This window comes from Bradyrhizobium sp. Ses1 (assembly GCF_059512365.1).
Genome location: NZ_JCAMOQ010000001.1, coordinates 508,118 through 618,765, shown reverse-complemented (window position 1 = coordinate 618,765; position 110,648 = coordinate 508,118). Strand labels below are relative to the sequence as shown.

Genomic DNA, 110,648 nt, shown 5'->3' with positions numbered 1-110,648 from the left:
TTCTTGCGTCCGTTCGCGCCAGGATCAGGAATTCCTTCGACGAACGCGCATCGCAAGCCACCTTGATCTTGCTCACCATCTCTTGGGTCGAGATGATGTGACGATTGGGCGTGTGCCCGCACTTCTTTGGAATCTGCTGATCCTCGATCTGGATCATCGCCACGCCGGCTTTCTCGTAACCGCGCACGGTATGATGCACGTTCAGCAGACCACCATAGCCGGTATCGCCATCTGCAATGACTGGCTTATCCACGGCTTGCGCGATTGCGCTCGCCCGGTCGAGCATGTCAGTATAGGTCGCAAGGCCGGCGTCCGGATATCCCAGATAGGATGCGACGGTGCCGAACCCCGTCATGTACAGCGCCTTCGCATTGGTCTGGGCCGCGATTTTTGCCGATACCAGATCGAAAACGCCGGGTGCGGCAATGAACTCTCGCGCCTCCAGCATTTCCCTGATTGTTTTCTTGGCCATGTTGATCTCCCATGCGGGCCGCTCGCGCTGACGCTTAGGGCGGGCTGGGGCTGGCAGCTCGAGCGCGAGGCGCGCCATTTATCTCCGATAATATCTATGCAGTAATAGCTATATGAAAGTCGCTATCGCAGCCTTGTGATGCCAAATATAGCTATCTAGTATAGCTATATGAACAGCCGAACTCCTCGCCACGAAGTCACGACGTTTCGCAACCAGTTCATGAATCTCTCGCGCCGACTGCGCCGCGAAGCCCACGCTGACGATCGCTCCTGGGTGCGATTGCAGTTGCTTGGAGCCATTGAGCGGGCCGGGGACGCTGCCACGCCAACCATGCTTGGCGAATCCGAGAATATGCGATCCTCGAACCTGGCAGCCGCGCTTCGCGAGCTCAAGGCGGACGGACTGATCATCCGGATGCCCGACGCCAAGGACCGTCGTAAGGTCAGAGTCCGCCTAAGCCGAGCCGGCCGGGAAGTGCTTCACAGGAACATCACCCGTCGCGAGCAATGGCTCGCGGACGCGATCGAGCGATGCCTGACGAGGGAAGAACGGGCCTTGCTGTTCAAGGCAGGAGAACTCCTGAACCGCCTCGCCTCAGTCGGCGGGACCGCTTCGGGAAAGTGAGGACGGATCGCCCTCTTCCACCGATCGTATCCAGATTTTGTGCCCGGCCGCGAGCGGCGTCTTCCTTGACAAACCCGTGCAGAACATCACAGCCAAAGCGCGGCGGCAGGAGGAACCTAGAGGCTCCGGAAAAGTTGGCGGAGCGGGCAGGATCCTGGAAGAGGACGCGATGATCCGCCCAATATGCACCGCCTTGGCGGTCACGTGTTTATCTGCCTCAGCATTTGCCGAAACTTGTGTTGCCTCTCGTTATGGCTACATCGGCAGCCGAACCGCATCGGGCGAGCGGATGGATCCAAACGCGATGACTGCAGCGCATCGTACCAAGCCCTTCGGCTCTCACGTCACAGTTACCTCACACTCAACCGGTCGAAGCGTCACCGTTCGGATCAACGACCGTGGTCCCTTCATAAAGCGACGCTGCATAGACTTATCCACCGGAGCCGCGCGTGCACTTGGGATGGCCGGGACCGCGTTGGTCTCACTCGAATAAGACGCGCGAAAGTTGAGTATCGTTTCGAGATCAGCGCGCGCCTGAACACGCATTGGCAGTCGTGCTCATTCCTAATTCGGGTCGCTACCCAAATTGGAAGCGAACAAAGCGCAAATTGTTTGATTTGGTTGGTACAGTTGGGTGGGCTCGAACCACCGACCTCCTGTTCCACAGACAGGCGCTCTAACCAACTGAGCTACAACTGCATCCTCGGACGAGGCCGCGCAAAGGGGCCTCGCGAATGGGCCGGAAACTAGGTGCAACGCCCCGCTTTGGCAAGGCCGAACGCGGGACTTTCCCGCGTCCAAAGAGCTCCAAAGCTCTCTCAAAACAAAAGGCCCGGGCTCAGTTGCCCGGGCCTTTCTGCGGTTTTGCCTCGATCAGGCGGCCGGCTTGTAATATTTCGAGGCGCTGGCCTTGATCGGCTCGGCGGTCTGGTTGGCGACCTTCTGGCCGAGTTCGGTCAGTTCCTTGGCCTGGGCGCTGAAGGCCTCGAGGCTCTTGCGGGTCTGAGTGGTCCACAGTTCCAGAGCCTCGGAGGGCGTCTTGGCGCCGAGCAGTTCCTGGGCGAAATCGAGCGCCGAGGTGGTGTTGGCCTTCACGAACTCCATCACCTTGGCGGTATATTCGCTCGCGCCCTTGCTGGCGCTGGTGAACACCGCCTCAATGGTGCCGTTATGGGCCTCGGCGGCGTCCTTGAACTTGGCGTAGTTGTCGCGCGCCTGCGAAACGCCCTTTTCGGCGAACGCGCGCATCTGCTCGGGAACTTCGAACGGAATGATAGAAGCGGAAAACGGATCAGTCGAACTGGTCATCGCATGCATCCTTCACAACGGGGTAAAGTCCGGTGACCCCATTGCGAACGCCGCAGCCCGCAAGGACCGAGAACGGTCGAATTGGATCACGCTGCCTAGTTCCTATTCCACGGAATGCCCTGTCCCTGGGCAGGACAAGTAAAGCTCTTTATCATGTCAATTTTGTGCAACGCAACGTTAAATCGATGCGATGCCGAATTTGTCGGCCCACGGTCCCGAGGGTTTCCGACCTGCGGCTAATGCCGCGCCAAACCTCACGATTTCGGCTTGATCGCGTCCATCGCGGCGCGGCTGACGATCTGGCCCATTTCGCTCGCCTGCTGCGCCAGCGCGCGCATCTGGGCCTGCACATATTCGCCGTGCAGCCGCATCACTTCGCTGACGTCCTTGGCCTTCACGAGGGATTCCGCATAGTCCAGCGACGCCTTGACGTTGTTTTCGGCGTAAGTGAGCGCCTTGCTCGAAATGTCCTTGGCGCCGGCGCGAACCGTGGCGCTGCGCTCCTCCAGCGAGCCTGCGGTCTCCTGTGCGTCGGCCAGAAACTTCTCGAAGGTCTTGCGGGCCTGCTCGAAGCTCGCCTCGGCCATCGATCGCACGTCCTTCGGAATCTCGAAACGGTCCGGCGCATCGTTGCTCATGGTCCACTCCTTGTTCTCTGCCAGGCCTTTTTGGCCCTTTCCTCCCCGCTCGGGTCGCACCAGCCTACCGTCAAAAGACCTCGCCCGAATGACGAAGCTTTTTTGCGGTCGTGAACTTTTGACGCAGGTTTACAAGGTACAACGCCAAAGCAGGCTTGATCGTTCGGGCGAGTTAACGTTATCGCGGCTAGGATCGTCGGTCGTTTGGCGAGGCCGTGGACCTGCCGCGTCGCACTTGCGATACTAACGGTCTGTTAAGGCTGTCGTCGTTTGGCCGCCGATTTCTTTCAGCGATCGGCGAGCGAGAAGCGAAACCGTGCGGTCAAGTTGTCGCGATGAATAGTGCGGAATTCCAGTTGCAGGGCCTCGGCGATCCCAGGCTGGCCGTGCATGCAACGAGCCCCCTGCCCACCTGGCTGTGGTCAATCGACGGCAAGCGGGTGTTGTGGGCCAATCCGGTCGGCGCGCAATCGTTCGGCGCCGGGAACGGCACGGCACTTGTGGGAAAGGTGTTCGGGCCGGCCGACCAGCATCGGCGGCAGGTCGCGCAGCTCGCCGGCCGCCTGCCGCAAAATGGCGCGGTGCGGCTGGAGCGGCTGCGCGGCTTCGGCGCACCGCTTGGCATGCTCGCGACCTGCGCCTGCTCGCGGCTCGAATTCGCCGATGGCCGGCATGCCGTCCTGATCGCCGCCGCGAGCGGCGCGACCGATCGCACGATGCCCCTCCTCGAGCGGCTCTCCCGCCTGGTCCGGGACGTCAAGATACCGATCGCCGCGTTCACGCGCGACGGCATGTTCGTCGGCGCCAGCGACGCCGCCCGGGCGCTGCTCGGCTTCCGAAATCTCACCGAGGCCGGCCTTGATGCCGCGCGCGAAGACGCGCTCCGGCAGGGCCGGGTCGAAACCTCCTTCCGCATCGGCCACATGGTGCTGCAGCGCGTCGGCAGCGGCGCGGATGTCGGCCTCATCGCGCTGCTGATGCCCGCGGTCACAGAGACCGAGGTCGCGCCTTCTCCGCCGGAAACCACGGCCGGCCCTGCGGCCAGGCAGCCATTCTACGAGCAGCCCGCTTTGTCAGGGGAAGCGCCCGCCGAATTCGCGCTGTTCGACGCGCTGGATACGGACCCCGAGGAAGCCGAGCCCTCGCCCTTCATCGCGCCGGTCGCCGACGAGCCGTCGGCGCCGGTCGCAACGCCCTTGTCCTACACGACGCCGGATGGACGCACGCCGGCCGGCGCGTCCGAAAAGACGCCGTCATGGCATGACGAGCCGCTGCCGAATACGCGCCGCACCCCGCTGCGCTTCATGTGGCAGATGGACCGCGAAGGCCGCTTCTCGCTCGGCTCGGACGAGTTCACCCGGCTGATCGGCGTGCAGGCCGCGGCCGGCTTCGGCCGGCTGTGGAGCGACATCGCCGACAGGTTCGGCCTCGATCCCGAAGGACTGATAATGAAGGCCTTTGCCACCCAGGACACCTGGAGCGGCATCACGCTGAACTGGCCGGTCGATGGCGGCGGCCGGCTCAGGATCGAATTGTCGGGCCTGCCGATTTTCGACCGCGCGCGCAATTTCGCCGGCTATCGCGGCTTTGGCGTCTGCCGCGATTTCGACGGTCTGGCGCGGCTGGAGGCGCTGCGCCGCTACGAATTTTTCAGTGGACCGCCGGCCCAGCCACTGTCCGCCGACACAATTCCGGCCGAGCCTGAACGATCCGAGGTGCGAGAGGCGCCGCGCCCCGAGGTCTCATCCGGCGCGGCGCCGCCGACAGAGCCCGCTGCGGCAACTGCAACCAGTGCCGAACTGCCCGAGCCGAACGCGTCCGAGATTTCACAACAGAGCGATTTGGAAACGATTTTGGATACGCCCAAGGACATCTCAACGGAAACGCCGGTGGAGGCGCCCGGCAACGTGCTGCCATTCCGTCCGCCCGGCGAACCGAAGCCGCCGTCGCTGACGCCGGTCGAGAACAACGCCTTCAACGAACTGGCGCGGCAATTATCGGCACGGCTCGAAAGCCAGCTCGCGGCAGCGCCGACGCCATCGGCCACCGAAGAGCCGATCGCCGAAGCGCCGCCCCCGCCTGCGGAAGCGCACGAACCCGCTTTCGAGCCACCGAGCGCGGAACAGCCGGCGACTGTCGCGCCGGCGACTGTCGCGCCGGAATGGCTGAGCGAGCCCGAGCCGGCACCGCGCGGCGAAGCCAGGCGCGACCGCGCGCTGCTCGACCTCATGCCGACCGGTGTCCTGATCTACCGGCTCGACCGCCTGCTCTATGCCAACCCCGCTTTCCTTGAGCGGATGGGATATGAGAGCGTGCGCGCGCTTGAGGATGCCGGCGGACTGGATGCGCTCTATGTCGAGCCCGGCGTCTCGGCCACCAGCAGCACCTCCGACTCTGGCACGCCGGTGCGGATCGCAGCAGCCCCGCCGCATGGCGATGCCGGCCATCCGAGCGCCGAGGCGCACCTTCACACGATCTCCTGGGACGGCGATTCCGCGCTCGCCTTGATCTTCGCCGAGCGGCGCGATGAGGGCGCGGCCATTGCGGCGGCGATGGCGGCGGAGCCGCTTCCGCCTGACGTACCGCCGGGGACAGGACTGGCCGATGCCGAGGAGCTCGGCGCCATCCTCGACACCGCGGCCGAGGGTGTCGTGATGTTCGATGCCGAGGGCAACATCAATTCCTGCAACCGCAGCGCCGAGGCGCTGTTCGGCTATGACGGCGACGAGCTCGTGCAGCGCAACCTCGCCGATCTCTTTGCGCCCGAAAGCCAGCGCGTCATGCTCGACTATCTTGAGAGCATCAAGGGCGAAGGTGTCGCGAGCCTGCTCGACCACGGCCGCGAGGGGCTCGGGCGCGTGCGTCAGGGCGGCCTCGTGCCGCTGTCGATCACCATGGGCCGCACCCGCGCCGACGGGCCAAACTTCTTTGCAGTGTTCCGCGATCTGTCGCAGGCCAAGAGGAGCGAGAGCGAGCTGCGCGAGGCCAAGCGCCTCGCCGAGCGCGCGGCGATCGCGAAGGCCGACATGCTGGCGCGGATCAGCCACGAAGTGCGCACGCCGCTGAATGCCATCATCGGCTTTGCCGAAGTGATGATCGGCGAGCGTTTCGGCACGCTCGGCAATGAGCGCTATCTCGAATACATGAAGGACATCCGCGCTTCCGGCGAGCACGTGCTGGCGATCATCAACGATCTGCTCGACCTTTCGCGAATCGAGACCGGCAAGCTCGACCTCGCCCTCACCGACCAGAACCTCAATGAAATGGTCGAAAGCTGCGTCGCGGTGATGCAGCCGCAGGCCAACCGCGAGCGCATCATCATCCGCACCTCGCTTGCGCATATGCTGCCGCCGGTGCTGGCGGATGCGCGCGCGCTGCGCCAGATCACGCTCAATCTGATCGGCAACTCGATCCATCTCGCCAATGCGGGCGGCCAGGTCATCGTCTCGACCGCATTGTCCGATTTCGGCGAGGTGATGCTGCGCGTCCGCGACACCGGACAGAGCCTCAACGACAACGAGGTCGCCGCAGCCCTCGAACCGTTCCGCACGCCGGCGCCGTCGGACCAGACCACCGAGGGCTCCGCCGTCAGCCTGTCGCTGACGAAGGCCTTGGTCGAGGCAAACCGCGCCAGATTCCACATCAAGACCGGGGGCCGCTCCGGCACCCTGATCGAAGTGGCGTTCCCCCACGCCACCGCGCGGGCGTGAGCACGATCCCGTAGCCCGGGTGAAGCCCAGCGCAACCCGGGACAGGCGCATCCGCGTTCGCGAGCGGCCCTGGTTACGTTGCGCTGCACCCGGCCCACGGCGCTGCGGGGATGTGTCGCGTTCGCGGGATGCGACACGGCACAATTATTGCTCGATTTTCCCGACGTGAATGCAATCGGCGCCTGACGCGCCCAATTCCTGAGCAATTTGATTTCACCCCATCGGATCCTGATCGAGGTCCCATGCGCTGCCTGGTCGTTGCCGATCTGCATTATTCATTGCCGCAGTTCGACTGGCTGCTCGCGGCGGCGCCGCAATTCGACCTGGTGATCTTTGCCGGCGATGCGCTCGACATCTCATCGATCGTCGATTTCCGCGCCCAGATCGTCGTGGTGAAGAAATATCTTTCGCTGCTCGCAGCCCGCACCCGCGTCATCCTCTGCTCCGGCAATCACGATCTCGACGAACGCAATCCCGACGGCGAGAAGATCGCGCGCTGGGTCTCTGACGTCAGGGAGCTCGGGATCGCCGGCGACGGCGACAATCTGACGATCGGCGATACGCTGTTCACGGTGTGCCCGTGGTGGGACGGCCCAAAGGTGAAGGAGCGGCTCGACGCGCAGCTTCGTAACGCCGCCGTCAATCGGCCCGCGAATTGGATCTGGGTGCATCACGCGCCGCCCGCAAACTCGCCGACGAGCTGGGGCGGCAAGCGCTTCTTCGGCGATGTCGAGCTGGTGCAATGGATCCAGCGCCATCAGCCGTCCATGGTGATATCAGGCCATGTGCACCAGTCGCCGTTCATTCCTGATGGCTCGTGGTTCGATCGGTTAGGCGCGACCTGGGTGTTCAACACCGGCCGCATGCCCGGCCGTCCGCCGACTTGTATCGTACTTGATATCGACCAAGGCAGCGCGTTCTGGCTGGCACCGGGCGAGGAGCAGACCATCGATCTCAACGCATCGCTGCAGCCGGCCGCCCGGATCGAGAACCCGCCGCCCTGGCTCACATCCTTGGGTCTGATTGCCGATCCGATCCTGGCGCGACCTGCATCGGCGGCAGGTTGATCATGCTCTGCAGGATCTCGCCGACCATCGCCAGATGCGTGCCATGGTCGGCATATTGGTGCATGAGATCGGCGAGATAGGTGGTGGCGACGTTGAGCCGTTGTGCGAGCAGCCGGGCCAGCAGCAGCGCCACTTCCGGCTGCTCGCGCAGGAAGGCCGCCGCATCATCGAATTCATAGACCAGCGAGTCGGATGCGGCGCGCACCGTTGCGGTGTGCGGCTGATCGAGCAGCACACTCATCTCACCGAGCACGGCGCCGGGCTCAGCGAGCACCGCGACCACGGCATCGCCCTTGATCACCTCCAGCCGCCCTTCGATCAGCACGAACAGATGCCCGGTCTTGCCGCCCTCATGGATGATGAGCGCGCCGGACGGCACCTGCCGCCGAACTGCCCCGCCGCAATGATCCAGGATCGCCCGCATCCGAACTCCACCTCCCCGCAAGGAAGACTAGGCGCAGACTTCCCCGAGGGGAAACGCATTAGCTGGGCGCGCTGCCCAAATTGTCGGCACTTCGGGGGACGCCGCAGGACGACACATCAATCGATCCCCTTGCGCGCGGCATCGACCGCGCCGGCCAAGAGTTCGAGCGCCTTCACGCGGCGCCGCCGTGCCAATCGCTCCTCACCGACCTTCCGCTCGTGCTTGCCGGCGATGAAGGCCTGGATGTCCGGCAACGTGCGTATCGCGCCGCGGCTGCCCCATTGGCCGTCTGGCACCTCGGTGGGAAATACCCAGACGCGCTGCGCGACGTCCTCGAACGTGCCGCCGTCGGCGCGCACCACGGCGTCGGTGACGTCCTTCACCAAGGCCCTGCGCGAAGCTTCCGTGTACTGCCCTTCGGGCACCGTCGGGACGATACGGTATCGCGGCGAGGCCGAGTGTTGGCCCGCGACATAGACGGCGGCCGGCCGATGCAGGTACACGACCGTCACGCTTTGGGCGACCTCATTGGTGGGGTCGAATCCCTCGTGCCCGATCAGGAGATCGCCGAGTTCCTTGATCAGCCGCGCTTCGGCTTCCGGTTTCAGCGCGCCCTCCGGAATGGTGACATCGATCATCGGCATAAAGACCTCCTGAGCTCGTTCGCAAGCCGAGGTCTAGATGCTGAGCGGTTCTGCCGAGAGTGGCAGTATCGCCATGTTTCGAGGAAATTCGGACAGGCGCGGCTACGCAGCCGGCGCCGCGCTGGCGTTACGGCGCGCGAAACGGCATTGATATTCGCGAGGCGAAAGCCCGGTTTCGCGCTTGAACAGGCGACGGAAGGTGGAGAGATCGTTGTAGCCGACACGGGCGCTGACCGCATCGACGCTCAAGCCTTTGGTTTCGAGCAGCCGCTTTGCCACGTCGACGCGCAGCGCTTGCAGGTAATGGAGCGGCGCCTCGCCGGTCGCGAGCTTGAAGCGGCGATTGAGCGTGCGCTCGCTGACCGCAAGATGCTGCGCGAGTTCGGCGAGGCTGAACCCATGTTGTAGTGACTTTTCCATCCAGCGCTGCGCCCGTGCCACCAGCGCGTCCGAATGCTGCGGCGCGCTCGGCATGCTGGCGTAGGAGGTCTGCGAGACGCGGTTTGAGTCGATCAGCATCAACTTGCCGGTTTCGGCCGCCACTTCGAGGCCAGCAAATTTCTCAACCAGGCGAAGCGCCAGATTGAGCGACGTCGTCACCGCGGCGGAGCAGACGATGCGGTTCTGCTCGGTCAGGATTTCCGAGACCCGGAGGTCCACTTCGGGGTAACGTTGGGCGAATGCTTTCGCCTTCGCCCAATGCGTCGTGGCAACGCCACCGTCGAGCAGGCCGGCCTCGGCGAGAATGAAACTGCCGGTACAGTAGGAGGCGAGCAGCGCGCCGCGCGCGTGCTGGCGGCGCAGCGCAGCAAGCAGCGGTTCGACAATGTCGATTCTTTCGAAGAAGCGCTCGATGTTGACAACGAAGGGTCCCGGCACGACCACCGCATCCACGGCGGCACGTGCGCTGATCGGCCCGTCGACCTCGATGACCTGGCCCGAAGCGGTCTCGACCGGCTTGCCGTCCAGCGACTCGACCCGCCATTGCAGCAGCGGCGCTCTTGCCCCGCGATGGTGAGGCCGTTCTGCCCATACCGCATTGGCCGCTGTGAAGACGTCGATCGCTCCCGCCACGCCGGAGGCGAGGATGCCGTCATAGACCCAGATCCGGACGAGCGGCATGGTCCTGTCCGATTTTGCTCATGAGGGGGCGATACTGCCATCCCGCGTTCTGACGAACAAGGTGAACAACAAGGCCTGGAGGAAAATGCCCGGCCCCGACGACACTCCGCCGAGTCGTGGAATCCAAATTTGGAATCGCTCTAAGTCGTTACGCTGGAATCACTCTAAATCAGGCCGTTCGCGACATCGGGTCGCGGACATCTTGGCGTCGGCTGCGCTAGGCACTCCGGTACCGCGTGACATCCTGCCGGAGCAGCCTCATGATCAACTTTCGCGTCCTCGCCGCGTCAGCGGCGGCGCTGTGCCTGACCTTGCCCGTCGTCTCGACCGCATCAGCCGACAATGGCGAAGTCAACGTTTACACCTATCGCGAGACCAAGCTGATCCAGCCGCTGTTCGATGCCTTCACCAAGGACACCGGCATCAAGGTCAATGTCGTCTCGGCGAGTTCAGGGCTGGAGCAGCGCATCAAGGCGGAGGGCGCCAACAGCCCGGCCGATGTGCTCTTGACGGTTGATATCGGCCGCATCGACGAAGCGGTACAGGCCGGCGTGACCCAGCCGATCAAGTCGGAGGTGGTTGAGAAGATCGTCCCGGCGCAATATCGCGATCCGGACGGGCATTGGGCCGGCATCTCCATGCGCGCTCGCGTGATCTATGCCTCCAGGGACCGCGTCAAGCAGGACAAGATCACCTATGAGGAGCTCGCCGACCCCAAGTGGAAAGGCAAGATCTGCATCCGCTCCGGCCAGCACATCTACAACAATGCGCTGTTCGCGGCCTACGTGGCCAAGCACGGCGAGGCCAAGGCCGAGGAATGGCTGCGTGGCGTCAAGGCCAATCTGGCGCAAAAGCCGTCGGGCGGCGATCGCGAAGCCGCGCGCGACGTCGCCGCGGGCAAATGCGACATCGGCATCGGCAACACCTATTACTGGGCGCTGATGATGAACAACGATCCCGACAAGAAGCCGTGGGCGGAGGCGACCCGCGTCGTCCTGCCGACCTTCGAGGGCGGCGGCACCCATGTCAATCTGTCCGGCGTGCTGCTCGCCAAGCATGCGCCCAACAAGGCCAACGCCGTGAAGCTGATCGAATGGCTCGCCGGCGAGCAGGCACAGCAGTTGTATGCCGACCAGAACTACGAATATCCGGTTCGTGCCAACGTTGCGGTCAATCCCACCATCGCGGGCTACGGCACGCTGAATGCCGACAGCCTGCCGATCTCGAAGATCGCCGCGAGCCGCAAGGCGGCGGCAACGCTGGTGGACAAGGTCGGCTTTGACAACTGACCTCTGGCGGCCCTCTTCTTCGCTACCACCCCCGCCTGCGGGGGAAGGCCAGGGTGGGGGCACTGCCAAGATTGTTACTGCTCGCGTGGAGAAAGCCCGCACCCGCGTGACGCGACGCGTCTACGCCGGGCGAATCGCCGCGGCGATCGCGGTGGCGACTGCGGCGCTTGTCGCCGCGCCCGTCATCTCGATCGTTTCGCTTTCCATGCAGCCGGCGCCGGAAGTGTGGCACGACCTGATCAACTACGTGCTGCCCGTGGCGATGATCGACACCGCGCTTCTGCTCGCCGGTGTCGGTGCGCTGACGCTTCTGCTCGGTGCCGGCACGGCGTGGCTGATCTCGCGCTATGATTTCCGCGGCCGCCGCACGCTGCTGTGGCTGATGCCGCTGCCGCTGGCGGTCCCGACCTATCTCGCGGCCTATGTCTACGCCGATTTGTTCGAGCCGCTCGGCCTTGTCCATCGCACGCTCGGGATCTGGCTGCCGCTCCGTGACGCCGTGGGCTGGCTGCCCAATCTGCGATCCCTGCCCGGCGCGATTGTCGTGATCGGACTGGTGCTCTACCCCTACGTCTATCTGTCGGCGCGGGCGATGTTCCAGTTTCAGACGGCAGAATTCGCGGAGGTCGCGAAGACGCTCGGCGCCGGCAAATGGACCGTGTTCTGGCGCGTCTCGCTGCCGATGGCGCGGCCGGCGCTTGCGGTCGGCGTGGCGCTTGTGTCGCTGGAGACGTTGAACGATATCGGCGCCAGCGAATATCTCGGCATCCGCACGCTGACGGTTTCGATCTTCACCACCTGGCTCAACCGCGGCAGCCTCGCCGGTGCTTCGCAGCTCGCCTGCCTGATGCTCGCCATCGTCGCCGGGCTCGTCCTCATGGAGCGCTACGGCCGCCGCAATACCAATGCCGAACTCGCCGCCGAAAGCCCGCGGCTCACGCCGCGAACACCGCTGGTCGGCGCTCGCGCGTGGTCGGTATTCGCAACATGCCTGCTGCCGGTGCTGATCGGCTTCGTCGTGCCGCTGCTCTATCTCGTGCATCAAAGCGTCAGGCGCGGGCTGCTCGCCAATTTCGATGCGTCGCTGTGGCGCCACGCGTTCCACTCGGTCGCGTTTGCAACCCTGGCCACGCTGCTGGCGCTGCTGCTCGGGTTCTCCACCATCATCGCTCATCGCTGGCGGCCAAGTCCGTTGCAGCATATCGCGATGAACATCTCGCAGGCCGGCTACGCGTTGCCCGGCCTCGTGATCGCGCTTGGCCTGCTCGCGCCGGTGCTGGCCGTCGACAACGCCCTGAACGCGCTCGCCGGGTGGACCGGAGGATCGCTGCCGGGATTGATCCTGATGGGCTCGGGCTCAGCCGTGGTGATGGCCTACGCGATCCGCTTCCTGGCGGTGCCGACCGGCCTGATCAAAGCCGGCTTCGAACAGATCCCACGCGATTATGACGAGAGCGCCCGCGCCGTCGGCGCCGGTCAGGCCACGATTCTGCACCGGATCCACCTGCCGCTGTTGAAGCCCGCCCTGTTCGGCGCCGCGATCATCGTGTTCGTCGATTGCCTGAAGGAGTTGCCAGCAACGCTTCTGCTGCGCCCGCTGAATGTCGAGACGCTGTCGACCTCGATCTACCAATTCGCCAGCCGCGGCAGCTTCGAGGAAGGCGCACTCGCCGCGCTCCTGATCATCGCCGCCAGCATCGGGCCGGTGGCGTGGCTGACACGCTTCTCCGACGTGCCCAACGGCCCGGCGTAGTCGCGCGGCGCACTCCGCTCTCGCCGTCATTCCGGGGCGCGCGTAGCGCGAGCTACGATGTGCAATTGCACATCAGAGAATCCATCGGGCCGCATGCGCAGGCGGAGAAATGGATTCCGGGCTCGTCCTTCGGAAGCCCCGGAATGACGGCGGAGAAAAATTCGCGAGCAATTTCAAACTGATTTGCCCCGTCCACCCCTCACGCAAAAAACATTCCGCTTCCGTCGTCGGGCAAATCAGTGATTTAACTCCGCGCGTCTCACCCAGATGAGGGGCGGCTCGCGATCGTCACGAACGTTGCGGTGAGATGCGGTGGACGTGATGCGTGTGACTGACGAGCACACACATCACGGACGGCGAAGTCGTGTGGTCCTGGCGCCCCGACGCTGGCGCTAAGCTTCTTACGAAGTGACGGTGGCAAGAAAGCCCGGTCACCGGGGAGAGCGCGAAGGAAACCGTAACACCATCGCGCAGGGAAAGCCGGAATGCTTCGGTTGAACCTGTGGTCCTACCCCCGTGCTTTTTGTTGCACGGGACCCACGGGTGCAACCGGCACCCGGCTTTCCCTGCGCCCTCTGTTTTCGAGGAGGGTGAAACGAGAGCAAAGCTCGGGCGTGACACGCCGCGAGAATGCGAACTCACATCCCCACTGCTGTTTGAAAATTGAATCGGAATGCCAGCCCCGTCATTGCGAGCGCAGCGAAGCAATCCATCGCGCCACTTGCGGAGGCATGGATTGCTTCGCTGCGCTCGCAATGACGACAATAGTGGAGAGAGCGTGCGATACGACGCTTTCTCCGTGCCCGTTGATGCGCCCTCTCCCCTTGTGGGAGAGGGCTACTCCGGCGTCGGCAATGAAACTCATTTGGGTGAGGGGTCTCTCTCCACGAGCACCGTCGCCCGCGGGGACAACCCCTCATCCGTCGCACATTTCATGCGCGCCACCTTCTCCCACAAGGGGAGAAGGGAAGAACCATCATCACGTGTTCTTCAGCGCCACCCGAAACTCGGCTTCGGTCTTGGCCTTCACCTCATCCAGCGTGACGCCGTCGGCGAGTTCGACCAGCGCCATGCCGTCCTTGCCATGCTTGTCGATGGTGAAGACGGCCAGATCAGTGACGACCATGTCGACCACGCGTTCGCCGGTCAGCGGCAGCGAGCATTGCTTGAGCAGCTTCGGGCCGTCCTTGGCGGAATGCTCCATCACCACCACGACGCGCTTGACGCCGGCGACGAGGTCCATGGCGCCGCCCATGCCCTTCACCATCTTGCCGGGGATCATCCAGTTGGCGAGATCGCCGTTCTGGGCCACCTGCATCGCGCCGAGGATCGAAAGGTCGATATGACCGCCGCGCACCATGCCGAAGGAATCGGCGCTGGAGAAATAGCTGGTCGACGGCAATTCGCTCACCGTCTGCTTGCCGGCGTTGATGAGGTCGGCATCTTCCTCGCCCTCGTAGGGGAACGGGCCCATGCCGAGCATGCCGTTCTCGCTCTGCAGGCTGACGTCGATGCCTTCGGGGATGTAGTTCGAAACCAGCGTCGGGATACCGATACCGAGGTTGACGTAATAGCCGTCGCGCAGCTCTTTCGCGGCGCGCGCCGCCATCTGTTCACGGGTCCAGGCCATGGGACTCTCCTGCTAAATTTAGGCTGCGGGGCGCGGGCGGGTATTGCGGAACTCGATCCGCTTCTTACCGGTGCCGACCTCGACGATGCGCTTCACGAAAATGCCTGGGGTGTGGATGTGATCGGGATCGATCTCGCCGGCCGGAACCAGATGCTCGACCTCGGCCACGGTGATCTTCGCGGCCGTCGCCATCATCGGGTTAAAGTTGCGCGCGGTCTTGCGATAGACCAGGTTCCCGGCGGTGTCGCCCTTCCAGGCGTGGATGATGGCGAGGTCGGCGAACAGGCCACGCTCCATGATGTACTTCTCGCCGTCGAATTCCTTCACTTCCTTGCCTTCGGCAATCAGCGTGCCGACACCGGTCTTGGTGTAAAAGGCCGGGATTCCGGCGCCGCCGGCGCGGATGCGCTCGGCCAGCGTGCCCTGCGGATTGAATTCGAGCTCGAGCTCGCCGGCGAGATATTGCTGCGCGAACAGCTTGTTCTCGCCGACATAGGAGGAAATCATCTTCTTGATCTGGCGTGTCTCCAGCAGCCGGCTCAGCCCGATACCGTCGACGCCGGCATTGTTGGAGACCACTGTCAGGTTCTTGACCCCGGAGTCCCTGATGGCATCGGAGAGGGTTTCGGCGATGCCGCAGAGGCCGAAGCCGCCCGACATGATCATCATGCCGTCCTTAAGGATGCCGTCGAGTGCCGATTTGGCGTCGGGATAGACCTTGTTCATGAAAGAGGACCTGATCGAGAAAAGGCGCGGCGGCCGGAATTGGTTGGGATTATTAGGCGAAATCTTCGCAATGCGTCAATGACGCCCCGTTTCGCCATCTCACCTGCCTACAACCTCGACGACGGCCTTGAAAGCGTCAAGAAAACCCTTCAAGTTGCGTGGCTTGGCAGGGGCGCCAGGTGCGCTGCCCGGTTTTATTCGAAGATCCAATCACCTCAACCCGACCTGGATATGTCACTGACGATGGCCCAAGGAATGAAGCGCCTGGGGATGCCGATTGCGGCGTTTTTCGGCCTCGCGCTGCTTGGCCTGATCGGGACATCCTGGTTTCTGAACCGGGACGCCCTGCAGCAGGCGGTGGAGGCGCAAATCCGCGCCGTCACCGGGCTCGACCTCGTCGTCAACGGCCATATCGATGTCTCGGTGTTCCCCGGCAGCTATGTCTCGTTCCATGACGTCGGGCTGAGGGGCGGCGGGACCATCGACCCTGCGCTGCGGGTCGACGTGCTCACCGCCAATCTGCGCCTGCTGCCGCTATTGCTGCGGCGGTTCGAGATCGCCGACGTCATGATGCTGCGACCGCATATCCACGTCATCAGGGACGGCAAGGGCGACAGCAACTGGACGCCGTTCATCGACACCATCGCGCGCGCGATGAAACCCGGCGCCGAGAACCAGATGTCGTTCTCAGAGATCCGCATCCAGGACGGCATCCTCAATTATGAGGATGAGAGCAACCATGTCAGGGAGCAACTCGGCGACATCGACCTGTCGCTGGCCTGGCCGTCGATCTCGCGTTCTTTTGCCGCAACCGGACAGTTCGACTGGCGCGGCGAGCGCGTCGACGGCTCGATCAGCGCCAGCGACTTCATCGCGCTGTTGTCAGGCGAGCGCTCGGGGCTGAAGGCGCGCCTTGCCAGCGCGCCGCTCAAGCTCGCCTTCGACGGCACGGTCGCCAACCGGACCAGCCTGATGATGGAGGGCACCGCGACCATCGACAGCGTGTCCTTGCGCAACGCGCTGCGCTGGATGGGACAGGCCCCGCCTGGCAGCGGCGGGTTCGGCCGCTTCACGCTAAAGGCGCGCGCCAATCTCGTCGGCGGCTCGGTGGCGCTCACCAATGTCAATGTCGAGCTCGACGGCAACGTCGCCGAGGGCGTGATGACCTTCGCCAACAATGGCCGACAGACGCTGCAGGCGACACTCGCCGCCGGCAACCTCGATTTCACGCCCTATATCTCGACCTTCCGCCTTTTGGCGAGCGGCCAGCGTGACTGGAACCGGCAATTGTTCGATCTGAACGCGCTCACCGCGACCGACCTCGACATGCGGCTGTCGGCGGCGCGGGTGACGGTCGGCTCGACCAGGCTCGGGCGCACGGCGCTCGGCGCCAATTTGCGCGGCGGCACGCTCGCGCTCTCGGTTGCAGAAGCGCAGATGTATGGCGGCATCGCCAAGGGCTCGCTCGGGATCGCGCGCTCGGATGCCATCGCCGATGTAAAGGCGCAGCTCGAGTTCATCGATGTCGACCTGCAGGCCTGCGCCAGCGAATTGTTCGGCGTCAGCAAGCTCACCGGCCGCGGCAACCTCAACGTCGCGTTGACGGCGTCCGGCTCCAGTCCGTTCGGGCTCGCGCAATCGCTCGATGGTACCGCGACGCTGAGCGGGCATGATGGCGCGATCGCGGGCTTCAATGTCGAACAGCTTCTGAAGCGGCTGGAGCGGCGACCGCTGTCCGGCGGCGGCAATTTCCGCTCGGGCTCGACGCCTTACGACAATCTGACGATCGGCGTGCGATTCAATGATGGCGTCGCCACCGCCGAAGACATCCGCCTCGAAGGACCTGCGGCCAAGATCACGCTGACCGGCACCGCCTCGGTGCCGTCGCGGGAATATGATCTGAAGGGCGTCGCCAGCCTGAATTCGGCGCCGAGCGGCAGCAACGGTTTTGACCTGCCGTTCGTGGTGCAGGGTCCGTGGGACGATCCTTTGGTCTTCCCGGATCCGGAAAGCCTGATCCGCCGCTCGCCGGCGTCGTCGCAGTTGCTCGATGCGGTGAAGGACCGCAAGACCCGCGACACCGTGCGCTCGGTAATCGAGCGCTTCACCGGCGGCCCGCGGCAGCAGCCCTCTGATGCCGCAGCATCCCCGACGCGAGCGCCGACGGCGGCCGAGAACGCCAAGCCGAATTGAACCTTTCGACTTTCGTCGCGGTTCAAAGGCGAACCGCGCGCGCCATCTGGATCAGGCCGCGGCCATGCGCTAGTCTTTTATCCAACCGGTTAAAAAAACCGGCATCAAGACAGGGAGAACAACGTGAAATCCAAGTTGGGTATTGCTGTGCTTTCTTTCGCGGTCGCCGCCATCGGGCTGATCCACGCGACCGCGCCGGCACTGGCGCAGGAGAAGAAGATCACGGTCTGGTGGGGCAAGGGCTTCTACAAATCCGAGGATGACGCGCTCCTCGAGGCGATCAAGAAGTTCGAAGCCAAGACCGGCATCAAGGTCGAGCTGTCGCAATACGCGATCCAGGACATGATCCCGAAGACGGTGGCCGCGCTCGATTCCGGCACAGTGCCCGACGTCGCCTATTCCGATACGTATGACGTGCAGGCCGGCGGTAAATGGGCGTTCGAAGGCAAGATCGAGGACCTCTCCGACATCCTGCTGCCGATGAAATCGGCCTTCGCCCCGAACACGCTAGAGACTGCCTATCTCTACAACGACCAGACCAAGAAGAAGGGCTATTACGGCTTCCCGCTGAAACAGCAGAGCATGCATGTGCAGATCTGGGGCGACATGCTGCAGCAGGCCGGCTTCAAGCCGAGCGATATTCCGACCAAGTGGGCGGATTACTGGTCGTTCTGGTGCGACAAGGTGCAGCCGGCGATCCGTAAGGCGACCGGCAACCGCATCTACGGCGTCGGCCAGCCGATGGGTGTGGAATCGACCGACTCGTTCCAGTCGTTCTACACCTTCATGGACGCCTACGACGTCAAGCTGGTCGATGACGACGGCAAACTCCTGGTCGACGATCCCAAGGTGCGCGACGGGCTGATCCACGCGCTGAAGGATTACACCGACACCTACATCAAGGGCTGCACGCCGCCCTCCTCCACGACCTGGAAGGACCCGGACAACAACGTCGCCTTCCACAACAAGACCATCGTGATGACCCACAACTTCACGATCTCGATCGCGGCGAAATGGTTCGAGGATTCCAACAACCAGGCCCTGACGCCGGAGCAGCGCGCCGCCGGCAAGAAGGCCTATGAGGAAACCATCATCACGGCGTCCTTTCCCAACAAGCCGGACGGCACCCCGATCAAGTACCGCTCCGACGTCAAGACCGGCGTGATCTTCACCGCGGCCAAGAACAAGGCGGAGGGCAAGGAGTTCGTCAAATTCCTGCTGCAGGAGGAGAACCTCGGGCCTTATGTCGAGGGTGCGCTCGGCCGCTGGTTCCCGGTCACGGTCGCCGGCCAGAAGAGCCCGTTCTGGCAGGCCGACCGGCATCGCAAGGCGGTCTACACCCAGTTCACCGGCGGCACCACGCCGTTCGACTTCACCAAGAACTACAAGTTCACGATCCTGAACAACGAGAACGTCTGGGCCAAGGCCATGAACCGCGTCGTCAGCGAGAAGGTGCCGGTGGACAAGGCCGTCGACGAACTGATCGCCCGCATCAAGCAGGTCGCGGGCTGACGTCAACAAGGCCGGCCGCGGTCGACGCGGCCGGCCTCCCTGTCACGGCGATGTAGGACGTGATGTAACACATGGCGATCACGCTTTCCGATCATGCGATCCCGAGCCCGCCGCTGTCGGCGCGGCTGTCGACGCCGCAAGTCTGGGGCATCGTGCTGCTGGCGCCCTATCTGCTCGTGTTCCTGGCCTTCGTGCTCTATCCCGTCGGTTACGGGCTATGGCTCGCGCGCCATCCGCAAAGCTATGTCGAGCTCTATCACGACCCGATCTTCGCGCGCGCCGCCGTCAACACGCTGATCTTCCTCGTCATCGGCATCAACGTCAAAATGCTGATCGCGCTGTTCCTGTCGGGCTTCTTCGTCCAGCAGCGCCACTGGATCAGGTGGCTGTCGGTGCTGTTCATCCTGCCCTGGGCGGTGCCGTCGATCCCGACCATCCTGTCGGTGCGCTTCATGCTCAATCCGGAATGGGGCGTGGTCAATCACATCATCTTCAGCCTGACCGGCGATGACGGCCCGAACTGGCTCAACGATCCGGCGGTGGCGCTGACCATGGCGATCGGCGTCCACATCTGGAAGTCGCTGCCGTTCTGGACGCTGATCCTGATGACCGGGCGGCTCGCCATCTCCAACGACCTGTTCGAGGCCGCTGCCGTCGACGGCGCGAGCTTCTGGCAGAAATTCCGCTACATCACCTGGCCGTCGATGCGGACGCTCTACGTCACCTGCACGCTGCTCTCGATGATCTGGACGCTCGGCGACTTCAACAGCGTCTACCTCCTGACCGGCGGCGGGCCGGCCGACCTCACCCATGTGCTGTCGACGCTCGGCATCCGCTATCTCCGGCTCGACCAGCTCAATCTGGCGATGGCCTCGATCGTCTGCGCGCTGCCGCTGGTGCTGCCGCTTGTCTATTTCATGATGAAACGGTTGTCGCGATGAAGCTGCCCACCCTGCGCGAGATCGGCACCGAGGCTAAGCTGCTCCTGATCGGCATCCCCGTCCTGATCTGGACGCTGGTGCCGATCTATCACATGTTCCTGTTTGCGATCTCGCCAAAGGAGGATGCGTTCTCCGGCAAGCTCTGGCCCGATCATCCGACGCTGCACAATTTCGAGATCGTGTTCCGTCAGCAGCACTACTTCCTGCGGGACTTCTGGATGCAGTTCGGGAACTCGACCGTGATCGCGCTGGCGACCGGCGCGCTGACGCTGTTCATCGCAACATCAGCGGCGTTCTCGATCTCGCGATTGCGTACGCCCGGCGGCCGCGCGGTGATGAACCTGGCGCTGTTCACCTATTTCATCCCGGCCGCATTCCTGGCCGTGCCGATGTACCGCACCATGGGCAATTACGGATTGCTCAACACTCACTGGTCGCTGATCCTGGCGATGGTGACCATCGCCTCGCCCTACGCGATCTGGGTGTTGAAGCAAGCATCCGACAAACTGCCGGTCGAGCTCGACGAAGCCGCGACCATGGACGGCGCGACCACGCTGCAATTGTTCCGCCTGGTCTACGTGCCGCTGATGATGCCCTCACTGGTCGCGGTCGGCACGTACGCCATCCTGCTGGCCTGGAACGAATATCTCTATGCGTTCCTGCTGCTATCGAAGGACACCGACATCACGCTCCCCGTTGCGCTCGGCAATTTCCTCGCCGCCGACGATTCGCCGTGGGAGCTGTTGATGACGACCGGCTTCATCTACGCGCTGCCACCGGCGGCGATCTACTATGCCTTCAAGCGCTACATGGTCGGCGGCCTCACCGCGGGCGCGGTGAAGTCGTGACCGCTCACAGCGGCGCGGCGCTCTCGCCCTGGGAGCTCGACAATTTCGAAGCGAACGAGGCGATCACGATCAGGACGGCGATCAATGCGATCACCAGCGTGCAGATCGCGTTGATCTCCGGCTTCACCCCGAGCCGCACCTCCGAATAAATCCGGATCGGCAGCGTCGCCGAGCCGGGACCGGTGGTGAAGCTTGCGATCACGACGTCGTCGAGCGATAGCGTGAAGGCGAGCATCCAACCCGCGACGATGGCGGGAACGATCAGCGGCAGCGTCACCATCAGGAACGCCTTCACCGGATTGCAGCCGAGGTCCATCGCGGCCTCCTCCAGGCTGCGGTCGAGCGAAGCAAGGCGCGACTGCACCACCACGGTGACGAAGCACATGGTGAGCGTGGTGTGGGCGATAGTCACCGTCCAGAAGCCGCGCTCGGCGTTCAGCGCCACAAACAGGAGTAGCAGTGACAGTCCCGAGATCACCTCCGGCATCACCAGCGGCGAATAGAGCATGCCGGAGAACAGCGCGCGGCCGGCAAAGCGCTCGCCGCGCGCCAGGCCTATGGCCGCGAGGGTGCCGAGCAGCGTCGCCAATGTGGCGGACACGGCGGCCACGCGCAGGCTCATCCAGGCGGCTTCCAGCATGGCGCGGTCATTGAAGAACTCGATGTACCAGCGCAGCGACCAGCCGCCCCACACATTCACCAGCCGCGACGCATTGAACGAAAAGATCACGAGGATCACGATCGGCAAATAAAGGAACGCAAGCCCGAGCGCGAGCGCGGTCATGTTGAAGCGCGAAAGCCGGTTCACGGTACGTGCCATCAGCGTCGGCCCTCGACCTGCCGACGCTGCAGCCGGTCATAGAGCACGAGCGGCGGCACCAAGAGAAGCAACAGCGCGATCGCGACGGCCGAGGCCACCGGCCAGTCCTTATTGGTGAAGAATTCGAGCCAGAGCGTCTGGCCGATCATCAGCGAATTGGAGCCGGCCAGAAGATCGGGGATCACGAACTCGCCGACAATCGGTATGAAGCAGAGCAATACCCCTGCCCCGACGCCCGGCAATGACAGCGGAAACGTCACAAGCCAGAAGGCCTTCCGCGGCGAGGCGCCCAGATCTTCGGCGGCTTCCAGCAGCGTGCGGTCCATCTTCGCGAGCGTGGCGTAGAGCGGCAGGATCATGAACGGCAGATAGGAATAGACGATGCCGATATACATCGCGGTGTCGGTCGACAGCCAGACAACAGGCCCGGGCACCAGATGCAATGCGAGCAAGATCCGGTTGAGCAAGCCGTCATGCTGCAGGATGTTGATCCAGGCATAGATGCGGATCAGGAACGAGGTCCAGAACGGCACGATGACCAGGGTCATCGCGATGCCCTGCCAGCGCTGCGGCAGCCGCGCCATGCCGTAGGCGATGGGATAACCGATCACGAGCAGGATCAGCGTCGAGGTCATGGCGACGACCAGGCTGCGCAGATAGGACAGGATGTAGAGATTGTCCGAGAGCAGCAGCCGGAAATTTTCCAGCGACAACTGCTCGAACGCGGCCTTGAACGCCACCCATCCCTCGCCGAGGTCGAACACCGGCGTATAAGGCGGCTGCGCGATCGCGGTCTGCGACAGGCTGATCTTCAGCACAAAGCCGAACGGCACCAGGAAAAACAGCGCCATCCAGAGATAGGGCGCGATGGCGGCATAGCGCGCCGGACGGGCAAAGATACGGCGCGTGCTCATTGCTCGAGCACCACCCCATCGTCGGGCGTGAACCAGACAGCCACGCGCTCGCTCGAACCATAGCCATCCGCGTCAAGCCGCGCGGTATTGGCCATCACCGAGCGTACCACCGCACCATTGTCGAGCCTGATCCTGTAAGCGGTGAGGCCGCCGAGGTAATTGATCTCCGCGACCTCGCCCTCGAAGCGATTGATTGCTTGCAACGCGTCGGCACCCGACGCCAGTCCACGCCGCGATAATTTGATCTTCTCGGGCCGGATCGCGACGGTCACGATCTCTTTCATCACCGATTGGCGCGGCTCGGCCACCGTGATGATCCCTGCTTCACGCGTCGTGACCTTCAGCCTGCCCTGCTCGCGCGAGATGACCTGCCCCTCGAACAGATTGACGTCGCCGACGAACTCGGCGACCCAGCGCGAGGCCGGCGCCTCATAGAGGTCGCGCGGGGTTGCGACCTGCGCCAGGCGGCCGGCGTCCATCACACCGATCCGGCTCGCCATCGTCATCGCCTCTTCCTGGTCGTGGGTGACGATGATGAAGGTCATGCCAAGGCGGCGCTGCAATTCCATCAATTCTGCCTGCGTGCTCTCGCGCAGTTTTTTGTCGAGCGCGGCCAAGGGCTCATCGAGCAGCAGCATCTGCGGCCGGCGTGCCAGCGAGCGCGCCAAGGCGACACGCTGCCGCTGGCCGCCGGAAAGCTGGTCGGGCTTGCGTTTCTCCATCCCCTCGAGCTTGACGAGCGCCACCATCTCGGCGACGCGGGCGGCGATCTCGCCGCGCGCCATGCCGGCGCGCCGCAGGCCGAATGCGATGTTGTCACGCACCGAGAGATGCGGAAACAGCGCATAGTTCTGGAACATCATATTGACGGGCCGCTCATGCGGCATCACCTGCGCGATGTCGCGACCAGCAAGCAGGATGCGTCCCTCGTCCGGTGTCTCGAATCCCGCCAGCATGCGCAACAGCGTGGTTTTGCCGCACCCGCTCGGGCCAAGCAGGGCGAAGAATTCACCGGCGCGGATATCGAGTGAGAGCTCGTTGACCGCGGTGAAGTTGCCGAACCTTTTCGTCACGCCCTCGATGCGCAGCAGCGGCATGTCGGTCACCCTCCGCGGCGCAGTTTTTTCCGTGGTCGAATTATTTGCGGTCTTCGCCAGTTCCTCAGCCATGATTCCCTTTAGCCCGAACGTGACCGCAAGCTAGCGGCGGATCGCCACTGGCTCAACCGCCTCACGCGGCGTCTTCCGCAATATTGTTGTCACGGGCGCCTCTGCTAGATTTCGCCTGCACGTCAGGAGGACGAATGATGAACCGGGACCGCTACGACCTGCCGCTGACGACCGCTTCCGATCGCGCCGCGGCGCTCTATCGCGATGGCGTCGACTGTATCCTTGCCGCCTGGCATGGAGCGGATGTGGCCTTTGAGGCGGCCATCGCCGAGGACCCCGATTTCGCGCTGGCGCATGTGGCGCGTGCCCGCGTCCATCAGATCAACATGGAAGGCGCGGCCGCCCACGCCAAGACGGCAAAAGCCCGGCAATTGGCCGCGACCGCGAGCCGGCGCGAACAGCAGCATATCGAGATCCTGGCCTCGGTCGTCGAAAGCCAGACCAGGCAGGCATTGCAGGCTGCAGAACAGCACCTTGCGGAATTTCCGCGCGACGCGCTGATCCTGTCGCTGCTGCTCGGCGCCTTCGGCCTCTACGCTTTCTCAGGACGCCCCGATCACGACGCGGCACGGCTTTCGATCTGCGAGCGCTATGCTGCCGACTATGGCGAAGACTGGTGGTTCCTCACCTATCTCGGCTGGTCGCGAACCGAGGCGGGCGACGTCATCACCGGCCGCGATACCACCGAGCGCGCCTATTGGATGAAGCCGGCAAATGCCAGCGCGGCCCACGCTCTGTCGCATGCCCTGTTCGAGCAGGGTGATCCCAAGGAAGGCCGCACCTTCCTGTCCGGCTGGTTGCCGGCACACGACCGTGTGAGCTTCTTGCAGGGACATCTTGCCTGGCACCTGGCACTGATCGCGCTCGAGGACGGTGACACTGACGGCGCGCTCGACATCTACGAGCGGCATATCAGACCGCAGGGGCGGCCCTATCCGCCGCTGAACATTCTGACCGATACCACCTCATTGCTGTGGCGGGTCTCGCTGGCGGGAAGGACCGGGCTTGACTCGCATTGGCAGGAAGTCGCCGCCTACGGCGAGAAATTCTTCCCGAAAGCCGGGGCGCATTTTGCCGATGTCCATCACGCATTGGCTGCCGCGGCGAGCAACGGCGGCGCTCTGGAGCCGCGGCTTGCCGAAATGGAGGCGCGGCACGCCGAGGGCGAGCTGGCGCCCGGCGCTTCCGCGATCGGTCTTTGCCGCGGTATCCAGGCATTTGCCTCGGGCGACAACGAGGGCGCCGTGCGCTTCTTCGAGCCGTTGATGCCGGAACTGGTGCGGATCGGCGGCAGTCACGCCCAGCGCGAGCTTTGGGAGGACACATTCATCGTCGCCTGTCTTCGCGCGGGGCGCGGCGAGAAAGCGACAAAGCTGATCGCCGACCGCCTGCACCGGCGGCCATCCCGCCGCGACGAAGCTTGGTCGCAGCAGGCAGGTCGAAGCAGGGCGCTCAGCTAGTATCTCCAGATTGTCTAGGATGGTTCCAAGCCGAGCGCTTGCGCGCTCTCCATCCAGACCGGCAATTCCCTCTGATACAAAGCGTTGCTTTCCGTAAAGCCGAGCGCCGGTTCGAGCACGAAGGTGCTGAGAACTTCCTTCACTTTCGCATCGCTATTGGCTGCCACGCAGAGTTCCGCCAACCGATCGACGATCGGCTGCGGCGTCGCCTTCGGCAACGCCCAGCCCGTGAAGCCGCTCACGGTGAAGAATTTCGCTGTCGCGCCCTGTTGAGGCAGAGTCCTGACGTTGGGGATCGCGTCGACCTTCTTCGAATGCACCGCGAACACAACGCCGCGATTGCTCTGCAGGACGGTTTGCGCAGCCGTGTAGCTGCCCATCGCGACATCGAGCGTACCTTCCGCCAGCCCCGTCCACATTGGCGCTTCGCCACGGTAATGGATCGGTTCGATGTTGAGACCATACTGTTTGTTGAGCTCATTGATCGTCATGTGCGGGGCCGAGCCCGCACTATAGGTGCCGAAGTTCACCTTGCCGCTCTTGCGCGCGAAAGCGACGAATTCGTCCAATGTCTTGACGCCGGCCTTCGGGCTCGCGACCAGCAGCAGCCCTGCCCCGGGGATGATGCTGACGAGCGTCAGGTCCTTGTCCATGTCGTAGCCGGGGTTCTTCATCATGGCTCTGTTCATCACATAGGTGGTTGAGATGGAGCACAGGATCGTATGGCCATCTGGCTCGGCGCGCGCGACTTCCGCGGCGCCTATCGAGCCCGAGGCCCCCGCTCTGTTCTCTATGACGACAGTCTTTCCCACCTGCCTGGAGATGAATTCGCCGAAGGCGCGCGCGAGCAGGTCGGTCTGGCCGCCGGCCGGATAGCTGCAGATCATACGGATTTGCCGCGACGGCCACGCTTCCTGCGCCGCGGCCCTGCCCAAGAGGAACGGCATCGCTGCCGCTGTGGTGCCGGCCGCAATGAATTGACGGCGATCAAGCTTCGCTGACATGGCTTCCTCTCCCTGAATTTTTCTTCAGGGTATCGCATCGCCCGGCCTCAGCCACGGGCGAAAGACGGGACAGATTGGCGCAGAGGCCCGTCGGGAGCGAGCGTTTACGAAGGTCCGTTTTGGTCTTTTTTGAAAGTCAGCGTCGGCTTGCAGGCGTCGCTTCATTCGGCGGCGTGGCGCTGCTTGAGCTTGAACTTCGCCAAGGCGCGTTGGGCTGTCCGGTCGCTCGCACACGCCGGATGGGATCGGAAGTCGATGCTCAGGGGCTTTTCCTGCAGACGATTCCGTCGGCTTCGAGGGCCTGAGCGATCTGCTCGAGGATTGCCTCCGTCGAGTCCGATGCCGGAGTCTTGTTTGCCAAACTGGGCTGCACCGGAGCGGGGTGCCGGTCATCCTGGGACGTCTTCACCTTTGGCACCAGCTCGCCTAGTTCCTGCTCGACACGGCTCCAATCCCGCTGATCCACGGCATCCTCCGCAGTGATCTATTGTAAGACTACAGCGGGAGGTCCTCGGCGAAAAAGTAAAAGACGCGCGATGGTTAAGACCGGCCTAAGGGCCGCGATGACAGACGCCCATGCCGAAAAGTCACAGCGTGCTCACGTGAAGGAGATGCAGGCTCGGCTAAAGAAAGCGCGTCTAACCAAGACTACCAGTCTTGCGGACAAGCTCCACGACATTACCGCCGTTGCCCACCAGCGCCGCATACTGGCCGACCGGCGCCGGCTTGCCGATCAGATAACCCTGCACCGCGTCGCATCCCTCCTTTGCCAGGAAGCCGAGCTGCTCCTCGCTTTCCACGCCCTCAGCGACGATCGACATCTGCAAGCCGTGACCGAGATCGATGACAGCGCGGACGATCGCCGCCGATTGGGGGTTGCGGCCGAGATTGATGACGAAGGCGCGGTCTATCTTGATCTTGTCGAAGGGAAACGCCTGCAGGTAGCTCAGCGAGGAATAGCCGCTGCCGAAATCGTCCATCGAGATGCGCACGCCGAGCGCCTTCAGCCGCCTGAGCAGCGCCAGGCCGCGATCGAAATCCTCGATCAGCACGCCCTCGGTGATTTCGAGCTCGAGCCTGTCGGGCCGCAAGCCCGTTTCGAGCAGGATCGAATGCACGAGGCTGACAAGGTCGCCGTGCATGAACTGCGCCGGAGAAAGATTGACCGCGATCTGCAGCGGCTGCTTCCAGGAGGCCGCCTCGCGGCAGGCCTCGCGCAGGATCCACTCGCCCATCTCGACGATCAGGCCGCCTTCTTCCGCAAGCGGAATGAAATCCGCGGGCGAGACGAAGCCGCGCACCGGATGCTGCCAACGCGCCAGGGCCTCGAAACCGATCACCCTGCTCTCGTCCACCGTTGCGCCGGCCGCGGCCAGCGGCTGGTAGTAGAGCGATAATTCGCCGTTCCGGATCGCGGCGGAGAGATCCTGATGCAGAACGCGCCGGTCGCGGATCTGCTGGTCCATTTCCGGCTCGTAGATCGAGATCGTGCCCCGCGACTTCGCCTTCGCGCGGAACAGCGCCGCGCCGGCATTGGCGAGCAGCGAGGCGGCATCCGAGCCATTGTGCGGAAATACCGAAATGCCCGCAGTGACGCCGGTGCGGACCGATTTGCCATCGATCAAGAATTCCTGGGCGAGCGCCTCCGCCACCTGTTCGGCAAGAACGATGCCGGCGGCCGGCTGCTTGCCGTCGATGATCAGGCCGAACTCATCGCCCGAGAGGCGCGCCACCACGCCGCCGCGCGCCGAGGTCTGCAGGCGCCGGGCCACCTCGATCAGCAATTTGTCGCCGATCGCATGGCCAAACACGTCGTTGATCTCTTTCAGGCCGTCGAGGTCGACGCAAAGCACGGCGAATTCCTCGTCGGTGCCGCCACAGGCCTCGATCATCTGCGCCAGCGCCTGCAGGAAAGCGGCGCGGTTCGGCAAATCGGTCAAACCGTCGTGATAGGCCATATGGGCCATGCGGGATTCGGTCTGGCGTCGATCCGTGACGTCCTCATGCGTCTTGATTAGGTATTGCGGCTCGCCATGCTCGTCGAGCACGGTCATGCGGCGGGTCAGGAATAGCCGCAAGCCGTCCTTGGTCGAGATCGGATGCTCCTCGGTGAGCAGGCCGCGTTTCTTGATCGCAGCCTCGTCGCGCGCGATGATCAGCTTGGCCTCGCGCGGATTGAAGATGTCCGTCGCCGTCAGGCCGGTGGCATCCTCGCGCCGGCGGTTCAGGATCGTCTCAGCCGAGCGGTTGGCGAGCAAATATCGGCCGTCGCTGACGCGCTCGACGATCAGCGAGACCGGAATGTTGTCGACCACGAGTTCGAGGAACTTCTTGGCGTTCTCCAATTCCCGCGACAGCGAACGGCGGTCGGTGACATCATCGAACAGCGCGATCAGGAATTCCGGCTCGCCCTTCTCGTTGCGCGCGATCACGCGGTTGGAAGCGAGGATGCGCCGCTCCGGGCCACGTTCGACCCAGAACTCGTTGCGGAAGGAGCCTTCTGGAGCTTGAAGCGCCGCCTTGTCGGCGGCCGCGATGCTCGCGGCGCTCTCGGGACTAAAGATCTCGTCGGCGCGCTTGCCGACGATGCGATCGCGCGAGAAGCGCGAGAACCGCTCGAAGGCACGGTTGGCGAAGATGTAGCGGCCGTCCTCGATGTTCTTCGCGGCCACGCAGACCGGCACGTTGTCGAGCACCGATTCCAGGAACTGGGTGGTGGATGCGAGCTTGCGCGACAGTTGCCGCTGGTCGGTGCAGTCCTCATGCGTCGCGATCGATCCGCCATTGGGCAGCCCGAAATGTCGGACCACGACCGATTTGCCGTTGGGCAATTCCGTCACCATCCCCTCGGGGTTGGCGGCCCGGATATAGAACTCCGCAGGCGTGACATCCATCAAGCCGCGCCGGTGGCGCATTGCCAACAATTCGGGCCCGGTCATGTTGCGCGGTATGTCGGAGCGCGACAGGCCATAGATCTCGAGATAGCGGTCGTTGCAGAACACGATCCGCTTTTGCGCATCGGTCATCACCACGCCCTGGTTCAGATGGTTGAGGGCGGAGCTGACGAAGGCATTGCGCCGGAGTTGTATGCGCTGCACCCTTCGCAGCGCCGAAAGCACCGAGAGCGTGATCGCGCCCACGAAGGAGGCGACGACGATGCCGCCGATCAAAAGCTCCCAGACCAGGTTCGGCCCGAGCGAACCGATATCGCTCGATGGGACCAGACCGGCTGACGCTGCGAGAGCCAATGCAGCCGACGCAATGGCCACGACAAGGCAGACGACGGCCGGCGCCGGAATCAGATTCCTCCCGCTTCCCTGCGCTTTCTTGCCAGCCATTCCGTCACCTTGCGGATTTCCGCATTACAGTCTCTGGCCTTGGCAGTTTGGATCGGGTAAACGCCGCGCGATGCAACCGGAAAATGTGACTTAATTTAGGGCAATTGCCCTGACATGATTAATGCCGCACTAATGCCGGTGCGCCACGAAGCCTATTTCGAGGCAATCCGGGGCGTTGCTACCAAGGCGCGGATGGACAACAACAAGCAGAACCCTATTCGCGCCGATTTCCGGGCTTGAAGGATCCATGGACAGAGTTGATTGCGTCGTCATCGGAGCGGGTGTGATCGGGCTCGCCGTCGCACGCCGCCTCGCACAAGCAGGGCGCGAAGTGATCGTGCTGGAAGCCGCCGAGGGGATCGGCACCGTGACCTCCTCGCGTAACAGCGAGGTGATCCATGCCGGCATCTACTACCGTGCCGGCAGCCTGATGGCGCGGATGTGCATCAGCGGCAAGCATGCGCTTTACCGTTATTGCAAGGAGCACGGCGTCCCCTATCGCAATTGCGGCAAGCTGATCGTCGCGACCACGCCGAAAGAGACCGAAAAGCTGCAATCGATCCGCGCCCATGCCGAGGCCAATGGCGTGCGCGACATGGAGCTGCTTTCGGGCGAATCCGCCCGCGCGATGGAGCCAGCGTTGAACTGCGACGCCGCACTGCTGTCGCCGTCCACCGGGATCATCGACAGCCACGCCTATATGCTGGCGCTCAGGGGCGATGCGGAGGCCGCCGGCGCCGCATTCGCCTTCCATACCCCGCTGCTCCGCGCCAAGGCGGCGGCCGGCCGGATCGAGATCGAGGCCGGTGGCGAAGCGCCGATGACGCTGGAATGCGACCTGCTCGTCAATGCCGCAGGCCTCGGGGCGCCGGCGGTCGCGCGCGGCATCGAGGGTATGCCGCTCGAATTGATCCCATGCGCCTATCTCGCCAAGGGAAACTATTTCAGTTGCAGCGCGCGGGCGCCGTTCTCGCGGCTGATCTACCCGGTGCCCGAGCCCGGCGGGCTCGGCGTGCACCTCACCCTGGACATGGCAGGGCAGGCCCGCTTCGGCCCGGATGTGGAATGGGTGGAGAGCATCGATTACGCCGTCGATCCGGCGCGCGCGGACCGCTTCTATCCGGCAATCCGCAAATATTGGCCCGGGCTGCCGGACGGGGCACTGATGCCAAGCTATTCCGGGATCCGACCGAAGATCGTTCCGCCGGCCGTGGCGACGCAGGATTTCCTGATCCAGGGGCCGCGCGATCACGGCGTCACTGGATTGATCAATCTGTTTGGTATCGAATCGCCCGGGTTGACGTCGTCGCTCGCGATCGCCGATTACGTCGGTGAGTTCGTGTGAGCAGTCGCAACATCGACCACGGATGAGCGCTTCGGCGCCCATCCGGCCTGAAGTGGTGTACGTTGCGATATGTTACCGGGGGACTGGCTAGTGGAATGTCTCGTCGACGGATTGTTTCAACCGTTCGATCTCGTCCTTGACCATCAACTTGCGGCGCTTGAGTTCGGTGATTTGCAGGTCGTCTGTAGAGAGGTGCAGGAGCGCTTCGTGTAGTTCGCTTTCGAGAATTTTGTGCTTGCGTTCCAGTTCAACCAGATGCGCCTGTATCGCCATTACGAAACCTCCTCGGCAGGTTAACCTCAATTTCGATCAGGACACCAAAGTGTACACCAGCCAGATTATCTGTCGACGGAGATTGCGAATCAGCGCTGCGACATTTTCGAATTTATCTGTAACAGAACGTGCGTATGGAACCGTCTTAACTTGCGCGGCGAGCGTGGAGGGAGGATATTTCGGCACGCAGATACCGAGCGATCCGGCCACAACTTCACCGTGCCTATTTTTTAGTACACAGCCATGACCGACGAAGATGAGCGCGAACTCCACGCAGAGCTTGCACGGCTGCAGCAGGAGCACCGCGATCTCGATGCAGCGATCGACGCGCTGCATCAGTCGCCGGCGCCGGATCTGCTGATGGTGCAGCGACTCAAGAAGCGCAAGCTGCACTTGCGCGATCGCATCGCCTTCATCGAGGATCAGATCACGCCCGACATCATCGCGTGACGCGCGCCGTCATTCCGGGGCAATACCAATGGGTCCGCGCGAAGCGCGGCCCGATGATAGGCTCCGCATCGAACCCGGAATCCATCGGGCCGCGCGTGCAAGTGGTAAAACGGATTCCGGGCTCGCGCTTTGCGTGCCTCGGAATGACGAGACGAGAGAATTTGCGCCTGGCTTTGCTGTCAGCGCATGTTGGCTAGCTGTCCCCGACATCCACAGGCAGACATCCACAGGCGCTTGGCGCGATCGGTCACAAGCCGCCGGCAAGGCGCTTCCGCCCTCTTGACTCCTCTAGAACAAAATAAGAACATTACCGCTGCCGCCAGCCAAAACCGGAAGGATCATCGCCATGCCCATGCCGTCAGTGTTCTCCGACAACAACCGCTACGAAGTGGCTTGCGACCAGGCGATCGCGATGTGCGACGGCAATCTGCGCAGCACCATCAAGGCGCTGATCATGGCCAACGAATTCCTCGAGACTGAGGTCGCGGAATTACAGGACGCGCTCGCGACCTGTTTCGCGCAGGCAAAGAACGACGCCGCGTAGGTAAAAGGAGCACGCCGATGGCCGATATCACCTATTACGTTGCGCTGCCTTTCGTGCGGGACGACAGCGGTGAATTGGTCGCAGGCAATGCCGAGGAGTGTCAGAGCGCCGCGACCGCGTTGCGGCGCGCCGAGATGATGTCGCGGATGCCGGGCAGCATCGGCGCGGTCGCCTTCAGCCGCACCGGCGATCCCATGATCGGCGAATTCGGCGATGCGCACCTGCTGCGGAAATTCGGCAACCTGCCGGACGATCTCGGCCTGTGAAGCCGCTTGCCATCAACCCACCACTTCATGCCGCCGCTGCGCCTTGCGCACATACATCGCGCTATCAGCCTCTTCCAGCGCGCGGCTCGCCACGGAGTGCGGACCGAGGATCGCAACGCCGGCGGAGGCGCCCGCGCTGACGCTGCGGCCACCGAAATCGAAGGTAAGGCGATCGATCGATTGCTCCAGCGCCGCAGCCTTGGCCTTGGCGTCGGTCTCGGTCAGGTTCCACAGCAGCACCGCGAACTCGTCGCCGCCGAGCCGTCCGACCACGTCCGATGCACGCACCTGCTTCGTTACCGTTTTTACGATCGCCTTCAGCACCGCATCGCCGGCGGCATGGCCATAGGTGTCATTGATCGGCTTCAGGCGATCGACGTCGAGCATGACCAGCGCGCCGCTGGCGTGATAGCGCTTGATATAGGCGATCGAGCGGTTCAGCTCGCGCTCGAAGCCGCGCCGATTGAGGATGTCCAGCAGGAAGTCGGTCTCCGCGGATGCCTGCAGTTCCGCGATCTGCGCTTCCGCCGCGGCCAGTTCCGCCTTGAGGCGGCGAATTGTCGCCTTGGCCTCGGTCAATGCAGCCGATGGCACCTGGACAGGGGGGACTTTGGTGGGGGCGGCTTGGGCAGGCGCGGCTTGGGTGGTGGCGGCTTGGGCGCGGCGCGGCGCAACCTTGCGCGCAGCCGCGCTTTGTCTTTTCGCGGCCCCGGATGCGGCCGCCCTCTTCTTCTTTTTCATAAGCATCCTTGTTGAGGCCCGCTGATGAGGCTTGCCCGCATTCACCAAGACAGGATAGTCCATTCCGGATTCCTTGCCACGCCTTGGATCAGTGACGGGCCGCTCCTATAATCCGGCCCATGCTTCTGGATTCCTGATCAGAATTGACGATATGCCCGCCGCAATAGCCATTATCATGGGAAGCCAGTCGGACTGGGAGACCATGGGCCACGCCGCCGAAACGCTCACTGCCCTCGGGCTCGCGTTTGAGGCGCGGATCATTTCCGCCCACCGTACCCCGGACCGGCTGTACGCGTTCGCCAAGGGGGCAAAAGCGGCCGGTTTCAAGGTCATTATTGCCGGCGCCGGCGGTGCCGCGCATCTGCCCGGCATGACGGCTGCCCTGACGGAACTTCCAGTGTTCGGGGTTCCCGTCGAATCGAAGGCGCTGTCGGGCGTCGATTCGCTGTATTCGATCGTGCAGATGCCGGCCGGTATCCCGGTCGGCACGCTGGCGATCGGAAAATCGGGTGCCATCAACGCGGCGCTGCTCGCAGCGAGCGTGCTGGCGCTGAACGATCCGGCGCTGGCGACGCGCCTGGCCACCTGGCGCAAGCAACAGACCGATGCGGTCAAGGAGCATCCGGAGGTATCGGCGTGACGGCTTCGACAACAGTGAAGCTGAAGCCGGGTGATACCATCGGAATTCTCGGCGGCGGGCAATTGGGCCGGATGCTGGCGATGGCCGCGGCGCGGCTCGGCCTCAAATGCCAGGTGTTCTCGCCGGATCCGGATTCGCCCGCCTTCGACGTGGTGCAGCACGCGACCTGCGCGGAATTTGCCGATGTCGAGGCGCTCGAACTGTTCGCCAATGACGTCGACGTCATCACCTATGAATTCGAGAACGTGCCGTCCGCGACCGCCTTGGTGCTGGCGGCGCGCCGCCCGGTGCTGCCGTCGCAGAAGATCCTCGAGACCACGCAGGACCGGCTGATCGAAAAGGATTTCATCACCAGGCTCGGCATCGGCACCGCCGACTATGCCGATGTGTCCTCGGTCGAAACGCTGCGCGCCGGCATCGCGCGCATCGGCCTTCCCGCCGTCATCAAGACGCGCCGCTTCGGCTATGACGGCAAGGGCCAGGCGATGATCCGCGAGGGCGACGACATCGACCAGCTCTGGGAAGACCTCGGCACCAAATCCGCCATTCTCGAAGCCTTCGTGCCATTCGAGCGCGAAATCTCCGTGATCGCCGCGCGCTCCGCGGACGGCCACGTCGAATGTTTCGACGTCACCGAGAACGAGCACCGCGATCACATCCTGAAGATCTCGCGCGCGCCGGCGGCGATCCCGGCCGAGCTCGCCGTGCAGGCGCGATCGGTTGCGGAAAGAATCGCGCATGCGCTGAACTATGTCGGCGTACTCGGGGTCGAAATGTTCGTGGTCGCGGGCAACGACGGGCCGACCGTGCTGGTCAACGAGATCGCGCCGCGGGTTCACAATTCCGGACACTGGACGCTCGACGGCGCCTCGATCTCGCAATTCGAGCAGCACATCCGCGCCATCGCCGGCTGGCCGCTCGGCAAACCGATCCGCCATGGCGCGGTGACCATGACCAACCTGATCGGCGACGACATCCTGAGCTATGAGGAATGGCTGACAGTGCCCGGCGCAACCGTGCATCTCTACGGCAAGGGCCCGCCGCGGCCCGGCCGCAAGATGGGCCATGTCACTGAAGTGGCACCACCGAAGTAGCGCCGGCAGGCCACAAACAGTAGCCCGCCGGCAAAGTCTTAAATTAGAAACTGATCAAGCCTGTCGTACGCCTTCGACGACGCCGGTCGGCTCCTCGCTGAGCCAGCGATAGAGCACCCCGCCGAGCGCGCCGCCGATCAACGGCGCCACCCAGAACAGCCAGAGCTGCGCCAGCGCCCATCCACCAACGAACAATGCCGGCCCGGTGCTGCGCGCCGGATTCACCGAGGTGTTGGTGACGGGAATGCTGACCAGATGGATCAGCGTCAACGCGAGCCCGATCGCGAGCGGCGCAAAGCCCGCGGGCGCCCTGCCATGGGTCGCGCCCATGATGATGAACAGGAACATCATCGTCATCACCACCTCGGTGATGAAGCCGGACAACAGGCTGTACTGCCCGGGCGAATGCGCGTCATAGCCGTTGGAGGCAAAACCCTTGGCGAGGTCGAAGCCGGGCGCGCCGCTCGCGATCAGATAGAGCACTCCCGCAGCAACGACCGCACCGATCACCTGAGCGATCACATAGGGCAGGATCTGGCCAACGGGGAAACGTCCGCCGGCAGCGAGACCGACGGTGACGGCCGGATTGAGATGGCAGCCGGACACGTGGCCGATCGCATAGGCCATGGTGACGACGCTCAATCCGAACGCCAGCGACACGCCGACCAGGCCGATTCCGACTTGCGGAAAGCCAGCGGCGATCACGGCGCTGCCGCATCCCGTAAATGTGAGCCAGAACGTGCCGATCGCCTCGGCGGCGTATTTTTGTGTCTCCATAGCAATTCTCCTATTATTTTGTTTCCCGGAGCCAGCAAAAGCTGCGGGAGCGGCCAAGCATTTGGCGCCGAATCACCCCAATCAAGGCCGCTAGGTGGCAATTTCGCCCTATTTCGTGGCTTTACTTGGCCCTTGCTCCCGCTTCACCGGTGGACATTTGCGATTTTGTCTGCTACATGCGCGCCCCTAGGGCTGAAGGTCTGGCCTTTTTGCCGACCTTGGCTTTTCCAGATTTCCGAACCGATCAATCGAAAAGAGGATGCCGCGTGCAGGTTCTCGTCCGCGATAACAATGTCGATCAAGCCCTGAAGGCGCTCAAAAAGAAGATGCAGCGCGAGGGCATTTTCCGCGAGATGAAGCTCCGCGGCCACTATGAGAAGCCTTCCGAGAAGAAGGCCCGCGAGAAGGCCGAAGCCGTGCGCCGCGCCCGCAAGTTGGCGCGCAAGAAGCTGCAGCGCGAAGGCCTGTTGCCGATGAAGCCGAAGCCGGTGTTCGGCGCCGGCGCGGGTGGTGACCGTGGCGCCGGTGGACGTGGCGGCCCGGGCGCTGGCCGCGGTCCGCGCTGATCGCACCTTTTTATAAAGGTCAGAAATGACAACGCGGGCCTGAGGGTCCGCGTTTTGCTTTTTGGTCGGTGCATTTTGCACCGCGGCCGGCTACCAATACGGAATTGCAGACGCGAGCATTTCCATTACGCGAGCAGTTCCGTTGATGGTGTTTCCGGCATCCCGCACCCGTTCTGGAATTTTGCCTCTACCGCGCCTGATGGCACGGCCTGCCATTCTGCTGGCCGTTACACTTGGCATTCCCCTTGGTCTCCCCTTGGGCGGCTGTTCGTTCGATCTGGGATCATTGGGGCCCGGCAACGACAAACCCAAGCAGGCCGCCACCGACAAGCCAACCGGCAGCGTCAGTGCGCAGAACGTCAGCGACGCCAAGGAGCACGCGGCGCGTGGCCAGGAGTTCGCGCGGTCCTTCAAGACCGAACAGGCACTCGCCGAATTCGAACAGGCGCTCGCGGTCGATCCCTACAACACACAGGCGCTCTATGGCCGCGGCCTGATCTATCAGGGCCAGAACCAGCACCAGCAGGCGATCGAGGATTTCACCGCGGCCAGCGGCCTGGCGCCACAGAGCGTCGACCCGTTGCTGGCGCGCGCGAGCAGCTATCTCGCTCTCAACAAGGCCAAGGAAGCGGCCGCCGATCTTGACGAAGCGGTGCAGGCCGATCCGAACAGCGCCCAGGCTTGGACGGTGCGCGGCGAGGCCTATGAGAGGCTCGGCGACAAAGGCAAGGCAGCGATTTCGTACGGCCGAGCGATAGCATTGCGGCCTCGAGACGAGACCGCGCGCAGCGGCCTCGCGCGCACCGGCGGTTAAGATAGACGCACTCTCCTCGCCGTCGTCCCGGGCAAGCCAACGGGTCGCGCGAACGCGCGCCCGATGACAGGCTCCGCGCGACCCGGGACCCATAGCCACAGGGTTTAGTGATGTGTGAAGCTTCAACCACTCGCTCGCGCCACAACGACTCCCTGTGGTTATCGGTCCCCGCTTTCGCGAGGACGACAGCGTGTTTGTGGAGACAGCGAGATGACGCCGGCTATATCCAGCCTGCGCGATCGTACTCAGCTATTTCGGCAAGACGGCGTGGAATACCGATTTCATCGATGACAGCATGTCGTCGCCGATCGTCGGGCGCTCCTTGGCCGGCTCCGCCGCCGCGGCATCGGCCCGCAGATCCAGCGGCGGACGCGGAATGTCGGCCGGCGGCGTCGGACGGTTCGGATCGTCAGCTGCGCTTGCGGCATAAGGCGGACGTGGCTGGGAGGTCTGGCCGAAGGTCTCGCTCGGCGGCGTCGAGACCATGATCGGCGGCGGCAACGGCCGCACCACTGATGGCGCGGTCGCGACGCGAGGCGCTTCCGGTGCACGTGCCGCCTCCGGCGAACGAGAGCCGCCCTCGGCGGTGCCGCGCAACCGCTCGATCGCGGCGCGCGCAAGGTCGTTGGCGTCACGATGCTCGTCCGGTACAGCCGCAGCTTCGGCTGGCGGCGAGGCGGGTGCAGCGGCGGGCACGGTAGCAGGCTGCTGCACCGGTGCCGGCGTCACCTTGGCGACGGCCTTTTCACGGGATGCGGGCTGATGGCGACGGGTCTCGGCGGGCGGAATGCTTGCGGTCTCGGCGGGCGCTTCGGCGGCGGGTTTGTTCTCGGTCGCCTTCTCAGTCACCGTGGCCTTCTCGGACGCCGTGCGCTCCATCAATGTGCGCTCGGACATGCCCTTGGCCTTCACGCCAGCTTCGGGGAGATTGGAGACCTCGGCAGGCTTTTCGACGGGTTTGCTCGCGACCGCCGCCTTCGGCTGGGCGGTCGAAACAGCGGCGGCGGCCGGTGCCTCCGGCTTGGCTACGATGTAGTGGTTAACGATGTAGGCCCCGATGACCGTCGCAGCCACCGAGGGAAAGATATCGACGACAAATTTCGTCAGGTATTTCAGCATTGCCAACCACTCCCCGCCGCGGCGTTAGATGCGGGAACTTTGAGGCACATTGAGGGATCAACTGCGTCGGATCAATGGCAACCGGCCGGTTCCGGCGATCACGGATGCTTACGGCTTGAGTTCAATCTCGAGGAAGACGATCTCCGTAGAGGTTTCATTAAGTACATCGTGCTCCACCCCTGCCTTCCGGAAATACGACTTGCCTACGCGGAGCTCGGCCTTCGACCGCTCGCCACTGGGCGCCACGATGGTCATCTCGCCGGCGGTCACGGGCACGATCACATAGTCCATCTCATGGACGTGAGGCCCGGTCGCACTGCGCGGCGCGAGCCGCCACTCGGTGACGCGGACTTCGGGGGTGTCGACTTGGACATCGGATTTCGCGGCAAGCATCGTCGTTGTCTCCCTATGGCAGGAATGCCAGGAACAAGAACACGGCAAATACCACCAGATGCACCACGCCGAACAGGATATTGGTGCGGCCTGTGCCGAAGGTCAGCATGCTCAAGAGGAAGGTCAAGAACAACAGCACCGTGCTCTGGGCGTTGAGCCCGAGGACAAGCTCCTTGCCCAGCAGGTAGGTGGCGACGCCGACCGCGGGGATCGTCAACCCGATCGTGGCAAGCGATGACCCGAGCGCAAGATTGATGCTCTTCTGCAAATCATTGTTGCGGGCGGCCGAAGCCGCGGCAACGCCTTCCGGCATGAGGATGAGAAGCGCGACCACGAGACCCGCGAAGGCGGGCGGCGCACCGATCATCGCTGCGGTGGCATCGATGACGAGCGAGAACTTCTTTGACAGCAGCACGACGGCGAGAAGCGAGACCAGCAGCAACGGAATGCTGAGCGCCAGCACGGCGCCCGATGACATCTTCGGCGCCTCAGCATCATTTGCGGACTCGGCCACGAAGTAATCGCGGTGCCGCATGGTCTGGATGTAGAGAAAGACACCGTAGAGGGCGAGCGTGACAATGTCGACAAATCCGAGTTGCATCGCCGAATAGACCGGCCCGGGCGTCGCCAATGTATAGTTTGGCATGATCAGCGTTATCGTCGCCAATACGAACAACACGCTGAGATAAACGTTGGCGCCGGTAACCTGGAAATCCTGCTCGCGGTAGTGCAACCCGCCGATGAAGATGCACAGCCCAACGAGACCGTTACAAACGATCATCACAACCGCAAACACAGTGTCACGGGCCAGCGCCGGCTGCGGCTTGTCACCCAGCATGATCGTCGTGATCAGCGCCACTTCAATGATCGTCACCGCGAGCGTCAGCACCAATGTGCCGAAAGGCTCTCCGACCTCTTCGGCGATCACCTCCGCGTGATGAACCGCAGCGAACACCGTGCCGAACAGGATGGCCAGCAGGATCGCGGCCAGCAGCCATCCGCCGAGAGATGGGCTAAACACCCATCCGACGGCTGTCGCCGCAGCGAACAATCCCATCGCCAGCGCGGGGAAAATCCATGCCGTATGGGGCATCGGACCATGTGCGCTCATGAACTCCCCTTCCGCCGCTCAAAGGAGTTCCAGCATATGGCACTCAGTGAACGCTGAGAACAGGGGCGATCGGCAGAAATGTGAGAAGCAGGAACAGTGGTATCAACACGCAACCCGCAAAGAAGAGATAGCCGAAGAAGCTCGGCATCTTGATGCCACGCTCGTTCGCGATCGCCGCCACCATGAAGTTCGGTGCGTTTCCGATGTAGGTGAGCGCCCCCATGTAGACCGCACCCATGGAAATCGCCGCCAGCGTCCCCGACAATTCCCCCATCAACCGCTGCGGGTCGCCGCCGGCGACCTCGAAGAACAGCAGATAGGTCGGAGCATTGTCGAGAAACGCCGACATCAATCCGGTGAACCAGAAATAGGGAACCTCCCGTGGAGCGCCGTTCGGTTCGGTGACCGCGGACAACAGCCAGGCGAACGAGCCGTCACGCCCGGCATGGAGCATCGCCAGCACCGGGATGATCGCGGTGAAGATGGCGGCAAACAATTTCGCGACCTCCCGGATCGGCTCCCAGTTGAAGCCGTTGGCCTCGCGGTGTTCGTCCGGCGTGAGCCATAGCGAAAGCAGCGCGATTGCGATCAGAAGGCCGTCTCGCACCAGATTCTGCAGCTCCAGCCTGGTGCCGAGAACGTCGAAGGCAATTCCTGGCCGCCAGGTCGCCGACATCAGGATGCTGGCAATGATTGCGGCGATCAGCACCAGATTGATCAGGCCGCGAAGGCGGATCGGCGACGCTCCGCCGGGTGGAGCTGATGGCTCTTTGCGGAAGAGCCAGAGATCGAGCACGACAAAGACGAGCAGGAGGATGCCGGCCACGATCGCGGTCTGCAACCAGATGTTCCTCGTGGTCCAGAAGAACTCGACGCCGTGCAGGAAACCGACGAACAGTGGCGGATCGCCGAGCGGGCTGAGCGCGCCGCCGACATTGGCAACGAGAATGATGAAGAACACGATGACGTGCGCGTTATGGGGCCGCAACAGGTTGGCGCGGATCAACGGGCGGATCAGGATCATGGCGGCACCGGTGGTGCCGACGACGCTGGCCATCATCGTACCCACTGCAAGAACGGACGTATTGGTCCACGGCGTGCCCCTCAGGTCGCCGGTCACCAAGATCCCGCCGGCAACCGTATAGAGCGCGAACAGCAGCACGATGAAGCTCAGATACTCCCCGAGCATCGCATGCACGAAGCTCTCCAGCATGGCTGCACCTCCGGCGAACCAGACGAGCGAGGCGAGCGTCAGAAACGACCAGCCAGCGGCGATCTTGCCGTAATGGTGATGCCAGAATTTCGGAAACAGCAGCGGCCCGAGCGCGATCGACAGCAGCAGACCAGCGAAGGGAAGCGCAAATGGCCAGGTCATCGCCGCGCCGTCGAGCGCTGCCGCTGCGCGCGCCTGTTCCGGCAGCAGCACCAACGTCGACAGGAGGAGCACACCACGCCATTTCTTCATTCCACACCTACGAACCGCCAATGAACTGCCGCACCGTTTCGATCGCGCCATAATAATCGAGATTGTCGTGGCCGCCGCCAGCAAAGCGAACGAGCCGCTTCGGCTCATGCGCGATTGTGAACAGACGCTCTCCGAAGACGATCGGAATCACGGGATCGTCGGTGCCGTGCATGACGAGCAGCGGCGCTGTGACGCGCGCAATGCGTTCGTCGGAACGGAACTGATCCCGCATCAGCCAGCGCACCGGCACGAGCGGGAATGCCGCACCAGCAATGTCGACCGTCGAGGTATAGGGCGCCTCCAGGATCAACTTGCCGATCGGCTGGTCAGAAGCCAGCGCGACCGCAACGCCGGTGCCGAGTGAAAATCCCCAGACGACAATTCGTTCCGCGGCATAGCGCGCCGCCGTGAAGGCGTAAGCTGCAGCGGCGTCCTGCAGAATGCCGCGCTCGCTCGGATACCCGCTCGAGCCGGCATAGCCGCGGTAGGAGAGCGCGACCAGGCCGGTACCGTCAGACGTCATCGCGCGGAAACGGCTGACTCGTCCCGCGAGAAAATCGCCATTGCCGGGAAAGTACAGGATCACGGGACGGCTGGGCTTTGCCGGCACGTGCCAGACGATGACCCTTTCGCCATCGCCTGCGGTGAGGACATGTTCCTCGGCTTCAGGAAAGCCGGCGGCTTCCGGTGAGGTTCGCTCCCGCGTCGGAATCGGAAACAGCATCTCGCGCTGCTTGACGAACAGCAGCGCGAGCGCTCCGAGATAACCGACTGCAGCCAGGATCAGGAGCCATTTCAGGACGAGCATCGCTGCCCGCAAACGGCCTCACATCGCCTTGACGATGCTCTCGGTCACCTTCTTGGCATCGCCGAGCAGCATCATGGTGTTGTCACGATAGAACAGCGGATTGTCGATGCCGGCATAGCCTGAGGCCAGCGAGCGCTTGATGAACATCACCGTGCCGGCCTTCCACACCTGCAGCACCGGCATGCCGTAGATCGGCGAGGTCTTGTCCTCTTCCGCAGCCGGGTTGGTGACGTCATTGGCGCCGATCACGAAAGCGACGTCGGCTTGGGCGAATTCGGAGTTGATGTCCTCCAGTTCGAACACCTCGTCATAGGGCACGTTGGCTTCGGCCAGCAGCACGTTCATGTGGCCGGGCATGCGGCCCGCGACCGGGTGAATCGCATACTTCACCTCGACGCCTTCCTTCTTCAGGATGTCGGCCATTTCGCGCAGCGCGTGCTGGGCCTGCGCCACCGCCATGCCGTAGCCGGGCACGATGATGACCTTCGAGGCGTTCTTCATGATGAAGGCAGCATCATCCGCCGAGCCGAGCTTGGCCGGCTTCTGCTCGCCGGTCCCGCCGCTCGCCGCCGCGGTCTCGCCGCCGAAGCCGCCCAGGATGACCGAGATGAAGGACCGGTTCATCGCGTGGCACATGATGTAGGACAGGATCGCGCCGGAGGAGCCGACCAGCGCGCCGGTGATGATCAGCGCCGAATTGCCGAGCGTGAAACCGATGCCGGCCGCGGCCCAGCCGGAGTAGGAGTTCAGCATCGAGATCACGACCGGCATGTCGGCGCCACCGATCGGGATGATCATCAGCACGCCGAGCACCAGCGCGATGATGGTGATCAGCCAGAAGTCGACCGCACTGCCCGACAGCACGAGGCCAACGATGAAGAACACCAGCGCCAAAGCGAGCGCGATGTTGATGAGGTGACGGAACGGCAGGAGGATCGGTGCGCCGCTCATCCGCGCCGACAGTTTCAGGAACGCGATCACCGAGCCGGTGAAGGTCAGCGCGCCGATCGCGACGCCGAGCGACATCTCGATCAGGCTCTGGGTGTGGATGTTGCCGGGCGTGCCGATGTCGAAGGCCTCGGGCGCATAGAACGCGCCGGCGGCGACCAGCACCGCGGCCATGCCGACCAGCGAGTGGAAGGCGGCGACCAGTTCGGGCATCGAGGTCATCGGCACCCGCCGCGCGATCACGGCGCCGATCGCACCGCCAATGGCGACACCAAGTACGACGAGCAGCCAGGCGACGCCGTCCGCCGGCGGATGGCTCGCGAGCGTGGTGCCGATCGCGATCGCCATGCCGATCATGCCGAACAGGTTGCCCTGCCGCGAGGTGGCGGGGCTCGACAGCCCCCTCAGCGACAGGATGAACAGCACACCCGCCACGAGATACAACAATGCAGAGAGATTGGCGTTCATCTCAGGTCCCCGTTTGCCTCTTCCCCGAGGTGGCCGCTTACTTGGACTTCTTCTTGTACATCGCCAGCATGCGCTGGGTGACAAGGAAGCCGCCGAAGATGTTCACGCAGGCGAAGATCAGCGCCACGAAGCCGAAGCCACGCGCCCAACCCGAGCCGCTCGAGATCATGCCGACGCCGACCGCGAGCAGCGCGCCGACCACGATCACCGAGGAGATCGCGTTGGTGACGCTCATCAGCGGCGTATGCAGCGCGGGGGTCACCGACCACACCACGAAATAGCCGACGAACACGGCAAGCACGAAAATGGAAAGCCGGAATACGAAGGGATCGACGGCCTGCGCGATATGCTCCATGGCTTCTCTCCTTAGGCTTTCGGCTGGAAGTTCGGGTGGATGACGGCGCCGTCCTTGGTCAGCGCGGTGGCTTTCACCAGTTCGTCGTCCCAATTGACGGCAAGCGCCTTGTTCGCCTTGTCGACCAGCGTCTCGATGAAGGCGAGCAGGTTGCGGGCATAGAGACCCGAGGCGGAGGCGGCGACGCGGCCGGCAACATTGGTGTAGCCGACGATCTTGATGCCATCGACGTCGACGATCTCACCCGCCTTCGCGCCCTCGACATTGCCGCCACGTTCGACGGCGAGATCGACCAGCACCGAACCGGGCCGCATCGATTTGACCATGTCCGCGGAGACGAGCTTGGGGGCCGGGCGGCCTGGGATCAGCGCCGTCGTGATCACGACATCCTGCTTCTTGATGTGCTCGGCGGTGAGCGCGGCCTGCTTGGCCTGGTACTCCTTGGACATTTCCTTGGCGTAGCCGCCCGCGGTCTGCGCGTTCTTGAACTCCTCGTCCTCGACCGCGAGGAATTTGGCGCCAAGGCTCTCCACCTGCTCCTTCGTCGCCGGACGCACGTCGGTCGCGGTGACGATGGCCCCCAGCCGGCGCGCGGTCGCGATCGCCTGCAGCCCCGCGACGCCGACGCCCATGATGAACACTTTTGCGGCGGGTACGGTGCCAGCCGCGGTCATCATCATCGGAAAGGCGCGGCCGAAGGCTTCGGCGCCCTCGATCACCGCGCGGTAACCGGCAAGGTTCGCCTGCGACGACAAAACGTCCATGACCTGCGCACGGGTGATGCGCGGCATCAACTCCATCGCAAAGGCCGAAATACCGGCATCCGCCATCGCCTTCAGCGCAGCGTCATTGCCGTAGGCGTCCATGATCGCGATGACGAGCGCGCCGCGCTTGTATTTCGAGAGTTCGGACGCCTCCGGCCGCTTCACCTTGATGACGATATCGGCATCTTTCACCGCATCGGCGCTCACGGTGGCGCCGACGGCAGTGAATTCCGAATCCGGCAAGCCCGACTTGATGCCCGCGCCCGGCTCGACCGCGACCTCCGCACCGAGCGCCTTGAGTTTCTTGATAGTGTCAGGGGATGCGGCGACCCGCGGCTCGGACGGGTCGATTTCCTTGGCAACGGCAATCTTCATAAGGCCTCCGGCGGCGCGGGACAGCGCACGCAAGCAAACTTAGCGTTACTCCCGCAACGTTGGATACCGGTTTTGGGACCGGTTTGAATGCAATTTTTGAGCACCGCCGGCATTGGCGGCGCAGCCGGCGAGAGGTCAGAGCAGGAAGAAGGCCATCAGGATGAGAATGAGGGCGACCGTCGCGGTGCCGTATTTGACCAGCGCGATGAAGCCTTCGTAGGTCCGCTCATGCTCGATGTAGTCGTTGCCGTCGGCAGTGGTGTAAGCCACTTCGCTATGGTTCGCCATCCTTGTCCCCAGTCATCAAACGTCTGATTTTCAAGCGTGCCATAGCGCAAAGCCGCGGACAGGGCAACGCCGCCTCGCCTATCGCCTCATTCGGAACGCCAATTATCCCGGATCCAGCGGGTGAGGCTTTCCTCGCTGACCTCGCCGGCCGCGAGTGAGAGGATGATCGATGTTGCGTGCGCCGGATCAGGACTGAAGTTGACGCCATTCTTGATCAGAAACGTCATCATCGCCATGAAGGCGATCCGCTTGTTCCCATCGACAAAGGCGTGGTTCTTGGCGAGGCCAAACGCATAGGCCGCCGCGAGCTCGGTCAGCGAGGCCTGTTCGTAGCGCCATTTGTTAACCGGCCGCTCCAGCGCCGATCGCAGCATGCCCTCATCGCGCAAGCCGGGAGCTCCGCCGAAGCGGCGGAGCTGGCGGGCATGGATGGCGATGGCCTGCTCATAGGTGATCCAAAGCGGCTCTTTCGGCTCGCTCATTCGGAATTTCCACTACTTTGCAAGCGCCGCCAGCGTATCGCGATATTTGTCCATGATCTCGTCTGCAACTTCCATCGTCCGTTCAAAATCCGGATCGTAGGGAAGCGCCTGAAAACCGCCTCCCGGAAGTTCGGTGACATGCAGTTGCTGACCGCGCTTGAGGTCGAGCCGCTGCATCAGCTCGCGGGGGAGCAGCAGGCCATCGGAATTCCCGATCTTTTTGATCTCGATTTTCATCAGGATTTTGCCTTTTAAGTTGCGCACAATCGCCCAGTTGCCCTGTAAGAGCTTCAAAAAGCATCACAATTCGCACATCTCAGCGCACGTTATACATCAGTATAACGCGCCCTCAGGGCGTCGTTCAACAAGTGTTTTACAGTCTACCTTCCCTCAGCCCATCGCCTCAAGCTCGTCGATCATGCCTGAAATCACCGACAGCCCGCCGTCCCAGAATTTCGGGTCCTTGGCATCCAGGCCGAACGGCTTGAGCAGTTCCGAATAGTGCTTGGTTCCGCCGGCTGCGAGCATGTCGAGATAGCGTTCCGCAAAGCCCTCGGAGGCGTGCTCGTAGACCGCGTAGAGCGAGTTCACCAGGCAATCGCCGAACGCATAGGCGTAAACGTAGAAGGGCGAATGGATGAAATGCGGAATGTACATCCAGAAATTCTCGTAGCCCGGCTTGATCTCGATCGCCGGCCCTAAGCTCTCGGTCTGCACGGAAAGCCAGATCTGGCCGATCCGCTCGGCGGTCAATTCGCCGTTCTTGCGCTCGGTGTGCACCGCGCGCTCGAACGAATAGAAGGCGATCTGCCGCACCACGGTGTTGATCATGTCCTCGACCTTGCCGGCGAGCAGCGCCTGGCGCTGCTTGGCGCTCTTGGTCTCGGACAACAGGCGCTTGAAGGTCAGCATCTCCCCGAACACGCTTGCGGTCTCCGCAAGCGTCAGCGGTGTCGGCGCCATCAGGGGGCCGTTCTTTGCCGCCAGCACCTGGTGCACGCCATGGCCGAGCTCATGCGCCAGCGTCATGACATCGCGCGGCTTGCCCTGGTAGTTCATCAGCACGTAAGGGTGCGCCGACGGCGTGGTCGGATGCGAGAAGGCGCCTGGGGCCTTGCCCGGCCTGACCGGCGCATCGATCCAGCGGTCGGTGAAGAAGCGCTCGGCGATCGCGGCCATATCGGTGGAAAAGCCGCGATAGGCGGTCAGCACCATGCTCCGCGCCTCGGGCCAGGCAATCGTGCCGGTCGCGGCAAAGGGCAATGGCGCGTTGCGGTCCCAATGCGGCAGCTTCTTCTTTTTGAACCAGCCCGCCTTCAGCCGGTAGTAGCGGTGCGACAGCTTCGGATAGGCAGCGCGCACGGACGCGACCAACGCGTCCACCACCTCGCGCTCGACGCGGTTGTTGAGATGGCGGGAATCCGCGACATCCTGGAAGCCGCGCCAGCGGTCGGAAATCTCCTTGTCCTTGGCGAGCGTGTTGGTGACCAGCGCGAACGTGCGCTCATTGGCCTTGAAGGTTTTCGCCAGCGCTTCCGCCGCCGCCTTGCGCTTTGCGCCATCGCGGTCCTGCAGGAAGTTGAGCGTCGGCTCGATCGCGAGCTCCTTGGCGCCGACCTTGAAACGCAGGCCGGCGATGGTCTGGTCGAACAGCCGGTTCCAGGCGGAATAGCCGCTCTGCGACTTCTCGTGGAAAAGCTGCTCGATGCGATCCTCGAGTTGATACGGCTTCTCCTTGCGCAGATCTTCGATCCAGGGCCGGTAATGCGCGAGCTCTTCGGCCTGCATCGCGCGCTCGATCACATCATCGTCAATGCGGTTGAGCTCAAGCGCGAAGAACAGGAGGTGCGTCGAGGCCGCCGTCAGGCGCTCTGAAACATCGCCGTAAAATTTCGTGATCGCGGGATCGACGCTGTCGCCGGCATGCACGAGGCCGGCAAAGGAGCCGAGCCGGCCGGCGAGGTCGTCGATCGCTTCATAGCGTCGCACGGCCTCGGCGAGCCACTTTCCGCCATCTTCCCGGGCCGTATGTTCCGCAAGCTTGCCCTTGTAGTCGGTCTCAAACGCGACGCAATCTGCATCCATCTTCGCCAGGTCGCGCGCGACTTCCGGCGCGTCGATCCCGGAATAGAGGTCGGCGAGATTCCATTCCGGCAATTTGCCGGTTTTGCCCACGACCTTCTTCGCGGCGGACTTGTTGGCAGCGGATTTGGCCTTGGCCGGCTTGCGTTGGGTGGGTTTGCGGAGAGCGGAGGAGCGCGAGGTCATCTTGGCGGTAACCTGTGTTCAATCGGAGATGCGGCGGCGAAATGTGCGGGGGTGGGCAACGTTTAAGAGGGCGTTAATCGGCTTCGGCGAGAGTGCCCCGATTCGAGACAGATAAGCGTAACGTGCGGGGAAAACCATGGCTGCCACCATTTTGATTGCCGATGATGACGCAGTACAGCGCCGTCTGGTTGAAAACATGGTGCAAAAATGCGGCTACCAGCCCCTCGTAGTCGATAGCGGCGATGATGCCATCGCCGCGCTCACCGCCCAGGAAAGCCAGACCATCGATGCGGTCGTGCTCGATCTCGTGATGCCCGGCCTCGACGGCTTGGGCGTGCTCGCAAAGATTCGTGAAGCTGGTTTGAACGTCCCCGTCATCGTGCAGACGGCGCATGGCGGCATCGACAATGTGGTCTCGGCGATGCGCGCGGGCGCCCAGGATTTCGTCGTCAAGCCGGTCGGCTTCGAGCGGCTGCAGGTATCCTTGCGCAATGCGCTGAACACTTCTGCACTCAAGGGTGAATTGCAGCGCATCCGCCACAGCCGCGAGGGGCGGCTCACCTTCACCGACGTCATCACCCGCAGCGAAGCCATGGCAAGCGTGCTGCGCACCGCGCAGAAGGCCGCTTCATCAGCCATTCCGGTGTTGATCGAAGGCGAATCCGGTGTCGGCAAGGAATTGTTCGCCCGCGCCATCCACGGCAGCAGCGAGCGCAAATCGAAGCCTTTCGTTGCGGTGAACTGCGGTGCGATCCCCGACAATCTCGTGGAGTCGATCCTGTTCGGCCACGAGAAGGGCGCCTTCACCGGCGCCACCGAACGCCATATGGGCAAGTTCGTCGAAGCCCATGGCGGCACGCTCTTCCTCGACGAAGTCGGCGAACTGCCGCTGACCGCACAGGTGAAGCTGTTGCGCGCGCTGCAGGAGGGCACGGTGGAAGCCGTCGGCGGCCGCAAGCCCGTGAAGGTCGACGTCCGCATCATTTCCGCCACCAACCGCAAACTGCTCGAGCTGGTGAAGGCCGGCCAATTCCGCGAGGACCTGTTCTATCGCCTGCACGTCCTGCCGCTGACGATTCCGCCGCTGCGGCAACGGCGCGAGGACATCCCGCATCTGCTGCGGCATTTCCTCGCGCGCTTCAACGCCGAGGAAAACCGCAACATCACCGGCATCAGCGGCGAGGCGATGGCGCATCTTTCGCAGCTCGATTGGCCCGGCAACATCCGCCAGCTCGAAAACACGGTGTATCGCGCCGTGGTCATGAGCGATGGCGACCAGCTTGACCTCGCCGACTTCCCGCAAGTCGCCGCGCATCCACTTGCTGACCCAGCCCCGACGCATGGCGAGCCGCTGATCGTCGCCCCGTCCACGGCGCCCGCGATGGTATCGGGTAGCGAAATACCCATTGCGCCGCTGCCTGCCACCGGCAATCTCTCGATGCTGACCAGCAGCGGCGATGTGCGGCCACTGGAAGAGATGGAGAACGAGATCATCCGCTTCGCGATCTCGCATTATCGCGGGCAGATGTCGGAGGTTGCGCGGCGCCTGAAGATCGGCCGCTCGACGCTCTATCGCAAGATCGACGAGGCCGCGGCAAATGACTCCGCCGACGGCACCGGCGGCACCAATTGAGCCGATCGGCATTTATGCCCCAGAGCGGGCATTGGGCCGAGGCTTCGCATGCTCAGTCCGGAACCTATTGAACCGTGGCTTGGGGGTGACAGACAAACGGGGTGCAGCGTGGCAAAAATCGCGCAAGATCGAGTGCAAGTGGTTGATCAAGGTCAGTTTGTCGTGAGTTGCCCCGCATGGCGCTGGCTGCATGAAAGGGGCGTCTATATCGTCTGCGTTGATTTGTTGCGTGCAGGCGTGAATGAGTTTTGATCGAGTGAGGCCGGCGCTTCCGCGCAATCTCAGAGCATGATCCGGGAAGATTATGCTCGAACGAATCGAGCGTGATGACGGCTCTAACGAAGCGTCATCAGGCTCCAGGACCATGATTTGAGAACTGTTCCAATGCCGGGCAGTTCGCCCCAGGGGGAGTGACGATGCGAGACTGTTCGAAAGGCCGAACCGGATTCGACCGCGTGCTGATGGCCGTCGCCGCGACGTTCCTGACGGTCGCCGCGACCTCGGCGCTGGCCCAATCGGACACGCCACGCGCGAGTGCCGCAGAACTCGCGATCGACGCCGCAATCCCGCGTCCCGAGCCTGCCAACGTTCCGCCGCCGACCGCAGCCGATATCAAGCTGGACACCACCGCTTCGGTGCCGGATGCGACCAAGGACGCCATCACGTCGAGCGAACCCGACGCCGCCACCAAGACCGCAGAGCCCAAGCTGGAATCCAAGCCGGCCGATGTCGTCACCGCGCCCGCCGCCGAGCCGAAGCCGAGCGATGTGGCAAAGGACGCGCCCAAGGACACACCGAAGGAGCCGGTCAAGAACGACACCGCCACGGTGACCCCTTCAGCCGCGCCCGCCGCTGCGACCGCCGCTCCTGCAACCGTCACTGCGCCTGCCCCGGCGACCGCCAACGCGCCTGCTGCCGAGCCCGCCAAGGAGCCGGTCCAGGCTGCGAGCAACGTGCCGGCGGAAGATCAGCCGGTTGCCGACAAGCTGCGCGAGACGCTGGCCAGCAAGACGCTGCGCACCTTCGACCGCAAGAACGAGCGCGCCGCGGTCGAGAAGTTCTACTCGGCGCGCGACTATGCGCCGGTATTCACGCAAGGCGGCAAGCTGACCGCAACCGGCAAGGGCGTGATCGCGCGGCTCAAGGACGCCGCCTCCGATGGCCTCAACCCGGAAGACTATCCGGTGCCGGAGTTTGCCTTGGCCTTGTCCTCGCCCGACGCGCTGGCGGATGCCGAGCTGAAGCTCGTCGCCAGCATGCTCGACTACGCGCGCCAGGCCCAGAGCGGCCGGATGCATTGGTCGCAGGTCTCGGCCGACATCCTCTATCCCGAGCACCCGATCGATCCGTCGGAAGTCCTCGCCAACGTGACCGGCGCCAAGGACGCCTCCGCCGCGCTCGACAGCTACAACCCGCCGCACAAGCTCTACCGTGAGCTCAAGGCCAAGCTCGCCGAGCTGCGCGGCCAGGGCGAGGGCCCGGTGATCGAGATCGCGGAAGGGCCCACGCTGGCCTACAAGGCCGCGACCAAGAAGCAGCCGGGCGAGGCGCCGGAAGATCCGCGCGTGCCGCAGCTCCGCGCCAAGCTCGGCGTTGCCGAGAATCCGGACGATACGCGTTACGATGCCAAGGTCGCCGAAGCCGTGCGCAAATTCCAACGGAGCGTCGAGCTGAAGCCCACCGGCGTGCTCGACGATCGTACCGTGAAGGCGATCAACAGCCCGAAGCGCGACCGACAGATCGACACCGTCATCGTCAACATGGAGCGCTGGCGCTGGCTGCCGCGCCAGCTTGGCGCGGCGTCCCTCGGCAACGCCTATGTCATCCTCAACATCCCCGACTACACGCTGCGGGTGATGCAGAACGGTGCACCGGTCTGGACCACGCGCGTCGTAACCGGCAAGCCGGGGCAGCACGCCACCCCGCTTCTGACCGAGACGATGAAGTACATCACGGTGAACCCGACCTGGAACGTGCCGCCGTCGATCATCTACAATGAATATCTGCCGGCCCTGCAGCAGGATCCGACCGTGCTGCAGCGGATGGGCCTGCGGCTCGAATACGGCCGCGACGGCTCGATTCACATCTCGCAGCCGCCGGGTGAAGCGAATGCGCTCGGACGCATCCGCTTCAACTTCCCGAACAAGTTCCTGGTCTATCAGCACGACACGCCGGACAAGAACCTGTTCGGCAGGGAAGAGCGCGCCTTCAGCCATGGCTGCATGCGCGTGCAGAACCCGGACCAGTACGCTTCCGTGCTGCTCAACATCACCATGACGGACGAGCGTTGGACGCCCGAGCGGATCCGCAGCATGTATGGCTCGAGCGAGATCGACCTGAAATTCCCGACCCCGATCCCGGTCAACATCACCTATCAGACCGCGTTCGTGGACGACGCGGGCAAGCTGCAATTCCGCAAAGACGTCTATGGCCGCGACGGCGCCATGCTGACGCTGCTCAAGAACAACCGCGGCAAGGACCTCGAATCAGTGGTGGCGCATGCGCAGCCGAACTATTCGCGCCCGAGCCGCAACAGCCTGCCGCCCGGCGTCAGCATCGCCAGCGAGAACACCAATTCCGGCCTGAACTTCTTTGAACGGCTGTTCGGCGGCGGCCAGCCGGTGCCGCCCGCTCCGATTGGACGCGGACAACCGCGCGGGGTGTTCACCCGTTAATTTACCGCTCCCCGAGCGCGCCAGATTCCTGAGCAAAATCAACGATCCCGCCCATACGGCGGGATCGTTTACATTAACCATTATTCATCTGGTACGGCTGGCGGCTCTTTTTCGCCACAGTCAACAGTTTAGGTTGAGTTCAACTTGGGAAACGGGATGGTAAATCTCGGTTAACCGTCCCGCTTTAAGAATGCGTTCACCGCCTTTCGCCGGGGTCTGCGAAAGATAAGGTCGAACGCTCGACGATTGGGTGGGCTCATCGGTGCTGGCTGTCCGCACACGCCACTATAAACTGCTGTCTTTCCCGAAAGCCGGATGTCAGGTCGGGCTGACGTCGCTATTGCTGCTCGCAGGCGCCGGATCGGTTCACGACGCCGCCGCCCTGAACGAGACTCGCACCCTCTCCTTCCACCACACCCATTCGAACGAAGACCTCACCATCACCTTCAAGCGCGACGGCCGCTACGACGAAGACGCGTTGAAGAAGCTCAATCATTACCTGCGCGACTGGCGCACCCAGGATGAGACCACGATGGATCGTCGGCTCTTCGACATCCTCTGGGAAGTCTATCGCGATGTCGACGGCAAGCAGCCGATCAACATCATCTCCTCCTACCGCTCTCCCGCTACTAACGCCATGCTCCGCCGCCGCTCCTCCGGGGTGGCGCGCTTCAGCCAGCACATGCTGGGGCATGCGATGGATTTCTACATTCCCGGCGTGCCGCTCGAGCAGATCCGCTATGCCGGCCTGCGCCTACAGCGTGGCGGTGTCGGTTTCTATCCGACCTCCGGCTCGCCTTTTGTTCACCTCGACACCGGGTCGATTCGCCACTGGCCGCGCATGACGCACGACCAATTGGCAAGGGTGTTCCCGGACGGCCGCACCGTCCACGTCCCATCCGACGGCACCCCGTTGAAGGGGTATGAGCTTGCCCGCGCCGACATCGAGCGGCGCGGCAACGGCGATGGCTCCTCGTCCGGCGGCAACAAGATCGGCGGCTTCCTGACCGCGCTCTTCACGGGCAAATCGGCTGCCGGCAGCGACGAGGACGACGAGGGCGCGGCGCCGGCTGCCGCCGAGAAGCCCGCGCCCGTCCTGGCTTCCGCCAAATCTGCCGATTCGAAGCCGGCCGACCCCGTACCGATGCCGCGCGCAAAACCGCAATTCGCCTCGACCATCCAGCTCGCCGCGGCCGACGCCCAGATCGTCCCGGCGGCAAAGGCGAAGCCGGCAGCGCCGGCGCCAGCCGAGAAGTCCGAGCCGAAACCCGAGACGCCTGCTGACATCATCAATGCCCGCGGCTTCTGGGGCGACGATCTACCGGCAGCGAAACAGGCGACAGCCGCGCAGATCGCAGCGCTCAAGGCGCGCGAGGCGGTCGGCGCCGCCGATCCGCAGGCCACTGCCAGCGTGTCGGAGAATTTCAACAAGGCGCTCGCCTATGCCCCGGCCAACGCGCCTGTTGACCGCAACAATATCGTCGCCGCCTCTGCGCCAGTCCCGCGCAGCGCCCGACCGACCCGCAATGCCGGCGCCGTCGCGAGCGAGATCAACACCGTGGTCGCCAAGGGCACGCAGGGTCAGGGCAGCGCGATCTCGACCTCGACACGCATCTCCGCCGCCAAGGGCAACGATCTCTGGATGCGCGTGGTCATGCTGGCGCCGAGCGCCAGCAACGCTATGCAGACCACCGTGCTCGGCGATACCGACATGACCTTGATGCGCGCCCATTTCGTCAAGCCGCAGGCCGCGGTCAACATGACCTTCTCGAACGATCCGATGCTGGGCATGAGCTGCGACAGCTTCACCGGCTCGGCCACCGCAACGCTACCGACGACCTCCTTCGTCGTCCGCACCGCCGCGCTGCGCTGAGCTTTCCGTAGCCTTTCACGATTCCGATGTCGTCTCCGCGCGGGCGAAGCCCGCCGCAGTGCAGCCCCAGATCGCTGTTCGACAATTGAATCAGAAGCCTCCCCGTCATTGCGAGCGAAGCGAAGCAATCCAGGCCACCACTTGAAGACATGGATTGCTTCGTCGCTTTGCTCCTCGCAATGACGGTGTCGTCCTGGGTCGCGCTTGCCCGGGACGACGAGAGTTGTGCGGCCGGACCAGCGCCTCAGATCATCCCCAGCGCCTGCATGTAGGTCTCGATGATCGTCTCCTGCTCCTGGCGCTCGTTCGGGTCCTGCTTGCGCAGGCGCACGATGGTGCGCAGGGCTTTGACGTCATATCCGTTGCCCTTGCTCTCGGCATAGACGTCGCGGATGTCGTCCGAGATCGCCTTCTTTTCTTCTTCCAGCCGTTCGATGCGTTCGATGATGGCCTTGAGCTGGTCCTTTGCGAATCGGGTCGCGGGTTCTTCTTTGACGGCTGCGGAGGTGGCCATCGGGTACTCCTGAAATGGAACTGGTGTTGAGGCGTCCTGTTGAGGCGTCTTGGCGGTATGCGCTCCTCACGGATCGCGTGTCGGAAATGACCCTCAAGTTTGGGACGGCTCCCGTCAAGGAAACGTCGCGCTCATCCACAGCGCGCCCACAGGAGATGCTGGCGTTACCCGCAACCACCGTCATTCCGGGGCAATGCGCAGCATTGAACGACGATGCGCAATTGCGCATCGGAGAATCTCGAGATTCCGGGTTCGTCCTTCGGACGCCCCGGAATGGCGGAATGCGTATGCCTCAATGCCCGGGGTGGGCCTTCTTCATCGCGGCCAGTTGCTCTGGCGTCGCCGTGCCCTGGTATTTTGCCTTCCACTCCTCATAGGGCATGCCGTAGACGGCCTCGCGGCTCTCGTCCTTGCTAACAGCCACACCCTTGGCATCGGCCTCTTCCTTCATCCAGTTGGAGAGGCAATTCCGGCAGAATCCGGCGAGGTTCATCAGGTCGATGTTCTGGACGTCGGTACGGCTCTGCAAATGCTGCACCAGGCGCCGGAAAACGGCGGCTTCCAGCTCGGTCTTGGTCTTGTCGTCAATGGTCATGGGCCGTCATCCCGGTTTGTGATTCCCACCATATTGATATCAGGTGGGATTCGTCACAGATTTTGCCACATCGCTGCGCAAAACAGCATGAAATCGGGTGGGACCGGCGGTTTTCGATGGCAGAAGTCCGCCTGCCTTCCGTTGACAGGCGCCGCCGAGCCACGCGAAATCGTCAATGATTCGGTGTAGCTTCGCCTCATGATCGTACTGGATTCCCTGCCCATCCCCCCTCGTCTGCTTGCCGGTCTTCTGCCCGTGCTCGCGCTTGCGGCGGCGTGCCTGTGGACCAGCCCGGCTGCGGCCGATTTCCGGCTCTGCAACAATACCGCCAGCCGGGTCGGCATCGCGCTCGGCTACAAGGACGCCGAGGGCTGGACCACCGAGGGCTGGTGGAACATCTCTTCGCGCTCCTGCGAGACCCTGCTGCGGGGCAATCTGGTCGCGCGCTATTATTACATCTACGCGCTGGACTATGACCGCGGCGGCGAATGGTCTGGCCAGGCCTTCATGTGCTCGCGCGACAAGGAATTCACCATTCGTGGCACCGAGAATTGCCTGGCGCGCGGCTATGACCGCACCGGCTTCTTCGAGGTCGACACCGGGGAGCAACGGGCGTGGACCGTACAACTGACGGAAGCCAACGAGCAGCCGGCGCAGAAGGTGCCGGGAATGCCGGGCGGGGTCGCACCGGGGACTCCCGCAGTGCCGGGCCTGCCCAATCCACCGGGCGGAACGCCTCCAGGCGCGTCTGGTCTACCTCCAGCCGCACCTCCCGGAAGCAAGCAATGAGAAGACTGCGTCGGATCAAGATCCTCGCGACCTTGGGTCCCGCCTCCTCCGACAGCGCAATGATTCGCAAGCTGTTCGAGGCCGGCGCCGACCTCTTTCGCATCAACATGAGCCACACCCCGCATGACAAGATGCGGGACCTCGTCAAGACCATCCGCAATGTCGAGTCCAGCTACGGCCGGCCGATCGGAATCCTGGTCGACCTGCAGGGACCCAAGCTCCGGCTCGGCGCCTTTGCCGAAGGCTCGGTGCAGCTCAACAACGGCCAGAGCTTCGTGCTCGATTCCGACAAGACGCCGGGCGACAATACCCGCGTCAACCTCCCGCATCCGGAGATCCTGGCGGCGCTGCGGCCCGGCCACGCGCTATTGCTCGATGACGGCAAGGTGCGGCTGATTGCGGAAGAGACCTCGCCCGACCGCGCGGTGACGCGCGTGGTGATCGGCGGCAAGATGTCGGACCGCAAGGGCGTCAGCCTGCCCGACACCGACCTGCCAGTGTCGGCGATGACGCCGAAGGACCGCGCCGATCTCGAGGCTGCGCTGACCACCGGCATCGACTGGATCGCGCTGTCCTTTGTGCAGCGCGCCGAGGACGTCCACGAGGCCAAGAAGATGATCCGCGGCCGCGCCGCCGTGATGGCGAAGATCGAGAAGCCGCAGGCGATCGACCGGCTGGCCGACATCATCGATGCCTCCGATGCGCTGATGGTCGCGCGCGGCGATCTCGGCGTCGAGCTGCCGCTAGAGCGCGTGCCGAGCCTGCAGAAGCAGATGACGCGAATGGCGCGGCGCGCCGGCAAGCCGGTGGTGGTCGCAACCCAGATGCTGGAATCGATGATCCAGGCGCCGGTACCGACCCGCGCCGAGGTCTCCGACGTCGCCACCGCCGTCTATGAGGGCGCGGATGCGATCATGCTCTCGGCGGAATCGGCTGCCGGCAAATATCCGGTGGAAGCGGTCACCACCATGAACCGCATCGGCGAGGAGGTGGAGCGCGACCCGACCTATCGCGGCGTGCTCAATGCGCAGCGCGCCGAGCCGGAGCCGACGGTCGGCGATGCGATCGCGGATGCCGCGCGCCAGATCGCCGAGACGCTCGACCTCTCGGCGATCATCTGCTGGACCTCATCGGGCTCGACCGCGATCCGCGTCGCGCGCGAACGGCCCAAGGTGCCGGTCGTTGCGATCACGCCGAACCTGGCGACGGGCCGCAAGCTCTCGGTGGTGTGGGGCGTGCACTGCGTCGTCGCCGAGGACGCGCGCGATCAGGACGACATGGTCGACCGCGCCAACTCCATCGCATTCAGGGATGGCTTTGCCCGCGCCGGCCAGCGCGTGATCATCGTCGCCGGCGTCCCGCTCGGCATCCCCGGCACCACCAACATGGTCCGCATCGCCTCCGTCGCGCCGCAAGGGGAAGCGGAGAAGTAGGTTTCCCCGTCATTCCGGGGCGCGCGAAGCGCGAGCTATGATGTGCAATTTGCACATCAGAGAATCCATCGAGCCGCCGGCGTAGGCGGAGAAATGGATTCCGGGCTCGTCCTTCGGACGCCGGAATGACGGTAGAGAGATGGCAAACGCCCTTAGGCCCCCACCAGCGCCTTCGCGGGCGTGGTGGCCTGCACCACGAGGCCGCGGGCGCGGGCGTCCATGACGCCGACGGCGCGCAGTGCGAGCAGCGTCACGGTCTGCACGGCGTCGCGCAGCTTGACGGGATCATCGAGATTGTCGGGCGCGAGCGGTCCGACCAGCGACTCATGCAGCGCGCCGAGCAGCGCGGTGGCGGCAAGCGCGGTATCCTGCGCCGGCAGATGGCCGGCGCGCACCGCGGCATCGATTCGGATGGCGATCTCACCGGCGATCTCGCGCCGGCTGGCCAGCCGCGAGGCGGTGACATCGACATCGACAGGCTCGGCCAGGATGCCCCAGGCGAGCTTGCGCTGCGACAGCACATGGACGGCAACCGTGGTGACCGCGGCGGCCAGCGCCGAGGACGGCCCGGGCGCGGCATCCGCGGCCCGGCGAATCGCGGCGAGCTCGTCGCGCGAGACCTCGGCGATCAATTCGGAGATCAGGTCGGCCTTGGACGGGAAATAGCGGTAGACGGTTCCCGCCGCGACATGGGCGCGGACCGCCACCGGCGCGATCTGCACCGCAGCCATGCCGCCGTCCGCCGCCGCCTCGCGTGCCGCCGCCAGAATGGCGCTGCGCCGGGCGGCCAGCCGCTTTACCACCTGATGGGTTCGCCGATAGACCATGGCGCAGTTCCCGTCCCCAAACTCCCGCCGGCTCGGGATCGGCCGAACGAGACTTCACTATTTTAGGCGATCGAGCGCAGATCGCTGCAAAAGCTGAACACCTATTCATGGCGTCTGGCAAGACGGATTTGTGCCTTCTGGAATGCACAAAAAGGAGGGGTCCCGGCTCAGCGACCTTGGTTACTCCCAGCTTAAGACGCCCCCGTTCTGGTACTCGATCACGCGGGTCTCGAAGAAATTCTTCTCCTTCTTCAGGTCCATCGCCTCCGACATCCAGGGGAAGGGGTTGTCGGCTTCATCGAATACCGGCGCGAACCCAAGCTGGGCGCAACGGCGATTGGCGATGAAGTGCATGTAGGTTTCACAAAGTGCCGCGTTCAGTCCGAGAAAACCGCGCGGCATGGTGTCCCGTCCATAGGCCGCTTCGAGCTCGGCCGCCGTCCGCACCATGTCGCGAATCTCCTCCTGGAAGGGCTTCGTCCAAAGATGCGGATTCTCGATTCGGATCTGGTTGATGACGTCGATGCCGAAGTTCAGGTGGATGGATTCATCGCGCAGGATGTACTGATATTGCTCGGCGATCCCGATCATCTTGTTGCGCCGGCCAAGCGAGAGGATCTGTGCGAAGCCGGTGTAGAACCACATGCCTTCGAAGATGACGTAGAAAGCGACGAGGTCGCGCAGGAACGCCTGGTCTGCTTCCGGCGTCCCGGTCCTGAAGTCGGGATCGTCGAGATGCTGCGTATGTTTCAGCGCCCACGCCGCCTTATCAGTGATCGAGGGCACCTCCCGGTACATGTTGAACAGCTCGCCCTCATCGAGCCCCAAGCTCTCGACGATGTACTGGAAGGTGTGGGTGTGCACGGCCTCCTCGAACGCCTGCCGCAACAGATACTGCCGGCACTCCGGATTGGTCAGATGGCGATAGATCGCGAGCACGATGTTGTTGGCGACGAGGCTTTCGGAGGCCGCGAAGAAGCCGAGATTGCGCTTGATCGCGCGCCGCTCATCTTCGGTCAGGCCGTCGCGCGACTTCCACAGCGCGATGTCGGCCTGCATCGAGACCTCCGTCGGCATCCAGTGATTGTTGCAGGCGGCGAGATATTTCTCCCACGCCCATTTGTACTTCAGCGGCAGCAATTGATTGACGTCGGCGCGGCAGTTGATCATGCGCTTGTCGTCGACCGAGACACGGCTGCCATGGCGATCGATCGCACCTAAGCCGGTCTGGTTGCCGGCTGCGGCGACGTTCATGAGGGGGACCGCGTGGCGCGCGGTCGTAGCGGGCTCTGACCAGTCGAACATGGCGTTATTCCTTATTCCGCTGCTCACTGGCAGGCTTCACATTCGGGATTGTCGATCGAGCACGCGATGGCGCCGGACAAGTCCGGTGCGCTGGACATCGCGGGAGCTACGCTGACGGCGTTGAGCTTGCCGTCGGTGCCCTTCAGCGTCGACTTCTCGACATGGGTGGCGCTGCGCGAGCGCAGGTAATAGGTCGTCTTGAGGCCGCGCTGCCAGGCCAGGCGATACAGCGCATCGAGTTTCTTGCCGGAGGGGTTGGCGATATAGAGGTTGAGCGACTGCGACTGGTCGATCCATTTCTGCCGCCGCGCCGCCGCCTCGATCAGCCAAGCGCTGTCGATCTCGAACGCGGTCGCATAGAGCGCCTTGAGATCATCAGGGATACGGTCGATCGCACCTAAGCTGCCATCGAAATATTTGAGATCACTGACCATCACCTCGTCCCACAAGCCGCGCGCCTTGAGGTCGCGGACCAGGAAGGCGTTCACGACGGTGAAATCGCCGGACATGTTGGATTTGACATAGAGGTTCTGGTAGGCGGGCTCGATCGACTGCGCCACGCCGCAGATGTTGGAGATGGTCGCCGTCGGCGCGATCGCCATCACATTGGAATTGCGCATGCCGACCGTCTTGACGCGCTCGCGCAGGCCGTCCCAGTCCAATGTGCGCGAGCGGTCCATCGCGACGTCACCGCGCGCTTCCGCCAGCAGCTCGATCGAATCGATCGGCAGGATGCCCCGGCTCCACAGCGATCCCTCGAACGATGGGTAACGACCGCGCTCGGCGGCGAGATCGACGGAAGCCGAGATCGCGTGATAAGCGATCGCCTCCATGCTGGTATCGGCGAAGGCGACAGCCGCGTCGGACGCAAGCGGGATCCGCAGCACGTGCAGCGCATCCTGGAATCCCATCAACCCGAGGCCGACCGGCCGATGCCGCAGGTTGGAGCGCCGCGCCTCGGGAATGGTGTAGAAATTGATGTCGATGACATTGTCGAGCATCCGCATCGCGGTCGCGACCGTCCGCTTCAGCCTGGCCGTATCGAGCCCGCGCTCGCCGACGTGATTGAGCAGGTTGATCGAGCCGAGATTGCAGACCGCAGTCTCCTCATCCGAAGTGTTGAGCGTGATCTCGGTGCAGAGATTGGAGGAATGGATCACGCCGGCGTGGCGCTGCGGCGAGCGCAAATTGCAGGGGTCCTTGAAGGTGATCCAGGGATGTCCGGTCTCGAACAGCATGGTCAGCATCTTGCGCCAGAGATCAACGGCACGGACATTCTTGGATACCCGCATCTCGCCGCGCGCGGCCTTGTCTTCATAGGACGCGTAGCGCTCGGCAAAGGCCTTGCCGTAGAGATCGTGCAGATCGGGCGTCTCGTCCGGCGAGAACAGCGTCCATTCGCCGTCGGCCTCGACGCGCTGCATGAAGAGATCAGGCACCCAGTTGGCGGTATTCATGTCGTGGGTGCGGCGGCGGTCGTCGCCGGTGTTCTTGCGCAGGTCGAGGAATTCTTCGACGTCGATATGCCAGGTCTCGATATAGGCACAGACCGCGCCCTTGCGTTTTCCGCCCTGGTTGACGGCAATCGCGGTGTCGTTGGCGACTTTAAGGAACGGCACGACGCCCTGGCTCTCGCCATTGGTGCCCTTGATATGGGCGCCCAGCCCGCGCACCCGCGTCCAGTCATTGCCGAGGCCGCCGGAATATTTGGCGAGCAGCGCATTGTCCTTGATCGACTTGAAGATGCCGTCGAGATCGTCGGGAACGGTGGTGAGGAAGCAGGACGACAATTGCGGCCGCAGCGTGCCGGAATTGAAGAGCGTCGGCGTCGACGCCATGAAGTCGAAGGAGGACAGGAGATTGTAGAACTCGATCGCGCGCGCCTCCCGATCGATCTCGCGCAGTGCAAGCCCCATGGCGACGCGCATGAAGAACGCTTGCGGCAATTCAATCCGGTGGCCGCGGACATGCAGGAAATAGCGATCATAAAGCGTCTGCAGCCCTAAGAACTGGAACGCAAGATCGCGCTCCGGCTTCAGTGCCGCGGCCAGCTTGTTCAGGTCGAAGCGGCCGAGTTCGGGATCGAGCAATTCGGCCCTGATGCCGGTCTTGATATAGGCCGGAAAATATTCGCCATAGCGCACCGCCATGTCCGCCTGCGACGCTTTCGTTGGCGCGCCCTGCACGAAGGACAGCACTTCAGTGCGGAGCTTGTCGAGCAAGAGGCGCGCGCTGACATAGGCGTAGTTCGGCTCCTGCTCGACCAGCGTACGCGCCGCCATCACGCTGGCGAGCGCGAGTTCCTCCTGGCTGATGCCGTCATAGAGATTGCGCTGGATTTCCCCGACGACAGGCGCAGCGTCGACACCGTCGAGCCCCGCGCAGGCCTCGCCGACGATCATCGCCAGCCGCGCATGGTCGAGCGGCACCTTGCTGCCGTCCGCGAGCGTGACGTGGACGATTGGCCCGCTCGATGCCGTTGCGGATTTAGTTGCCTGCTGTTCGGCGCGCTGCCGCGCCCGCTCCTCGCGATAGAGCACATAGGCGCGCGCCACCTTGTGATGGCCGCTGCGCATCAATGCCAGTTCAACCTGGTCCTGGATGTCCTCGATATGAAAGGTGCGGCCTTCGCTCATCCGGCGCGACAGCGCGCCGACGACTTCGGCGGTCAATTCCTCGACCGCTTCGTGCACGCGGCGCGACGCAGCCGCCGTATTCCCCTCGACCGCAAGGAAGGCCTTGGTCATCGCCACCGAGATCTTGCCGGCATCGAATTGCGACACCGCGCCATTGCGGCGAATCACCTGCATCGGCAGCCGTGCTTCCGGCGCCGCGATTGATTCGGGGCGCAGGTGGATGAGAGGTGACGCGGTGGTTTCGCGATCGAGAGAGAGTGACATCTTGCAGACCCCGTGATGTTGCTGGGGCCGGATGCCGGAGGCGACGCTGCGTGATGATGCCGGCGGCGTACCGGCATGAGCCTGCAAGCGGCCGCCGGGACACCCCGCCCGTGGACGTTATTTGCTGTCACGGCAGGTCTCCTGGCTCGCAGGTCGGCGTCACTCCCCGTCTTCCCAATGCGATGCCGCATCAGTGACGTCTAAAATCGGGAGCAACTCACTGCTTACAGTTGCGGGGGCAGCGCTGGATTCTCGCGAGCAACGCGCGATCACCAGCTTCCCTCTTGGCCACCATTCCTTGCGTCATGATGGACCGTGACAGCTACATCTGGTGCGATTTGGGGAATGGTGTCAATGGGACGTATGGGCGAAGCGCAAAAATTCCGGTCCACGCCGTTGACGCTGTGAACAACCGGCTCCACGCGCACGTGATGTCAGCCGAGTTGACGTTCGCGCGATCTTGCCGGTAAGTGAACGCGTCGTGGTTCTTCGGAGAGATCTTTTCCGGAGCTAAGAGGGAAGCCGGTGTAAAGCCGGAGCTGCCCCCGCAACTGTAAGCGGCGAGCCGCGGTCCACAATTGCCACTGAAGCCTGCAAAGCTTCGGGAAGGCCGGACCGCAGCAACGACCCGCGAGCCAGGAGACCTGCCTCGACAACATACACGTCCTCGGGCGGGGTGTCCCGGTGGTGCGGTTGCGATTCCGTGCGCACCTCGCGCAGGGAATCCAGACGTGTCACTACGGCCTTTGCCCCCAACTCATGGGGTTAAGCCAATGTCTTCCACTTCACTTGTTGTTGCGTCCCTCGGCACGCCGCGGATCGGTCCGCGCCGTGAACTGAAATTTGCGCTGGAACGCTTCTGGTCCGGCACATCAGACGAAAAGACGCTGATCGAAACCGGCGTCGGGCTGCGCGCGGCCAATTGGGCGCGGCAAAAGAAACTCGGTATCACCGTGATCCCGTCGAACGATTTCTCGTTCTACGATCAGGTGCTCGACACCTGCGCAATGGTCGGCGCTATCCCGGAAAGCTATGGCTGGACCGGCGGCGCGGTGCCGCTTGCGACCTATTTCGCGATGGCGCGTGGCACCACGGCCGACGCGCATGACGAGGCCTGCGGACATGCCCATCACGCACATGGCGTGGCGGCGCTCGAAATGACGAAATGGTTCGACACCAACTATCACTACATGGTGCCGGAGCTTCGCAAGAACCAGTATTTTGCACTCTCATCGCGCAAGCCGATCGAAGAGTATGAGGAGGCGAAGGCGCTGGGTTATCAGACCCGCCCCGTGCTGGTCGGCCCGGTCACGTTCCTGAAACTGGCCAAGTCCAAGGAACCGCATTTCGACACGCTGTCGCTGCTCGACAGGCTCCTGCCGGTCTATATCGAACTATTGCGCGAACTCGCTGCCCGCGGTGCGGAATGGGTGCAGATCGACGAGCCCTCTCTCGTGCTTGATCTGGACGCCGCCGCTCAGCAAGCCCTACGGCGCGCCTATTCCGAAATCGCCAAAGCGGTGCCGGACATCAGGATCATGCTGGCGACCTATTTCGGCGGGCTCGGCGGCAATCGTGCGGTCGCGTTTGATCTTCCGGTCGCCGGCCTCCATCTCGATCTCGTGCGCGCGCCCCAGCAGCTCGGCGATCTCATCGACGTTCCGAAAGAACGGGTGCTGTCGCTCGGCGTGATCGACGGCCGTAACGTCTGGCGCGCGGATCTGAGCCGGATCCTCGATCAGCTTGGGCCCGTCGTCGCAAAGCTCGGCAAGGAGCGCATTCAGATCGCGCCATCCTGCTCGCTGCTTCATGTACCCATCGATCTCGCCCTGGAAACCAAGCTCGATCCCGAGGTGAAGACCTGGCTTTCATTCTCGGTGCAGAAGCTCGAAGAGCTTGCCGCACTGGGCGCGGCGCTTGGAAGTGGCCGGGCCCCTGCGTCCGAAGCGATCCGAGCGTCCGATGCCGCCGCGGCCGCGCGCAAGACCTCACCGCGGATTCACGATGCCAAGGTTGCCCAGCGTCTCGCCGCCATCGATGGCGGCATGCGCCATCGTGCCAGCCGGTTCGCCGAGCGTGCCGAGGTGCAGCGCGAGCGGTTCAATCTGCCACGCTTCCCGACCACGACCATCGGCTCCTTCCCGCAGACAACCGATGTCAGAAACGCACGCGCCGCACATGCCAATGGTGCACTCAGCGATACCGCATACAAGACCTATCTGCAGCATCAGACCGCGCGCGCCATCCGTTGGCAGGAGAATATCGGGCTCGACGTCCTGGTCCATGGCGAGTTCGAGCGCAACGACATGGTGCAGTATTTTGGCGAGCAGCTTTCCGGCTTCGCCTTCACCGAGCTCGGCTGGGTGCAGTCCTATGGCTCGCGCTGCGTCCGGCCGCCGATCCTCTATGGCGACGTCTCACGACCGCAGCCGATGACGGTCGAATGGTGGCAATTCGCGCAGTCACTGACGGCAAAGCCGGTGAAGGCGATGTTGACCGGCCCCGTGACCATCCTGAACTGGTCCTTCGTCCGCGACGACCTGCCGCGCAGCGACGTGTGCCGACAGATCGCGCTCGCGATCCGCGATGAGGTGCTCGATCTCGAGATGGCCGGCGCCGGCATGATCCAGATCGACGAAGCAGCACTGCGGGAAGGCCTGCCGCTGCGCAGGTCGGAATGGAAGACCTATCTCGATTGGGCGGTCGATAGTTTCCGCATCTGTTCCTCCGGCGTGCAGGACGAGACCCAGATCCACACCCATATGTGCTACTCCGAGTTCAACGACATCATCGACGCCATCGCGGCGATGGACGCCGATGTCATTTCGATCGAGACCTCGCGCTCGAAAATGGAATTGCTCGACGCCTTCCGGAACTACCGCTACCCGAACGAAATCGGTCCCGGCGTCTACGATATCCATTCACCGCGCGTGCCTGACATTGGCGAGATCACCGACCTCCTCAAGCTCGCAAGAGAGCGGCTCTCCGACGCGCAGATCTGGATCAACCCCGACTGCGGCTTGAAGACCCGCAAGTGGGAAGAGGTGCGCCCGGCGCTCGCCAACATGGTCGCCGCCGCCCGCGAATTGCGGTCGCTTGGCTAGACAGCGCCGCCCCGTCTCTTATCCTGCGGCGGCTCGAAGAGGAGAACGCCATGCGCTTCTGGATTCAATGCACAAGGTTCGAGACGGAGCAGCCCATTCACATCAATATCGCGCTCGTCGGCAGCATGTGGCGCGACGGCGAGCGCACCGTACTCGCCTTCGTCGGTGGCGATGGCGAGAGGATTGAGGTCGTCGAGACACCGGAGCAGATGTTGGACCGGCATCTCGGCACGCCCGGGACCGCATGACGATATGCAGGCGGTTGCAACATCATTGCGAAGAAGGACCCATAACCACAGGCGTTTACAGTGTGCTCCGCTACAACGGCTTGCTCGCGCCACGACAGCCGCCTGTGGAATGAGTCCCGGGCCCCGGCTACGCCCAAGGGGCTTCGCAGCGGCACGCAAGCCCGGGACGACGATGGAATGTGGAGCAATCGCCAAAGCAAAAGCCCGGCACTAGGCCGGGCTTCTGTACGTCTTGCTCTCTGATCGCGCTTACGCCTGCGGCTGCGGCTCCAGGCCGGGGTCCGGATCCGGGCGCGGACGCGACTTGCCGGCAGGCGGCACGGCGGAGGCACGTGGCGTGGTCGGCTCGAGCACGGACTCGCGGTTCGGCTTCTTACCCTTCAAGAGATCAACGATCTCGTCGCCGGTCAGCGTCTCGAACTCGAGCAGGCCTTTCGCCAGTGCTTCGAGATCGGCGCGCTTCTCGGTGAGGATTCGCGTCGCCTCGTTGTAGCCTTCCTCGACCAGGCGCTTGATCTCGGAGTCGATCTTCTGGACTGTCGCCTCCGAGGCGTTCTGGGTGCGCGACACCGACATGCCCAGGAACACTTCATCCTGGTTCTCGCCATAGGAGACGGTGCCGAGCTGTTCCGACAGGCCCCAGCGGGTCACCATCATGCGCGCCAGACGTGTCGCCTGCTCGATGTCGGAGGCCGCGCCCGAGGTGACCTTCTCGCGGCCGAACACCAGTTCTTCCGCGACGCGTCCGCCCATCATGATCGCGAGACGCGAGGTCATCTGCTCCAGCGACATCGACAGTTTGTCGCGCTCCGGCAATTGCATGACCATGCCGAGTGCACGGCCGCGCGGAATGATGGTCGCCTTGTGGATCGGGTCGGTGGCGACGACGTTGAGGCCGACGATCGCGTGGCCGCCTTCGTGATAGGCGGTCAGAAGCTTCTCTTCCTCGGTCATAACGAGCGACTTGCGCTCGGCGCCCATCATCACCTTGTCCTTGGCCTCTTCGAACTCGGCCTGCGTCACCATCCGCTTGTTACGGCGGGCGGCGGTCAGCGCGGCCTCGTTGACGAGGTTCATCAAGTCGGCACCCGAAAAGCCCGGGGTGCCGCGCGCGATGGTCTTCAGGTTGATATCGGGCGCCAGCGGCACCTTGCGGACGTGAACCTTCAGGATCTGCTCGCGGCCGACGACGTCAGGGTTCGGCACCACGACCTGACGGTCGAAGCGGCCGGGCCGCAGCAGCGCCGGATCGAGCACGTCGGGCCGGTTGGTGGCGGCGATCAGGATCACGCCCTCATTGGCCTCGAAGCCGTCCATCTCGACCAGCAACTGGTTCAGCGTCTGCTCGCGCTCGTCATTGCCGCCGCCGAGGCCGGCGCCACGATGGCGGCCGACCGCATCGATTTCGTCGATGAAGATAATGCAAGGCGCGTTCTTCTTCGCCTGCTCGAACATGTCACGCACGCGCGATGCACCGACGCCGACGAACATCTCGACGAAGTCGGAGCCGGAAATGGTGAAGAACGGCACGTTGGCTTCGCCCGCCACCGCGCGCGCGATCAGCGTCTTACCGGTGCCGGGAGGGCCGACCAGCAACACGCCGCGCGGAATGCGTCCGCCCAAACGCTGGAATTTGCCGGGGTCGCGCAGGAATTCGACGATCTCCTGCAGGTCCTGCTTGGCCTCGTCGACGCCGGCGACGTCCTCGAACGTCACCCGGCCATGCGCCTCTGTCAGCATCTTGGCGCGCGACTTGCCGAAGCCCATCGCCTTGCCGGCGCCGCCCTGCATCTGGCGCGACAGGAAAATCCACACGCCGATCAGCGCGATGAAGGGCAGCCAGGAGACCAGCAGCGAAACGAACCACGGCACGTTGTCGCCCGGCGGCTTCGCAGTGATCTGCACCTTGCCGTCATAGAGGCGCTTCACCAGCGTCGGGTCGTTCGGCGCGTAGGTCTGGAAGCTCGAGCCGTTGGTGAAGGTGCCATGGATTTCCGGCCCCTGGATCACGACGTCGCGGACATGGCCCTGGTCGACTTCGCTGAGGAGCTGCGAGAACGAGATGTCCTGCGAGGACGCGCGCTGACCCGGATTCTGGAAGAGCGTAAACAACGCCAACAGCAGCAAGACGATAATGACCCAGAGGGCGAAATTCCGCAGATTGGCGTTCATTGATCTTCCTTCGTGGTCGCGCGGATCGCGGCCTCAAAACTATCCTCGGGCGGCCTCAGGCAGGGCACTTCAGGAAATCCCTGGGAATCCCCCCTTAGCGACTGCATACAATTTAGGTGCCACGGGAGTATATGCCAAGGGAACTGCACAGGACTATTTAGCGCATCCTAGCCCGATTCCCGGTCAAATAATGGCGCAAAGATCCGGGTTTTTCGGGGGTAGTTAAGCGGATATGTCGGGAATTTTCCTATTCGGCTGAATATCAGCGGGCCCGGCTCCTGCGCGGCGGTGCCGGCTCGACCCGGATCCGCCCATTGGCGAGCCCAATGACCGCGCCGGCGAGCGTCTGCTTCAGCTTGCCCGCCCTCTGCGTAACCGCCTGATCGAGTGCGGCCAGCAGGGCCTCGATCTTGCCCAGTTCGGCCGGCCCCTCATGGCCCACGCGGTCGATCGCGCGCTTGAGCAGGCGCAGCCGGACCTCCTCGGGAAGGGCCACAAAGGCCCCGGCATCGAATCCGGGGCGCGCCGCATTGCCATCGCGCAGCGCAAGGTAGCGCTCGGCACCATCAGCCAGCACTTCCACCGCGGCATTGGCCCGAGCGAGCCGCGCTGCCAGCCGCGCCAGGTTCCGGGCATCGCCGCCCTCTGCAGCCAGTGCCGGCATCAGCGCACGCAGCCGCGGACGCGTGAACGCAGTGTCACGATTGGTCGGATCGACCGCATAACCGATCCTGGCTTTCTCCAGGGTAGCGATCAGCCGCGCCTTTGGAACAGCGAGCAGCGGCCGCGCCAATCTCACCCCTTCGCGCTCGGTCTCGCGCGCCATCGCGGCGAGGCCGGCGATGCCGCTGCCGCGCAGCAGCCGCATCAGAAGCGTTTCGGCCTGGTCGTCGCGGGTGTGGGCCGTGAGGATATGCGTCGCCCCGCTCGCGCGGGCCGCTTCGGCCAGCAGGCGATAGCGCGCCTCGCGTGCCGCCTCCGGCAGGCCGCTGTTCGGCTTGGTCCCGGTCCAGCGCAACGTCCGATGGGGCAGATCGAGGGTGCCCGCAAGGCGCTTGACCTCACGCGCTTCGCGCGCGGCCTCCGGGCGCAGGCCGTGGTCGACAGTGACTGCAATCAGCCGCGGCCCCTGCTTCAGTGTCCGGCGCCAGCGCACCGCGAGCCACATCAACGCCACCGAGTCCGGACCGCCGGACACGGCCAGAACGATCGCTGGCGCGCGCTTCCAGTCGTCTAACAGACGTTTGGCTTCTGTCGCGGAGATCGCGCTGCTGTCATCGGACATGGCGGTGCCACTGGTCGCGGAGCCGAAAGGCCCCAGCGGCACCGGTTTAGCACTTGATCCGCTTCTGCTCACGATCGACGGCAGCTTTGACGCCCGTGGAAGCCCGCGGATATTTCCGCGTCACTTCGCCGAGCGCGGCGCAGGCAGCTTCCTTCTCCTTCAGCGCCGCCAGTGACTGGCCAAGCCGCAGCAGCGCGTCCGGCGCCTTGGCCGACTTGTCGAATTTCGTGGTCACACCGAGGAAGGACTCGGCGGCGTCACGATACTGCTGACGCTGAAAGTAGCTCTCGCCGAGCCAATATTGCGCATCCGGGATCAAGGGGTCGCTCGGATATTTCTGCGAGAAATTCCGCATGGTTTCCTCGGCGAGCGCATAGTCCCTGCGCTGCATATAGCCGATGCCAAGATCGAACTCGTCCTTCGATGTCGCCGATGGCGGCAAGGTGGTCAGTGCGGCGATGGCGCCACCCCCCGCCGGTGCGCCGGCATTGCGTGGGCTGGTGTTGCCGAGGTCGAGCGGTTCGCCGGCGCCACGTCCGCCGGGCGCGCCGACCGCAGCATCCGGTGACATCGGCATCTGGCCGCCACCGAGTGCGCGCGGCGCCCCCGGGGCGTTCGGGTTCTGGTTGGGATCGAAGGCATCGCCACGGCCGCGGCGCCCTCCCGCCGCTGGCGCTGCCGGCTCCTGAACGATTGGAGCGGGAGCTGCGATCTGGGTCTGGTCGTAGCCGCCCTGCGATTGCCTGTAACCCGGCTGCGGTTGCCCATAGCCCTGTTGCGGCTGTCCATAGGACGGCTGGCCGCCTTGCGGCGGGTAGGACTGTGCAGGCTGTGCGGTCGGCGGCATGGCGGCAACGCCGGGCTGGGCGGCCTGGGGCTGGCCGCCGGGGCCGGACGGCGCAGCGCCGAGCTGACGCAGGCGCTCCTCCAACTGGCGGTTACGATACTGCAGTTCCTCGTTCTGGCCGGTCAGCTGCCGAAGCTGGTTCTCCAGGTGCTGGACCCGCATTTCGAGGTCGGCATCGTCGGATTGTGCGAAGGCCGGTGCGGAAATGGCCAGTCCCGCGGCAACCGCCGCGGCGCGTGCAACTCTAAGAAATCTGGATGACATCTTGCCCTGACGACGAAAATCGACGCGGAATCACACTGAGGCAGGGAGTACGCCGGAATTGTGACTGAAGCAAATCAACGTTTAAACAAAACCGGCGCCTCTCGGCGCCGGCGGCAAATCGCAGAGTTTTCGAAAGCTCACGAACTCGCGTTCAGCACCGTCACGGCGCGGCGGTTCTGCGACCAGCAGGAGATGTCGTTGCAGACCGCCACCGGACGTTCCTTGCCGTAGGAGATGGTGCGCATCCGGCTCGGATCGATGCCGCGCGAGGCGAGATAGGAGCGAACCGCCTGGGCGCGACGCGCACCGAGCGCGATATTGTATTCACGTGTGCCGCGCTCGTCGGCATGGCCTTCGATGGTAAAGCTGTAACGGTTGTAGCTCTGCAGCCACTGCGCCTGCTTGTCCAGGGTCGCGATCGCCTGCGGGGTCAGGTCGGTCTGGTCGCTCTCGAAGAAAACACGGTCGCCGACGTTCACGACGAAATCCTGCTGGCTGCCCGGGGTCGCCGCGTTCGCCATCGCGCCATCGGCGCCGAGATTATTCTTGGCGCATGCACCCATCGATAGCGCGACCGCCACCACCGCGGCGAGCTTCAATCCCTGGAGGATTCGCATCTGATATTTCATTCCCGGAGCCTCCACGCTCACGTTCTCGAACTCTCATCCGATCTACAGGGCGATGGTTAAGCGAACGTTCCGTCAACCTTGATGGGACCTTGCCAGACCCGATCAAATGCGGACGAACGGCGAAAAGCGCCCCCGATGGTTAATGGGTTGTAAATGTGGCGCGAGGGTGAAGACAAGCGCGGAGGCCGCCGGAATCGCCGATTTCCCGGCTTTACCGGGAAGAATCGGCGCAGAGTGCGGGACTTCAGCGACAGTTCGGGCGAAGCCGGACTATTCAGGAACTTGGAACGATCGACGCTTGCGCGAAGGAGGGCCGGACATCAGTGGTACCAGATTGACCCCGCCCCCGCTCGAACAGCATCCTTCGTTCGAACGCGCTCGAGCGCAGGAACGGATAGCGGGCGAGCACCCGCTCAGACACGTTCGGCAGGTGTGCGGCCATCAATCCGACCGGCTTGACCAGGCCCGGATAGAGGCGAGGCTGGGACCAGACCTCGTGCAGGAATACCCGACGGTAGAACGCCATGTGCTCGGCACGAACGATGGCCAACCCGTAGTCCGCATTGAAGTGAACGCCGGCAGTCGAGCCGAGCCGCACCGTGACATAAGGCAGTTCCGGAAAATTCCGCGCCTTTTCAGGGTCGGCGACAAAGCGCGTTGAATCGATGAAGACGAGGCCCTGATCGAGCTTGGGATGAAGCACGTCGCCGAACAGCTCAACTGAGGGCGACATCCGCCACTCGGACGTCAGCACGCTGATCCGGATAGAGCTGTAGAGTTCGCCGTGAACGTACACGCCAAACGTCCAGGCGTTCGGAGCGTCCTCATATTGATCGACGACGCGCTCGTCGGCCGAAGGCTGGATTGCGCCTTCACGGAGATAGGCGCGATAGCGGAGTCGGTAGATCTCGTCCTTTTCCTCAGGGGTCTCGGCGAGACGGTAATCGACTCGATCCAGCGGGTCCGCAAGCCGTCCTGTAGCCGGCTTGATGGCTTCGGCTGCGGACCTCATGGGCTACTCCAAAAAACTATCACCAGCACACACAACTTTTGCGCGCGGTAAACCTTTACGCGCATTTGAATAAATTAACAGCTTCTTAACTGGTGTGCAAAGCGATCGCGGCATTACGGTTAACCGCTACGCGCACGGCTTGTACGCCGACCATGCGTCGGTACGCCGGTAAGACTACGGTATCGGGTGATCTCAGGCGATCGAACGCGAGGCAACCACGAACGGCTGATCGTCGGTATGGCGGCTGTGGGAAGCCTTCAACAACTGGCGGATGCGCACCGCAGGAACGGGGCGGCTGAATAGATAGCCCTGCGCCTCGGTGACCGCACCATCGGCGCCGACCAGCTCGAGCTGCTCGTTGGTCTCGATGCCCTCGACCACGACCAACATGCCGAGATCGGCCGACAGCCGCGCCACGCCGCGCAGCAGCGTCAGCGGGCGGTCGGTATCGATACCTTCGAGGAACGAGCGGTCGATCTTGACCTTCTGCAAGGGGAAGTTGTGCAGATAGCTCAGACTCGAATAGCCGGTGCCGAAATCGTCGAGCGAGATCCGTACACCCAGCGCATGCAGCTGCGACAGCACGTCGTGCGTCACTTGCGTATTGCGCAACAGTGAGGACTCGGTGATCTCGATCTCAAGACGTCGCGCTGGCAGGCCCGAAACCTCCAGCGCATAGCGGACCTCGCTCAGCACGTCGCGCTGATGGAACTGCTGCGGCGACAAATTGACCGCGACGCTGACGGATTCGGGCCAGGCCATGCATTCCATACAGGCCTTGCGTAGAATCCAGCGGCCGAGATCGACGATCAACCCCATGTCCTCCGCTACCGGAATGATCTCGATCGGAGAGACCGTGCCGCGCACCGGATGATTCCAGCGCAATAGCGCCTCGCAGGTCGTGATCCTGCCGGTCTTGAGATTGACCAGCGGCTGGTAATAGAGCTCGAACTCCTCGTTCGCCAGCGCCTTGCGCAGGTCGAGCTCGAGGATGCGGCGCGCTTCGACGATCTGGGCCATCTCGTCGCGGAAAAAGCAGAACGTGCCGCGCCCGTCAGCCTTGGCGCGATAGAGTGCCATATCGGCGTTCTTCAAAAGCGTGTCGGCGCTGACGCCCGGCGACGTCATGGCGATGCCGACGCTGGCCCCGATCTCGACCAGGTGATTGTGAATCTTGTAGCGCTCGCTGAGGCGATCGACGATGCGACGTGCAAGGCTGGCCGCGTCCTCATGCGATTTGATGTCCTGCTGGAACACCACGAACTCGTCGCCGCCGAAGCGCGCCACGAAATCTTCCGGCCGCAGCATTTCGCGGAGCCGGCCGGCTACCGCACAGAGGAGCTGGTCGCCGCAGGGATGGCCGAGCGTGTCGTTGACCTGCTTGAATTGGTCGAGGTCGATGAACAGCAGGGCCGACAGTTGCGCGGCGCCCTGCTGGCCGGCTAGGAGGCGACCGATCTCGTCCCGGAAATGGACACGGTTGGGCAACGCCGTGAGTTCGTCGTAGCGCGCCAGATGGTTGATCCTGGCCTCGGCATTGCACCGCTCAGTGATGTCCTGCAGCAGCGCGACGGCGCCACCGCCGGTCATCGGCTGGAACGTCCAGGACAGCGCGCGGCCGCGCGTGGCGTCCGGATCGTTAGTAACCATGTCCCGCGTCTCGGTGTGTTCGATCTCGGCGAGAATCTTCCTGCCACTTGCATCGGAGATCGAACCGGAGCTGACGCAGGCTGCGATGATGTCGGCCGCGCTGGCGCCGCGCTGCACCAGATCTTCCGACAACTGCATCATCTCGCTAAAGCGATGATTCATGACGGCCAGCCGGCCATCGGCGCGGAACATGCACAGGCCGTGCGGCATGTTGTTCAGCGCGGTGTCAAACTGGCTAGCCAGCGCGGCCTCGCGCTCGCCCGCCACCAACGCCTGCACGAAGATCCGCTGCAAGTTGGTCGATATCTGTTTCAGGGCGAGGAAGAACACCGCGGCCACGATCGCCATCCCGATATAGTAAGGCGTTCCCTTCATCGCGAGCGCGATCGAGGTCGGACCACAGGCGAGCGCGATCTGGACATGGAATATCCACGGCCGGCCGTAGGTGCGGCCCGCGCCGGCCGCCACATAGCCTGTTGTGACGGACAGGCAGATCATGTGCGCGACCGCATCGTCGCTGCCGAGCAGCGTGACCGTACACCAGACGCCGAGCGCGATCGCATAGGCCATCGCGCCGATCTGATAGCGGACATCCCAGCGCGCCACCTCCTCGGTGGTCAGGACCGACCTGCGCGACATGTACCAGTGCATGTCGACCGCGCGGGCGGCGCCGGTGATCACCAGCAGTGCGACACAGGGCCAGAGCCAGAGCAGCTGCGTCTTCATGGCGGTCAGCACTGCCGCCATTGCCACCAGCGCAGCACCGGCGAACAGGGGCGCCGGATTCTGGAACAGCGAATCGATCAGTGCCGCGTAGATCGACGGCGACACCTTCTGGTCGGAATCCGCGCTCTGGTTGGCGAGCTGCATGCTGCTCATACACGTCCTGTTGTAACGTGCAGTTCTACCCGGCGCTGATGAAGTCTTTCTGAGGGAATATCGTTACCAAGACCTTGTTTCGAGTTTTATTCAGAAGAAATCCTCTTTTAGTTTCAATGGACTGGGAAAAATTTTCCGGTTAACGGGAATGGTTACCCGCTTAAGCCCCCCGGCAATTTACGACAATAGCGGCGACCACGCCGGATCTGACGCGAAGCCCGGCGTCGGCACACGCAGTTCGTTGCGGCCGGAAACGTCGACGGTGAAGAGCGACGGTCCCTGGCCGGGATCGCGGAAGAACATCACGACGCGCCCGTTCGGCGCGAAGGTCGGCCCCTCATTGTGATAGCCCGAGGTCAGGATCCGCTCGCCCGAGCCATCGGGCTTCATGATGCCGATCGCAAACTGGCCGCCGCCCTGCTTGGTGAACGCGATGTAGTCGCCGCGCGGCGACCACACCGGCGTCGAGTAGCTGCCGTCGCCAAAGGAGATGCGTTGCGCCTGCCCGCCATTTGCCGCCATCACATAGATCTGCGGCTTGCCGCCACGATCGGACTCGAAGCAGATACGCGTTCCGTCGGGTGCAAAAGATGGCGAGGTGTCGATCGCCGGCGTGTCGGTCAGCCGCGTCATCGATTTCGAACGCAGATCCATCACGAACAGGTTCGAGTTGCCGCCCTGCTGCAGGCTCATGATGATGCGCTGGCCGTCCGGCGAGAACCGCGGCGAGAACGACATGCCCGGGAAATTGCCGACGATCTCGCGCTGGCCGGTCTCGATGTTGAGCAGATAGACGCGCGGGTCGCCCTGCCCGAACTCCATATAGGTGATTTCCTGGGTCGACGGCGAAAAGCGCGGCGTGAGCACGAGGTCCGAGCCGCGGGTCAGATAGCGCACATTGGCGCCGTCCTGGTCCATCAGCGCGAGCCGCTTGACGCGGCGCTCCTTCGATCCGGTCTCGTCGACGAAGACGATACGGGTATCGAAATAGCCCTTCTCGCCGGTCAGCCGTTCATAGATCTGGTCGGAGATGATGTGCGCGATGCGCCGCCAATATTCGGCCGAGGTGTCGTATTGCTGGCCGGCGAGCTGCTGGCCGGTATTGACGTCCCAGAGGCGGAATTCCGCCTTCACGCGCCCGTTGTTCTGCCGGGTCATGCGTCCGGTGACCAGCGCCTGCGCGTTGACCGACTTCCAGTTCTGGAAGTTCGGCGCGGCGTCGATATTGATGTTCTTCTCCAGATAGGCGGCCTGGTCGATCGGCGCGAACAGACCGCTTCGCTTGAGATTGTTGGTGATGACCTGGGTGACGCCGGCACCGACCTCGGTATCGCCGGGGGTACCGGCCGTGAAATTCGGGATCGCGATCGGCAGCGGCGCGAACTCGCCGTCGGGAATCTGCACGCGCTTCGGCCCTTGCGCGAATGCGCCACGCGGTGCGGCGGCAATGGTGCCGAGCGCGGCCATGCTGGAAATGATCTGGCGGCGGGTCGGGCGGAAAAACGTCTCAAACGATTTGTTCTGATTGGTCATCGTTGGCGAACTTTGCTTTATGGGACCTCAAGCGCACATCGCGCTCAGGTCTTTCGTTCGGTGAACACGGGCGAAAAATATTTCCATTCGTCGAAGAAGGCCGCCGGCAGATTGTACGGCTGGCATTCGATGATCGCGCGCAACGCGCTCTCCTGATAGACGCGCAAATAAGGCGTCGCTGCCGTGCCTTCCGGCACGGGCATGCCCTCGAGCGTGCCGTCGCGCTTCAGGCGGATCACGAAGGCGGCTTCCGTCTGCATCGCCTCGATGCCGCCATAGGGCTTCTTCCAGCACCGCTCCACCTGGCTCTTGAACATCGCGCCCCAGGTCGCCGAATTGTCGGCGGCCTTGCCATGGGCAAGGCCGAGCGCTGCGTTGGAATTGAGCGTATCGCCGGCTGCCGCCTGGCGCGTCGGATCGCGCTTGTCGAGGAGCGCTGCGATCTTCGACTGGTCGAACACGCGCTCCTTCAGCTTCTGCTCCGGCGGCGGCTTGGCAGCCTGCTGTTGCGGCTTCGGCGGCGGCTTCTTCTCTTCCTTCTTGATCGCCTCGGCAATCGGATCGGGCTTCACGGGGTCCGGCTTCTTCTCGGCCTGCTTCGGCTCCGGCTTTGGCTCTTCCTTTTTCGGCTCTTCCTTGGGCTTGGTCTCTGCAACCGGCTTCGGCGGGTCGGGCTTCTTTTCGACCGGCTTCTCTTCCACCTTCGGGGTCGGCGGCGGGGCAGTGTCGGTGACGATGGGCGGCTTCTTGTCCTCGATCTTGCCGACGGTGTCGTCGACCGGCTTGGCCTCGGCGACCTTCTCGACGAGCGGCTTCGGATTTTCCTTCTTGCCGGTCCTCTGGCCGGCCATCACATGGGCAAGCTGGTCGGACGAGATGACGTCGACAGCGACGGTCTCCTCGTCCGGCAGGACATAGGCCTTGGACGAAAACGATACGAGGCCCCATCCCAGCACGAGCACGTGCAGGGCGATCGATGCCACCAGTGTCTTGTCGACCTTGACCTTCAATTTTCCCTGCAACTTACCCTGCTCTGCCACAGCTTAAGATCTCAAGATCCCCCCTCCGGGATGATGACGATGTTGGCCTTGAAGCCGGCGGTGCGAATCTGGCCCAAGAGCTTCATCATATCCGTGTAACAGACGTCCTTGTCCCCGCGCAGATATACCACGGCATCGTTATCCGACCGGGTCTCCCGGATAGCCTTGATTTTGGGCAAGAGGTCGGCAGCCGAGATCGGGGCGTCCCCGAGATAGAGTTCCACGTTCGAATTGCAACTCCCGCCGGTGCGCTTGACCGACAGCGTCAAGGGCGGGGTGTTCTGGGCAATCGACTTGCCGCCGCTCGCGATCGGCAGGTCGATGTCGATATTCGACGTCATCAAGGGCGCTGCGACCATGAAGATGATGAGCAGCACCAGCATCACGTCGACCATCGGCGTGACGTTGATTTCCGCCATCACGGCGGCGCGGCGCCGGCCACGGCGGCCACCGCCGCCCGACGAACCCGCCATGCTCATCGCCATGGCCTAAAACCCACCGCTTGCGTTCATCACTTGCTGCCTCATCAGGCCCGTTCGTCGATCTGGCGCGACAGAATCGCGGAGAACTCGTCGGCAAAGCCTTCCAGGCGCTGGGCCTGTCGGTTCACCTCGGAAATGAACTTATTGTAGAAAATAGTCGCCGGAATTGCGGCGATCAGGCCGATTGCGGTCGCAAACAGCGCCTCCGCGATTCCCGGCGCCACCACCGCCAGTGAGGTATTCTTTGATGCCGCAATCGACTGGAAGCTCGACATGATGCCCCAGACGGTGCCGAACAGGCCGACGAAGGGGCCGGCCGAGCCGACGGTCGCGAGCACCAGCAGCCGCCGTTCCAGCCGCTCGACCTCGCGCGCGATCGACACATTCATGACCTTCTCGATCCGCATCTGAAGGCCGCCAAAGGAGCGCGAATGGCTCTCGAAGGAGCGCTTCCATTCGCGCATCGCCGCCACGAAACAGGCCGCCATCGACTGGGTCGGCTTGGCCGACAGCGTGCGATAGAGTTCCTCGATCGACTGCCCTGACCAGAACGCCTGCTCGAACCGGTCCATCGCGCGGCGGGTGCGCGAATACAGGAAGATCTTGTCGATCGCGATCGCCCAGACCCAGACCGAGCAGGCGAGCAACCCGAGCATGACCGCCTTCACGACCCAGTGGGCCTGCAGGAACAGCGCGATCAGCGACACGTCGCTCGAGGCCATGGGCAGCGCTGCCTGCGCCACGTCGGCGGGATTCATCGGCAATATCCTTTCAACGCAAAGATCCTGTGTCCTTCCCGGAGCAAATGGCTGCCGGTCCCGGATTTTCGTTTCGACGCGTTTTCCTCACGCGAACCGGTCTCCACCTCGCTTGAGCCGCCCCTCGCAGCCGCGCGCCCAGCGCGGCGGTAAGCGCCAGCCGCGAAAAGCTTTCATCTGTCGCATGGGAGGGCCGTCCAAGGCCGGGCCCTGCTTCCTCCGCCAACATGTCAAAACAAGGGCTGTTCGCGCGTCATTTCCGTCCCTCACCTGACTCTAACCGTGGTTAAGGCGAGGTTACCAAAGCCCGGTTTGGCGGCTGGAAATGCAGGAAATCCGGCCGGTTACGGGAATGGGCGGGTTCCCTGCTGCTTGTTCCCCATCCTAAGGAGATAGGCTGGCTTCAATTGTCAAACAGCGAAGGGGATATGACTCCGCATTCTCGCGGCATGACCTGCCCGAGCTTTGCGTTCGTTTCGCCCTCTCATTGAACAGAGGGCGCAGGGAAAGCCGGGTGCCGGTTGCACCCATGGGTCCCGTGCAGCAAAAAGCACGGGGGTAGGACCACAGGTTCAACCGAAAACACTCCGGCTTTCCCTGCGCAGTGGTTTACGGCTTACTTCGTGCTCTTCCCGGTGACCGGGCTTTCTTGCCACCGTCACCCGCGGCAGCTCTTGCTGCTCGCGAGCTTAGCGCCAGCGTCGGGGCGCCAGAACCACACGACTTCGCCGTCCGTGATGCGTGCGCTCGTCAGTCGCACGCATCGCGTCCACCGCATCTCACCGCAACGTTCGTGACGATCGCGACCCGCCCCTCATTCGCGTGAGACGCGCGGAGTTAAATCACTGATTTGCCCGACGGCGAAAGCGGAATGTTTTTGCCGCGAGGGCTGGACGGGGCAAATCACGTTGATTGGCCTAAGGAAAATCGCGCGAATGATACGATGCCGTCATGCCCGGGCAAAAGCGCGAAGCGCGTCTTGGCGCAGATGACCCGGGCATCCACGTCCTTTGCCGCCGCGGACGGGAGAACGTGGATGGCCGGGTCAAGCCGGGCCATGACGGAGGAGAGGATTGCGCAATGCGTCCCTCCGTCATTCCGGGGCGATGCGGAGCATCGAGCCCGGAATCCATTTCGCCTCTCGCGCTGTGGCCCGATGGATTCCGGGCTCGCGCTGCGCGCGCCCCGGAATGACGGACAAAACTTGGCGTGGGCGAAATGGTGGGTTACGCATCGGCCAAAGCTCGTCGAAGCCACAATCGCGCCCCGGGAGAAACTCATGCGCACCCATTCCATCGCCGCCATTCCTGCCGACGGTATCGGCCCCGAGGTGATCTTGTCGGGCATTCGTGTGCTGGAAGCGCTGGCGAAACGCTCCGGCGACGTCGCGTTCCAGTTCAAGACGTTCGACTGGGGCTCGGATTACTACAAGAAGCACGGCGTCATGATGCCGGCCGATGGGCTCTCCGAACTGAAGAAGTTCGATGCGATCTATTTCGGCGCGGTCGGGGCGCCCGATGTGCCCGACCACATCACGCTGTGGGGGCTGCGGCTGCCGATCTGCCAGGGTTTTGACCAATACGCCAATGTGCGGCCGACCAAGATCCTGCCCGGCGTCGCCTCGCCCTTGCGCAATGTCGGCGTCGGCGATCTTGACTGGGTGATCGTGCGCGAGAATTCGGAAGGCGAATATGCCGGCGCCGGCGGACGCGCGCATAAGGGCCTGCCCGAAGAGGTCGGCACCGAAGTTGCGATCTTCACCCGCGTCGGCGTCACGCGCATCATGCGCTATGCTTTCCGGCTCGCGCAGTCGCGCCCGCGCAAATTGCTCACCGTGGTGACGAAGTCGAACGCGCAGCGCCACGGCATGGTGATGTGGGACGAGATCGCCGCCGAAGTGGCAGAGCAATTCCCTGATGTCACCTGGGACAAGATGCTGGTCGACGCCATGACGGTGCGCATGACGCTGAACCCGAAAAGCCTCGACACCATCGTCGCGACCAACCTGCACGCCGACATCCTGTCCGATCTCGCCGGCGCGCTCGCCGGCAGCCTCGGCGTCGCGCCAACAGGCAATATCGATCCCGAGCGCCGCTTCCCCTCGATGTTCGAGCCGATCCACGGCTCGGCCTTCGACATCACCGGCAAGGGCATCGCCAACCCGGTCGCGACCTTCTGGACCGGCGCGCAGATGCTGGAGCATCTCGGCGAGAAGGACGCGGCCATGCGTCTGATGGCGGCGGTGGAACGCGTCTGCGCCGCCGGTGTGCTGACGCCCGACGTCGGTGGCAACGCGACGACGAAAGAGGTGACGGATGCCGTGATCGACGCGATTCAGGGATCGAATGTATGAGGCGCCTTCACCTCTCCCGAAGGGAGAGGTCGGATTTCGCGCGCCAGCGGGAAATCCGGGTGAGGGGTTGAGGTCTATCGAGAGAGCGTAACCCCTCACCCGGCGCTGCGCGCCGACCTCTCCCTATGGGAGAGGTGAAGTGCGGCCCGCCTGCGAAAGCAGATGGCACCTCTACCGCCACTTCGTCAGCCTGCCCATGATCGGCTTGAGCAGTTGCGGCGCAAGATAGATCGGGAATTGCGATAGCGCGAAGTAGAGCCAGGTCAGGCCCGGCAGCACGCCGTCGGTGGCGGCGACCATCAGGCCCATGTTCCGCTGCGACACCATCACGGCCAAGGAAAGCGCGCGCTCCATGCCGAAGCGGCGAAACACCAGCATGGTGCCGGCGAGCAGCGCAAAGAACACCGCAAAGGCGAGCAGCGTCAGCCCCAGCGCCTGCAGCGGTTCACGCCAAAAACTCGGCGCGACCGGACCCATGACTGCGCAAACGAACACCAGGAGGATCAGGATGTTCAGGCCGTCGATCGGCGCCTTGTGGCGCTCGATGGCGGCAAGCCCGAACAACAAACGGATGATCGCGGCGGCCGCGAGCGCGCCGGCCAGGATCAGGAACAGTTTTGCGCCGAGGGCGACCGGCGACAATGTCAAGGCAGAGCCGAAGAAGAGATAGGCGAACAGCGGCGCGGTGAGCGGCACCAGCGCGGTGCCGGTCACCAGCGTGATCAGCACCAGCGTGGCGTCCAGCCCCATCAGCGCCGCGAGCGAGGGCGAAGCCATCATCGGCGAAGCCACCGCCTGCAGCATCAGGCCCAGGAACAGGTCCGGCGAGGCTGTGCCGAGGCCGGCCGCGCGCCAGAACACGCCGGTCATGGCCGGGACCGCCAGCAGCGTCCATGCCGTCGCAGCGAGCACAATCGCAGGCCGGCGCAGATAGAGCCGCAGCGCGGAGATATCCACGCGCATGAACGAGATGCAGAGCAGGAGAAAGACGGCCTCCGTAACGAAGGGCCGCAACGCTTCGCCGAGCGGCGGGATCGCGATGCCGATGAACACTAACGCGGCGACGGCGCGCGTGCCCTGGCGGCCGAGCCACGCGAGCGGCCCGACGATGGCAGCAATGGTAGCAGTCAAGGCAACAGGCATTGGCGTTCTCCTGATGGAGCCGCAGCACGGAGAGACCTGTTGAGATAAGAACATGCGCCCGCCGGACCGCGGCGGCACTCGTTCATGTTTTGCAGATGAGACAAGACGACGTGCCGCTCCTTAAAAGGAGCGCCACCAGCGCGACGCAGTGAAGGTCAGGCAATCGTCCATGGGACTTGATTGGCATCGTGCGACGCCATTGGCAAGAGGCACAGTGTCGTCCTGGCGAAAGCCAGGACCCATAACCACAAGCGGTTGTTGTGGCGCGTGCAAGTGGTTGCAGCGGAGCACACTCCAAACACTTGTGGTTATGGGTCCCGGCTCAAGGCCGGGACGACAGCATCATTGCGGCAACGGAAGTGTTCAACACGGCCGCTTCAAAAACCAAACCGCCCGTCTGCTTTCGCAAACGGGCGGCTCAGGGCCATCAGGTTTTATGGGGGCACATCGCCTGAAGGCTAGCTCTCGATCTTATTCTTGACGCGTTTTCTTCACGCGAACCGGTGCCCACTTCGCTTGAAAACGCTATGGCTTTAGCCCTGCTGCGGCGGGGGCTGGTCGTTCGGCGGAGTCGGACGCTGGCGATGCTGGTTCATGAAGGCGTCGAACTCTTCCTTGTCCTTGGCGTGGCGCAGGCGGCTCAGGAATTCCTTGAACTCCTTCTGCTCCTCTTCGAGACGCTGCAGCGTCTCGGCGCGGTATTCGTCGAAGGCGCGGTTGCCGCTCGAGGGCGGACCAAAGCCCCAGCCGAAGCCGCGGCGCTCCATGCGGTCGCGCATGCGATCCATCTTGTACTGCATCCGCTCCATCTTGTTCTGCCAGCGATCCTGATCGTGGTGACTCCAGCAACCCATTCTTCTGCTCCCGAGTGTGAAAAAGAGGAGGGCGAGCCCGATCGGCCACCAAATGATGAAGCCGAGAATGGTCACGGCAATCCAGCCGGGGTGCCACGGGCTTTCGAACATGCGTGGGCGGTAGGGTTCTTCCACAGGGCCGCGCCATCGATTGACATCTGCGGTGTAGGCCATTTCCCTTCTCCATCACGGCATCACGCCGTTGTGAATGTAAATAACATTTACATACTTGGCCGATCCATTCCGAAAGTCAAGGCGACCCCACGGGGGTGCGACAAAATTATTTCGGCAATTTTATTTCGGTTTGCCCCAAGGACCGGCAGGCTTTTCGTCCAGCGGCTCGGGCGTGCGCTCGGTGGGGAAGCCGAGACCGCGCAGATAGATCAGGACTTCGGCCTCCAGCAGTTCTTCCGGCGTCATCGGCAGTTTGCGACGCGCTGCATCGCCACGGCCAAATAACGAAGCGACACCGTGCGACATCGCCCAGATGTGCAGCGCCATCATCATCGCCGGCGGACGCGGCACGCCGGGCGGCGCCAAAGCCGCAAGCCGCTCCGCGGCGGCACGAATGACGGCAAAGGCGCGTTCGCTTGCCGCCATCAGTGCAGGAGTTGTCTCGACCGGAACGCCGGATTCGAACATCGCCGAATAGAACGCCGGCTCCTCGCGGGCGAAGGCTAGATAGGCCTTGCCGACGCGCTCAAACGCGGTGATCGTGTCCGGACGGCCGTCGTCCCACGCCTGCGTCAGGAGTTGTTCGAACTGCTCGAAGCCGCGCTGGGCGATGCTCGACAATAGCTCGTCGCGGTCGCGGAAATGCCGATAGGGCGCGGCGGGGCTGACGCCGGCCATGCGGGCGGCATCGGCGAAGGTGAAGCCGGCCGGCCCCTTCTGCGAAATCAAGTCGAGCGCCGCCTGCAGCAACGCCTCTTTGAGATTGCCGTGATGATAGCCGCGCTCGCCGCGGCGCTGATCCTTGCGCCAGCTCATGTGAAAAGCTCTTACATGAGCAGGATGCAAAGGTCACTAGCGCCGAGGGCGCAACTTCGCGTCATTCCGGGGCGGCTCGCAGAGCCGAACCCGGAATCTCGAGATTCCGGGTTCGATGCTATCGCATCGCCCCGGAATGACGGCGGTTCGTAGCCCGGGCGGAGCCAACGGGTCGCGCGAACGCGCGCCCGATGACAGGCTCCGCGCAACCCGGGACGGCTGTGTCCGCATTTCCGGGCCCCGGGTGACGCTGGCGCTTCACCCGGGCTGCAGGGCTGGCGGCGAAATTAACGGCCCGGAATCGGAAGGACCGGCATGATCTCCACGGAGTCGCCCGGGAAGATCGCGAAATGCGGGTGGTTCTCGAACATTTTGGCGGCGGCCTCCTGCGAGGCGGCACGCACCACGGTGAACCCGGTCAACAGGTTGGTGATGTCACCGATGCCGTTCGCGTCGACCTTCTTGGTCTTGCCGAGCGGGCCGCCCATCTCGACGATCACCCCCTGATGCTTTTCGACCCAGGCGCCCCACGCCGCCATCCCCTGCTGCTCCTTGGCGCGCCGCTCGGCCTCCGGCAGCGCGCGCCAGGCCGTCATTCGCGCACCGTTCATGCTGCCGAGATAGACGGCGAGGAACGTATCGTTGCTGCTCATGTGCTTCTCCCTTGGCGTTGAATTTGTGATCGGTGCGCGACTTAACGGTGTGCCGAGTCCCGCTGCAGTTCTTCGAAGCCGGCGGCTGCCTTCTGCACCTCCTCCGAGAAATCGCTCATTTCCTGCACCTGGCGGATCTCGATGATCTCGTTCTCGCTGGCCGGGCATCGCTTGGCCCATTCGATCGCCTCCGCACGCGAGGCCACGTTGATCATCCAATAGCCGCCGAGCACTTCCTTCGATTCGGTGAACGGACCGTCGGTGACCACAGGCTTGCCGGTCGCGAAAGAGACGCGGGCGCCCGCCGACGGCGGATGCAGGCCGTCCAGCGCGATCAGGACGCCGGCGTCCTTCAGCGCCTGGTTGTATTGCATCATCGCTTTGACGCGTTCGGGATCGAGGTCGATCTTCGGCGGCGCGGTCTCGAAGCCGAGCGGGATCATCAGCATCATGAATCGCATGGGTGGTTCCTTGTGGTTTGGGGGATGTCATTCCGGGGCATCGCAACGCGATGAGCCCGGAATCCATTTCTCAGCTTGCGCACGCGGTCCGATGGATTCCGGGCTCGTCCTTCGGACGCCCCGGAATGACGGCGAGGGCTACCTTGTGGCGACCTGGGCGCGCAGGCGCTCTTCCTGCTCGCGCAGTTCGGGGGTCAATGCCTCGCCGAAATCCTCGGTCGAGAACACCTGCCGGATCTCGATCTCGCCGTCCTCGAACGGGGCACGCTTCATCCAGTCGATCGCTTCATCGAGCGATTTGGTCTCGATCAGCCAGAAGCCGGCGACGAGATCGTTGCTCAAGCTGAACGGCCCGCGGGTGACGCGGGGCTGCCCGCCGCCATAGCCGACCCGCGCGCCCTTCGCACTCGGATGCAGGCCCTCGCCGGCTTGCAGGACGCCGGCCTTGACCATCTCCTCGTTGAAGGCGCCCATCGCGGCCAAAAGTTCCGTCGAGGGCATCACGCCGGCTTCGGTGTCCCGGCTGGCCTTCACTATCACCATGAATCGCATCGTCTCGCGCTCCGTTAGGGGGTCACTTATTGGTTTGGTCACTTGTCTTCAGGCACTCGCAGATAAGACGAACCGGGTTTTGCCGCACCGACAGGTCCCTGCAAAATTATTCTGGAGGTAATTGCGGCAATTGGGCGCGGGCGGCGTGCCCACCCTACGCGCCCTGCTTGACGAATTTGCCATCCTGATAGGTGGCGCCGAAATAGACGTCGATGCGCTTCACCTTGTCGCCGTCGAAGGCAAAGAACTCGGTATTGCGGAAGCTATTTCCGTCCTTCGCCACGCAGCGATAGGTCACGAAGGCCTCGTCGCCTTTGACGAAGATCCGTTCCAGCTCATGGCTCGCGATCCAATCGCTATCCCGCCAGCAGCAGGCGAAATAGGTCAGCTTGTCCAGATTGTCGTCATAGGGGCTGGTGAAACGGAAGTCGTCGGTGAAGGCCGCCTCGACGCGCTGGCGGTCGTTCGCCAGATAGGCGGCGAAGATCGCGCGGATGATCCCGGCTTTGTCGGTGGATGGCATTCAGCTCTCCTTCGGCACCAGCTTGAAATAGGGCTCGGCCTCCTTCATGACCCGCGCGAAGGACGGACGCGCTTTCAGGCGCTCGAAATAAGCGCGCAGATTCTCGTGCTCGTCGCCCAACGGCACCATCATGTTGCCGTAGAACAAGGACGGCGCGGCGGCGCAATCGGCAAGCGTGAACGCCTCGCCCGCCGCCCAGCCGCCGGGCGCCAACTGCTCGTCGATGATGCGGTAGGAGGCGAGCAGCTGCGCCCTCGCCTCCTCGACGCCAAACGGATCCTTGCTGTCGGCCGGCCGCAGCCGGTCGCCGACGATCTTCTGCATCGGCAGGTGCAGATAGAGATCATAGAAGCGTTCACGCAGCCTGGTCTGCCAGGCGAGATCGGCCTCAGCCGGAATGAACTTGGTGCGGCCGGGATAATGGCGGTCGAGATAGTCGATGATGATGCTGGATTCCGGCACGACCTGGTTCCGCGCATGGTCCTGCAGCACCGGGAAGCGCCCGATCGGCGACAGTTTCAACAGCGCCGCGCGCTCGGCAGGATTGGAAAGGTCGACGGGATGGGGCGCGAACGGGACGTCGTTCTCATAGAGGGCGATGAGCACCTTCCAGCAGAACGACGACAGCGGGTGATAGTGCAGCGTCAGCGACATGGAAACTCCTGTTGCCGGCGGCCGGATGTGCCGCCACAGGGAAGACGAAGCAGGGCTCAGGGCGCCCGACATCGCCGGCGGATTTATTTCGCGGCCGCAGACCTTGCTTTCGCCAGGTAGACGGCGCAACAGGAACCGATATCGGAAAACGTTGGAACATCCATGACTTCATCTTCGCAGAAGGTCGCGCTCGTCACCGGAGCGGCGCGCGGCATCGGGCTTGCCACCGCCAGGCGATTCCTTGCCGAGGGCTGGCGCGTGGCGCTATTGGATATCGAGCGCGAATTGCTGAACGAGGCGGTCGCGAGCCTCAAACAGGCCGAGAACACGCTGGCGCTGCCTTGCGACGTCTCCGACGCCGCTGCTGTCGCGGCAGCAGTCGCCGCGGTGGAAAAACGCTTCGGCCGGCTCGATGCGCTCGTCAACAATGCCGGGGTTGCGGTGTTCGCGCCGCTGCTCGAGACCTCGGACGCCGATTGGAGCCGGATCCTGGCGGTGAACCTCACCGGACCGTTCCTTTGCGCCAAGGCAGCCGCGCCGCTGATGCGCGAGCATGGCGGCGGCGCCATCGTCAATATCACCTCGATCTCGGCGGTGCGCGCTTCGACGCTGCGCTCGGCCTACGGCACCAGCAAAGCAGGGCTAGCGCATCTGACCAAGCAGCTCGCGGTCGAGCTCGCCTCGCTCGGCATCCGTGTCAATGCGGTGGCGCCTGGCCCGGTCGACACCGCGATGGCGAAAGCGGTGCATACGGCCGCCATCCGCGCCGATTATCACGACGCGATCCCGCTCAACCGCTACGGCCTCGAGGAGGAACTGGCGGAAGCGATCTTCTTCCTCAGCTCCGACCGCGCAAGCTACATCACCGGGCAGATCCTCGCCGTCGATGGCGGCTTCGATGCCGCCGGCATCGGATTGCCGACGCTGCGCGGACAAGGGCAGAACGGCTAGGGCCGCTGGTTGACCGCGATGACGCGCCAGCCATTGGCCAGGCGATCGATCCGGGTCAGCGACAGCGGATCGATCACGAACCGCAAGGCGTTCTCAGCCTGAAGGGCGAGCGCAAGCGCGAGCACGGCGCGGATCGTGCCGGAATGCACGACCAGCACGGCATCGCCCGCCGGCAGCGCCGCCAGCCCCTGCCTCGCGCGCGCGATCTGATCGACAAAGCTTTCGCCGCCGGGCGGCCGGTTGCTCGCCGGCGATCGCCAGAACGCGTGATAGGCATCGCCGAGCTCAGTCACGAGATCGTTGTGACGCCGCCCGGTCCAGGCGCCGAAATCCTGTTCACGAAAGGCGGCGTTCTCGGCCGCTGCGAGCCCGAGCGCGGCCGCGGTCTCCCGCGTGCGACGCGCCGGGCTGCAGGCCGCGAACGCGCCTTGCGGCAGCCTTGCCTTCAGCGCGGCAAGCGCCGCTTCGTCACCGAGGTCGGCCGGCGCGTCCGGGCCATGGATGACCCCTTTCGGCCCATCGACGGGCGCGTGCCGGATCAGCCACAGGTTGGTTTCGATGTTCATCTTGAAGCCTGGGCCAGCCTTGCGGCGAGCAGCATCATGCGAAGGAATCGCATGTAGTTCGATAGTCTAGACGAAGCTGCATGACAAAATCTTGCCGCATGCGACGCCGCTAAATATGCGAGGAGAACGAGGAGATCGGGGAGCCAGCGGATGTCAAGGGCGGTGATCAAGGCGGCTTTGATCGCAGCGGCGCTGCTCGGAGCAAGTTCGTTCGCGCGCGCCGAGGTCCGCATCCTGGCAAGCCCGGGCGGACAAGTCGAGCCGTTCATCGAATTGTTCGCGCGCGTGCGCGCCTCCGGCGAGCGCGTGGTGATCGACGGGCCCTGCCTGTCGGCCTGCACACTGGTGCTCTCGATGGTTCCGAACAACCGCATCTGTGTGACGCGGCGCGCCGTGCTCGGCTTCCATGCCGCGCGTTCGGTCGACAGGAGCGGACGTTTCTATGCCGAGCCGGAGGCCTCCGAGGCGGTGCTCGAGGCCTATCCGGCACCGGTGCGCGGCTGGATCGTAAGCCACGGCGGATTGACGTCGCGGCTTTTGCTGTTGCGCGGACGCGACCTCTCGGCGATCTATCCGCGGTGCCGATAGCTCACATTCCTTCGGCGGGGCAGTTCACCATCCAGGGGATGCCGAACTGATCGACGCACATGCCAAAACCCTTGGCCCAGAAGGTCGGCGTGAAGGCCATGGTCACGGTGCCGCCTTCCGCGAGCGCCTTGAACTTGCGTTCGCCGTCGGCCGGGTCTTCCACGGTGAGAGAGACCGCAAAGCCCTGCGGCTTGTTGAAATATTCCGGCGGCGAATCGGAGGCCATGATGATCTCGCCGTCGATCGTGATCTTGGCGTGCATGATCTTCTTCTTCCAGTCCGGCGCGACGGGCATCGACTCCGGCGCCTGCTCGTGGGTGAGCATCGCCTCGATCTTCGCGCCGAGCACCTTCTCATAGTATTTCAGCGCCGCTTCGCAATTGCCGCTGTAGAACAGATAGGGATTGACCTGCATGGCTTGCTCCTTGGGTTTGAGGGCAGTAGCGGAAAACTATTTCTTTGAAGATTTGGCGCCGCGCGGTTGGCTGTCGCGGATCAGGCGGTCGAGATGCATGCGGATGTGAGCGGCCTCCGCGGTCGTGTTGGCAAGCGCGATGGCGCGGTCGAAGGCGACGCGGGCCTCGTCATTGCGGCCGAGCTGCATCAGGAAGGCGCCGCGGACGCCGTAGAAGTGGAAATAGTTCTGCAGCCGCTGGGCAAGCGGATCGATCATCTCGAGCGCCGCTTCCGGCCCGCGAACTTTGGAGACCGCAACCGCGCGGTTCAGCGTCACCACCGGCGAAGGCTGCATAACCTCGAGCGCGCCGTAGAGCAGGTCGATCTGTATCCAGTCAGTGTCTTCGGGCTTTTCGGCGCGGGCATGCAATGCGGAGATCGCGGCCTGCACCTGATAGGGACCGCTGCGGCGATGGCGCATCGCCTTGTCGATCAGCGCCAGCCCCTCGGCGATTAAGGTCTGGTTCCACAGGCGGCGGTCCTGGTCCTCGAGCAGGATCACGGCGCCGTCGGCATCGAACCGCGCCGCAGCGCGGGCGTGCTGCAACAACAACAGCGCGGTGAGCCCCATGATCTCCGGCTCGCTCTGGAACAGGCGCAGCAGCAGCCGCGCCAGCCGGATTGCTTCTTCGCAGAGGGGGCTGCGGATCTCGGCGGTGTCCCCGCTCGCCGAATAGCCCTCGTTGAAGATCAGGTAGATCATCGCCGCGACGGAAGCGAGGCGCTCGCTGCGTTCGGCCGCACCCGGCGCCTCGAACGGCACTTTCGCCTCCGCCACGCGCGCCTTCGCACGGGTGATGCGCTGCTCCATCGCGGCCTCGCTGACCAGGAAGGCGCGCGCGATCTGTTTCACAGAAAGGCCGGAGACGATGCGCAGCGCCAGCGCGATCTGCTGGGTCGGCGGCAAATCGGGATGGCAGCAGATGAACAGCAGCCGCAGGATGTCGTCGCGATAATGCGAGCCGTCGAGCCGTTCGGCTAGTGCGTCTTCGGCGTCGTCGAGATCGGAGATCGCCTGGTCGTCGTCCGGCAGCGCCTCCTGCTTGCGGCTGCGCCTGATATCGTCGATCCCGACATTGCGGCCGACCATGATCAGCCACGCCGCTGGATCGCGCGGCGGACCGTTCTGCGGCCAGCTCTTCAGCGCGCGCAGGCAGGCGTTCTGGTACGCCTCCTCCGCCCGGTCGAGATCGCGGAAATAGCGGAGCAGCGCGCCGACCGCCTGGGGTCGCGCCGAAGTCAGCGCGGCGTCGATCCAGGCGGTATCGGTCACGGCTGAACACTCCCCGGGTTGAAAACCCCGACGGGCCTGATCTCATAGGCGCCGCCCGGATTGGCCGCGCCGAGGTCGCGCGCGACCTCGAGCGCCTCGTCGAGATTCTTGCAGTCGACGACATAGAAGCCGAGCAGTTGCTCCTTGGTCTCGGCAAAAGGACCGTCCAGCACCAGCGGCGGATCGTCCTTGCGCAGCGTGGTCGCCGCCGTGGTCGGCAACAGCCGCGCCACCGGCCCAAGCCGGCCCTGCTGGGCGAGCTTTTCCTGCACGACGGATAGTTTCTTCATGACGGCCGCGTCCTGTTCCTTGGTCCAGGAACCGACCATGTCCTCGTCGTGATAGCAAAGGATGGCATACAGCATGCGTCAGGCATCTCCGTTGTGTTGAAGACGAACGATTATGCCCGCAGCCGACAACACTTAGAAGAAATTTTGAGAAGGGGTGAGTTCCAGCCGCACCGCGCCCGCCGTCATTGCGAGCGGAGCGAAGCAATCCATGCCTCCACGAGTGGCGAGATGGATTGGATTGCTTCGCTCCGCTCGCAATGACGCGGGGCGGCAGCTTCCGCATCACCAGTAGATTCCGTACTTCGCCGCAATACGACGCGCTTTGGCTTCGTCGTCGCGCCAGCTATGGGCGTGGGCTTTCTCAAAGTCTCCCCTTGATTGATGGCAGGAGACTATGCGACCGATTTGATCGTTATGTGACTCAGATCACGTTGACGAGCGAGGGCTGCAGGAATGACGAAAGGCGCGTTGGCGTTGCTGGTGCATGGCGGCACCGAAAACTGGTCGCCGGTGCGATGGAAAGCCCGGTTCGACGAAGTCTGCCGGGACAGGCACGTGCTGCTGTTACCCGATGCGGGCGGCGATCCCGCTGATGTGCACTACGCCGCGGTCTGGAAGCCGCGCCCGGGCGAACTTGCGGCGTTTCCGAATTTGCGCGTGATCTTCAATCTCGGCGCCGGCGTCGACGCGCTGATGGCGGATGCCTCGTTGCCCAACGTGCCGCTGGTCCGCGTCGCGGTGTCCGATCTCACCGGCCGGATGACGGAATATGTGACGCTGCACGTGCTGATGCATCACCGCCAGGAACTGTACTTGCGCCAGTCGCAGCGCGAGAAACGCTGGGCGCCTCGGCATCAATGGGCAGCGGGCGCGATCACGATCGGCATCATGGGAATGGGCACGCTGGGGGCCGACGCGGCGCAGGTGCTGCGGACGATCGGCTTCCGCGTGGTTGGCTGGAGCCGCAGCGCGAAGCAGATCGACGGCATCGAATGCTTTGCCGGGACAGAACAGCTCGGCGCCTTCCTGCAGCAGACCAACATCCTGATCTGCCTGCTGCCGCTGACGCCGGACACGCGGCACGTGCTCAACCGCGAGGTCTTTGCCCAGTTGAATCGCAACAGCCCTATGGGCGCGCCGGTCCTGATCAATGCCGGCCGCGGCGGATTGCAGGATGAGGTCGACATTTTGCGCGCGCTCGACGACGGCACACTCGGCGCCGCCTCGCTCGACGTCTTCGAGACCGAACCGCTGCCTCCGGACAGCCCGTTCTGGAGCCATCCGAAGGTGGTGCTGACGCCGCACAATGCGGCCGACACCGATCCGGACGAGATCTCGAAATATGTCGCGCGGCAGATCGAGCGCTATGAGGCCGGCGACGCGCTGGAGCACGTGGTCGACCGCAGGCGGGGGTATTAGCGCAACTGTCGCGCCGGGCTTCAGTTATTCAAGAACGTAGGTGTCGCAAGAAGCGTCGCTTTCGGAGGGAAAGCTGACGTGCTGCGAACCTGACAACATCGATGCCTTTGACGCCTTCCGGACATTTGAGGGCTGGCAATCGTGGCTCGAGGAGCGCATAAAACCTCAATGACTGGGACTCGTCATCGAGGGTGCAGGTGCGGCGCTGTTTATAATCGCTCCGAAGCCATGGCTGAGAGCCGTGAGATCGGCAGCTTCGAATGTGCCGTTTGCGGAGCAACGATGGAGACGTGGAATACGGCGTGGGTTCCGACATATCGCCTGATCGCAGGTCCGGTGAGGCCGCCTGAAAAATAGAACGACCGAGCGCGAGCGCCTTTAGGAACCGGGTTAACATACGATCGTTGATCGCTCGGTTAGCCTTGCTGACGATTGGTCACAATGACGCGGTATTAGCCGTGAGCGAAGTCGCATTGCGCAGATCGTCCAAAGCAGTCGATGCATTGGGAAAGTAGGGCCGCCTCAGTTACCAGCCCTCACTTCGTTGAATGTCAACTTCCGGCTCCAAGGCGCCCGTAATGGACGACCTTGAGTCTGCAGCGTCATCATCTTGCGCAAGGGATAGCTCCCGCTTCCCTGTTCAGTCGGAACCCATCGGGAGGACTGCTCGTTGGTTTTCTGATTGTGCCGAGGCGCGGGCCGCCACGGCCACTCTGTTTGCAAACTGAAAGGTCCGATGAGAAAACCGGTAAGCCGTTCCACCCAAGCTCAGGTTGCAGGCTTTAGTCCTTCGGAATCATTGCTGAGGGCCATCGTAGCATGGATAGATGAGCAGGAAGACAAGCCTGGCTTGTCCGAGGCGATAAGCCGCCTGGTGCAACTGGGACTTACGTCGCACGCCGATCAGGATCGCCAGAAGCAGAGCGCTCGCAAAATGGCTGGCGACACGATCGATGGCATAGGCGACACAACGACGACGGCAGATGATCGGGCAGTGCGCAAGCGTGATCTACTCGACGGCCCCAAGGAGTTCGACCGCGTGCGAATTGATCGCCCCAAGCGTAGTAAGCCGACCCGACGATAAGCCGAGCACCTCGAAGCCGCTGACATTGGGCGACTGAAGATCACCAGAAACAAGGAGGAGACGCATGAGACAGCATTCCCCATCGGATGCAGCCAATGAGGCGAATAATCTGTTCAAGCAGACCGAAAACAAAGTGATCACTGAGTACGAAAAGGCCGAACAGGCGTTCCATGCAAATCGGGAGCGGCTGAAAGCTGAACGGTTGGCCAGGGAAGCGGAGCGACGAAGTCAGCTCGACAGGGCGCCCTAGATGTCGCATTTCTAATTTGATGACGAGTCGCTTGCCGCAGACGAAGAAGGCCTGGGGTTGACCAGTCAAAGGGCCGCGGGGGCAGTGTGTTGCCGATATCGGAGGAGCTTGAAACGTTTACGGGTATCGATAGCTTGCCACGGAAGCGCGGGACGAACGAAGCCTCGTCTCCAGAGCGACATTGGTCTGCGAAAGAGTCCAGGCATTCAATTGAGATCGCGAAAAGCGCTCTTGCAAACCAGGTCCGGCTTGACAACTAGAGCATCGAAAGTACGACAATCCCGTCTTCGAGCTCGCCTGAAGCAAGACGCGCCCGCGCCATACGCTCGAATTCTGTTCGATGCTTCTGCAGATAGCTGAAGGCCTGCTTCTGCGTGCTGAATGTCGTCGCTAACCGGCACATTTGTCGATTTGCGCCGAACGCGAGAAAGAAGGTGATCGTCCCGCCGCCGTCCGACCTGGCTCTACGCACGACCCGCGCTCTCTGGCATCTGATCGGCCCTCCCAATTTTCTTCGCCGTTGGCCCTGGTTGCAGGTCGCTAAATCCGCGGCTTCCTTGGGCGCTTCTTTGGCGCAGGCACTGGAGGCAAAGCTACTCGAAGGGCTGCGTCAGCTGCTTCCTTGGCCTCACGCGTCTCTCGAAGTCGCGCCATGTTCGTGCGAACTTCGATCGCATGCCTTTCGACGTCTGCCAATGCCCGCGCCCCCTCTTCAGCGGCCAGGCGCTTGCGATAGGAACGCGCAATGCCTTCGGGGGATGGCTCTGTCGGCTTCTTCGCGCTCATCGCTCACCGGGCTCCACAACGGACAAAACCCGCTCAATCCGAGGATCGAGCGGGCAGAGGGTCCGTTTCAGTACATCCGTGAAACGGCGCCGACGATATCAAGCCAGCGAGAGGTTCTCAGCGCTGACCTTGCCTCGCATCTTGTCGGTCTTGACCTCGAAATTGACCTTCTGACCCTCTCCGAGTCCGGAAAGGCCAGCCCGCTCAACAGCGCTGATGTGAACGAACACATCGTTGCCACCGTCGTTCGGCTGGATGAAACCAAAGCCTTTTTGGCCATTGAACCACTTGACAATACCTGTAGTCATTTTCTTCTCCAAAGCGCGCAAGCGCATGCCGCGCGACAACCGCGCGGTTATCTTCAACTTCGTCGATGTCTTTGGAAAAGGAGCCCGCAGGCGCATTCAACAAGGCACAGCGGCTAATCGAACAAGTCCTATATACATCACTTTTCGGATTTTGCAAGGAGGGAAGCCAACTTGTTCGCCCAGCCAATTCTGGTGCTCCGATCAGAGAGGCTTTGAGTGAGTCTGTAGGCCTGCAAGAATAGACTTCCTTGATTGACAGTGGTCAACGAGAGTGGTGACGTTGATGTCACCAAGCTGCATCGCTGTTGCGAGCAGATCAGCACGTCGACTCCGGTGACGAATGTCGCCGCCGCTATCCTCAAAATCGCAATGAAGCTCCTGCGCATTTGACTGCCTGCACGGAAGTGTCGCATTCGCAGCCACAAGCAAGGAGATCCAATTGCAGGTACTTGTCACAGACAACAATGTTGATGGCGGTCTCGGCGAGCGGGAGCGGCCTGGGATTTCCCCTGCGATAAAAGACGCTAGGCTGCACGATCAAGAGCCAATGCACGCCGTCAAAGGAGCGCCGCATCACGCGCTGGGAGCATGAGCATGTGGTCGAGGAGGTCCAGAGACGGCTCGATTCCAATCCCGACGCCATGCGGACGCGGCGCGAGACGGTCGAGCATCCCTTCGGCACGATCAAAGCCCGTATGGGTGCGACCCACTTCCTGATGAAGCGCCTATGGGTCGTAAGCTCGCCCCAGATCTTCCCCGCTCAGTACGGAAATAGTTCTACGCATCGAAGTTCGGTTACGGTTGAAACATTGCATCTTTCCTGAACTCAGCGGACTGACCAAGTCTCTGGTGACGATCAATGTGACTTGCGTTCTACCTCGGCTCCCAGGCCACTCCTTATCAGGGCCGCGCAGCATCGTGATCGTTCGACTTGACAGGAATAACCCCAATGAGCGGCAACGATCGATTTCGATCTACCGGTGAAACCTTGGACACAGCTATCGTCGGCGCCGGGGTTGGCGGCCTCTACACCGCGTGGCGCCTGCTCGGTTGCGGCCAGCCTCCCGGCGGCATGGCGGTGTTCGAGGCATCCGCGCGCGTCGGCGGCCGCTTGCTCAGCGTGACCATGCCGGGGACCACCGGCATCGCCGCAGAATTCGGCGGGATGCGCTTTCTTTCCAGTCACGCGCTCATCACCTCGCTCGCGGCAAAATTCGGTCTCGGGATTCGCGAGTTCACCACGGGCAACTCGGAGAGCATCTTCTATTCCCGGGGCAAGCAGTGGCGTGCCGGCGACATCGCAAAGAAGCAACCCCTCCCCTATGGGCTGCGCCCGGACGAACTCTATCTCGATCCGTTCGAATTGATCGTCAAAGCCGTCCGACGGGTGATGCCTTCCATGAAGCACCTGTCGCCCGACGAGTGGGTGAAGATGAAAGAGTCGCTCACCCTCGACGGCTTTCCGCTGATCGACTGGGGCTTCAGCAATCTGCTCGGCCGATTTCTATCCGATGAGGCGCTGCAGTTCATCGAGATGGGAATTGGCTACAGTGCAGTCGTGAGCAACTGGAATGCCGCCGACGCATTGTCGTTGGTGATCGAGTATACCGGCAGCCCGACCGAGAAAACTCTGGTGGAGGGCATGCAGGCCTTGCCGAACGCGCTTGCGGCCGCCGTCATGCGCGAAGGCAGCACCATTCATCATCAGCATAGGTTGGTATCACTGCGCACTCCAGCCCAGACAGGCGATGGCCTGCACGAACTCGTCTTCACGACGCCTGACGGACCGCGCGCCGTTCGTGCGCGCCGGGTCGTACTTGCGCTGCCGCGCCGGGCGATCGAGATCATCGACGACTGCGCTGCGTTGAAAGAGCCACCCATCGCAGCTCTGCTTGCAACCGTGACGCCGCGCCCGCTTGGCAAGGTCTTTCTCGCTCATGAGCAGCCCTGGTGGCGTTCGCTCGGTCTGACCAGCGGACGGGCGACCACCGACCTGCCGATCCGGCAGATCTATTATTTCGGCACCGAGCCCGACCGGCCGGCAGGCGCGACAGGCCACCTGACCATGGGCTATTTCGATCGTCCGCAGCTCGATTACTGGGCTGGCTTGCGGCGCCTGGAACAGCCGGGCGCCAGCGGATTCACCATGCTCGATCCTGACGGCCCCGTGGCGACAGAAGTCCGTCGCCAGATCGGGGTCGTGCACGGGCTCGATCAGCCGATGGCAGCGCCGCTGTCAGTCGGCTTCATGAACTGGGAAGAAGATCCGTACGGCGGCGCCTGGCACACCTGGAATCAGGGCGTGAAGAGCCGGGAAATCATGAAGAAAATCGCATCTCCGGTGCCCGGAACGGCGCTGCACATCGTCAGCGAGGCATGGTCGACCAAGCAGGGATGGGTTGAGGGAGCGCTGGAGACTGCGGAGGCCGTGGTGGGCACCATGACGCGCATACCCGCAAACTGAGGCCCCTCCCTCTCTCGGGATGCGATCTGCCGGAAGTGCATAGTCGCGGTCAGGCCACCTTTAATACGCTGAAGAGCAAGAGGCGGAAGGCTCGCTTGGATGCGCTCGCTGCAGGGGTGCGCTCCGAGAAGCGCTTGGTAGTGCAATCGGCAACAGTTCGAGGAAGGGAACAGATCATGAGTATCCGAAAGACCGTTTGGATCGGCGTACTCGCGCTGTTCGCTGCCGTGCTGGCGGCGACCGCACCACCGGCGGCCGCGCAGCAGCAACGGCCGCCGAACATTCTTGTCATCATGGGAGACGATGTTGGCTGGTTCAACGTCGGCGCGTACCACCGCGGAATGATGTCCGGCAAGACGCCAAACCTCGACAAGCTGGCGTCGGAAGGCATGATGTTCACCGACTACTACGCCGAGGCGAGCTGCACGGCAGGACGCGCCAACTTCATCACTGGCGAGCTGCCAATCCGCACGGGACTAACGACTGTCGGTCAGGCTGGCGCCGATGTTGGCATCCCGGACCAGGCCGTGACACTGGCCACCGTGCTCAAGTCGCTCGGCTACGCAACGGGGCAGTTCGGCAAGAACCACCTCGGCGATCTCAACAAATATCTGCCGACAGTGCACGGCTTCGACGAATTCTTCGGATATCTATATCACCTCGACGCGATGTCTGATCCGTACTGGTACTCGTTCCCCGCCAACCAGGACTACTACAACAAGTATGGCCCGCGCAGCCTGATCCACAGCTACGCGACGGACAAGGACGACCCCACCGAGATGCCGCGCTGGGGCAAGATCGGCAAGCAAAGCATCGTCGACGAGGGGCCGCTGCCCCCGTTTCCAGATATGTCGAACGTGCCGAATATGCATGATCTGCCGTTCCTGAAACCGAAGTACGACATGACCACTTTCGACGAGGTGTTGGTCAAATCCTCCAGCGACTTCATGGATAAGGCCAAGCGCGACGGCAAACCTTTCTTCGTCTGGCACAACACGACGCGAATGCACGTCTGGACGTTCCTGTCGAAGAAATACAGTGCGATGCAGAACAACGAGACGAACTTCGGTCTCGAGGAAGCGGGCATGGCTCAACTCGACGACAGCGTCGGCGCCCTGCTCAAGCATATCGATGACATCGGCGAAACCAACAACACCATTGTCATCTTCACGACGGACAACGGCGCCGAGGTGTTCACCTGGCCGGACGGCGGCATGACCCCGTTCAAGGCCACCAAGGGGACCAGTTTTGAAGGCGGCTTCCGCGTGCCGGCCATCATTCGCTGGCCGGGCCGCGTCAAGCCGGGGTCGGTCGAGAATGGAATCTTCTCTGGCCTCGATTGGTTCCCGACACTAACCGCTGCGGCGGGAAACCCGAACATTGCCGACCAGCTCCTTAAGGGCGTGACGCTGGAAGGCCGCAGCTACAAGAACCACCTCGACGGTTACAATCAGATGGATCTGCTGACGGGCAAGGGTCCCTCCGTTCGCCATGAGATCTTCTATTTCGCCGGTCCGCATCTCGGTGCGCTTCGCCACGATAACTTCAAGTTTCAGTTCTTCCAGCAGCCTTATGGGTGGCCGGGAGAAAAAGACACCACCGACATGCCAACCATGGTCAACATCCGCCAAGACCCGTTTGAGCGGACGCCGTCAATCCGCGGCGAAAGCCTGAACAACATGGGCGGAGGTTATATGAATGATTTCATGGCCCGCGAATTCTGGCGCTTCGTGCTTGTTCAGCAAGAGGTTGCCAGATTGGCGCAAACGGCCATCGACTTCCCTCCAATGCAGGCGCCGGCGAGCTTCAACCTTGAAGCCGTCAAACGGGAAGTCGAGCAAGCCATCAAGGCACATCCCGGCCAGTAGTGGGCTCTATCGTTCAACACGCGGGCGCTCTTCCGAGAGCGCCCGACACGATGAGACCGCGAGCACATCTCGTGCATGGCTGGGAAGCGCCCGCGTTCCTGCCTGCGCAGCTACAGGTCTATGTTACTTGCTTCCTTCGCTGGAGCGGTTTTCGGGAGACTCTTGAGCTGGGAGAGCGCGGAGAAATGCTTTGACCACCGCGGCGGCGTTGTCCGACGCCAGGTGTTCGAGCTCATTCTCCGTGTTTCCGCCGGCATCGCCGCCAGCCAGATCCGACAGGCCGCGGAAGGCTATAAAGGGGATATGGTTCGAATAGGCGACATGGGCGACTGGCGCACTTTCATTGTCAACTAGGCTCGCCTTGAAAGTATCGTAAATCCACTTGCGGAATTCGGCATTGTCAATGAACGCCGGACCGGAGACGCCGGCACCTCCGACGACGACGCGAGGACGTGTGGTTCCGCAGACATCCGGATTAAGGCAGGCCTTCAGCTCGACTTTCGGCGCGACCGAACGTGCAATCTCCAGCATGGTCGGATCGACGTCAAACCAGAACCGCTTTTCCGGCTCGCGCTCACCCGGATGAGCAATTCCGACCGCGCGGGGGAAAATCATGCCGTAGTTCGGCAGCGTCTTGCCGAGCCAGTTCGGTATCGACCAGCGGGCTCCGTCTTGCCGGGCAAACACAGATTCGAGATATTCAGACCAGCGATCGGCTACGACGACATCTCCTGGCGAAAGACTGGGGTTGATGCCGCCGGCAATCCCGGAGAAGACGATGCGCCTGATCTTGAAATGATCAATCGCGCCCTGCGTGGTCATGGCGGCGTTGACCATTGACACGCCGCTGAGGAAAAGAACGACGTCTTTGCCTTCGAGGCGACCCACGATGTAGGTCACGTCAGCTATGATCTCCGTCCGGGTCGCGCTCATTGCATTCTTGAGCGCGAGCCATTCGGGGCTATAGGCCGAAATGATCGCGATCCGCGGCGTGGGGTCGACCTGTTCGGCCGCGGCTGCGCGATCCGTCAGCAGCGTCAATGAGGCCAGCAGCAGTAGCGCAAGCCACAGAGCATCCCGCCGCCGCGGCCGACTGGCGGGCGCGTTACTATCCGGTCTCGAAGAGAGTTCTTGCACGAGCGCGCTACGAACAATCTCAGCGGTCGCTCGCGTTAGGCTCCGTTGTGTAGTGATCGGCCTTGATGGAACGAGGCCAGGGCACCAGCATCGCCACTCGCTCGCGATACTGCCGATACTGATCGCCAAACAGCGCAATCAGATCGCGCTCCTCCAGGCTGGCGCCAACGAAAATGTAGGCTGTTGCGACGGCCGCGAATAGAAAGTGCCCAGCCGTCATTGTTGGCGTCGACCAGAACGCGATGATGAAGCCCAGATAGAGCGGATGGCGTACCAGTTTGTACAAAAATGGAGTCTTGAAACGAGAGCCAACAGCGCTGACCGCCGGATCTGCGAACACCTGCTTCAGACCGAATAGCTCAAAGTGGTTTATCTGGAAGCTGGCGAACAGCACGATCAACCAGCCGAACAGTGCGAGCCCTGACAGGGCGATGGCGGCGGCCGGATCAGCAACACTCCAGATGATCGCTGGAATCGGGCGCCATTGCCAAGCCAGCAAGATCAGGACCAGACTGGCGAGAAGGACATACACGCTTCGCTCGATTTCATGTGGAATGAACCGGGTCCACCACTGCTTGAATGACCTGCGGGCCATCACGCTGTGCTGGAGAGCGAAGAGCGACAGCAGGAGAAGATTGATGATCACCGCCTCGAGCGTTGGCGTAGCGGGCCCTTGGTCGATGTCTTTCGGCACGACGGCACCGAAGACGAAGCCGATCATATAGAGAATCGTGCCAAGGAAGGTTGCGTAGGCAATCAGACCGAAACAGATTGAGGAAATTCGGGCCATTTTTTCACCTTTCAGAGAGGGAGATGTTTTGATCATCTCGCACCGCTCGCATCGCATGGCGAAGGATGGAGGGATGAGGTGACGGCGCTATTTCATTCCTGATTTAAACGATTGCAGACGTAATATTAGTCGTCGCACACCCCAGTCTGTTCAAAAAGGCATTGCGCTGGGCATCGCGAATTAGTCGGACTATGCCGCGCTAGCGGCACATCACCTCGATGGCGCCATTGACGAGCGCTTCCAATTCCTCGCGCGAGACGCGGGCGCGGGCGCGGAGCGCGATAGTGTGCAGGGTGGCGGAAGCAAGCCGCCCGAGCGTGGCGATGTCGGCGGTTGCGGATAGCTCGCCCTTCTCCTTGGCGCGGCGGAAGCACGAGGCAAAAGCCTTGTCGAGTTCGACGAAGCCTTCGAGCGCCAAGGCGCGGATTTCGGGATCGGCGACCGCATCGGAAGCCGCCGTCACTACTGTGAAGCAGCCGCGCGGGGAATCGCCGGAAAGATAGATGTCGAGCGCCACCGCATAGATGCGCGTCAATCGTTCGCGGATCGGCAACTCCTCGCGGAAGATGTCGACCATCGCGGTGCGCGCATCGTCGCGGTAACGCTGATAGCTCTTGATGTAGAGCTCGCGCTTGTCGCCGAACGCGCCATAAAGGCTCGGCCGGTTCATGCCGGTCGCGGCACTGAGATCGTCGAGCGAGGTCGCTGCAAAGCCGCGCTTGCGGAACAGGTCGAGCGCCTTGCCGAGGGCAACGTCGGGCTCATAGGCGCGCGGCCGGCCGCGCCGCTTCGGCTCAGCGGCGTCAGCCTTTTTGCCAGCCGACGGTTTGGCAGCAGATGGCAGCTTCTTCTTTTTTTGTACCATTTCGCAGAAAATTCCTTGACCGAAACCATATTATGCAGAACAGTACAAAAATCAACAGGAGGCCCGGCCGCCGGGCCGAACCGCCAAGGAGGCACCCATGGAGCTTTATTTCTCGCCGCTCGCCTGCTCGATGGCGACCCGCATCGCGCTGTATGAAGCGGGAGCAAGCGCCGACTATCTCGAGGTCGATCCGAGGAGCAAGGTGGTGCTGAACGACGGCTCGGATTTCACAGAGGTCAATCCGCTCGGCCTGGTGCCGACGCTGCGCACCGATGACGGCGCGGTGCTGACCGAGAACGCCGCGATCCTGCAATACGTCGCCGACCGCTTCCCAGAGGCCAATCTCGGCAGCGGCACCGGCATGGAGCGCAGCCGGCTGCATCAATGGCTCTGCTTCATCGGCACCGAACTGCACAAGGGCCTGTTCGTGACGCTGCTCGACAAGAAGGCGCCGCAGGACGCAAAGACCTATGTCGTGGAGAAGAACCTGTCGCGGCTCGACTATCTCGAAAATTATCTGAAGGGGCGCGACTACCTGCTCGACCATTTCAGCGTGGCGGATGCCTATCTCGTCACCGTCATCAACTGGACCATGGCGACGCCGCCGGTTGACCTCGTAAAATGGCCGACGCTGAAGGCTTATTACGAACGCCTGCGCGCGCGGCCTTCGGTGGCGAAAGCAATCGCGGAGGAGTTCGAGCTCTACAAGGCCGAAATCGCGCGCCACAAGGCTGCGGCGTGACACTACTGTCGTCCCGGACTTGAGCCGGAACCCATACCGCGGGATCTATCGGTGGGGCGATCTGGTCGAAGTCGTCGCCAAACAACCGCTCCCTGTGGTTATGGGTCCCGGCGTTCGCCGGGACGACACCGAATCTGTGGCACGATCTTCACACCACATCGGCCTTCAACAATAACCGCAGCGATTTCGGGATCGGCTGCGCCCTGCCCTGGCTGATAAAGGCGACGCGCACCTGCGCTTTCACCAGCACTTCCTCGCCGCGCCGCACTTCCTGCGCCAGCATGATCGAGGCGCCCTTCACGGCGACCGGCCAGGTCACGACGTCGAGCACATCGTCCATCCGCGCCGGCCGCAGGAAATCGATCTGCATCGAGCGCACGACGAATGCAAAGCCCGGCGTCTCCACCTCGGTCTCGGCAAACAGCGCATGCTGCTCGGCACCCATCAGCCGCAGATGATTGGTGCGGCCGCGCTCCATGAAGCGCAGATAGTTGGCGTGATAGACGATGCCGGAGAAATCCGTGTCCTCGTAATAGACGCGGCACTGCATGTGATGGCGGCCGTCGCGGATCTCGCCGTCGAGATGAGCTGTCACTTGCGAACCTCGATCGTCTCGCTGGGAAGATCGAGCTTTTGCGCAAAATCCGCGCCACACGCAAGCGCGTATTACGCCACGGCCGGTCCGGCCTTGCCGAGCGTCACCAGCACGATCTCCGGGGGAACGCCGATGCGGAACGGCATGATGCTGCAGCCGAGGCCGCCGGAGACGATGACGTCGCAATTGGTGCGCAGGTGGCCGTAGGCGAGCTCGACGCCCTGCCGCGGCGGCACCGCGGGCGACCAGCCGAGCACGCGGACCTGGCCGCCATGGGTATGGCCGGACAATTGCAGCGCCACGCGTGAGGGGACGCGCAGCGCGACGTCAGGCTCGTGTGCCAGCAGGATGACCGGCGCATCGTCGGTGACTTTCGCGAGCGTCGCGCCGAGATCGTCGACGCCGATACGGCGCACGGGGCGGAAACGCCGTGCCGGCATATAAGCGAGCTGATCGCCGAGGCCGGCGAGCCAGAACGGGCGGCCGGCCTTGGTCAGGCGCTTTGCATCGTTCTCGTAGACCGGAATGCCGTTGGCTTCGAGCGCACGATGGGCCACCGTCAGCCCCTGACCCTCGCGCTGCACGGTCTTGTCGTCCCAGTAATCGTGGTTACCGAGGATCGCGTGCACGCCGAGCGGCGCCTTGAGGTTCGCCAGCACCGCGGCCCATTCGCTTGCCGGAATGAAGCGGGTGACATGGCGGTGGCCGGCGACGTAGTCCCCGAGCATGACGATGATGTCGGGCTCAAGTGCGTTGGTGCGCGCGACGATCGTCTCGATGCGCTCCAGCGACATCCAGGGATCGCAGGCGTGCAGGTCCGCGATCACGGCGATCTTCAGCGGGAAATCCGCCGGCCATCGCGGTGGGGTGAGATGGTAACGCGTGACGCGGAGCCGCAGGACCGGCTCGACGCCGAAGCCATAGGCCGAGGTCGACGCCGTGAGGGCGGTGAGGCCGCCGATGGATCTGAAAAATTGACGTCGTGAGAACATGGGACAATCGGTGATGCTCCCCGTAGATGGGGTCCGATTGGAGCGGAATTGCGGTGCGTTTGTGCAGATTGTCAGGGGTTCTGCCGCACGAGGATGTGAACGCGCGATGCCGTAGCCCGGGTGGAGCGCAGCGCAACCCGGGACTCTTGCACCAACGTTCAAGAGCGGCCCCGGGTTACGCTGGCGCTTCACCCGGGCTACAACAATCGAAGATCAGTCGTCGCTATCGTTGCCGAACAGGCCGAATTGCGAGGGATCGCGCGTGGGCTCGGCGAGGCCGAGGTGGCGGAAGGCATGCGAGGTGAGGAGCCGGCCACGCGGCGTGCGCTGCAGGTAGCCGCACTGGATCAGGTAGGGCTCGATGATGTCCTCGATCGCATCGCGCGGCTCCGACAGGGCGGCGGCCATCGTCTCGACCCCGACCGGGCCGCCGCCATAGTTCATCGCGATGGTGCTGAGATAGCGGCGGTCCATCGCATCTAGGCCAGCGGCATCGACCTCGAGCGCGGAAAGCGCGTGGTCGGCGATGGCGCGGTCGACCGACGTGGCATCTGCTGCCGAAGCAAAATCGCGCACCCGGCGCAAGAGGCGGCCGGCGATGCGCGGCGTGCCGCGGGCGCGGCGGGCGATCTCATTGGCGCCGTCAGGGCTCATGCCGATGTTCAGCACGCGGGCCCCGCGGGTGACGATCTTCTCCAGCTCCTCCTCTGTGTAGAAGTTGAGCCGGATCGGAATCCCAAAGCGGTCGCGCAGCGGATTGGTCAGCAGGCCGGCGCGCGTGGTGGCGCCCACGAGGGTGAATTTTGCAAGCTCGATCTTCACCGAGCGCGCGGCAGGACCCTCGCCGATGATGAGGTCGAGCTGAAAATCCTCCATCGCGGGATAGAGTACCTCCTCCACGGCGGGACTCAGGCGATGGATCTCGTCGATGAAAAGGACGTCGCGCTCTTCCAGATTGGTGAGCAGCGCGGCGAGATCGCCAGCCTTTGCAATGACCGGGCCCGAAGTGGCGCGAAAGCCGACGCCGAGCTCGCGCGCGACGATCTGCGCCAGCGTGGTCTTGCCAAGACCCGGGGGCCCGACGAACAGCACGTGATCCAGCGCCTCGCCGCGCTTGCGTGCGGCCTCGATGAAGATCGAAAGGTTCTTGCGTGCCTGCGCCTGGCCGACGAAATCGGACAGCGATTGCGGACGCAGCGCGGTGTCGCCGACATCATCGGCGCGGCGTTCGGGAGTGACGATGCGGGAGGGCGGGCTCATGTCGTCAATTCCGTGACGATCGTAGGGTGGGCAAAGCGCGCGTCCTTCCCTTCTCCCGTTGTGGGAGAAGGTGGCGCGCATGCAATGCGCGACGGATGAGGAGTTGTCGCGGCGGGCAAGCTGCTCGCGGAAAGAAACCCCTCACCCAATCGTGTTCGTCGCCGATTCCGGTACTGTGCCCTCTCCCACAAGGGGAGAGGGCACAGTAACAGGCAGTGCGAAGGCATAGTCCCGTAGGGTGAGCCATCACTTCGCCAGTTCCTTCAGGCCCAGCCGGATCAACTGCGCGGTTTCGGCCTGCTCGCCTGCGTTGCGCGAGGCGGCGGCGATGGCGGCGGCGGCTTGCGGCTGGCCGTAGCCGAGATTGACCAATGCGGAGATCGCGTCCGTCACCGGCCGCGGCGCGCGCTCGTTGTCGATGGCGCCGGCGAGATGGATCACGGCGGGATCGACATTGGCAAAGGCCGGGGCCTTGTCCTTCAGCTCGCTGACGATGCGCTCGGCGACCTTCGGCCCGACGCCGGGCGTGCGCGCCACCGCGGCCTTGTCACGCAGCGCGATCGCGTTCGCGAGGTCGGAAGGCGGCAGCGTGCCAAGCACGGCGAGCGCGACCTTGGCGCCGACGCCCTGCACGGTCTGCAACAGGCGAAACCATTCGCGCTCGTTGTCGGTGCGGAAGCCGAACAGCTTGATCTGGTCCTCGCGCACATAGGTCTCGATCGAGAGCACCGCGGCCTCGCCGGGGGACGGCAGCGCCTGCAGCGTGCGCGCGGAGCAATGCACCTGATAGCCGACGCCGCCGACATCGAGGATCACGTAATCCTCGCCATAGGAGTCGATGAGGCCTTTCAATTTGCCGATCATAGGCTGGCTACTCTCAGTCGCAGCGCGGTGCTTTGGCGGTGATGGGCGTGCGTGATCGCGACCGCGAGTGCATCGGCGGCGTCGGGCGATTGCGGCTCGGCCTTAGGCAGCAGGATCTTCAGCATCACGGCGATCTGGTTCTTCTCGGCGTGTCCGGCGCCGACCACGGTTTTCTTGACCTGGTTCGGCGCATATTCGGCAACCTCGATGCCGAACATTGCAGGCGCCAGCATGGCGACGCCGCGGGCCTGACCGAGTTTCAGCGTCGCAACACCATCCTTGTTGACAAACGTCTGCTCGACCGCGGCTTCCGCCGGTTTGAAATCGCCGAGCACGGCGGCCAGCCCCTCATGGATCGCAAGCAGCCGGCCCGACAGCGGCAGCCGTTCCGACGGCTCGATCGAGCCGCAGCCAATGAACACCAGCCGATTGCCCTCGACCTCGATCACGCCCCAGCCGGTGCGGCGGAGGCCCGGGTCGATGCCGAGAATGCGGGTGGGTTTGCGAATCGGCTGGCCTGTCATGGGGTAGTGATAACCGCTGCGTTTCGAGAACGAAACACAAACGGAGAGGTCATGCACGGGGAAAGCGGTGCACCCACCTCGTCATGCCCGGGCTTGTCCCGGGCATCCACGTCCTTCAGCACGAGTGGATACGCGTGGATGGCCGGGACAAGCCCGGCCATGACGGCATCACGAGAGATGGGGCTACCCGCCCATCTTCGCGATCAGCGCGTCCGATATCTCGAAATTGGCGAACACGTTCTGGACGTCGTCGTGGTCGTTGAGCAGATCCATCAGCTTGAGCAGCTTCTCGCCGGTCTCGTCGTCGACGGCGACGGTGTTTTGCGGCTTCCAGGTCAGCGCAGCCTTGCGCGGCTCGCCGAATTTCGCTTCCAGCGCCTTGGCAACCTCGCGGTAGGATTCCGGGGAGGCGTAGATCTCGTGGCCGCTTTCGCTCGACACGACGTCGTCGGCGCCGGCCTCGATCGCCGCATCCAGCATCGCGTCGTCGGAGGCGGCCTTGTGGTCATATTCGATGATGCCGACCCGGTCGAACATGAAGGCGACCGAGCCGGTTTCGCCGAGATTGCCGCCGGACTTGGTGAAGTAGGAGCGGATGTCGGAGGCGGCGCGGTTGCGGTTGTCGGTCAGGGCCTCGACGATCACGGCGACGCCGCCGGGGCCATAGCCCTCGTAGCGGATCTCGTCATAGTTCTCACCCTCGTTACCAGCGGCCTTCTTGATGGCGCGCTCGATATTGTCCTTCGGCATGTTTTCCGCCCGCGCGGCAACGATCGCGGCGCGCAGCCGGGGGTTCATGGCGGGGTCGGGGGTGCCGAGCTTGGCCGCGACCGTGATTTCGCGGGCCAGCTTGCCGAACAGCTTCGACTTCTGGGCATCCTGCCGGCCCTTGCGGTGCATGATGTTCTTGAACTGGGAATGGCCGGCCATGCGAGGTCCCTTGGGAATCGTCTCTAAAATAGGGGGTGAAGCGCGGCGTTATAGGCCTCCGACAGGCCAAAATCAAAGACTTGCGGCGTGATCTGGCATACCGGCCGTGCCGCCTGCCGGAAAATCAGGCAGCCGTTAACCACGACTTCACCTACGAATGAGAGAATCGGACAGTCCATTTCAACTTGCAAGAGAACCCCCATGGCGGCGTTCGGTTTGTTTCGCAAGCGAGATCCGGAACGCGTGGCAGCAGCCGTCGAGCCGAAGGTTGCGACCGCAGCGGCGGCGCCGGCCGATAACCCCTCCCCCGATACCGGTTCGGCCAGGGAAATCCTCGAGCTGCTGGAACTCGAGCTCGGAGGCATGATCCGGCAGCTCGAGCGCGCCGCCCAATCGGTGGCCGGCGGAGCCGAGGCGACCGCTGCGACGCTTGCGACCATTCGCGAGCGCACGGATGCGCTGACCGGCCGCACCAATGCGGCGCAGACCACGGCCGCGACCTTCTCGGAGGCCGCCGACAAATTCACCGATTCGGCGCAGGGGATCGGCGCGCAGGTGCGCGACGCCGGCCGGCTCGCCGACGAAGCGGGCGCCGCGGCGCGCGAGGCCCGCGCCAATGTCGACCGCCTGCGTGAATCCTCCGCCGCGATCGGCAACGTCGTCAACCTGATCGCACAGATCGCGCGGCAGACCACGCTGCTCGCCCTCAACTCGACCATCGAGGCAGCGCGCGCCGGCGCCGCCGGCAAGGGGTTCGCGGTGGTCGCGACCGAAGTGAAGGCGCTGGCGGTGCAGACCCAGGGCGCGACCGAAGAGATCACGAAGAAGATCGAGGCACTGCAGAAGGACGCCGCGGGCTCGGCCGATGCCGTACACCGCATCGCGCAGGCGATCGAGGCGATCCGCCCGGTGTTCGCGCATGTCAGCGGCGCGGTGACGGAGCAGCATAAGACCACCGGCGAGATCGCGCAGAATGCCGCCTCCGCCTCGAGCTTCATCGTCGCGGTCGGCGACAGCGCCGCCCAGATCGATCAGGCCACCAGGGACGCCGAAGCGCATGGCAAGGACGTCGCCCAGGCCGGCCGCGCGGTGACCAGCTTTGCGCAAAAACTGAAATCGCGCTGCGCGGTGCTGCTGCGGCAGGGCGAGCGCGAAGACCCACGCAAGGGCGAGCGGCTGCCCTGCAACCTCAAGCTCGAGATGCAAGCGCGCGGCAGCGTCGTCACCGCGCCGGTCTATGAGATATCCATGGACGGCATCCTGATCTCGGGACCCGAGGCCGAACGCCTGCAACTGCACCAGAGCCTTGCCGCCACACTTCAGGATGTCGGCGCCGTCAAGATCCGGATCGCCGACAAGACCAAGGCCGGCGCGCAGGCACGCTTCGAGGCGCTGACCTTGGAGCTGCGCGAGACGATCGAAGACAAATTGTGGGCGATCCGCGACGAGAACACCGAGTTCGTCATGCGCGCGATGGAAGCGGGCGTGGCGCTGACCAGGATTTTCGAGAACGGGATCGCGAGCGGCGCCGTCACGATCGAGGATATGTTCGACACCGACTATGTCGAGATATCCGGCACCAATCCGATGCAGTACCGCACAAAAATATTGGATTGGGCGGAGCGCGCGCTGCCGCCGTTCCAGGAGGCTTTCCTCGCCAAGGATCCGCGGATGGCGTTCTGCGCCGTGATCGACCGCAACGGCTATCTGCCGGTGCACAACAAGATCTATTCGCACCCGCAGCGGCCGGGCGATGTCGCCTTCAACACCGCCAACAGCCGCAACCGCCGCATCTTCAATGACGCGGCCGGCCTCGCCGCCGGGCGCAACCAGCGCGCCTATCTGATCCAGAGCTACGCCCGCGACATGGGCAATGGCAACATGGTGATGATGCGCGAGATCGACGTGCCGGTCCGCGTACGCGGCCGGCACTGGGGCGGCTTCCGCACGGCGTATAGGCTCTGACGGCCTCTTTTCTAAGCAGTCACCGCACTGTCCGGCACTTCACGCAGTCTTTTCAAAACGCACGGTTCTTTCGCGCGGCCTTGATCGATTTTCGCTTCCATCCCCTAGAATAACGCACACGATGATGTGATGACACCCATCATCCTATGCATGGTCAGCACGAACTAGCATTGCGAAACATGTCTTCGCTTCCTAGCTCGTCGCGATGCGATACGGTTTCGTTGACGCGTCCGCTGTCCGCGGCCGCTGAATCTGGGGTATGCTTATGGCGACGACACTCACCATCAATGGCGAACAGAAATCCTTCGATGCGCCGCCCGAAATGCCGCTGCTCTGGGTGCTGCGTGACATCTTAGGCATGACCGGCACCAAGTTCGGCTGCGGCATCGCGCAGTGCGGCGCCTGCACGGTGCATATCGACGGCAAGGCGGTGCGTTCCTGCGTGCTGCCGGTGAGCGCGGTGCAGGGCCGCCCGGTGACGACCATCGAGGCGGTCGGCAATTCGCCTGCCGGCGCGAAGGTGCAGAAGGCCTGGCTCGAACTTGAAGTGATCCAATGCGGCTATTGCCAGTCGGGCCAGATCATGGCCGCAGCCGCGCTCTTATCCGCGACGCCGAACCCCGACGATTCCGATATCGATGCGGCGATGGCCGGCAACATCTGCCGCTGCGGCACCTATGTGCGGATCCGCGAGGCCATCAAGCAGGCCGCCTCGGGACGTCAGTCGTAGGAGGCGCATCATGCTGACAGCAGAAAAACTCCGCCAGCAAGACAGCTCGGACGGCGTGTCGCGGCGCGCGCTCCTCACCGGTGGGCTCGCCACCGGTTTCCTGCTCGCCTTTCATCTGCCGCTGCGCGCGGCCGTCAACGAGCCGGAGCAGCCGAAGGACGCAACCGACGGCAAGTTCGCGCCCAACGCCTTTATCCGCATCGACGAGAGCGGCCAAACCACGCTGATCATGCCGCAGGTGGAGATGGGCCAGGGTATCTACACCTCGATCTCGATGATCCTGGCCGAAGAACTGGACGCCGATTGGGCAAAGGTTGCGGTGCTGCACGCACCGCCGAACGACAAGTTCTACGCCAATCCC

Annotated in this window: 106 protein-coding genes, 1 tRNA gene, 1 pseudogene and 2 riboswitches (2 of these 110 running past the window's edge); of the genes and pseudogenes, 39 read left to right on the top strand and 69 right to left on the bottom strand. The window is 63.4% G+C overall.

Going from position 1 to position 110,648, the window contains the following annotated elements:
• Positions 1-550, bottom strand: the 5' portion of a protein-coding gene (locus AC5ZG5_RS02945; RefSeq protein ID WP_456640997.1) for an isocitrate lyase/PEP mutase family protein. 413 nt of this gene lie to the left of the window's left edge; only the first 550 of its 963 coding nucleotides appear in the window; its start codon is at positions 548-550; its stop codon lies off the left edge, out of view.
• A 90-nt stretch (positions 551-640) separates the two neighbouring features.
• On the opposite strand from AC5ZG5_RS02945, the gene AC5ZG5_RS02940 reads away from it, so the two are divergent.
• On the top strand, positions 641-1,096 hold the full coding sequence (locus tag AC5ZG5_RS02940) for a MarR family winged helix-turn-helix transcriptional regulator (RefSeq protein ID WP_456640996.1): 456 nt from the start codon (positions 641-643) through the stop codon (positions 1,094-1,096).
• A gap of 169 nt (positions 1,097-1,265) precedes the next feature.
• Positions 1,266-1,589: a septal ring lytic transglycosylase RlpA family protein gene (locus tag AC5ZG5_RS02935; protein ID WP_456641016.1), complete on the top strand. Its 324-nt coding sequence runs from the start codon at positions 1,266-1,268 to the stop codon at positions 1,587-1,589.
• Between the two features lie 129 nt (positions 1,590-1,718).
• Here AC5ZG5_RS02935 and AC5ZG5_RS02930 read toward each other — a convergent pair.
• From AC5ZG5_RS02930 to AC5ZG5_RS02920, 3 genes are all read right to left on the bottom strand, one after another.
• Positions 1,719-1,795 (bottom strand) — tRNA-His (locus AC5ZG5_RS02930).
• 174 nt (positions 1,796-1,969) lie between these two features.
• Positions 1,970-2,404 carry a phasin gene (locus AC5ZG5_RS02925; protein WP_028167032.1) on the bottom strand — a complete coding sequence of 145 codons (435 nt, stop codon included), beginning with the start codon at positions 2,402-2,404 and terminating at the stop codon, positions 1,970-1,972.
• 254 nt (positions 2,405-2,658) lie between these two features.
• Complete coding sequence (locus tag AC5ZG5_RS02920) at positions 2,659-3,042, bottom strand: phasin family protein (protein ID WP_456640995.1); 384 nt, start codon at positions 3,040-3,042, stop codon at positions 2,659-2,661.
• Positions 3,043-3,377: 335 nt separating this feature from the next.
• Here AC5ZG5_RS02920 and AC5ZG5_RS02915 point away from each other — a divergent pair, with 335 nt between their 5' ends.
• Complete coding sequence (locus tag AC5ZG5_RS02915; RefSeq protein ID WP_456640994.1) at positions 3,378-6,752, top strand: PAS domain S-box protein; 3,375 nt, start codon at positions 3,378-3,380, stop codon at positions 6,750-6,752.
• 242 nt (positions 6,753-6,994) lie between these two features.
• Positions 6,995-7,819 carry a metallophosphoesterase family protein gene (locus AC5ZG5_RS02910; RefSeq protein WP_456640993.1) on the top strand — a complete coding sequence of 275 codons (825 nt, stop codon included), beginning with the start codon at positions 6,995-6,997 and terminating at the stop codon, positions 7,817-7,819.
• Here the strand turns inward: AC5ZG5_RS02910 and AC5ZG5_RS02905 are convergent.
• The 3 genes from AC5ZG5_RS02905 to AC5ZG5_RS02895 form a co-directional block, all read right to left on the bottom strand.
• Positions 7,758-8,243: a cyclic nucleotide-binding domain-containing protein gene (locus AC5ZG5_RS02905; RefSeq protein ID WP_028167028.1), complete on the bottom strand. Its 486-nt coding sequence runs from the start codon at positions 8,241-8,243 to the stop codon at positions 7,758-7,760. The genes AC5ZG5_RS02910 and AC5ZG5_RS02905 overlap by 62 nt on opposite strands.
• A 116-nt stretch (positions 8,244-8,359) precedes the next feature.
• Positions 8,360-8,887: a tautomerase family protein gene (locus AC5ZG5_RS02900; RefSeq protein WP_456640992.1), complete on the bottom strand. Its 528-nt coding sequence runs from the start codon at positions 8,885-8,887 to the stop codon at positions 8,360-8,362.
• 102 nt (positions 8,888-8,989) lie between these two features.
• Positions 8,990-10,009: a GlxA family transcriptional regulator gene (locus AC5ZG5_RS02895; protein WP_456640991.1), complete on the bottom strand. Its 1,020-nt coding sequence runs from the start codon at positions 10,007-10,009 to the stop codon at positions 8,990-8,992.
• Positions 10,010-10,269: 260 nt separating this feature from the next.
• Here AC5ZG5_RS02895 and AC5ZG5_RS02890 point away from each other — a divergent pair, with 260 nt between their 5' ends.
• Positions 10,270-11,298, top strand: coding sequence for a Fe(3+) ABC transporter substrate-binding protein (locus tag AC5ZG5_RS02890; RefSeq protein WP_456640990.1), 1,029 nt, complete (start codon positions 10,270-10,272; stop codon positions 11,296-11,298).
• A gap of 106 nt (positions 11,299-11,404) precedes the next feature.
• Complete coding sequence (locus tag AC5ZG5_RS02885; protein ID WP_456640989.1) at positions 11,405-13,051, top strand: ABC transporter permease; 1,647 nt, start codon at positions 11,405-11,407, stop codon at positions 13,049-13,051.
• Between the two features lie 979 nt (positions 13,052-14,030).
• Here AC5ZG5_RS02885 and AC5ZG5_RS02880 read toward each other — a convergent pair.
• Positions 14,031-14,681 carry a CoA transferase subunit B gene (locus AC5ZG5_RS02880; protein ID WP_130227435.1) on the bottom strand — a complete coding sequence of 217 codons (651 nt, stop codon included), beginning with the start codon at positions 14,679-14,681 and terminating at the stop codon, positions 14,031-14,033.
• Positions 14,682-14,699: 18 nt separating this feature from the next.
• Positions 14,700-15,407, bottom strand: a complete 708-nt coding sequence (locus AC5ZG5_RS02875; RefSeq protein WP_028167022.1) for a CoA transferase subunit A — start codon at positions 15,405-15,407, stop codon at positions 14,700-14,702.
• Between the two features lie 243 nt (positions 15,408-15,650).
• Here AC5ZG5_RS02875 and AC5ZG5_RS02870 point away from each other — a divergent pair, with 243 nt between their 5' ends.
• From AC5ZG5_RS02870 to AC5ZG5_RS02855, 4 genes are all read left to right on the top strand, one after another.
• Positions 15,651-17,600 (top strand): AsmA family protein, encoded by a 1,950-nt coding sequence (locus AC5ZG5_RS02870; protein WP_130227434.1) that lies wholly within the window; start codon positions 15,651-15,653, stop codon positions 17,598-17,600.
• 123 nt (positions 17,601-17,723) lie between these two features.
• The gene (locus AC5ZG5_RS02865) at positions 17,724-19,112 is read left to right on the top strand and encodes an ABC transporter substrate-binding protein (protein WP_456640988.1); all 1,389 of its coding nucleotides are present in this window, start codon (positions 17,724-17,726) and stop codon (positions 19,110-19,112) included.
• Between the two features lie 71 nt (positions 19,113-19,183).
• The gene (locus tag AC5ZG5_RS02860; protein WP_130227432.1) at positions 19,184-20,053 is read left to right on the top strand and encodes a carbohydrate ABC transporter permease; all 870 of its coding nucleotides are present in this window, start codon (positions 19,184-19,186) and stop codon (positions 20,051-20,053) included.
• On the top strand, positions 20,050-20,901 hold the full coding sequence (locus AC5ZG5_RS02855) for a carbohydrate ABC transporter permease (protein ID WP_208828783.1): 852 nt from the start codon (positions 20,050-20,052) through the stop codon (positions 20,899-20,901). The genes AC5ZG5_RS02860 and AC5ZG5_RS02855 overlap by 4 nt, the downstream gene beginning before the upstream one ends.
• Before the next feature lie 4 nt (positions 20,902-20,905).
• Here AC5ZG5_RS02855 and AC5ZG5_RS02850 read toward each other — a convergent pair whose 3' ends face one another.
• Genes AC5ZG5_RS02850 through AC5ZG5_RS02840 form a run of 3 tightly spaced genes read right to left on the bottom strand, consistent with a single transcriptional unit; the run spans position 20,906 to position 23,804 of the window.
• A complete protein-coding gene (locus AC5ZG5_RS02850) occupies positions 20,906-21,721 on the bottom strand; it encodes an ABC transporter permease (RefSeq protein ID WP_028167017.1) in 816 nt (271 codons plus the stop codon).
• Complete coding sequence (locus tag AC5ZG5_RS02845; RefSeq protein WP_456640987.1) at positions 21,721-22,635, bottom strand: ABC transporter permease; 915 nt, start codon at positions 22,633-22,635, stop codon at positions 21,721-21,723. The genes AC5ZG5_RS02850 and AC5ZG5_RS02845 overlap by 1 nt, the downstream gene beginning before the upstream one ends.
• Positions 22,632-23,804, bottom strand: a complete 1,173-nt coding sequence (locus AC5ZG5_RS02840) for an ABC transporter ATP-binding protein (RefSeq protein ID WP_456640986.1) — start codon at positions 23,802-23,804, stop codon at positions 22,632-22,634. Before AC5ZG5_RS02840 ends, AC5ZG5_RS02845 begins: the two co-directional genes overlap by 4 nt.
• Positions 23,805-23,938: 134 nt before the next feature.
• Between AC5ZG5_RS02840 and AC5ZG5_RS02835 the strand changes: the two genes are divergently transcribed.
• Positions 23,939-25,264 (top strand): tetratricopeptide repeat protein, encoded by a 1,326-nt coding sequence (locus tag AC5ZG5_RS02835; RefSeq protein ID WP_456640985.1) that lies wholly within the window; start codon positions 23,939-23,941, stop codon positions 25,262-25,264.
• Between the two features lie 14 nt (positions 25,265-25,278).
• On the opposite strand, the gene AC5ZG5_RS02830 is transcribed toward AC5ZG5_RS02835, so the two are convergent.
• A complete protein-coding gene (locus AC5ZG5_RS02830) occupies positions 25,279-26,268 on the bottom strand; it encodes a Bug family tripartite tricarboxylate transporter substrate binding protein (RefSeq protein WP_456640984.1) in 990 nt (329 codons plus the stop codon).
• A gap of 638 nt (positions 26,269-26,906) precedes the next feature.
• Positions 26,907-29,606, bottom strand: coding sequence for a sensor domain-containing protein (locus AC5ZG5_RS02825; RefSeq protein WP_456640983.1), 2,700 nt, complete (start codon positions 29,604-29,606; stop codon positions 26,907-26,909).
• A gap of 247 nt (positions 29,607-29,853) precedes the next feature.
• Here AC5ZG5_RS02825 and AC5ZG5_RS02820 point away from each other — a divergent pair, with 247 nt between their 5' ends.
• The gene (locus AC5ZG5_RS02820) at positions 29,854-30,951 is read left to right on the top strand and encodes an NAD(P)/FAD-dependent oxidoreductase (protein ID WP_456640981.1); all 1,098 of its coding nucleotides are present in this window, start codon (positions 29,854-29,856) and stop codon (positions 30,949-30,951) included.
• A gap of 87 nt (positions 30,952-31,038) precedes the next feature.
• Here AC5ZG5_RS02820 and AC5ZG5_RS02815 read toward each other — a convergent pair whose 3' ends face one another.
• Positions 31,039-31,224 carry a YdcH family protein gene (locus AC5ZG5_RS02815; RefSeq protein ID WP_028167009.1) on the bottom strand — a complete coding sequence of 62 codons (186 nt, stop codon included), beginning with the start codon at positions 31,222-31,224 and terminating at the stop codon, positions 31,039-31,041.
• A gap of 243 nt (positions 31,225-31,467) precedes the next feature.
• Here AC5ZG5_RS02815 and AC5ZG5_RS02810 point away from each other — a divergent pair, with 243 nt between their 5' ends.
• The 3 genes from AC5ZG5_RS02810 to AC5ZG5_RS02800 all read left to right on the top strand — a co-directional run bounded on the left by AC5ZG5_RS02810 (position 31,468) and on the right by AC5ZG5_RS02800 (position 32,484).
• Positions 31,468-31,674 (top strand): YdcH family protein, encoded by a 207-nt coding sequence (locus tag AC5ZG5_RS02810; protein WP_028167008.1) that lies wholly within the window; start codon positions 31,468-31,470, stop codon positions 31,672-31,674.
• Between the two features lie 352 nt (positions 31,675-32,026).
• Positions 32,027-32,218, top strand: coding sequence for a hypothetical protein (locus AC5ZG5_RS02805; RefSeq protein ID WP_028167007.1), 192 nt, complete (start codon positions 32,027-32,029; stop codon positions 32,216-32,218).
• Positions 32,219-32,235: 17 nt separating this feature from the next.
• A complete protein-coding gene (locus AC5ZG5_RS02800; RefSeq protein ID WP_028167006.1) occupies positions 32,236-32,484 on the top strand; it encodes a hypothetical protein in 249 nt (82 codons plus the stop codon).
• Between the two features lie 12 nt (positions 32,485-32,496).
• Here AC5ZG5_RS02800 and AC5ZG5_RS02795 read toward each other — a convergent pair whose 3' ends face one another.
• Positions 32,497-33,225 (bottom strand): GGDEF domain-containing protein, encoded by a 729-nt coding sequence (locus AC5ZG5_RS02795; protein WP_456640980.1) that lies wholly within the window; start codon positions 33,223-33,225, stop codon positions 32,497-32,499.
• A gap of 151 nt (positions 33,226-33,376) precedes the next feature.
• Here AC5ZG5_RS02795 and purE point away from each other — a divergent pair, with 151 nt between their 5' ends.
• Together purE and AC5ZG5_RS02785 are read left to right on the top strand one after the other, a co-directional pair.
• A complete protein-coding gene (gene purE / locus AC5ZG5_RS02790; RefSeq protein ID WP_456640979.1) occupies positions 33,377-33,865 on the top strand; it encodes a 5-(carboxyamino)imidazole ribonucleotide mutase in 489 nt (162 codons plus the stop codon).
• Positions 33,862-34,959 carry a 5-(carboxyamino)imidazole ribonucleotide synthase gene (locus tag AC5ZG5_RS02785; RefSeq protein WP_456640978.1) on the top strand — a complete coding sequence of 366 codons (1,098 nt, stop codon included), beginning with the start codon at positions 33,862-33,864 and terminating at the stop codon, positions 34,957-34,959. Before purE ends, AC5ZG5_RS02785 begins: the two co-directional genes overlap by 4 nt.
• Positions 34,960-35,013: 54 nt before the next feature.
• Here AC5ZG5_RS02785 and aqpZ read toward each other — a convergent pair whose 3' ends face one another.
• Positions 35,014-35,736 (bottom strand): aquaporin Z, encoded by a 723-nt coding sequence (gene aqpZ, locus AC5ZG5_RS02780; protein WP_028167002.1) that lies wholly within the window; start codon positions 35,734-35,736, stop codon positions 35,014-35,016.
• 266 nt (positions 35,737-36,002) lie between these two features.
• Here aqpZ and rpsU point away from each other — a divergent pair, with 266 nt between their 5' ends.
• Together rpsU and AC5ZG5_RS02770 are read left to right on the top strand one after the other, a co-directional pair.
• The gene (rpsU, locus tag AC5ZG5_RS02775) at positions 36,003-36,302 is read left to right on the top strand and encodes a 30S ribosomal protein S21 (protein ID WP_027579707.1); all 300 of its coding nucleotides are present in this window, start codon (positions 36,003-36,005) and stop codon (positions 36,300-36,302) included.
• A gap of 199 nt (positions 36,303-36,501) precedes the next feature.
• Positions 36,502-37,116 (top strand): tetratricopeptide repeat protein, encoded by a 615-nt coding sequence (locus AC5ZG5_RS02770; protein ID WP_456640977.1) that lies wholly within the window; start codon positions 36,502-36,504, stop codon positions 37,114-37,116.
• A 249-nt stretch (positions 37,117-37,365) separates the two neighbouring features.
• On the opposite strand, the gene AC5ZG5_RS02765 is transcribed toward AC5ZG5_RS02770, so the two are convergent.
• The 12 genes from AC5ZG5_RS02765 to AC5ZG5_RS02710 all read right to left on the bottom strand — a co-directional run bounded on the left by AC5ZG5_RS02765 (position 37,366) and on the right by AC5ZG5_RS02710 (position 47,960).
• A complete protein-coding gene (locus tag AC5ZG5_RS02765; RefSeq protein WP_456640976.1) occupies positions 37,366-38,235 on the bottom strand; it encodes a hypothetical protein in 870 nt (289 codons plus the stop codon).
• Between the two features lie 108 nt (positions 38,236-38,343).
• The gene (locus AC5ZG5_RS02760; protein WP_456640975.1) at positions 38,344-38,628 is read right to left on the bottom strand and encodes a cupin domain-containing protein; all 285 of its coding nucleotides are present in this window, start codon (positions 38,626-38,628) and stop codon (positions 38,344-38,346) included.
• Positions 38,629-38,641: 13 nt separating this feature from the next.
• Positions 38,642-39,739 carry a calcium:cation antiporter gene (locus AC5ZG5_RS02755; protein ID WP_130227421.1) on the bottom strand — a complete coding sequence of 366 codons (1,098 nt, stop codon included), beginning with the start codon at positions 39,737-39,739 and terminating at the stop codon, positions 38,642-38,644.
• 43 nt (positions 39,740-39,782) lie between these two features.
• Positions 39,783-41,114: a sodium:proton antiporter gene (locus tag AC5ZG5_RS02750; protein ID WP_165435329.1), complete on the bottom strand. Its 1,332-nt coding sequence runs from the start codon at positions 41,112-41,114 to the stop codon at positions 39,783-39,785.
• Between the two features lie 97 nt (positions 41,115-41,211).
• Positions 41,212-42,012, bottom strand: a complete 801-nt coding sequence (locus tag AC5ZG5_RS02745; protein WP_456640974.1) for an alpha/beta hydrolase — start codon at positions 42,010-42,012, stop codon at positions 41,212-41,214.
• 18 nt (positions 42,013-42,030) lie between these two features.
• Entirely contained in the window at positions 42,031-43,428 is a 1,398-nt protein-coding gene (locus tag AC5ZG5_RS02740) for an NAD(P)(+) transhydrogenase (Re/Si-specific) subunit beta (protein ID WP_456640973.1), read from the bottom strand.
• A gap of 37 nt (positions 43,429-43,465) precedes the next feature.
• Entirely contained in the window at positions 43,466-43,783 is a 318-nt protein-coding gene (locus AC5ZG5_RS02735) for a proton-translocating transhydrogenase family protein (protein ID WP_028166994.1), read from the bottom strand.
• An 11-nt stretch (positions 43,784-43,794) separates the two neighbouring features.
• Positions 43,795-44,922: a Re/Si-specific NAD(P)(+) transhydrogenase subunit alpha gene (locus AC5ZG5_RS02730; protein ID WP_456640972.1), complete on the bottom strand. Its 1,128-nt coding sequence runs from the start codon at positions 44,920-44,922 to the stop codon at positions 43,795-43,797.
• Between the two features lie 135 nt (positions 44,923-45,057).
• Complete coding sequence (locus AC5ZG5_RS02725) at positions 45,058-45,210, bottom strand: aa3-type cytochrome c oxidase subunit IV (RefSeq protein ID WP_028166992.1); 153 nt, start codon at positions 45,208-45,210, stop codon at positions 45,058-45,060.
• 86 nt (positions 45,211-45,296) lie between these two features.
• Positions 45,297-45,692 (bottom strand): type II toxin-antitoxin system death-on-curing family toxin, encoded by a 396-nt coding sequence (locus AC5ZG5_RS02720; RefSeq protein WP_456640971.1) that lies wholly within the window; start codon positions 45,690-45,692, stop codon positions 45,297-45,299.
• A 12-nt stretch (positions 45,693-45,704) separates the two neighbouring features.
• Positions 45,705-45,929 (bottom strand): AbrB/MazE/SpoVT family DNA-binding domain-containing protein, encoded by a 225-nt coding sequence (locus AC5ZG5_RS02715; RefSeq protein ID WP_028166990.1) that lies wholly within the window; start codon positions 45,927-45,929, stop codon positions 45,705-45,707.
• Positions 45,930-46,082: 153 nt separating this feature from the next.
• A complete protein-coding gene (locus tag AC5ZG5_RS02710) occupies positions 46,083-47,960 on the bottom strand; it encodes a M3 family oligoendopeptidase (protein ID WP_130227416.1) in 1,878 nt (625 codons plus the stop codon).
• A gap of 136 nt (positions 47,961-48,096) precedes the next feature.
• On the opposite strand from AC5ZG5_RS02710, the gene AC5ZG5_RS02705 reads away from it, so the two are divergent.
• From AC5ZG5_RS02705 to AC5ZG5_RS02695, 3 genes are all read left to right on the top strand, one after another.
• Positions 48,097-49,593 carry a sigma-54-dependent transcriptional regulator gene (locus AC5ZG5_RS02705; RefSeq protein WP_456640970.1) on the top strand — a complete coding sequence of 499 codons (1,497 nt, stop codon included), beginning with the start codon at positions 48,097-48,099 and terminating at the stop codon, positions 49,591-49,593.
• A 416-nt stretch (positions 49,594-50,009) separates the two neighbouring features.
• Positions 50,010-52,268: a L,D-transpeptidase family protein gene (locus AC5ZG5_RS02700; protein WP_456640969.1), complete on the top strand. Its 2,259-nt coding sequence runs from the start codon at positions 50,010-50,012 to the stop codon at positions 52,266-52,268.
• Between the two features lie 262 nt (positions 52,269-52,530).
• The gene (locus tag AC5ZG5_RS02695) at positions 52,531-54,141 is read left to right on the top strand and encodes a peptidoglycan L,D-endopeptidase MepK (RefSeq protein WP_456640968.1); all 1,611 of its coding nucleotides are present in this window, start codon (positions 52,531-52,533) and stop codon (positions 54,139-54,141) included.
• A 244-nt stretch (positions 54,142-54,385) separates the two neighbouring features.
• Here AC5ZG5_RS02695 and AC5ZG5_RS02690 read toward each other — a convergent pair whose 3' ends face one another.
• Both AC5ZG5_RS02690 and AC5ZG5_RS02685 read right to left on the bottom strand, forming a co-directional pair.
• Positions 54,386-54,655: a DUF2312 domain-containing protein gene (locus AC5ZG5_RS02690; RefSeq protein WP_028163653.1), complete on the bottom strand. Its 270-nt coding sequence runs from the start codon at positions 54,653-54,655 to the stop codon at positions 54,386-54,388.
• A gap of 292 nt (positions 54,656-54,947) precedes the next feature.
• Entirely contained in the window at positions 54,948-55,250 is a 303-nt protein-coding gene (locus tag AC5ZG5_RS02685) for a DUF1244 domain-containing protein (protein ID WP_028163654.1), read from the bottom strand.
• 198 nt (positions 55,251-55,448) lie between these two features.
• Between AC5ZG5_RS02685 and AC5ZG5_RS02680 the strand changes: the two genes are divergently transcribed.
• Both AC5ZG5_RS02680 and pyk read left to right on the top strand, forming a co-directional pair.
• On the top strand, positions 55,449-56,039 hold the full coding sequence (locus AC5ZG5_RS02680) for a DUF1036 domain-containing protein (RefSeq protein ID WP_165435525.1): 591 nt from the start codon (positions 55,449-55,451) through the stop codon (positions 56,037-56,039).
• A complete protein-coding gene (gene pyk, locus AC5ZG5_RS02675) occupies positions 56,036-57,472 on the top strand; it encodes a pyruvate kinase (protein WP_028163656.1) in 1,437 nt (478 codons plus the stop codon). Before AC5ZG5_RS02680 ends, pyk begins: the two co-directional genes overlap by 4 nt.
• A gap of 152 nt (positions 57,473-57,624) precedes the next feature.
• On the opposite strand, the gene AC5ZG5_RS02670 is transcribed toward pyk, so the two are convergent.
• The 3 genes from AC5ZG5_RS02670 to AC5ZG5_RS02660 all read right to left on the bottom strand — a co-directional run bounded on the left by AC5ZG5_RS02670 (position 57,625) and on the right by AC5ZG5_RS02660 (position 62,504).
• Entirely contained in the window at positions 57,625-58,299 is a 675-nt protein-coding gene (locus tag AC5ZG5_RS02670; RefSeq protein ID WP_028163657.1) for a TetR/AcrR family transcriptional regulator, read from the bottom strand.
• A gap of 180 nt (positions 58,300-58,479) precedes the next feature.
• Positions 58,480-59,604: a ribonucleotide-diphosphate reductase subunit beta gene (locus tag AC5ZG5_RS02665; RefSeq protein ID WP_456640967.1), complete on the bottom strand. Its 1,125-nt coding sequence runs from the start codon at positions 59,602-59,604 to the stop codon at positions 58,480-58,482.
• Between the two features lie 23 nt (positions 59,605-59,627).
• Positions 59,628-62,504, bottom strand: a complete 2,877-nt coding sequence (locus AC5ZG5_RS02660; protein ID WP_456640966.1) for a ribonucleoside-diphosphate reductase subunit alpha — start codon at positions 62,502-62,504, stop codon at positions 59,628-59,630.
• Between the two features lie 114 nt (positions 62,505-62,618).
• Positions 62,619-62,837, bottom strand: a riboswitch (cobalamin riboswitch).
• 132 nt (positions 62,838-62,969) lie between these two features.
• Positions 62,970-63,170, top strand: a riboswitch (cobalamin riboswitch).
• 107 nt (positions 63,171-63,277) lie between these two features.
• Here AC5ZG5_RS02660 and metE point away from each other — a divergent pair.
• Both metE and AC5ZG5_RS02650 read left to right on the top strand, forming a co-directional pair.
• Complete coding sequence (gene metE / locus AC5ZG5_RS02655; protein ID WP_456640965.1) at positions 63,278-65,608, top strand: 5-methyltetrahydropteroyltriglutamate--homocysteine S-methyltransferase; 2,331 nt, start codon at positions 63,278-63,280, stop codon at positions 65,606-65,608.
• Positions 65,609-65,658: 50 nt separating this feature from the next.
• Positions 65,659-65,856, top strand: a complete 198-nt coding sequence (locus AC5ZG5_RS02650) for a hypothetical protein (protein WP_028163661.1) — start codon at positions 65,659-65,661, stop codon at positions 65,854-65,856.
• Positions 65,857-66,105: 249 nt separating this feature from the next.
• On the opposite strand, the gene ftsH is transcribed toward AC5ZG5_RS02650, so the two are convergent.
• The 10 genes from ftsH to tolQ all read right to left on the bottom strand — a co-directional run bounded on the left by ftsH (position 66,106) and on the right by tolQ (position 78,407).
• Entirely contained in the window at positions 66,106-68,028 is a 1,923-nt protein-coding gene (gene ftsH / locus AC5ZG5_RS02645) for an ATP-dependent zinc metalloprotease FtsH (protein ID WP_130229339.1), read from the bottom strand.
• 262 nt (positions 68,029-68,290) lie between these two features.
• Positions 68,291-69,313: a tRNA lysidine(34) synthetase TilS gene (gene tilS / locus AC5ZG5_RS02640; protein ID WP_028163663.1), complete on the bottom strand. Its 1,023-nt coding sequence runs from the start codon at positions 69,311-69,313 to the stop codon at positions 68,291-68,293.
• A gap of 46 nt (positions 69,314-69,359) precedes the next feature.
• Positions 69,360-70,424: a tol-pal system protein YbgF gene (ybgF, locus tag AC5ZG5_RS02635; RefSeq protein ID WP_456640964.1), complete on the bottom strand. Its 1,065-nt coding sequence runs from the start codon at positions 70,422-70,424 to the stop codon at positions 69,360-69,362.
• Positions 70,425-70,561: 137 nt separating this feature from the next.
• Positions 70,562-71,053 carry a peptidoglycan-associated lipoprotein Pal gene (pal, locus tag AC5ZG5_RS02630; RefSeq protein ID WP_028163665.1) on the bottom strand — a complete coding sequence of 164 codons (492 nt, stop codon included), beginning with the start codon at positions 71,051-71,053 and terminating at the stop codon, positions 70,562-70,564.
• 274 nt (positions 71,054-71,327) lie between these two features.
• Complete coding sequence (locus AC5ZG5_RS02625) at positions 71,328-72,065, bottom strand: N-acyl amino acid synthase FeeM domain-containing protein (protein WP_130230745.1); 738 nt, start codon at positions 72,063-72,065, stop codon at positions 71,328-71,330.
• Positions 72,066-72,257: 192 nt separating this feature from the next.
• Entirely contained in the window at positions 72,258-74,585 is a 2,328-nt protein-coding gene (locus AC5ZG5_RS02620; protein WP_456641015.1) for a putative bifunctional diguanylate cyclase/phosphodiesterase, read from the bottom strand.
• Positions 74,586-74,771: 186 nt separating this feature from the next.
• Complete coding sequence (tolB, locus tag AC5ZG5_RS02615) at positions 74,772-76,061, bottom strand: Tol-Pal system beta propeller repeat protein TolB (protein WP_409334845.1); 1,290 nt, start codon at positions 76,059-76,061, stop codon at positions 74,772-74,774.
• A 110-nt stretch (positions 76,062-76,171) separates the two neighbouring features.
• The gene (gene tolA / locus AC5ZG5_RS02610) at positions 76,172-77,137 is read right to left on the bottom strand and encodes a cell envelope integrity protein TolA (protein WP_456641014.1); all 966 of its coding nucleotides are present in this window, start codon (positions 77,135-77,137) and stop codon (positions 76,172-76,174) included.
• Positions 77,138-77,178: 41 nt separating this feature from the next.
• A complete protein-coding gene (locus tag AC5ZG5_RS02605) occupies positions 77,179-77,652 on the bottom strand; it encodes a biopolymer transporter ExbD (protein WP_028163670.1) in 474 nt (157 codons plus the stop codon).
• A 41-nt stretch (positions 77,653-77,693) separates the two neighbouring features.
• Positions 77,694-78,407 (bottom strand): protein TolQ, encoded by a 714-nt coding sequence (gene tolQ / locus AC5ZG5_RS02600; protein ID WP_027579741.1) that lies wholly within the window; start codon positions 78,405-78,407, stop codon positions 77,694-77,696.
• A gap of 1,279 nt (positions 78,408-79,686) precedes the next feature.
• Here tolQ and AC5ZG5_RS02595 point away from each other — a divergent pair.
• Positions 79,687-80,760: a tartrate dehydrogenase gene (locus AC5ZG5_RS02595; RefSeq protein ID WP_456640963.1), complete on the top strand. Its 1,074-nt coding sequence runs from the start codon at positions 79,687-79,689 to the stop codon at positions 80,758-80,760.
• Between the two features lie 171 nt (positions 80,761-80,931).
• Here AC5ZG5_RS02595 and AC5ZG5_RS02590 read toward each other — a convergent pair whose 3' ends face one another.
• The 8 genes from AC5ZG5_RS02590 to AC5ZG5_RS02555 form a co-directional block, all read right to left on the bottom strand.
• Positions 80,932-81,903: a Na+-dependent transporter gene (locus tag AC5ZG5_RS02590; RefSeq protein WP_456640962.1), complete on the bottom strand. Its 972-nt coding sequence runs from the start codon at positions 81,901-81,903 to the stop codon at positions 80,932-80,934.
• A gap of 533 nt (positions 81,904-82,436) precedes the next feature.
• The gene (locus AC5ZG5_RS02585) at positions 82,437-82,931 is read right to left on the bottom strand and encodes a DUF2852 domain-containing protein (RefSeq protein ID WP_028163673.1); all 495 of its coding nucleotides are present in this window, start codon (positions 82,929-82,931) and stop codon (positions 82,437-82,439) included.
• Between the two features lie 120 nt (positions 82,932-83,051).
• Positions 83,052-83,747: a TetR/AcrR family transcriptional regulator gene (locus AC5ZG5_RS02580; protein WP_028163674.1), complete on the bottom strand. Its 696-nt coding sequence runs from the start codon at positions 83,745-83,747 to the stop codon at positions 83,052-83,054.
• A 287-nt stretch (positions 83,748-84,034) separates the two neighbouring features.
• Positions 84,035-84,400: a YciI family protein gene (locus AC5ZG5_RS02575; protein WP_456640961.1), complete on the bottom strand. Its 366-nt coding sequence runs from the start codon at positions 84,398-84,400 to the stop codon at positions 84,035-84,037.
• A gap of 41 nt (positions 84,401-84,441) precedes the next feature.
• Positions 84,442-84,861, bottom strand: a complete 420-nt coding sequence (locus AC5ZG5_RS02570; protein WP_028163676.1) for a YciI family protein — start codon at positions 84,859-84,861, stop codon at positions 84,442-84,444.
• A 138-nt stretch (positions 84,862-84,999) separates the two neighbouring features.
• On the bottom strand, positions 85,000-85,413 hold the full coding sequence (locus AC5ZG5_RS02565; protein ID WP_456640960.1) for a YciI family protein: 414 nt from the start codon (positions 85,411-85,413) through the stop codon (positions 85,000-85,002).
• Between the two features lie 154 nt (positions 85,414-85,567).
• A complete protein-coding gene (locus tag AC5ZG5_RS02560) occupies positions 85,568-85,936 on the bottom strand; it encodes a nuclear transport factor 2 family protein (RefSeq protein WP_456640959.1) in 369 nt (122 codons plus the stop codon).
• A complete protein-coding gene (locus tag AC5ZG5_RS02555; RefSeq protein ID WP_130228240.1) occupies positions 85,937-86,590 on the bottom strand; it encodes a glutathione S-transferase family protein in 654 nt (217 codons plus the stop codon).
• Positions 86,591-86,752: 162 nt separating this feature from the next.
• Here AC5ZG5_RS02555 and AC5ZG5_RS02550 point away from each other — a divergent pair, with 162 nt between their 5' ends.
• Complete coding sequence (locus AC5ZG5_RS02550) at positions 86,753-87,541, top strand: SDR family NAD(P)-dependent oxidoreductase (RefSeq protein WP_456640958.1); 789 nt, start codon at positions 86,753-86,755, stop codon at positions 87,539-87,541.
• Here the strand turns inward: AC5ZG5_RS02550 and AC5ZG5_RS02545 are convergent.
• Entirely contained in the window at positions 87,538-88,107 is a 570-nt protein-coding gene (locus tag AC5ZG5_RS02545; protein WP_456640957.1) for a histidine phosphatase family protein, read from the bottom strand. The two genes, AC5ZG5_RS02550 and AC5ZG5_RS02545, sit on opposite strands and share 4 nt — an antisense overlap.
• Before the next feature lie 150 nt (positions 88,108-88,257).
• On the opposite strand from AC5ZG5_RS02545, the gene AC5ZG5_RS02540 reads away from it, so the two are divergent.
• Positions 88,258-88,695 (top strand): hypothetical protein, encoded by a 438-nt coding sequence (locus AC5ZG5_RS02540; protein WP_028163682.1) that lies wholly within the window; start codon positions 88,258-88,260, stop codon positions 88,693-88,695.
• A gap of 1 nt (position 88,696) precedes the next feature.
• Here the strand turns inward: AC5ZG5_RS02540 and AC5ZG5_RS02535 are convergent, their stop codons facing one another.
• Genes AC5ZG5_RS02535 through AC5ZG5_RS02525 form a run of 3 tightly spaced genes read right to left on the bottom strand, consistent with a single transcriptional unit; the run spans position 88,697 to position 90,789 of the window.
• Entirely contained in the window at positions 88,697-89,110 is a 414-nt protein-coding gene (locus AC5ZG5_RS02535; protein ID WP_028163683.1) for a VOC family protein, read from the bottom strand.
• Positions 89,111-89,146: 36 nt separating this feature from the next.
• A complete protein-coding gene (locus AC5ZG5_RS02530) occupies positions 89,147-90,424 on the bottom strand; it encodes an RNA polymerase sigma factor (RefSeq protein ID WP_456640956.1) in 1,278 nt (425 codons plus the stop codon).
• Complete coding sequence (locus AC5ZG5_RS02525; RefSeq protein WP_456640955.1) at positions 90,421-90,789, bottom strand: YciI family protein; 369 nt, start codon at positions 90,787-90,789, stop codon at positions 90,421-90,423. Before AC5ZG5_RS02525 ends, AC5ZG5_RS02530 begins: the two co-directional genes overlap by 4 nt.
• 378 nt (positions 90,790-91,167) lie before the next feature.
• On the opposite strand from AC5ZG5_RS02525, the gene AC5ZG5_RS02520 reads away from it, so the two are divergent.
• The 3 genes from AC5ZG5_RS02520 to AC5ZG5_RS02510 all read left to right on the top strand — a co-directional run bounded on the left by AC5ZG5_RS02520 (position 91,168) and on the right by AC5ZG5_RS02510 (position 93,467).
• Positions 91,168-92,133, top strand: a complete 966-nt coding sequence (locus tag AC5ZG5_RS02520) for a 2-hydroxyacid dehydrogenase (RefSeq protein ID WP_456640954.1) — start codon at positions 91,168-91,170, stop codon at positions 92,131-92,133.
• 736 nt (positions 92,134-92,869) lie between these two features.
• Positions 92,870-93,217, top strand: a complete 348-nt coding sequence (locus AC5ZG5_RS02515; RefSeq protein WP_130228233.1) for a hypothetical protein — start codon at positions 92,870-92,872, stop codon at positions 93,215-93,217.
• A gap of 64 nt (positions 93,218-93,281) precedes the next feature.
• On the top strand, positions 93,282-93,467 hold the full coding sequence (locus AC5ZG5_RS02510; protein WP_028163688.1) for a hypothetical protein: 186 nt from the start codon (positions 93,282-93,284) through the stop codon (positions 93,465-93,467).
• Positions 93,468-93,723: 256 nt separating this feature from the next.
• On the opposite strand, the gene AC5ZG5_RS02505 is transcribed toward AC5ZG5_RS02510, so the two are convergent.
• The 3 genes from AC5ZG5_RS02505 to AC5ZG5_RS02495 all read right to left on the bottom strand — a co-directional run bounded on the left by AC5ZG5_RS02505 (position 93,724) and on the right by AC5ZG5_RS02495 (position 94,561).
• A complete protein-coding gene (locus AC5ZG5_RS02505; RefSeq protein ID WP_130228232.1) occupies positions 93,724-93,939 on the bottom strand; it encodes a hypothetical protein in 216 nt (71 codons plus the stop codon).
• Between the two features lie 68 nt (positions 93,940-94,007).
• The gene (locus tag AC5ZG5_RS02500; protein WP_130228231.1) at positions 94,008-94,253 is read right to left on the bottom strand and encodes a transcriptional regulator; all 246 of its coding nucleotides are present in this window, start codon (positions 94,251-94,253) and stop codon (positions 94,008-94,010) included.
• A 98-nt stretch (positions 94,254-94,351) separates the two neighbouring features.
• Complete coding sequence (locus tag AC5ZG5_RS02495; RefSeq protein WP_130228251.1) at positions 94,352-94,561, bottom strand: cold-shock protein; 210 nt, start codon at positions 94,559-94,561, stop codon at positions 94,352-94,354.
• Positions 94,562-95,088: 527 nt separating this feature from the next.
• Here AC5ZG5_RS02495 and AC5ZG5_RS02490 point away from each other — a divergent pair.
• The 3 genes and pseudogenes from AC5ZG5_RS02490 to AC5ZG5_RS02480 all read left to right on the top strand — a co-directional run.
• Positions 95,089-95,289 (top strand): annotated as a pseudogene (locus AC5ZG5_RS02490) (transposase); the annotation flags it as partial.
• Between the two features lie 260 nt (positions 95,290-95,549).
• Entirely contained in the window at positions 95,550-97,025 is a 1,476-nt protein-coding gene (locus tag AC5ZG5_RS02485; protein WP_456640953.1) for a flavin monoamine oxidase family protein, read from the top strand.
• Positions 97,026-97,201: 176 nt separating this feature from the next.
• Positions 97,202-98,893 carry an arylsulfatase gene (locus AC5ZG5_RS02480; RefSeq protein WP_456640952.1) on the top strand — a complete coding sequence of 564 codons (1,692 nt, stop codon included), beginning with the start codon at positions 97,202-97,204 and terminating at the stop codon, positions 98,891-98,893.
• A gap of 123 nt (positions 98,894-99,016) precedes the next feature.
• Here the strand turns inward: AC5ZG5_RS02480 and AC5ZG5_RS02475 are convergent, their stop codons facing one another.
• From AC5ZG5_RS02475 to AC5ZG5_RS02465, 3 genes are all read right to left on the bottom strand, one after another.
• Positions 99,017-99,934, bottom strand: coding sequence for a 5'-methylthioadenosine/S-adenosylhomocysteine nucleosidase (locus tag AC5ZG5_RS02475; protein WP_456640951.1), 918 nt, complete (start codon positions 99,932-99,934; stop codon positions 99,017-99,019).
• Positions 99,935-100,049: 115 nt separating this feature from the next.
• A complete protein-coding gene (gene mddA / locus AC5ZG5_RS02470) occupies positions 100,050-100,820 on the bottom strand; it encodes a methanethiol S-methyltransferase (RefSeq protein ID WP_456641013.1) in 771 nt (256 codons plus the stop codon).
• A gap of 199 nt (positions 100,821-101,019) precedes the next feature.
• Positions 101,020-101,685: a TetR/AcrR family transcriptional regulator gene (locus AC5ZG5_RS02465; protein ID WP_130228228.1), complete on the bottom strand. Its 666-nt coding sequence runs from the start codon at positions 101,683-101,685 to the stop codon at positions 101,020-101,022.
• 97 nt (positions 101,686-101,782) lie between these two features.
• Between AC5ZG5_RS02465 and AC5ZG5_RS02460 the strand changes: the two genes are divergently transcribed.
• On the top strand, positions 101,783-102,427 hold the full coding sequence (locus tag AC5ZG5_RS02460) for a glutathione binding-like protein (protein WP_456640950.1): 645 nt from the start codon (positions 101,783-101,785) through the stop codon (positions 102,425-102,427).
• 148 nt (positions 102,428-102,575) lie between these two features.
• On the opposite strand, the gene ybgC is transcribed toward AC5ZG5_RS02460, so the two are convergent.
• From ybgC to AC5ZG5_RS02425, 7 genes are all read right to left on the bottom strand, one after another.
• Positions 102,576-102,977: a tol-pal system-associated acyl-CoA thioesterase gene (gene ybgC, locus AC5ZG5_RS02455; protein WP_080663688.1), complete on the bottom strand. Its 402-nt coding sequence runs from the start codon at positions 102,975-102,977 to the stop codon at positions 102,576-102,578.
• A 116-nt stretch (positions 102,978-103,093) separates the two neighbouring features.
• Positions 103,094-104,014: a metallophosphoesterase gene (locus AC5ZG5_RS02450; RefSeq protein ID WP_130228226.1), complete on the bottom strand. Its 921-nt coding sequence runs from the start codon at positions 104,012-104,014 to the stop codon at positions 103,094-103,096.
• Positions 104,015-104,227: 213 nt separating this feature from the next.
• On the bottom strand, positions 104,228-105,274 hold the full coding sequence (ruvB, locus tag AC5ZG5_RS02445; RefSeq protein ID WP_456640949.1) for a Holliday junction branch migration DNA helicase RuvB: 1,047 nt from the start codon (positions 105,272-105,274) through the stop codon (positions 104,228-104,230).
• A gap of 246 nt (positions 105,275-105,520) precedes the next feature.
• On the bottom strand, positions 105,521-106,138 hold the full coding sequence (ruvA, locus tag AC5ZG5_RS02440) for a Holliday junction branch migration protein RuvA (RefSeq protein ID WP_456640948.1): 618 nt from the start codon (positions 106,136-106,138) through the stop codon (positions 105,521-105,523).
• On the bottom strand, positions 106,135-106,662 hold the full coding sequence (gene ruvC / locus AC5ZG5_RS02435) for a crossover junction endodeoxyribonuclease RuvC (RefSeq protein ID WP_456640947.1): 528 nt from the start codon (positions 106,660-106,662) through the stop codon (positions 106,135-106,137). Before ruvC ends, ruvA begins: the two co-directional genes overlap by 4 nt.
• Before the next feature lie 183 nt (positions 106,663-106,845).
• Positions 106,846-107,592 carry a YebC/PmpR family DNA-binding transcriptional regulator gene (locus AC5ZG5_RS02430; RefSeq protein ID WP_456640946.1) on the bottom strand — a complete coding sequence of 249 codons (747 nt, stop codon included), beginning with the start codon at positions 107,590-107,592 and terminating at the stop codon, positions 106,846-106,848.
• A 23-nt stretch (positions 107,593-107,615) separates the two neighbouring features.
• Positions 107,616-107,795 (bottom strand): hypothetical protein, encoded by a 180-nt coding sequence (locus AC5ZG5_RS02425; protein WP_456640945.1) that lies wholly within the window; start codon positions 107,793-107,795, stop codon positions 107,616-107,618.
• Here AC5ZG5_RS02425 and AC5ZG5_RS02420 point away from each other — a divergent pair.
• From AC5ZG5_RS02420 to AC5ZG5_RS02410, 3 genes are all read left to right on the top strand, one after another.
• Positions 107,794-109,557 carry a methyl-accepting chemotaxis protein gene (locus AC5ZG5_RS02420; protein ID WP_456640944.1) on the top strand — a complete coding sequence of 588 codons (1,764 nt, stop codon included), beginning with the start codon at positions 107,794-107,796 and terminating at the stop codon, positions 109,555-109,557. The two genes, AC5ZG5_RS02425 and AC5ZG5_RS02420, sit on opposite strands and share 2 nt — an antisense overlap.
• Before the next feature lie 265 nt (positions 109,558-109,822).
• Positions 109,823-110,287 (top strand): (2Fe-2S)-binding protein, encoded by a 465-nt coding sequence (locus AC5ZG5_RS02415; protein WP_207231038.1) that lies wholly within the window; start codon positions 109,823-109,825, stop codon positions 110,285-110,287.
• 10 nt (positions 110,288-110,297) lie between these two features.
• Positions 110,298-110,648, top strand: the beginning of a protein-coding gene (locus AC5ZG5_RS02410; RefSeq protein WP_456640943.1) for a xanthine dehydrogenase family protein molybdopterin-binding subunit. 1,845 nt of this gene lie beyond the right edge of the window; 351 of the gene's 2,196 nt are visible here — the first part of the coding sequence; its start codon is at positions 110,298-110,300; the stop codon falls past the right edge of the window.

What these genes read in the sequence shown, in the direction of transcription:
- AC5ZG5_RS02760 (WP_456640975.1), bottom strand. Translation starts at nt 38,628, where the DNA reads ATGCTTGCCGCGAAATCCGATGTCCAAGTCGACACCCCCGAAGTCCGC.
- AC5ZG5_RS02575 (WP_456640961.1), bottom strand. Translation starts at nt 84,400, where the DNA reads ATGAGCAGCAACGATACGTTCCTCGCCGTCTATCTCGGCAGCATGAAC.
- AC5ZG5_RS02815 (WP_028167009.1), bottom strand. Translation starts at nt 31,224, where the DNA reads ATGGCGATACAGGCGCATCTGGTTGAACTGGAACGCAAGCACAAAATT.
- AC5ZG5_RS02805 (WP_028167007.1), top strand. Translation starts at nt 32,027, where the DNA reads ATGCCGTCAGTGTTCTCCGACAACAACCGCTACGAAGTGGCTTGCGAC.
- AC5ZG5_RS02765 (WP_456640976.1), bottom strand. Translation starts at nt 38,235, where the DNA reads ATGCTGAAATACCTGACGAAATTTGTCGTCGATATCTTTCCCTCGGTG.
- AC5ZG5_RS02620 (WP_456641015.1), bottom strand. Translation starts at nt 74,585, where the DNA reads ATGCAGCTCGCCAACCAGAGCGCGGATTCCGACCAGAAGGTGTCGCCG.
- AC5ZG5_RS02555 (WP_130228240.1), bottom strand. Translation starts at nt 86,590, where the DNA reads ATGTCGCTGACGCTGCACTATCACCCGCTGTCGTCGTTCTGCTGGAAG.
- pal (WP_028163665.1), bottom strand. Translation starts at nt 71,053, where the DNA reads ATGAAATATCAGATGCGAATCCTCCAGGGATTGAAGCTCGCCGCGGTG.
- metE (WP_456640965.1), top strand. Translation starts at nt 63,278, where the DNA reads ATGTCTTCCACTTCACTTGTTGTTGCGTCCCTCGGCACGCCGCGGATC.
- AC5ZG5_RS02920 (WP_456640995.1), bottom strand. Translation starts at nt 3,042, where the DNA reads ATGAGCAACGATGCGCCGGACCGTTTCGAGATTCCGAAGGACGTGCGA.
- AC5ZG5_RS02625 (WP_130230745.1), bottom strand. Translation starts at nt 72,065, where the DNA reads ATGAGGTCCGCAGCCGAAGCCATCAAGCCGGCTACAGGACGGCTTGCG.
- AC5ZG5_RS02825 (WP_456640983.1), bottom strand. Translation starts at nt 29,606, where the DNA reads ATGGCTGGCAAGAAAGCGCAGGGAAGCGGGAGGAATCTGATTCCGGCG.
- AC5ZG5_RS02910 (WP_456640993.1), top strand. Translation starts at nt 6,995, where the DNA reads ATGCGCTGCCTGGTCGTTGCCGATCTGCATTATTCATTGCCGCAGTTC.
- AC5ZG5_RS02560 (WP_456640959.1), bottom strand. Translation starts at nt 85,936, where the DNA reads ATGCCATCCACCGACAAAGCCGGGATCATCCGCGCGATCTTCGCCGCC.
- AC5ZG5_RS02415 (WP_207231038.1), top strand. Translation starts at nt 109,823, where the DNA reads ATGGCGACGACACTCACCATCAATGGCGAACAGAAATCCTTCGATGCG.
- pyk (WP_028163656.1), top strand. Translation starts at nt 56,036, where the DNA reads ATGAGAAGACTGCGTCGGATCAAGATCCTCGCGACCTTGGGTCCCGCC.
- AC5ZG5_RS02705 (WP_456640970.1), top strand. Translation starts at nt 48,097, where the DNA reads ATGGCTGCCACCATTTTGATTGCCGATGATGACGCAGTACAGCGCCGT.
- AC5ZG5_RS02830 (WP_456640984.1), bottom strand. Translation starts at nt 26,268, where the DNA reads ATGTCAGCGAAGCTTGATCGCCGTCAATTCATTGCGGCCGGCACCACA.
- AC5ZG5_RS02425 (WP_456640945.1), bottom strand. Translation starts at nt 107,795, where the DNA reads ATGGGGGTTCTCTTGCAAGTTGAAATGGACTGTCCGATTCTCTCATTC.
- AC5ZG5_RS02880 (WP_130227435.1), bottom strand. Translation starts at nt 14,681, where the DNA reads ATGGCCTGGACCCGTGAACAGATGGCGGCGCGCGCCGCGAAAGAGCTG.
- AC5ZG5_RS02860 (WP_130227432.1), top strand. Translation starts at nt 19,184, where the DNA reads ATGGCGATCACGCTTTCCGATCATGCGATCCCGAGCCCGCCGCTGTCG.
- AC5ZG5_RS02650 (WP_028163661.1), top strand. Translation starts at nt 65,659, where the DNA reads ATGCGCTTCTGGATTCAATGCACAAGGTTCGAGACGGAGCAGCCCATT.
- AC5ZG5_RS02850 (WP_028167017.1), bottom strand. Translation starts at nt 21,721, where the DNA reads ATGGCACGTACCGTGAACCGGCTTTCGCGCTTCAACATGACCGCGCTC.
- AC5ZG5_RS02895 (WP_456640991.1), bottom strand. Translation starts at nt 10,009, where the DNA reads ATGCCGCTCGTCCGGATCTGGGTCTATGACGGCATCCTCGCCTCCGGC.
- AC5ZG5_RS02540 (WP_028163682.1), top strand. Translation starts at nt 88,258, where the DNA reads ATGTCAAGGGCGGTGATCAAGGCGGCTTTGATCGCAGCGGCGCTGCTC.
- AC5ZG5_RS02725 (WP_028166992.1), bottom strand. Translation starts at nt 45,210, where the DNA reads ATGGCGAACCATAGCGAAGTGGCTTACACCACTGCCGACGGCAACGAC.
- AC5ZG5_RS02585 (WP_028163673.1), bottom strand. Translation starts at nt 82,931, where the DNA reads ATGGCCTACACCGCAGATGTCAATCGATGGCGCGGCCCTGTGGAAGAA.
- AC5ZG5_RS02845 (WP_456640987.1), bottom strand. Translation starts at nt 22,635, where the DNA reads ATGAGCACGCGCCGTATCTTTGCCCGTCCGGCGCGCTATGCCGCCATC.
- AC5ZG5_RS02495 (WP_130228251.1), bottom strand. Translation starts at nt 94,561, where the DNA reads ATGACTACAGGTATTGTCAAGTGGTTCAATGGCCAAAAAGGCTTTGGT.
- AC5ZG5_RS02450 (WP_130228226.1), bottom strand. Translation starts at nt 104,014, where the DNA reads ATGTTCTCACGACGTCAATTTTTCAGATCCATCGGCGGCCTCACCGCC.
- purE (WP_456640979.1), top strand. Translation starts at nt 33,377, where the DNA reads ATGCCCGCCGCAATAGCCATTATCATGGGAAGCCAGTCGGACTGGGAG.
- AC5ZG5_RS02670 (WP_028163657.1), bottom strand. Translation starts at nt 58,299, where the DNA reads ATGGTCTATCGGCGAACCCATCAGGTGGTAAAGCGGCTGGCCGCCCGG.
- AC5ZG5_RS02800 (WP_028167006.1), top strand. Translation starts at nt 32,236, where the DNA reads ATGGCCGATATCACCTATTACGTTGCGCTGCCTTTCGTGCGGGACGAC.
- AC5ZG5_RS02750 (WP_165435329.1), bottom strand. Translation starts at nt 41,114, where the DNA reads ATGACCTGGCCATTTGCGCTTCCCTTCGCTGGTCTGCTGCTGTCGATC.
- AC5ZG5_RS02565 (WP_456640960.1), bottom strand. Translation starts at nt 85,413, where the DNA reads ATGCGATTCATGGTGATAGTGAAGGCCAGCCGGGACACCGAAGCCGGC.
- aqpZ (WP_028167002.1), bottom strand. Translation starts at nt 35,736, where the DNA reads ATGGAGACACAAAAATACGCCGCCGAGGCGATCGGCACGTTCTGGCTC.
- AC5ZG5_RS02590 (WP_456640962.1), bottom strand. Translation starts at nt 81,903, where the DNA reads ATGCCTGTTGCCTTGACTGCTACCATTGCTGCCATCGTCGGGCCGCTC.
- AC5ZG5_RS02605 (WP_028163670.1), bottom strand. Translation starts at nt 77,652, where the DNA reads ATGGCGATGAGCATGGCGGGTTCGTCGGGCGGCGGTGGCCGCCGTGGC.
- AC5ZG5_RS02795 (WP_456640980.1), bottom strand. Translation starts at nt 33,225, where the DNA reads ATGAAAAAGAAGAAGAGGGCGGCCGCATCCGGGGCCGCGAAAAGACAA.
- ybgC (WP_080663688.1), bottom strand. Translation starts at nt 102,977, where the DNA reads ATGCAGTGCCGCGTCTATTACGAGGACACGGATTTCTCCGGCATCGTC.
- ruvA (WP_456640948.1), bottom strand. Translation starts at nt 106,138, where the DNA reads ATGATCGGCAAATTGAAAGGCCTCATCGACTCCTATGGCGAGGATTAC.
- AC5ZG5_RS02940 (WP_456640996.1), top strand. Translation starts at nt 641, where the DNA reads ATGAACAGCCGAACTCCTCGCCACGAAGTCACGACGTTTCGCAACCAG.
- AC5ZG5_RS02715 (WP_028166990.1), bottom strand. Translation starts at nt 45,929, where the DNA reads ATGAAAATCGAGATCAAAAAGATCGGGAATTCCGATGGCCTGCTGCTC.
- AC5ZG5_RS02520 (WP_456640954.1), top strand. Translation starts at nt 91,168, where the DNA reads ATGACGAAAGGCGCGTTGGCGTTGCTGGTGCATGGCGGCACCGAAAAC.
- tolB (WP_409334845.1), bottom strand. Translation starts at nt 76,061, where the DNA reads ATGGCCGCGCTCGGCACCATTGCCGCCGCACCGCGTGGCGCATTCGCG.
- AC5ZG5_RS02770 (WP_456640977.1), top strand. Translation starts at nt 36,502, where the DNA reads ATGGCACGGCCTGCCATTCTGCTGGCCGTTACACTTGGCATTCCCCTT.
- AC5ZG5_RS02550 (WP_456640958.1), top strand. Translation starts at nt 86,753, where the DNA reads ATGACTTCATCTTCGCAGAAGGTCGCGCTCGTCACCGGAGCGGCGCGC.
- ruvC (WP_456640947.1), bottom strand. Translation starts at nt 106,662, where the DNA reads ATGACAGGCCAGCCGATTCGCAAACCCACCCGCATTCTCGGCATCGAC.
- AC5ZG5_RS02900 (WP_456640992.1), bottom strand. Translation starts at nt 8,887, where the DNA reads ATGCCGATGATCGATGTCACCATTCCGGAGGGCGCGCTGAAACCGGAA.
- AC5ZG5_RS02820 (WP_456640981.1), top strand. Translation starts at nt 29,854, where the DNA reads ATGGACAGAGTTGATTGCGTCGTCATCGGAGCGGGTGTGATCGGGCTC.
- mddA (WP_456641013.1), bottom strand. Translation starts at nt 100,820, where the DNA reads ATGGCCCGAATTTCCTCAATCTGTTTCGGTCTGATTGCCTACGCAACC.
- AC5ZG5_RS02810 (WP_028167008.1), top strand. Translation starts at nt 31,468, where the DNA reads ATGACCGACGAAGATGAGCGCGAACTCCACGCAGAGCTTGCACGGCTG.
- AC5ZG5_RS02870 (WP_130227434.1), top strand. Translation starts at nt 15,651, where the DNA reads ATGGCCCAAGGAATGAAGCGCCTGGGGATGCCGATTGCGGCGTTTTTC.
- AC5ZG5_RS02660 (WP_456640966.1), bottom strand. Translation starts at nt 62,504, where the DNA reads ATGTCACTCTCTCTCGATCGCGAAACCACCGCGTCACCTCTCATCCAC.
- AC5ZG5_RS02755 (WP_130227421.1), bottom strand. Translation starts at nt 39,739, where the DNA reads ATGAGCGCACATGGTCCGATGCCCCATACGGCATGGATTTTCCCCGCG.
- AC5ZG5_RS02745 (WP_456640974.1), bottom strand. Translation starts at nt 42,012, where the DNA reads ATGCTCGTCCTGAAATGGCTCCTGATCCTGGCTGCAGTCGGTTATCTC.
- AC5ZG5_RS02875 (WP_028167022.1), bottom strand. Translation starts at nt 15,407, where the DNA reads ATGAACAAGGTCTATCCCGACGCCAAATCGGCACTCGACGGCATCCTT.
- AC5ZG5_RS02685 (WP_028163654.1), bottom strand. Translation starts at nt 55,250, where the DNA reads ATGACCATTGACGACAAGACCAAGACCGAGCTGGAAGCCGCCGTTTTC.
- AC5ZG5_RS02500 (WP_130228231.1), bottom strand. Translation starts at nt 94,253, where the DNA reads ATGAGCGCGAAGAAGCCGACAGAGCCATCCCCCGAAGGCATTGCGCGT.
- AC5ZG5_RS02915 (WP_456640994.1), top strand. Translation starts at nt 3,378, where the DNA reads ATGAATAGTGCGGAATTCCAGTTGCAGGGCCTCGGCGATCCCAGGCTG.
- AC5ZG5_RS02510 (WP_028163688.1), top strand. Translation starts at nt 93,282, where the DNA reads ATGAGACAGCATTCCCCATCGGATGCAGCCAATGAGGCGAATAATCTG.
- ruvB (WP_456640949.1), bottom strand. Translation starts at nt 105,274, where the DNA reads ATGAGCCCGCCCTCCCGCATCGTCACTCCCGAACGCCGCGCCGATGAT.
- AC5ZG5_RS02905 (WP_028167028.1), bottom strand. Translation starts at nt 8,243, where the DNA reads ATGCGGGCGATCCTGGATCATTGCGGCGGGGCAGTTCGGCGGCAGGTG.
- AC5ZG5_RS02935 (WP_456641016.1), top strand. Translation starts at nt 1,266, where the DNA reads ATGATCCGCCCAATATGCACCGCCTTGGCGGTCACGTGTTTATCTGCC.
- ybgF (WP_456640964.1), bottom strand. Translation starts at nt 70,424, where the DNA reads ATGTCATCCAGATTTCTTAGAGTTGCACGCGCCGCGGCGGTTGCCGCG.
- AC5ZG5_RS02480 (WP_456640952.1), top strand. Translation starts at nt 97,202, where the DNA reads ATGAGTATCCGAAAGACCGTTTGGATCGGCGTACTCGCGCTGTTCGCT.
- AC5ZG5_RS02925 (WP_028167032.1), bottom strand. Translation starts at nt 2,404, where the DNA reads ATGACCAGTTCGACTGATCCGTTTTCCGCTTCTATCATTCCGTTCGAA.
- AC5ZG5_RS02855 (WP_208828783.1), top strand. Translation starts at nt 20,050, where the DNA reads ATGAAGCTGCCCACCCTGCGCGAGATCGGCACCGAGGCTAAGCTGCTC.
- AC5ZG5_RS02700 (WP_456640969.1), top strand. Translation starts at nt 50,010, where the DNA reads ATGCGAGACTGTTCGAAAGGCCGAACCGGATTCGACCGCGTGCTGATG.
- AC5ZG5_RS02680 (WP_165435525.1), top strand. Translation starts at nt 55,449, where the DNA reads ATGATCGTACTGGATTCCCTGCCCATCCCCCCTCGTCTGCTTGCCGGT.
- AC5ZG5_RS02420 (WP_456640944.1), top strand. Translation starts at nt 107,794, where the DNA reads ATGGCGGCGTTCGGTTTGTTTCGCAAGCGAGATCCGGAACGCGTGGCA.
- AC5ZG5_RS02595 (WP_456640963.1), top strand. Translation starts at nt 79,687, where the DNA reads ATGCGCACCCATTCCATCGCCGCCATTCCTGCCGACGGTATCGGCCCC.
- tolQ (WP_027579741.1), bottom strand. Translation starts at nt 78,407, where the DNA reads ATGAATCCCGCCGACGTGGCGCAGGCAGCGCTGCCCATGGCCTCGAGC.
- AC5ZG5_RS02740 (WP_456640973.1), bottom strand. Translation starts at nt 43,428, where the DNA reads ATGAACGCCAATCTCTCTGCATTGTTGTATCTCGTGGCGGGTGTGCTG.
- AC5ZG5_RS02840 (WP_456640986.1), bottom strand. Translation starts at nt 23,804, where the DNA reads ATGGCTGAGGAACTGGCGAAGACCGCAAATAATTCGACCACGGAAAAA.
- AC5ZG5_RS02720 (WP_456640971.1), bottom strand. Translation starts at nt 45,692, where the DNA reads ATGAGCGAGCCGAAAGAGCCGCTTTGGATCACCTATGAGCAGGCCATC.
- AC5ZG5_RS02835 (WP_456640985.1), top strand. Translation starts at nt 23,939, where the DNA reads ATGATGAACCGGGACCGCTACGACCTGCCGCTGACGACCGCTTCCGAT.
- AC5ZG5_RS02465 (WP_130228228.1), bottom strand. Translation starts at nt 101,685, where the DNA reads ATGGTACAAAAAAAGAAGAAGCTGCCATCTGCTGCCAAACCGTCGGCT.
- AC5ZG5_RS02735 (WP_028166994.1), bottom strand. Translation starts at nt 43,783, where the DNA reads ATGGAGCATATCGCGCAGGCCGTCGATCCCTTCGTATTCCGGCTTTCC.
- AC5ZG5_RS02570 (WP_028163676.1), bottom strand. Translation starts at nt 84,861, where the DNA reads ATGCGATTCATGATGCTGATGATCCCGCTCGGCTTCGAGACCGCGCCG.
- AC5ZG5_RS02545 (WP_456640957.1), bottom strand. Translation starts at nt 88,107, where the DNA reads ATGAACATCGAAACCAACCTGTGGCTGATCCGGCACGCGCCCGTCGAT.
- AC5ZG5_RS02515 (WP_130228233.1), top strand. Translation starts at nt 92,870, where the DNA reads ATGAGAAAACCGGTAAGCCGTTCCACCCAAGCTCAGGTTGCAGGCTTT.
- AC5ZG5_RS02710 (WP_130227416.1), bottom strand. Translation starts at nt 47,960, where the DNA reads ATGACCTCGCGCTCCTCCGCTCTCCGCAAACCCACCCAACGCAAGCCG.
- AC5ZG5_RS02665 (WP_456640967.1), bottom strand. Translation starts at nt 59,604, where the DNA reads ATGTTCGACTGGTCAGAGCCCGCTACGACCGCGCGCCACGCGGTCCCC.
- tilS (WP_028163663.1), bottom strand. Translation starts at nt 69,313, where the DNA reads ATGTCCGATGACAGCAGCGCGATCTCCGCGACAGAAGCCAAACGTCTG.
- AC5ZG5_RS02460 (WP_456640950.1), top strand. Translation starts at nt 101,783, where the DNA reads ATGGAGCTTTATTTCTCGCCGCTCGCCTGCTCGATGGCGACCCGCATC.
- AC5ZG5_RS02730 (WP_456640972.1), bottom strand. Translation starts at nt 44,922, where the DNA reads ATGAAGATTGCCGTTGCCAAGGAAATCGACCCGTCCGAGCCGCGGGTC.
- AC5ZG5_RS02690 (WP_028163653.1), bottom strand. Translation starts at nt 54,655, where the DNA reads ATGGCCACCTCCGCAGCCGTCAAAGAAGAACCCGCGACCCGATTCGCA.
- AC5ZG5_RS02580 (WP_028163674.1), bottom strand. Translation starts at nt 83,747, where the DNA reads ATGAGCTGGCGCAAGGATCAGCGCCGCGGCGAGCGCGGCTATCATCAC.
- AC5ZG5_RS02525 (WP_456640955.1), bottom strand. Translation starts at nt 90,789, where the DNA reads ATGCTGTATGCCATCCTTTGCTATCACGACGAGGACATGGTCGGTTCC.
- AC5ZG5_RS02430 (WP_456640946.1), bottom strand. Translation starts at nt 107,592, where the DNA reads ATGGCCGGCCATTCCCAGTTCAAGAACATCATGCACCGCAAGGGCCGG.
- ftsH (WP_130229339.1), bottom strand. Translation starts at nt 68,028, where the DNA reads ATGAACGCCAATCTGCGGAATTTCGCCCTCTGGGTCATTATCGTCTTG.
- AC5ZG5_RS02535 (WP_028163683.1), bottom strand. Translation starts at nt 89,110, where the DNA reads ATGCAGGTCAATCCCTATCTGTTCTACAGCGGCAATTGCGAAGCGGCG.
- AC5ZG5_RS02890 (WP_456640990.1), top strand. Translation starts at nt 10,270, where the DNA reads ATGATCAACTTTCGCGTCCTCGCCGCGTCAGCGGCGGCGCTGTGCCTG.